Genomic DNA, 92,862 nt, shown 5'->3' on the forward strand with positions numbered 1-92,862 from the left:
CCGCCTGCTGCCCTTGCTCGCCATGTTCTTCGCCCTGCCCGCGCTCGCGTCGCACGAACCGCACGGGTCCGCGCCGCCGGTCCGGGTTGGCATCGTACTGTTCGATGGCGTGCAGATCATCGATTTCGCAGGCCCTTACGAGGTTTTCGGTACGGCGGGCTTCGGCGTGGTTACCGTATCGCCGGATGGCAAGCCCGTGACGACGGCGATGGGGCTAAAGGTCACGCCCGATGCGAGCTTCGCCACGGCGCCGCCGTTCGACGTGTTGCTGATCCCTGGTGGCGACGTCGAGGATGCCCAGAAGGATCCACGCGTGCTTGAGTTCATCCGGCAGCGTTCGGTGCCCGCACGGCAGGTGCTCTCCGTATGCACGGGCGCCTTCATTCTCGGCGCAACGGGGCTGCTCGACGGCGACAAGGCCACGACCTTTACGCCGCGGATCGATGAGCTGGCGGCCGCCTTTCCGAAGATCGATGTGATCCGCGATGTGCGCTGGGCCGATAACGGCAAGCTGATCACGTCGGCCGGCCTTTCGTCCGGCATCGACGCGGCGTTGCATGTCGTCGCCAGGGTTCGCGGTACCGATGAGGCACGTACCGTCGCCATGCGCCTGGAATACGACTGGAAGCCCGACGGTGGGTTTGTGCGGTCACGGATGGCAGATCGCTTCCTGACCAAGAAGCTGCTTCAGGCGGGGGTCGAGTGGCCGAAGGACGCGAAGTTCGATGAGTACGTGTCGACGGGCGATCTCGATCAGTGGGTCTCGCGATATCACGTGGAGACGGCGACGCCAGCGGCGGAGTTGCTCGACCGGCTGGATGCGGGTGCCCGGAAGAGTGGATTGTGGAAGGCGGCGGGGAAGCATCGGTGGACGAATCGGCAGGAAGGGCGGGATGTGATGCTGAGCTTCGAGACACAACCGGGTGCCGATGCCAGGCACTTCGAGCTGGACATCATGTTGAAAGCATCGCCAGCGCAGCCGTGATTTTGCGATTTGGGAGAGGTTGCGCGACCCGCGGCTCGTGCAACTGCTTGCCTTGATTGGGGCTCGACCAGGCGGTTTTCAGGTTCAGCCCGCCCTCCATGTTGGCCTCATCACGCTGACCGTCAAGCAAATCCACAGCTTGGTACCCCGTTCGTCTGTACGGAGAGCGGACGACCATAACGTTTCGGCCATCCGGATGCCATCAGAACCGGTAGCTGGCACTTCCCATGATGCTGCGGCGCGGACCGTAGAAGCAGTCGCCGCGCGCGAGGCATGAGGCGTTGTAAACCTGGTCGGTGACGTTGGCCGCGTTGACGGAGAAACGCCATGGGCCCTGCGTGTACGCGACCATCGCGTCGAACAGGGTCTTGTGGGGAACCACGAGCGTGCCCGTCTCGTCGTAGTTGGTACCGATGTAACGCGCACCGATGCCGAAGCTGAAGCCGTCGCTGTCGGCCGCGTTCACGTGATAGACGCCCCACGCCGATGCCTGGGTCTTGGGCAGACCCGCGACGATCGTGCCATCGTCGGGACGCGCCCTGGTCCAGGTGTACGTGCCGATCAGGTCGACATGATTGCCGATCCGCGAGTTGCCTTCCAGTTCGACGCCGCGCGTCTTCGCCCGCCCCGCCTGTATCTGGTTCAGCGGATTCTGCGGATCCGGTGCGAGTCGATTTTCCTCACGCAGATCGAAGTACGTCGCCGTGATCAGCGTCGATCCGCCGACAGGCTGGTACTTCAGGCCGGCCTCGTACTGCTTGCCGCGCAGGGGCTCATAGGGCCGGTTGTAGAAGTCGAGACTATCCAGCGGCTGGAACGATTCGGTGTAGCTGACGTAGGGCACGATGCCGCTATCGAACCGGTACATGAGACCGAAGCGCGACGTGGTCGCGTTATCCACGGAGCGGCTGCCGCCGGTCGTCAGCGTCGCACGGTCGTGACGCACGCCGACGGTACCGATCCAGTGATCGCCCCAGTTGATCTGATCCTGGACGTAGAGGCCGGTCTGACGGGTGTGGCTGGATGCGACAGGAAAAACATCGGGCGGCACGAAACCGTTGTGGTAGACCGGCGCATAGAGATCGAAGGGCGTGGCGTCGAAGCCGTTGCCCTGCGCGCTATCGGTGTGCGAATAGCTGATATCGAGGCCGAACAGGACACGGTGATGCATGCTTCCCGTATCGAAATCCCCTTCCGCATGGGTGTCGGTGACCAGACGCTTGTGCCGGCTGATGGCGACATAGCTGTATCGCGACACGGTGCGCTGGTCGTCGTCGAGGAACGGATACGCAGGGTTTGAATAGACGTTCGGGTAGAGCGAGCGATAGTCGACGTTGTCGTGCGAGTACCGCGCGTTCTGCACGAACTTCCACGTGTCGTTGAAGCGATGTTCGAAGAACGACGATACCGAGCGCTGATCGGTATCGTAGCGATCGAAGCCCGGCTCGCTGACGAAGCGATTCGTCGGAATGCGCCCGTTCGGATTGGGCAGCAAGGTGCCCGCATGCGGCAGGAAGTTCAGTGACGAGCCGTTGCGGTCGAACTGGAGATTGACCAGAAGGCTCCAGCGCGTGTTCGCGTCCGGCTGCCAGGTGATCGACGGTGCGATGGCGCGACGGTCGTCGGATACGTGGTCGATCTGCGTATCCGCATCGCGCAACACACCGATCAGGCGATACGCCCAGTGCCCGGCGGCGTCGAGGGGACCGGTGAAGTCGAAGGCCGTCTGCTTGCGCGCATGGTTTCCCAGCTGCACCTGCACTTCATGCGCCGCCGTGAACTGGGGACGCTTCGAGGTCAGACCGATCAGGCCGCCGGTGGTGCCCTGTCCGTAGAGGACCGACGACGGGCCGCGGACCACTTCGATGCGGTCGAGAAAATAGGGCTCCGTACGGGCGTAGCTAGACCCAAGCGCCTGACGAAGGCCGTCCAGATATTGCGTAAAGGATGTGCCACGGACGAACGCGTCGTCGCCGCGGCTGTCCACGCCGTAAGCGTCCGAGCGTACGCCGGCGGAGTAACGCAGCGCATCCTGCACCGTCAGCACGCCCTGGTCGATCATCTGCGTGTTCGAGATCACGGAGATCGCCTGGGGGGTCTCGATGATCGGCGTGTCGGTCTTGGTCGCGCCGGAGGCGTCCTGCCGGGCGTAGCCTTCGTCCACCCTCACCCCGTGCACGTCGACGGCGTCGAGCTGAACAGCCTTGTCGCTGCGGGCGGTGTCCTGAGCGAACGAGGCATGCGACGCCAGTACCCCTGCGATGAGCAGAGGCAGCGCCTTCGAAGGAAGGGTCATGAGCTTGGGTCCGTGGCTGGATGTCGTTGTCGTCGGTAATGCGAACGACTCTCATTACCATGATGACGAATCGCGTCCGGTTTCGCAAGATCCTGTGGCGTAGGCGAAGGTCGGGCCATGCTGTGGCGCGACGTCTCTTCAACGCAGAGATTGCGAATGGATCGTATTTCCGTAAAATCGTTGAACTCGATTCCTCCGCGGTCCCGCCATTCCGTTCGCTCATCGGGTAGCCAGTCGCGCATCGTCGACGCAGGCGCTATCCGATATGCGACTCAACGTGAAGAACGCCTTCGACCGGCATTACTTCGTGACCGCGTCCTCGACGCGCACCAACTGGGGTGAGCCCCGCAGCGTGATGCTCAACCTGGAAAGGAGATTCTGAAGATGGCCAGGCGCAAGGCGGCAGGCATTCAGTCCACTCGCGTGCTGGAAATCACGTCGCGTGCGGTTGCCGCCGTCTTCGGCGGCTACGCGATGGCGGCTTTGGTCGCCTCGGCCTTCGCTCGCTGGCTGCCTGTCGCGCGCGTCGAGGCGGTGATCACAGGCATGCTTTCCTCGTTCGCCGTGTACGCCACCGTTGTCATTCTCGCCTTCGCCATGCGCAGCGCGACGCGGGTGTGGTTGTGGCTGGCAGCGTTTGGCCTTCCCCTTGCGGGTGCGCTCGCATGGTCGATGCACGGGAGCGCGGCATGAACGGTGTCAACGGCGGCCTGCGCCAGTCGATGGCCTGGCTGCATACCTGGGCCGGCCTGCTGGTCGGCTGGCTGCTGCTGGCGATCTTCGCCACGGGCACCAGTGCGTATTTCCAGGACGAGATCACCCGATGGATGCAGCCGGAGATCACCGGCCAGCGCCAGATCACCCTGGCCTCCGAGCGCGCCCTCGACTGGTTACAGAAGAACCAGCCCGGCGCGGACAGCTGGTCGATCACCCTGCCCGGTCCGCGCGCCATCGCCTCCACCGTTTACTGGAAGCCGGCCGGCGAGACGCGCCGCTCGCTGCGCGACCACACCATCACGCTGGACGGCAACGGCGAACCCGTCGTGTCGCGCGCGACCATCGGCGGCTTCTTTCTCTACCGCATGCACTTCGACCTGCATTACATGCCGGTGCTCTGGGCGCGCTGGATCGTCGGCTTCTGTGCCATGTTCATGCTGGTGGCGATCATCAGTGGCGTCATCACGCACAAGAAGATCTTTGCGGATTTCTTCACGCTGCGCTTCGGCAAGGGGCAGCGCTCGTGGCTGGATGCGCACAATCTGAGCGCCGTGCTCGCGTTGCCGTTCCACGCCATGATCACCTTTACCGGGCTGGTCACATTGCAGTCGCTGTACATGCCCTGGGGCATGACGGTGGCCTATCCCACGGTGGCGGCGTACTCCGCCGATGCCTATGGCAGCGAGGCGCCACCGGTGCGTTCCGGCAACGCCGCGCCTGTGGCACCGATCGCGGAAATGATTCGCCAGGCGCGCGCGGCCTGGGGTGGCGCGGAGCCGGGCTATATCGACATCGCGTTCCCCGGCGACGCCAACGGCATCGTACGCATGTTCCGCGGCGGCGGCGACGGTATGGCGGCGCGTGCGAAGACCTTGCAGTTCGATGCGGCCACCGGCCACATGCATCCGGTACCGGCCGCGAAGGGTGCTGCGAGCGAGACCGAGAGCGTGATGGTGGGCCTGCATGCGGGACGCTACGCACCCTATCTGCTGCGCTGGCTGTATTTCCTTTGCAGCCTTGCCGGTACGGTGATGGTCGCGACGGGGCTCATCCTGTGGACGGCCAAACGGCGCGTGCAGCTGCCCGATCCCGAGCGCCCGCACATCGGCTTCCGGCTGGTCGAGCGGCTGAATATCGCCAGCGTCGCCGGTCTCCCGCTCGCGTTCGCCTGCCACTTCCTCGCCAACCGCCTGCTGCCGCTGCGCATGGACGGCCGTCCGGACTGGGAAGTGCATGCGTTCTTCATCGCCTGGGGCGGATCGCTGCTGCTCGCCTGCCTTCTGTCGCCGCGACGCGGATGGCTCACGCTGCTGGCGGCGTCGACCGCCGCCTTTGCCGCCATCCCCGTCGTGGACGCGCTGACCACGGACCGCTGGCTGGTGCCGAGCCTGTTGCACGGCGACTGGGTTTTCGCAGGTTTCGACCTGACCATGATCGCCCTTGCCGGCGCACTCGGGTTCGCCACGTGGAAGGTCTATAAGCGACCCATGGTCCTCGCCCGACACAAGCGCGCCGCGACGCGGGAGGTATCGGCATGATCCTCTTACCGATGCTTGCCTCCCTGCTCGGATTTACATTGTTGTGCCTCGGCATGTCGCGACATCAGCGCGATCTGTTCGGCCGCGCAATGTCGCCTGGGCGTACCGTGGCGGCGAGATGGATCGGCTGGACCCTCGTCGTGCTTGCCTACGGCGGCAGCATGCTGATCGAAGGTGCCGCCCTCGGCGCCGTTTATGGGGTCGGCGTGCTCACCTTCGGCGCGCTGGTCGTGGCGTTCACGGTTACCGGAATGTCCAGGTAGCTTGCCGGTAGCCGGCTCAGTGTGCGCCGCAGCTACGACGACGACCGGACGACAGCGTGCCGTCAGGCATGCTTACCCGACGGAGCCCAGAACAGACCGCGCGAACTCGATCCGCTTCATGTCACGCCATCAACAGGTCTTCGTAGAACGCTCCGATCGGCAGGGTCGGGTGGGCGATCTGGATCTCGAGGATCCACAGACCCGGTACCGGCGCGCCGGCGAAGTCGCCGAGGTTGCCGGCCTTGTGCACGGCATGGGGGTAGTCGCCGACCCGATGGCCCTTGGTCGCGTGGTTGAGGCGCCAGCCCATGGCGTCGGCCTCGGCGCTGACGTAGTCGTACAGCGCGACGCCCGTGACACCGTCGCGCCAGCGTGCCTCACCCCTGGCGAACAGCTCGCGCGACGCGGCGGCGCAGGCGTGCATGACGGGATCATTGCCGACTACGAAGGTGTCGCCCACATCGCCCTCATGGCCATCGAAGACGGGCCCCAGGTCGACGAAGTAGATGTCGTTCTCACCGAGCACCGTGTCGGGCGCCGAGCGCTGACGGAACGTCTTCAGCGTGTTGGCGCCGAAACGCAGAATGCTCGGGTGCCAGATGCGGTCCATACCGGCAGCCTCGAGCCGTTCCTTCGCCAGTTGAACGGCCTCGGGCTCCGTCATGCCCGGACGGATGCGCGAGGCGATGTCGCGCAGGGCGGTCCAGGCGCGCTCGCGGGCACCCAGCATCCGGGCGAGATCGAATTTCCTGCCGACGTTCTCGGCGGTCGCTGCGGGCATGGCGGCGGTCCAGGCGTTTCGGGGTGGTCATTATCCCCCGGCGAAGCATGCCGCCAACAGGGTGGGCGACACGCTTACCTCAAGGCCAGCCCACCGCACGCAGCCACGCGTCCACCTGCCGCGTATATCCCGGATCGGTCCCGAGCTCCCGGTTGATTCCCATGTGATCCAGCGCCACCGGCAACGTCGCGGCTCGTCCACCCAGGGCGTTCACCTTCGCGGCAAAGCGCTCGTTCGCCCCGCACGACTGCGCCCGCGCCGACGAACACACCATCAGCATCGGAGTGGCGGGCGCGCGGACCAGCCGGTCCAGCGGCGACACCGCCGGCCAGCCCGCCGGGTCGCGGCCGAACACGAGGTCATAGAAACGCGCATGTGGTGCGTTCATGATCTGGGGAAGATCCACGGCACCGCTGTCGAGGGATACCGTGGCCAGCCACGGCGCCACGCCGGCCTGACGGGCTATGTCGGGCGACACGGCAAGCAGGCTGACGAGGTGCGCGCCGGCCGAATGCCCCATCAGCACGATGCGTGACGGATCGCCGTGCCACTCATGCGCGTGACGCTGCACCCAGGCCAGTGCGCTGGCGACATCGGCCGCCTGCTCCAGCGGTGACGCGGCAGGCCATAACCGGTAGTTGACCGACACGACGATCGCACCTTGCGAGCCCCAGTGCGCCTGCTTAGCGTCGATCACCCCGGGGTTGTCCTTGTCGCCGACGATCCATGCGCCGCCATGAACCATGACGAGAATCGGTGCGTCATGCGCGCCTGCCGGCACGTGAACCTCGAGGGTCTGTTCGCGCGACGGCCCATAGGACACATCGGCGGCCGATGCCGGCAAGACGATGAAGGCGATCAGCCAGGCGATAAGCCGGAGGATGGGGTACACCGGAGCTTCCTCAGTGGCAGGCGATGCTTTCGCCAGCCGCGTTGCTGCAACTGCCGGTGTGAGTGACCCCGTCCCGGGTGACCGTCGTGCTGCCGCTGTAGCTGTTCCCAGCCGCGCCGGTCGCCGAGGCGGAGTGCGTGATGCCCTGCCCTTGCGCACCCGTGGTTTGTCCCGCGAACGTTCCACCCTGCGCCCCGGTAGCGTTCGTGTTGCGATCGAAACTGCCAGTGCCGTCGGCGTTATGCGTGGCTGTCGCGCGGGTCGTTGCCGTGCCACCGCCAGAACCCCGCCAGTTACCTCCGGCGTTGGACGTCACATTGCCCTGGCCATCGGAGACCGTACGACGACCGTGCGCGCCCGTCGCGCCGTTGGGACCCCGGAACCCCGCCGCGTGGCCGGCGACGGAACCGCCCTCGGCCTGCCCGTGGGCGCCATAGGCGACGAAACGACCCGATGCGGTCGCCACGCCGGATGCGAGGAGAAGCGCCAGGGAGCAGGCAATCGTGCGATACATGAGCAAACTCCATCTTGATGGCCGTCCGGCCGGAGACGTCACTCTGACGAATCCCAGGGCGGCCCGCCGTCACGCTTCGCAACCGAACGTTTCCGTGCATCGCTTACGAAACATCCTGTTACACCTTCGCTCCCGGTGGCGCCCCGGTCGCGTCCCGGACACGGCAGAATCGCACCATGACCGAGTTCACGCCCTCCCGCATCCTGATCGTCGACGACGACGCGCGCCTGCGCGATCTGCTCTCGCGCTACCTGCAGAGCCAGGGCTTCGCGACGGTGACGGCCGAGGACGGCAAGGCGCTGGACCGCGAGCTGAAGCGTCGACACGTCGACCTCATCGTGCTCGACATCATGATGCCGGGAGAAGACGGCCTCGCCATCTGCCGCCGCCTGCGTGGCCAGGGCGTGGATACGCCGATCATCATGCTCACGGCGCGTGGCGACGAGGTGGATCGCATCGTCGGGCTCGAGATCGGCGCCGACGATTACCTGGCCAAGCCGGGAAGTCCGCGCGAGCTGGTCGCCCGGATCAACGCCGTGCTTCGCCGTGGGCGCGCCGCGCCTGGCGCACCGCTCACCGACAACCGCCGCGTCGTCTTCGGGCCCTTCGTACTCGAACTCGGCACGCGCCGCCTGCTCCGCGATGGCGAACCGCAGCACCTGACGACCGGTGAGTTCGCTGTACTCGCGACACTGGTACAACGCCCGCGCCAGCCACTCACGCGCGACCAGCTGATGAGCTCCGCGCGCGGTCGCGACCATGAGGCCTTCGACCGGAGCATGGACGTGATGATGAGCCGGCTGCGCCGGGTCGTGGAAGACGATCCGCGCGAACCGCGCTGGCTGCAGACCGTCTGGGGTCACGGCTACGTCTTCGTTCCGGACGGCCCGTGAACCGCCGGCCGTCCAGCCTTTTCGCAAGGATCGCCACGCTGCTCGCCGGTACGGTGGGGCTGTGCTTCGTCCTGAGCATCGTCGCGATCCGGATCACCAGCGACGAAGGCGCGGGCCGCGTGGGCATACGCGGCGCGACCGCACGTATCGTCGTCGCGGATACGCTCATCGCCAGCGGCAAGGAGGCCGGGCTGTCCGAGATCCACGTGATCCGCGCGCCCACCGCGCCCGCAGGCAGGGAGCCCGTCCTTCCCGTCGTTCGCCGCACTCTGGAGGACATTCGCCAGGCCTTTCCCGGTCGTGAAGTGCGCATCGATGGCATGCACGAGGCCACGCTGTGGATCGCTGCGCCGGCGCCCGCGACAGGCTGGCTGGGTGTGCCAGTGACCAACACCGGAAAGCCGGCTGTTCGCGCCGGCCTGCTCGCCATTGCGCTGGGCGGCGTGCTGATCGTGCTGCTCGCCGGACTTTACGCGCGCAGCATCACCGCACCGCTGCGGCAGCTTGCCGACAGTGCCGCCCACATGGTGAACGGAAGCGAGCCGCCATCGCTCCCCGACGGGGTCGCGCGTGAACTGACCGAGCTACGGTCCGCCCTCGCCCGCGCCGCGGCCGACGTTCGTGCCAGCGCACGTGAGCGCGACCTCATGCTGGCCGCGCTGTCGCACGACATGCGCACGCCGCTCGCCCGGCTGCGCCTCGGACTTGAGCTTTCGCCCGTGACCGATCCCGCGTTGCGCGGCGGCATGGAAACGGACATCGATGCGCTCGACAGCCTCTGCGAACACTTCATCGCCTTCGCACGCGACGGTCGTGACGAAGCGACGGGCGACGTCGACCTGAGCGCGATCGTGCACGACGTGGCGGCTGTCGCATCGGCGCATGGCGAGGTGTGGACGTTGCGGCTGCCCGACGCGCCGATCATCCAGGGCAAGCCCCTGACCTTGCGTCGCGCTGTGGAGAATCTCGTCCGCAACGCAAGCCGACATGGTGCGGCACCGTTCGAGGCGACGATCGAGGTCACCGCGACGGAGATCCTTACGACGGTGATCGACCATGGATCCGGCGTACCCGAGACCTTGCTGCCCCACCTCGGCCAGCCGTTTTTCCGCGGAAACGCCGCCCGCAGCGATGCCACGGGCAGCGGTCTGGGCCTGGCCAGCGTGCGACGCACGGCGATCCAGCACGGTGGCGAACTGCATCTGCGCAACCTGCCGGAAGGCGGATTCGCCGCGACGCTGGTGTTGCCGCGCGGCAATCCACGGACTCAGGCGGGCTTCGTGGGTTTACGCGTCCCATGCGAACGCCGTCTACCCGCGATGTGACGCGGATAGACGGGGGTGTCGTTGTCAGACCAGCTCAGCCAGCGACGCCGGATCGAACGACTTCATCGCCGCTGTATCCCCCGCACGCACCTTCGACACCCACTGCGGATCGCCCAGCAACGCACGGCCCACGGCGATAAGGTCGAACTCGTCGCGCTCCAGGCGCTCGGCCAGACGCTCGACGCCCACGGGCGACGACGTCGCGCCACCGAACGAGGCAAGGAACTCGCCATCGAGGCCGACCGACCCGACGGAGATCGTCGCGGCGCCGGTCACCTTCTTCGCCCAGCCGGCGAAGTTGAGACCCTCGGCGCCGTCGACGTCCGGGAACTCCGGTTCCCAGAAACGACGCTGCGAGCAATGCAGGACATCCACGCCAGCGGCAACCAGCGGCGACAGCCACGCTTCGAGCTCGGCCGGCGTATGGGCCAGACGCGTCTGATAGTCCTGCTGCTTCCACTGGCTGACGCGGAGGATCAGCGGCATGTCCGGGCCGATCGCGGCGCGCACGGCAGCGACGACTTCGGCGGCGAAGCGTGCACGCTCCGGCAACGTGGCGCCGCCGTAGCGGTCGGTACGCTCGTTGGAGCCATGCCAGAAGAACTGGTCGATCAGGTAACCGTGCGCACCGTGCAGTTCGACGACGTCGAAGCCGAGCTCTTTCGCGCTCAGGGCGGCGCGCGCAAAAGCGGCCACCGTGTCTGCGATGTCTTCATCGGTCATCGCCACGCCGTGTTTGTCGCCGGGGCCGTTGATGCCCGACGGGCTTTCCGCCGATACCGGTCCGACCCAGCCGGACATGCCGCGCGTGCCACCGGTATGCCAGATCTGCGGGCCCATGCGGCCGCCAACGGCGTGCACTTCGTCGATCACATGGCGCCAGCCGGCCAGAGCGGCGTCGCCGAAGAAGGACGGAATGTTGGGTTCGTTACGCGAGGCCGGGCGGTCGATCACCGTGCCTTCGGAGAGGATCAGGCCGACGCCATCGGCGGCACGGCGGCGGTAATAAGCGGCGTTGGCTTCTCCCGGCACGCCCGCGTCGGTGAACAGACGGGTCATGGGCGCCATGACGATGCGGTTGGCCAGCGTGAGGCCTTTGAGGGTGAAAGGGCGGAACAGCGCGTCGACAGCGGCCTGGGTCATGAGAAATATCGCACCTTTATTGAAGATGCGTGCGAGGGTATACAGGATATACTTGGCGTCAATAAGGCACTTGAAAGCTCTCAGGTATCTCCATGGAAACCCGCGCTGATCCGACCTGCTCTCCCACGCACTTCTCGGCCGGATGCCCCAGCCGCGTGCTGTTCGAGCAGGTCGCCGATAAGTGGTCGATGATGGTCCTCACCGTGTTGCACGGCGGGCCGTTGCGCTTCAACGCGATCCGGCGGCAGCTCGAAGGCGTCACGCAGAAGGCGCTCACGCAGTGCCTGCGCCGTCTCGAGCGCAACGGGCTGCTTACGCGACGCATCATTCCGGCCGCGCCGATCGGTGTGGAGTACGCGCTCACCGATCTCGGCCGATCGCTGCATCGGCCGTTCAAGGAGCTCTACATCTGGATGCACCAGAACCTGGATGAGGTCGAGGCGGCACGTGTCCGTTATGACGAAGCGTCATCCGCGCCTGCGGATGCCGTCGCCTAGGAATGTGACGACGGGTGCGCCTGAGCCCTGAGCCGGGCACTCGCCCGCGCTCTTACCGCATCCGACCCGTCGACCCGCGACAGGTACTGCAACACGTCACGCTTCGTCGAAGGATTGGCGGCGATACACACGCGCACTTTCTCGTTCACGTCGTCGGCCAGTTCGCGCAGCAGCGTCTCCGAGGCGTCGACGCGCTCGGCCACGGCGTGGCGGACGATCCAGTTCGCATCGCTGGCCAGACGTTCCAGCATCTCCGGCGGCGACGTGCGGTTGTAGGCGATAAACGGCCGCAGTTCGGGAGCGCGTGCGTGGATCTGCATCCACACCGCGAGCGGCACCGTCTCGCTGGCGGCGCGCTGGTTGTCATCGGGATCGTCGCTGACACGCAGCCGAATCCATTCGTTGGCATTGTCGATCATGTTTCCCCCTTCCCGCGGATGCGCCCGCGAGCATCAACCCAGGCGCAGCACAGCCGCCGTCTGGGCAACGATGGTACGCCCGATCTCCTCCGCTGGCACCTCCCTGGCCAGGGCACCGGCCTGACCCGACCACAATGGCTGGAAATCGCCCTGCGCCATCGCTTCCGTCGCTGCCCGCAACGGCGTCAGCGGCCCGGCCGCCAGGGGGAACGGCGGTGCATCGGCGGAAAGGGGGCCCACTTCACGCATCAGGCGGTTGATGGCGCCGCGTGCCGGGCGCCCGGTGAGCACGTTGGTGACCACGGTGTTGTCGTCACGCACGCCGCGCAGCGCGGCGCGATGCACGGCGGCGCTGGTCGATTCCGGCGACAACAGGAAGGCTGTGCCCATCTGCACGGCGGAGGCGCCCAGACACAGCGCGGCGGCCATCCCACGTCCATCGGAAATGCCACCGGCGGCGATCACGGGGATGCTCAGCGCGTCGACCATCTGCGGCACGAGCGCCATCGTGCCGGGCTGCGTCGTCATGTCGTCGGTGAGGAAGTTGCCGCGATGGCCTCCGGCTTCATACCCCTGGGCGATGACGGCATCGCAGCCGCGCTCGGCCAGCCAGCGGCCTTCGGCGACCGTGGTCGCGGTGGCAAGAAGGATGGCACCGGTCGCCTTCACCCTGTCGAGCAGAGCCGTCTCGGGTAAGCCGAAGTGAAAGCTCACCACTTCGGGCTTCAGCTCTTCGACGAGCGAACACATGGCGGCATCGAACGGCGCGCGACCACCGGCGGCGGGCAGCTTTGCCGGATCCACATCGAATTCGCTGAAGTAGGGCGCCAGCCGGTCCAGCCATCGACGTGTCTGCGCCTCGGTCGGCGTCACCGCTGTATGCGCGAAGAAATTGAGGTTGATCGGTCCGGACACCGCCGCACGAAACACCGCGACCTCCTCACGCACCTTGTCGGCGGTGATCGAGGCGCACGGCAGCGAACCGAGGCCACCGGCATGCGCCACGGCGATCGCGAGAGCGGATCCGCCGGAGCCGGCCATCGGCGCGAGAAGAAAAGGATGCTCGATGGCAAACAGGTCGAGCACGCGACGGTCGGTCCAGACAGGCACAGCAAACTCCTCGAAGCGAACCGCGAAGGTCGATACCGGCAAGGATAGACCGGTCGACCTCCGCGTCGCGTAAAGTCTTCAGTGTGCTTCGGCTTTCCGCAGCGACGTGCGTGCCGCCGCGGCCTGGCTCTCGGTGACAGCGGACGCATGGTTGCCGAAACCCGTACGCACGAAGGTTGCCACCTGCGCCACCTCCGCATCGCTCAGACGCTCGGCGAAACCAGGCATGCCCAGCGGCGACGGTGCCTTTTCGGTCGACGGCAGGTGGCTACCGCCGAGGATCAGCCGCACCAGCGTGGTCGGGTCGTCCGCGAGCACGGTCGGGTTGCCCGCGATCGTCGGGAACACGTGCGCGTAACCTTCCGCGTCGGTGCGATGGCAAGCGGCGCAGTTATCGACGTAGATTTCAGCGCCACGGCTATCGTTGATGCCGGCCTGCAGGGCCTTCGCGGTGGTGTCGTCGGGCGCGAAGCGCGACGGATCATCCGCCGTGGCCGGCAGCGTCTTCAGGTAAGCCGCGATCGCATGCAGATCGTCGTCCTTCAGCCACTGCATGCTGTGCACGGCCACGTCGGCCATCGGCTGACCGACCACGGCGCTGTGCGCGTTACGCGCGGTACGCAGCGTGTCCACGATGTCCTGTTCGCTCCAGCGACCCAGACCGTCGGCCGTGTTGCCACGCAGATTCACCGCATACCAGCCGTCGATCACCTGGCCACCGGACAGGTACGAGCCACCCTTCTCGTCAAGCGTCCGCTCCTGCAAAGCGAAGCCGCGTGGCGTGTGACAGCTGCCGCAGTGACCCGCGCCCTGGACGAGATAGGCGCCGCGGGCGATCTTCTCGTCCGGGTACGCCTTCGGATCGAATACCACGCTGTCGGCATCCGGTGCGAACAGCTTGCGCCAGATCGCCAGCGGCCAACGCATCGACAGCGGCCACGGAATCGCCGTGCCGTGGTTCGCGCGCGAGGACGGCTCGATGCCGCCGTGCCGGAAGTACGCGTACAGCGCGCGCACGTCGTCGTCGCTGAGACGCGCATACGACGGGAACGGCATGGCCGGGTAAAGGCTCGAGCCATCCGCCGCGATGCCATGACGCAGCGCGCGGTCGAACTGGTCGAGCGTGTACTTGCCGATGCCGTGGTCCGCGTCGGGCGTGATGTTGCTGCTGTAGATCGTACCCAGCGGCGTCGCCATCGGCAGGCCACCTTCGAACGGCTTGCCGCCCGGACGGCTGTGGCATGCCGTGCAGTCGCTGGCCAGGGCCAGGTAGTGGCCCTTCTCGATCAGGGATTTGTCGTCCGCGGGCACATCGCCGGCGATCGCACGCGTATGCGTGGGCCAGAACGCGAACGCCAGCGCAGCCACGAGCACGACCACGCCGAGGGCGATCAGGGTGAGGAAGAACTTTTTCATCTCGTTCTCCTTACGCCTGGACCATGGGACCGGGGTCCTTCAGGTACTTCTCGCGGATGGCCGTGGCGGCCCAGTACGCGAGGCCGCCGACCAGACCGGTCGGGTTGTAGCCGTTGTTCTGCGGGAACGCGTTGGCGCCGATGGCGAACACGTTGGGCACGTCCCACGACTGCAGATAACGGTTCAGCGCCGAGGTCGATGGATCCGAGCCCATCGTCGCGCCACCGCAGGTGTGCGTGCTCTGGTACTTGTTGATGTTGTAGTGCTCGCCGTCCTTCTTCGCATCGCCGAGGATCGACAACGGATTGAGGGTGCGGCCCATCTGCAGCGCCTGACCTACGAGGAACTGCGACGCCTTGATCTCGTTGTCCTGCCAGTCGAAGGTCATCCGCAACAACGGACGGCCAAACGAATCCTTATAGGTCGGATCCAGGCTCAGATAGTTCTGGCGATACGACATGCAGGCACCCTGCACCTCGAAGTAGAACGAGTGACGGAAGTTGTCCGCCGCCGCACGCTTCCAGTCGGTGCCCCAGTTCGGGGTACCGGCGGGCACGTTGATGCCGCGCACCGGACCCGCGCCGGGCTGACGCGCCCAGACCAGACCGCCGCCGACGAAGCCGAGCTTGCCGTTGTCGAGCTGATTGCCGTTGAGATCGTCCATCGTCGCGCCCGCGCCACCGATACCGATGAACGGGTTGGCCTGCACGCTCTTGTCGAAGAACATGACCGTACGGTTGAGGTTCTGGTACGAGTAGTTGCGACCGATGGTGCCCGTCTGCGTCACCGGGTCATAGGCCTTGCCGATGCCCGACACCAGCATCAGGTGCACGTTGAACAGCTGGAACGCGCACAGCAGGACGATGTCCGCCGGCTGCTCCACTTCACGGCCCTGCGCGTCGAGATACGTAACGCCCGTCGCCTTCTTGCCTGTGCTGTCGAGGTTGACCTTGAGCACCTGCGAGTTGGCGCGCAGCTCGAAGTTCGGCTTGATGCGCAGCGCCGGCAGGATCGAAACGTTGGGGCTGGCCTTGGAGTAATTCAGGCAACCGTAATCGCTGCAGAAGCCGCAGGCATTGCACGGACCCATCTGACAGCCGTACGGATTCACGTACGGACCCGAGGCATTGGACGTGGGAATCGGATACGGATGCCAGCCCATTTCCTTCGCGCCCTTGTAGAACTGTTCGGCGCCGAGGTAATTCGGGTTAGGGCCCAGCGGGTATTCCTTCGTACGCGACCCTTCGAACGGATTACCGCCCTCCTGCAGCACGCCGTTGATCACGCCCGCCTTGCCCGAGGTGCCGCAGACGCGCTCGAACATGTCCAGGTGCGGTTCCAGGTCGTCATAGCTGACCGGGAAATCCTGGATCGTCATGTCGGCGGGAATGAAGGCCTTGCCGTAACGATGTTCCATATTCGTACGCAGGTACATGTCTTCGGGCAGCGGACGGAAATGGCAACCCGACCAGTGCGTACCCGCACCGCCCACGCCCGTACCGGGCTTGAACGAACCCATCTGCCGATACGGCACGGCATCCGACGCGCTGTTGTGGCGAATGGTGACGGTTTCCTGATTGAGACTCTGCAGGAACCGGCGATGCACCGAGCCTTCGAGCTCATCGACGACCTTGGGATAGGCGAAGTCGGGCTGCGTATCGCGGTCGGCGCCGCGCTCGAGCGCCACGACATGGAGGCCCGCCTCGGTCAGTTCCTTCGCGAGGATCGCGCCGGTCCAGCCCATGCCGACGATGACGGCGTCCACTTTCGGTTTCACGGTAGCCATCGTCTCAACCCCTCTTGCCGGACAGATCGACCGGCGGCAGCGGATACGGTTTGTCGCGCACCGTGATCCAGTCCAGGTAATCGGCGCGCATGCCGGGGTAGCCGATCATCTTCCACGCGGCCATGCCGCGGTTGCCGCCATAGCGGGGATCGGCGAAGTAGCCGTTCTTCACTTCGTTGAGGATGTTGGTGAAGAACAGCTTGGACGAGATGTCCTCCAGCTTGAGCTTGCCGCTCTCGGCCGCCTTGAGCAGTTCTTCCTGCTGGGTGTGCTCGAGCTGGGCGAAGGTCTTGCCGTCGAAGGTCTTCCTGCAATGCGCGTCGATCGCGTTGAGGCCCACACGGATGATGTCGCGCAGCGTGAGGCGGCCCTGATAGCCGAACTCCGGCGGGGCTTCGAGGAAGGGACCCTGCATGTACCAGATGGCGCCATTGGCGTACGGCGTCTGCATGTGGCGGTCGAGAAACTCGGGCACGCCGGTCTCGACGGCACCGGGGCCGACGTCGTCACTGGGGATCAGCCGGTCGCAGATGGCGACCATGCAGGTCCATTCCACGTCCTTGAAGAAATTCGGTTTGTACCCGGCACCGCTCTCAGCGGTGGCGCCGTCACCTGGCTTGTGCGTGGCTGTCGCGGCGAGCGGGAGAGCGGCAGCGAGCGGGGCCATGGTCAGGCCAAGCAGGATACGGCGTCGCGATTGCAACGCGGCGTTGGTTTCGTCCGGTGAGGACATGGCTGGCTCCGGGGCGGCAGGCTGGCTTAAGACAATAGAAAAACCACCGACGGTCTTACTGTCGGTCGATATACTTCAGTTATGAACTAATGTGACACGTGCATGTTACAGGTGTCTTATCGACCGATGTCGTCATATCTGCATTGCGTTTTTTACAGGGGTGCCGTGCGCCGCTCTGCGTCCCTGCCCGGCGGCAAGCCGAACATCCGCGAATACTCCCGGGTGAACTGCGAAACACTTTCGTATCCCACGGCAAAGGCGGCACCGCTCGCCGATCTGCCCTCACCCGTCATGAGGCGACGCGCCTCGATCAGCCGCAGCTGTTTCTGAAACTGCTTCGGCGACAACGACGTCACCGCACGAAAATGCTGATGAAACGACGACGGGCTCATATCGGCGATGGCAGCGAGCCGCTCGACCGGAATGGATTGCGCAAACTCCGAGCGAAGCACCGCTACCGCGCGTGCCACGCGCTGGGCGTGCCCCTCCTGCCAGCCGAGGCGCCTTATCGCCGGACCATGCCGCCCGGCAAGCAACCAGTAGTGCAACTCGCGCACCAGCGACGTGTGCAGGATAGGCACCGCACCCGGCCGGTCGAGCAGCTGCATGAGGCGCAGCGCGCTGGCGGCCACCTCAGCATCGGTCGGCTCGGCACGGACATCCGGGCCAGCGGCCGGCGTGCCCGCTTCCATCGCGAGCGCCAGCTCGGCGATCAGGCGCGTGTCCAGATCCATGACCAGTGAAAAGTACGGTGCGTCTTGGCTCGCCGTCACGATCTGGCTCACGGTGGGAACGTCGGCCGTGATCAGCAGCGAATCGCCCGGTTCCAGCGACACGGTTTGCGCACCCAGGGTCACCTGCTTGCCGCCCTGAAGTACCAGACAGACCAGTGGCTGGGAGATGGCGTAGACCAGTCCGCTGGGCTCAGTCGAACGGATCGTCGTCAGGCCGGGAATGGGCGTCTGGGCAAGCCCCGTCGCGTCGGCATGCGCAGCGACATAACGGCGAACGGCGGTGAGAAGGGCCTCGGTCATGAGGTGAAAGCTAACGCATCCCAGGCGCCGCATAGCCGCCGTTGGAGGAAAAGGCAAACAACGTCGAGGTTACGGCAACGACGCGGGAGACGCCGACACCTATCGTTTCCTCATCCCAAACGGAGCCAGCGACATGACCACGATCACCCTGATTACCGGCGGCAGCCGCGGCCTCGGCCGCAACACCGCACAGAGCGTCGCGCGCCACGGCGGCGATGTCGTCATCACCTACCGCAGCCGTCGCGACGAAGCCGATGCGGTGGTCGCCGAGATCGAGTCGCTCGGTCGCAAGGCGGTCGCGCTTCCGCTGGACACCGGCGACAGCCGAAGCTTTGCGGCGTTCGCGGAGAGCCTTGCGAAGGTCCTGCGCGAAACCTGGAACCGCGATACGTTCGACCATTTGGTCAACAATGCCGGGCACGGCGATTACGCACTGATCCAGGACACGACCGAGGCAAAGTTCGACTCGCTGGTCGACGTCCACTTCAAGGGCGTGTACTTCCTCACCCAGTCGCTGCTGACCCTGCTCGCCGATGGCGGTCGCATCATCAACCTGTCTTCGGGACTCACGCGCGTCTCGTATCCCGGATATGCCGCGTATGCCGCCGCCAAGGCAGCGGTAGAAGTCCTGACCGTCTACATGGCCAGAGAACTGGGCGGCCGCGGTATCGCCGTGAACACGGTCGCACCCGGCGCCATCGAAACCGACTTCGGTGGCGGCGCCGTGCGCGACAATCCGGAAATCAACAAGATCTTTGCCGACATGACGGCGCTCGGTCGCGCGGGTGTGCCCGACGATATCGGCCCGATGATCGCCAGCCTGCTTTCAGCGGATAACCGCTGGGTGACAGCGCAGCGAATCGAGGTGTCGGGCGGTCAGGCGATATGAGCGATTCGCCCTAAGCGATACCTGGGAGGGTGGCGATGGCGTCCACCAGATAGTCGATCAGACGTCGCACGCGCGCGACGTCCGATCTCCCCGGAACCATCAACAGGTTGAGCGGCACGGCCACCGGGCGATGATCCGGCAGCACGGGGACCACCGTCCCTGTCACCAGCAGGTCGTCCACCATCCATCGGTGAGCCGACACGATGCCTCGCCCGGCCACGACAGCCGCTCGCGCAGCCAGACCGTGGTCGACACGCAGACGACCTGTGACCGGGATCGCGTGACGCACACCGTCCGGACCGTCGAGCAGGAGGACGTCGCTGCCGATCACGTTCGACATGCGGATGCTGTCATGCCCGATGAGATCGTCTGGCGATGCAGGTGTGCCGCGAGAGGCCAGGTAGGCGGGAGAGGCCACCAGCAAGCGCTGACTGGAGCCGAGGGCGCGCAGCTTCATCGAGCTGTTGTCGAGGGGCCCGAGGCGAATGGCGATATCCACACCTTCCCGCACCAGATCGATCCGCTCATCGGTGAGCCCAAGTTCCACCTGGATATCGGGGTAGCGATCCTGAAATGCGAAGATCAGCGGCGTGATGTGGAGGATGCCCAGAGCGCTCGTCGTCGAGAGACGGACCGTACCGGCATTAGCGCCGCGATGATCGCTGACTTCGTCGGCGGCCTTCTCGACCAGCCGGAGGATCTGCAGAGCTGAGGCGTAGAAGCGCGCGCCTTCGTCGGTCAGGGTCATGCGGCGCGTCGTCCGACTGAGCAATGGTGCTCCCACAGCGGCCTCGAGTTCGCGCAGATGGCGCGTGACCGTCGACTGTCCCAGGCCGCTTTCGCGTGCCACCGCAGACAGGCTGCCTCGCTCCGCGACGCGCACGAAGGTGCGCATGCGTTCCAGCGTCAGATCGGATCTATCCATTTTTCGGCACTGAGTTATGCATCCATCCATATAGTGGATGGATCACCTGTTGGCTACCGTGAGGTCATTCGACATCCGGAGTCTTTATGAAGGTTTTGCTTGTTTTTGCTCATCCTGAGCCCCGCTCACTCAATGGTTCACTGCGCGATGTCGCCATCGCGGAGCTGCTGGCTCAGGGCCACGACGTGCGTCAGACCGATCTGTACGGTCAGCGGTGGAAAGCGGTGGTCGATCGCGATGACTTCCCTGCCCTCCGGAGTGACGACCGTCTGCATCCCGCACGTGCTTCGGCTGAAGCCTTTGCCTCGGGAACCCTGACCGATGACGTGCGCGAGGAACAGGAGAAGCTGCTCTGGGCCGACGCGGTGATTCTGCAGTTCCCCCTGTGGTGGTACACGATGCCGGCGATTCTCAAAGGATGGATCGATCGCGTGTACGCCTGTGGTTTCGCGTACGGCGTCGGCGAGCATAGCGACAGGCATTGGGGCGACCGTTTCGGCGAAGGCACGCTCGCGGGCAAGCGCGCCATGCTCGTCGTCACCGCCGGTGGCTGGGAGGAGCACTACGGGCCACGCGGTATCAACGGGCCTATCGATGACCTGCTCTTTCCGATCAACCACGGGGTACTGCACTACCCGGGGTTCGACGTCCTGCCGCCGTTCGTCGCCTACCGTCTGGATCGCATGGGCGAGGACGCGTTTCCCGCGATGGCCGAAGCGTTACGCGAGCGCATGCGCAATCTGGCGATCACGTCTCCGATTCCTTTCCGGCGACAGAATGGGGGCGACTACGAGATACCGAGCTTGCGCCTGCGCGATGGGCTTGGACAGGATACGGTCGGATTCGGACTTCATCAGGACCCTGGCACGGCGCCCTGTTGAAGCGGAGCCCATGGCTTGAAACCCGGTGCTCGACCGTACGGACCGAGCACCGGGTTCCGTGGGTGTCGGTCAGACCCCTTCGACCATGAACACCCGGTAGTCCGCACCCTTGAACCGATGCGCGCGCGCCTCGGTGTACTTCGGACTCTTGTACCAGGCCAGCGCTTCGGCCTTCGTCGGGAAGCTGATGATGACCGCGCCCTCGACCTCGGGCCCTTCGAGCGTCTCGATCTCACCGTAGAACGCGTGCGGCGTGATGGGATGGTTTCCGCGCGCCTCACTGGCTTTCTCTGCGTAGATCTTCATCTCTTCCGGATCCTTGGTGCGATCGCGGGAAAACACGACATAAGTCGCCATAGTTCACATCCTGAGGGGTGGGTGGACTTACCAGGGAAGCGTCTTGCCGAGGTAGGTGAAGCTACCTGTCGGACCGTTGGCATCGAGCAAGGCCATACCGACGCTGCTCTTCGCACCGGTCGGCACATCGATCTCGCCGTTGCCACCGTTCATCTCGGTCTGCACATAACCCGGATGCACCGCGTTGACCTTGATCGGCGTGTCGCGCAGTTCATAAGCAAGATGCACGGTCCACGAATTGATGGCGGTCTTCGACGCATCGTACGCCGGCACCTTGAAGCTGTAGATCGGCGAGTTCGGATCGACGTGCAGCGTGATCGAGCCGAGCTGGCTGGAGACGTTGACGATACGCGCCGCCGGGGCTTTCCTCAGCAGCGGGAGGAAGGCATTGGTCACTTCGACGACCGCGAACACGTTGGTGTCGAAGGTCTCGCGCCATGCCTGCAGCGTCTGCTCGGACGGGGCCTTGCTCATGTCGTCGACGAGGATGCCCGCGTTGTTCACCAGGATGTCGAGCTTGCCGTACTTCTCGCCGACTTCCGCCACGGCCTTTCTGATGCTTTCGCTGTCGGTGACATCGAGCGCGATCGGTTCGACGGTGAGGCCTTCGGCCTTGAGCTTGTCCGCCGCCGCCTTGGTACGACCGGCGTCGCGGCCAGCCAGCAGCGCGATCACACCTTCCTTCGCCAGCTGACGGACGGTTTCCTGACCGATGCCGCGGGTGGCGCCGGTGACGAGGGCGACTTTCTGCGTGGTGTTCATTCCAGATCCTTGCTCGGTGGGTTGGGAATATCGCTGCGTTCGACATGTGGATGGCATGCCGGACTTAAAACCCGTCAGTTCAGATATTCCTCGAAAAAAAAGACTAGACGACCGGTCTAATGGCGTGTAGAGTTCTTCCCATGAGCCCAGCCACCGCCATCAACGAATCGTCCGACGTCCGCGCCAGGATCCTGGCCACGGGCCAGCGCATCATGGGCGGCAAGGGGTTCTCGGCGGTGGGCCTCAATGAAGTGTTGACGGCCGCCGGTGTGCCGAAGGGCTCGTTCTATCACTACTTCGGATCGAAGGACGCGTTCGGTGAGGCCTTGCTCGAGGACTACTTCGAGGACTACCTGGCCGACATGGATCGCACGCTTCGTCAGGCCGGCGGCCCGGTGGCGGCTCGTCTGGAGAACTACTTTCAGGCGTGGCGGGACAACCAGTCCTCCCACGACTGCCAGGGTAAGTGCCTTGCCGTGAAGCTGGGCGCCGAGGTGGCGGATCTGTCCGAAGTGATGCGCGCCTCGCTCAGGCGCGGCACCACGGGGATCATCCGCTACCTCGCCGAAGCGATCGAGGCCGGGGTGGCCGACCGCTCACTGTCGGTCGACGAGCCGGCGGCAGACGTGGCGCAGAGCCTCTACCAGCTCTGGCTGGGCGCCAGCGTCATGGTCAAGATCGTTCGCAACACCGAACCGTTCGACAAGGCGATGGCTACCACCCGCCAGGTTTTGAAGCTCCCGGCCTGAGTCCGGGAGGCGATACGGACGCTTCTTCGCGAAGCGTTTTTTTGCCCCTAGTTACTAGACGACTGGTCTACTTTTACACAACCAATCAGGAGATTCCCATGAAAGTCCTCATCGTTCTGACCTCGCACGACCAGCTTGGCAACACCGGCCGCAAGACCGGCTTCTGGCTCGAAGAGCTCGCCGCGCCCTATTACACCTTCAAGGACGCTGGCGCAGAAATAGTCCTCGCCTCGCCCAAGGGCGGCCAGCCGCCGCTCGATCCCAAGAGCAACGAGCCGTCGTTCCAGACCGACGTCACCCGTCGCTTTGAAGCCGACGCCGCCGCCAACGCCCAGCTCGCCGCCACCGTCCGTCTCGACAGCGTCTCGCAGGCCGACTTCGACACCGTGTTCTATCCGGGCGGTCACGGCCCGCTGTGGGATCTGGCCGAGGACAAAAATTCGATCGCGCTGATCGAATCGTTCATCGAAGCGGGTAAGCCGGTCGCCCTCGTCTGCCATGCCCCGGGCGTGCTCCGCCACGTCAAGGCGTCGAACGGCAAGCCGCTGGTCGAGGGCAAACAGGTCACGGGCTTCACCAATACGGAAGAAGAAGGCGTTGGCCTCACCAATGTGGTGCCCTTCCTCGTCGAAGACGAACTTAAGACCAAGGGTGGCATCTACTCGAAGGGTCCGGACTGGGGTTCGTACGTCGTTACCGATGGCCTGCTGATCACGGGCCAGAACCCCGCGTCGTCGTCGGAAGCCGCCGCTGTGCTGATGAAGCAGCTGTCGGCATGAACATCTTCGACGGTCCGTATTACCTGAGCATCGCCGGCAAGCTCATCGAGACGAGCGATCGCTTCGACGTCATGAATCCGGCGACCGGGACGGTGCTGGCGCAGGCGCCGGCCGCCAGCGCCGCGCAGCTCGACGAAGCGATCGCCGCCGCGAAAGCGGCCTTCAGGACCTGGTCGGCACCGAGCACGGCAGCGAAGGGCGCCAGCTCTTCACCAATCCGAAAACCATTCTGATTCGCAAGTAAGCGCCCAAGGAGAACCTCATGAAAACAGCATTCCGTCGCACCCGTTTCGCCGCCGCCCTGGCGATCTCCCTCTCCGTCTTCGGCGCCGGCGCCGTCACCGCCGCACCCGTGAAGAACATCGTCCTGGTCCATGGATTTTTCGCGGATGGCTCCGGCTGGAAAGCGGTGTCCGACATCCTGATCCGCGATGGCTACAAGGTTTCCATCGTGCAGGAGCCGGAAACCTCGCTCGCCGATGACGTCAAGGCGACGCTGGGCGTCGTCCACATGCAGGACGGCCCCAGCATCCTCGTCGGCCACAGCTACGGCGGTGCTGTGGTGACCGAAGCGGGCAACGATCCGCAGGTCGCCGGCCTGGTCTACATCGCCGCTTATCAGCCCGAGGCCGGCGAGAGCCTGGCTACGCTGACCGAGAAGAATCCCGGCACGACCAAGGCGATCAAGAAGACGGCGGACAACTTCCTTTACATCGATCCCGCGCAGTTCCATGCCGACTTCGCCGCCGACGTGCCGGAGAAGGAAACCCGCTTCATGGCGGCCTCGCAGGTCATGCCTTCCGTCCAGGCGTTTACCGCCCCCGTGTCGACCGCGGCGTGGAAGACCAAGCCGAGCTGGGCGCTCGTCGCCACGCTCGACCGGACGGTCAACCCGGATCTCGAACGCTTCATGGCGAAGCGCGCAGGCAGCACCACGGTCGAGGTCGCCTCCAGTCACGTCGCCTTTCTCTCGCATCCTGCCGACGTGGCGAAGCTGATCGAGCAGGCCGCCAGCAAGTCGGTCAAGTAAGCACTCACGACATAGAGGGCAATACCATGAGCAAGCAAATCGAAGGAAAGGTCGTCCTGATCACGGGCGCGAGCACGGGCATCGGTGCGGAAGTCGCGAAGCATCTCGCGGCCCGCGGTGCCAGGGTCGCCCTGGCGGCGCGTCGCAAATCGATGCTCGATGCCGTCGTGGCCGGGATCGTCGCGGCCGGTGGAGAAGCCGCGGCCTATACGCTGGACGTCACCAACAAAGCACAGTTCGCCCAGGTCGTCGGCGCCGCGGTGGCCGACTTCGGCACGCTGGACGTCCTCATCAACAATGCCGGCCTGATGCCGATCCGTCCCATGTCCGAGGTCAACACCGACGAGTGGGACGCGATGATCGACGTCAATCTGAAGGGCACGCTGTACGGCATCGCCTCGGTGCTCCCGCGCTTCATCGAGCAGAAGCGCGGCCACATCATCAACCTGAGCTCCGTCGCCGGCGTGAAGGTCTTCGCACCGGGCGGCACGGTCTACTCGGGTACCAAGTTCGCGGTCAGCGCGATCTCGGAAGGCCTTCGCCAGGAAGTGGGTGGCGATATCCGGGTGACCTGCATCGAACCGGGCGCGGTCGAGAGCGATCTCAAGCTCAGCACATCGGGCACCGCGAAGGACACCGTGCTGGATTTCTACAAGCAGGCGATTCCGGCGGCGTCGGTCGCACGGGCCATCGCGTTCGCGATCGAGCAGCCCGCCGACGTCGACATCAACAACATCGTGATCCGGCCGACGCAGCAGGTGTTCTGACCGGGGTGCATCCGGCGCGGCATGACCTATGGGCCGGTCGTGACCAATGGGCCATGGCGCCCGGCGATGGCCGGCCTACCTTCCATGGATATGTCCGAACGGAAGGAGGGATGCCGATGCGAGCCGCTTATCTGGGATTGCTGTTGCTCGCCGGGGCATCGACCGTCACGGCCCACGATGCGCTGCTGGAACAGGCACTCGCCCGCAAGGCCGTGCCCACGGCCCATCTGCACGGCGTCATCCGTACGACCACGACGGTCAAGGGCGGCGACAAGCCCGAACTGGATTCCGAATCCGTGGATCCGCGCAAGGAGCCGAAAAAGATCATGGCTTCCTACGACGAACTGCGGGACGTCATCGGTACCGATGCGCACGTGACGAAACAGGAGGCCGGGCGGACGACGTACGCGTTTACGACGACGCGTCTGCCGCGCGGCAATGTCCAGGCCGGGCATATCAACGTGAGCAGCGACGGCAAGGGCGACGACGAACGGTTCGATGGCGTGGTCACCGTGACGAAGGATGCCGGGGGGCATCCTTACATCGACCATCTGGATCTTCGCTTACACGGGACGGCGGGTAACTTCATCGCCAAGGTGAAGAAGATCGACGTCAGTTATGCGTTCGCACCGGCGGACGGCACGGACGCGATGCTGACGACGAGCTGCATGGTCGATGCGACGGTGCGGGCGTTGTTCTTCGTGCATCGTGAGGCGCACGCGGAATCGGAATGGGTGGCGTCAACCGGCAACTGAAGCGGGTTGCTTTCGCCATCGGGGCCGGCTCCCTGGCAGAGCATCGCCGACCGGCTGCATTCCGGCGCTGCGGACTTACTGCAGCAGCCGGTTGATCTCCTCGATGTCTTTCAGCTCCGCGGCACCGACACTGCGCTTGAGCAACAACTTGTTGAGGATGAACTGGTGGCGTAGCGCGGTGTACTGCGTACGGATGTTCGCCAGCTGCGCGATCGCGACGACGACGTTGGTCAGGCTCTGGGTACCGATGTCGTAACCCGCGCGCATGGAAGCCAGCGCGTCGTTAGCCGACTTCACCGCATCGCGCGCATCGCTGACCTGTTCGATGCCCGCGGTGATCAGGTTGAAATAGTTGGTGGCATCACGCGCGGTCTGCCGGCGCAGCGACTCCAGGTCGTCCTGGTCCGCATCGCGCTGGTGTATCGCCTGGCGCACCTGCGACTGGGTCAGGCCGCCGCTGAACAGCGGCACGGCCAGCACCAGGCCAACCGTCGTACTGCCCGGGCCATAACCCGCGCCTCCACGAACCGTGTTCGACCACGCGCCAGCCTTTTCGTAGCCCACCGAGAAATTGAGCGTCGGCAGATGACCGCTGCGCGCTGCCGAGATCGAATGCTCATCGGCCGTCACCAGACGGCTCGCCGCGAGCACGTTCGGGTTCTGACGCATGGCTTCTTCGACCCACGCCTCGGCGTTGTTCGGCGTGGGTGTCTCCATCGGGAGGTCTTCACGCAGGCTCTTCAGCGTGCCAGGGGCCTTGCCGGTCAGCTGTTGCAGCGCGCGACGCGCATCCTTCAACGCGGACTCCGCGTCCACACGCGACGACTTGATGTAGAGGTAATAAGCCTTCGACTGGCTGAGGTCCGCCTGCGGCGCCAGCCCGTTCGCGAACTTGATGACTGCCTGGTCGTATTGCTGCTTGTAAGCGTCCTCGTACGACTGGAATACCTCGACCTGGTCCTGGTCGATCAGTACGTTGAAATACGCGGTGGTCGCGCGGACGTAGAGGTCCTGCAGCTCCCCTTCGTACGTGGCGTCCTGCGATTCGGCGGTGAGCTTCGCCTGGCGCTCGCGCGAAAATTTCGACAGGTCGACCACTGTCTGGTCGAGCTGAAACGTCAGGTCACGCTGCCGGCTGTGGCCGCCCGTCGTTTCGGACGAGGTACCGCCGTTGCCGGATTCCACACCGGCGTAACCGGGATGAAACTGCTGCAGCTCCAGTCCGGCGGACAGCTGGGGAAGCAAGGCCGACCGCGCCTGCGGCACACCCTCGGCCACCACCAGACGACGCGCATCGGCGCCCGCCAGGACGGGATCGTTGGCTACCGCTTCGCGATAGATGTCCAGCAGGTCTTCCGCGCCGGCGACCGCCGGCAGCGCGCCAGCCATGGACAGCAACGCCGCCAGACAGCCCGATAGATACCTTGTTTGCATGTCCGCCTCTAAGCACGCCGATTATCCGGGGCACGTTGCAAGCGATATGCCAGCACGTGCGGACGGACATGCGTGCCATCGCGGTGACGCTCAGGCGTTGTTTTTCAAGGGCAAAGGGCCGGTCGCAACATCCTTCGGGCGAAGGGATACCCGGTCTGGGCCGGCAAGGACCGTGTCCGCGGACGTTCCCGCGCGGACACCGGCGGTCACACCGCGAACGCCCTGACGAGCCGTGGCGGCTCGTCAGGTCGGCTCGGTCAGAAGCTCCAGCGGAAGCCCAGGTTCACCGCGTCGCTGCGCTGATGCGTGGCGACGTCCGCGTTGTAGTACACGAACGTGCTGGCCTTCGGCGTGATGTCGAAGCTCACGCCCACGCCGGCCTGCCAGTGGTCGCGTACCGGCTGCGAGCCCTGCACCGAGAAGGTCTCGGCCGGTGCGCCCGCGAAGGCGTTGTTCACCGTGGTCGTATCGTCCCGGGTGTTGTGCAGATAGCGGACCATCACGATCGGGTGCAGCTTCGTGCCTTTCACGCCGAGATCGACATCGCCGACCAGGCGGGCGCCGACGCCGTATTGCAGGCTGCTGGCGCTGGTCCTGCCGACGCGGAGGTCGGCATCACCGGCATTCTTTTCGGTGAAGGCGTCGTATTTGACCTTCGCGTAGTACGCGCCGACGAACGGCTCCAGGTGCATGGACTGGCCGAGCTGGAAGCGGTAGCCACCCTCCAGCGAGGCATTGGCGGTCTTGCCGTCATAGCTGCCGGTCGCCTGCGGCGTAAAGCTGCCCACCGCGATACGACGCGAGCTGTCCGCATTCTGCCAGCCGTACGACGCCAGGCCTTCCGCCCACCACTGCTTGTCGTTGAAGTAGAGCGCATGCAGGCCGATCGCCGCCTGATCGACATCGGTGTAATCGCCGCGACGATCCGCCTCGGTACGCGAGTTGGCGAAGTTGGCATGCACACCCAAGCGCAGGTCCGGCGTGACCGGCGCGTCCGTGCCGATGATGACGCCATGGATGCGGTAGTCGGCCTTTGCGACGTCGACGCTGTGGTCGAAGCTGCTGCTCGAGGTGTACGGTTCCGCCCAGACCGCCGGACCCGGCTCGCCGGTGTCACGCTGGAGCTTGAGACGATAGAACAGCGTGTCCTGATACTGGCTCTGTCCGGAAAGCTCGGCATTGGCTGCGGACGCGTACGTTTCACCGGTCAGCGAATCGAAGGCGCGGTACACCTGATCCGCCGTCAGACCGCGGGCATGGCCCAGCAGAGTCGGCAGCGGATCGCCGCCCGAGACGGCGATGCGCTGCAGTACCGAGGCCATGTCGCCCTGATTGGCATTGAGGCCGGGGAACTGGTCGAAGCCGATACCGCCCGCGCCGAGACCGCTGCCCGCCTGGCTGTACGTCAGGACGAGGTCATTGCCTTCGGTCGCCAGATTCGTGTCGAGGAACGGGAAGGGACTGGTCGGCACCTTGCTGTAAGCGCCGTTGATGCCATTGGTCGTCCGCAGGATCGTGAATCGGCTGACCGGCCTGAAGGTGGTGCTCGTCGGCGTGACCGCCAACGTGCCGCCGACGGTGGCCGCGCCATTGACGTTGATGGTGTCGCTCGTATTGCCGGTGCCCGTGCGGATATGCGTGGTGGAACCGTTGCCAAGCGTCAGGTCGCCCGTCGTGAGCACGGTACCCGGCGTCCCGGTGCCGCCGGCCGCGCCGGTCGCACCCGGAATGCCGCTCGGCGCGATCGTGCCATCGACCACCACGGGGCCCGTCACCGTACCGCCGCCGACGATGCCGCCGCCGGGGGTCACGGTCGCCGGTCCGCCCAGCGAGCCATTGACCACGATATTGCCGCCGACCGTGGTGCCACCCGGGAAGGTCGCGGTCGTACCGCTAGCGATCGTGAGCGTGCCGGCACCGATGTTGAGGTTGTCGATGTGGGTGATCGAGCCGCCCGGCAAGCTGGCCTCGCCGCTACCCGTGATGTTGACCGTACTACCCGGCCCCGTCCCGTTGACCGTACCCGTGACACCCGGCAGCTGGCCGTAGGAGATATCGATCGTGCTGTTGCCACCCAGGTTGACGGTGCCGGCGATCGGGCCGGCCACCGTGACGACATTGCCGGTGCCGTCGAGACTGGCCGTGCCGTCCGTGCCGACGGAGATGCCACCGGTGTACGGGTTGCTGGCATTGAGGTTGCCGCCGTTGACCGTCAGGCCACCGGTGAAACCGGCCAGCGATCCGCCAAGATTGAGGGTACCGGTGCCCTCCTTGTCGAGGCCGCCGGTGCCGCTGAGCGTGCCGTTCAAGGTGAGGTCGGCGGGACCCTGCACGGTCACGCCGTTGCCACCGACCGTGACGTCGTTGCCGAGCGTTACCGCGGTACTCGCTTCGAGGGCGGCGCCGTCGATGTCGAGACCGCCCGTCCCCAGCGCGGTGTCGCTGCCGACGACGAGCGTGCCGCCGTCGACCGTGGTGCCGCCGGCGTAGGTGTTGTTGCCGTTCACGGCCAGACGGATCACGCCGTGCTTGATCAGGCTACCGGCGCCGGAGATCGCACCATTGAGCGTCAGGTTGTTGCTGCCCGGCAGGGTCAGTGCGGCGTTGAGTGCGACGTCGTTCGCCAGCGTGGTGGCTGCCGTCGCATCCAGCGTGGTCGCGCCGTTGACGGTCAGCGCACCCGTGCCCAGCGCCGCGTCGTTGCCGACGCTCAGGCCACCGGCGTTGAGGGTCACGCCGCCACTGAAGGTGTTGGCGGCGCCGAGGGTGAGCGTGCCCGCGCCGTCCTTCACCAGCCCGCCCGTACCGGTGACCGTGCCGTTGACGAGCGAGTCCGCAGCACCGGCGAGCGTAAGCAGGTTGCCACCGAGACCGACCGTGCTGCCCGCCACCGCGTCGAGGGAAGCGATCGTCTGGTCGCCGCCCGCCGAGATGTCGAACGTGCCGGTACCGGCCAGAGTCACCGCGCCGGTGGGAGCCAGGCTGCCACCGGCGCCGATCGCCAGCGTGCCTCCGTTGATCGTCGTGCCTCCGGTGTAGCTGCCGGCGCCCGTAAGCGTCAGCGTCGCGGCGCCGTTCTTGGTGAGGCTCCCCGCACCCGAGATCGCGCCGCCAAGCGTCAGGTCGTTGCTGCCGTGCACGGTCAGGCCGGCGTTGAGTGCGATGTCGTTCGCCAGCGTGACCGGCGCGCTGGCGTCCAGTGTTCCCGCACCGGCCACCGTCAGCACGCCCGTGCCCAGGGCGGCGTTGTCGCCGACCACGAGACCGCCCGCGTTGAGGGTGACACCGCCGCTGAAGGTATTCGCGCCGCCCAGCGTCTGCGACCCCGGGCCGTCCTTGATCAGGGCGCCCGCGCCCGAGATGACGCCGTCGTAGGTGCCGTTGCCGACGCCGTTGAGTGTCAGCGTGTTGCCGCCGAGCGTGACGGCGCTACCGGCGACGCCGTTCAGTACGCCGATCGCCTGATTGCCGCCGGTCGAGATATCGAAGCCGGTACCTGCCGCCGTGAGCGTCACGGCGCCCGTGGGCGACAGGCTGCCACCCGCGCCGATGGCGAGGATCCCCGCATTGATCGTGGTACCGCCGGTATACGTGTTCGTACCCGTCAGCGTTTCGATGCCGGTGCCTTCCTTGATCAGGCCACCGGTGCCGCCGATGCTGCCGCTGAAGGTGCCGTCCGTGGGGCCGCCGACCACCAGCGAGTTGCCGCCGAGGTTGACGGTGCCATCGCCGACCAGCGTGCCGAAGCTCTGGGTGCCGTTGCCGGCCGAGAGATCGAACGTGGCGCCGGTGGCGAGATTCACCGTGCCGCTGCTCAGCAGGCTCGCACCCGCACCCAGCGCCAGCGTGCCGGCGTTGATGAAGGTGCCGCCCGAGTATGTGTTCGTGCCGTTGAGCGTGAGCGTCGCCGCGCCGTTCTTGGTCAGGCCGCCGGCACCCGAGATGGCACCGTTGAGCGTGAGGTCGTTGGTGCCCAGCACTGCGAGCCCGGCGTTGAGGATCACGTCGTTCGCGAGCGTGGTGGCGAGCGACGCATCGAGCGTCGATGCTCCGCCCACGGTCAGCGCCCCCGTGCCCAGCGCGGCGTCGCTGCCGACGATCAGGCCGCCCGCGTTGAGCGTCACGCCACCGGTGAACGTGCTCGCACCGTTGAGCGTCTGCACGCCCGCGCCGTTCTTCACCAGGCCGCCACTGCCACCGATGCTGCCGTTGAAGGTCGCATCCGTCGCACCGCCGAGCGCCAGCGCGTTGCCACCGAGCGACACCGCGCTGCCCGCGACGCCGGTGAGCGAACCGATCGACTGGTTGCCGCCCGCCGAGATGTCGAACGTACCCGTGCCAGCCAGATTCACCGCACCGGTCGACGCAAGGCTGCCACCGGCGCCGATGGCCAGCGTGCCCGAGTTGATGGTCGTGCCGCCGGTGAAGGTGTTTGCGCCCGTCAGGGTCAGCGTCGAGGCGCCGTCCTTGATGATGCCGCCCGCACCCGACACCGCACCGCTCAGCGTCAGCGCGTTGCTGCTCAGCAGATCGAGGTTCACGCCGGACGCGAGGGTGATGCTGTTGCCGACATTGAGGGCGGCCGTCGTGTCGAGCGACGCATTGCCGCCGACCGACAGGGCACCGGTGCCGAGCGCATCGTCGTTACCCAGCACCAGGCCTCCCGCATTGAGCGCGACGCCGCCGCTGAAGGTGTTCGCGCCGCCGATCGCCTGGATGCCCGCACCGTTCTTGATGACGCTGCCGGTGCCCGCGATGAGACCGTCGTACACGCTGTTGCCGACACCACCCAGGGTGAGCGCATTGCCACCCAGCGTCACCGTGCTGCCCGCGACACCGTTGAGGAGACCGATGGCGTGGTTACCGCCCGCCGATATGTCGAATCCCGTACCCGGCGCCGCGAGATTCACCGCACCGGTCGCAGCCAGGCTGCCGCCTGCGCCGATCGCCAGCGTGCCGGCGTTGATCAGCGTGCCCCCGGTGAACGTGTTGGTACCGGTCAGGGTTTCGGTGCCGGTGCCTTCCTTGATCAGACCGCCGGTACCCGCGATCGAGCCGGCGAAGACACCGTTGGTCGGGCCCCCGACGGTCAGCGAGTTCGCACCGAGGTTGACGGTACCGCCGCCGGTGAGCGTGCCGAACGTCTGCGTGCCGTTGCCTGCCGAGAGATCGAACGTGGCGCCCGTCGCCAGATTGACGATGCCGGTGCTCGCCAGGCTGGCGCCCGCACCGAGCGCCAGCGTACCGGCGTTGATGTTGGTGCCGCCGGTGTACGTGTTGCTGCCGTTCAACGTGAGGAGTGCCGCGCCGTCCTTGGTCAGGCCGCCGGTGCCCGCGATGTTGCCGTTTAGGGTGAGTGCGTTGCTGCCGAGCACGGTGAGGCCGGCGTTGAGCGCGATCGCATTGGCCAGGGCGACAGGGCCGCCCGCATCGAGCGTGGTCGCGCCGCCGATGGTCAGCGTGCCGCTGCCGAGCGCCGCATCGTTTCCGACGATCAGGCCACCGGCGTTGACGGTCAGGCCGCCGCCGAAGGTGCTGGCACCGCCGAGCGTCTGCACGCCCGCGCCCGCCTTGATCAGTGCGCCGTTACCGGTGAGCGAGCCGTTGAAGATCTGGTCGGTCCCGTTACCGAAGGTAAGTGCGTTACCGCCGAGCGCGATCGTCGTGCCGGCCGTGCCGGACAGCGCGCCGATGGTCTGATTGCCCGCGCCCGAGATGTCGAAGCCGGCTCCCGCATTGGCCAGCGTGACGCCACCGGTCGCGGCGAGGCTGCCACCTGCGCCGAGCGCGAGTGTGCCCGCGTTGATCGTCGTACCGCCGGTGTACGTGTTTGCGCCGGACAGCGTCAGCGTCGCGGCGCCGTTCTTGGTCAGGGCGCCCGCGCCCGACAATGCGCCAGCCAGCGTGAGTGCCTGGCTACCCTGCACGCTCAGGTTCGCACCGGCGGCGAGGCCGACGTTGTTGACCACGTTGATCGGTGCACTCGCATCGAGCGACGCATCGGCACCCACGTTCAGCGCGCCGGTACCGAGCGCACCGCTGTTACCGAGCAGCAGCCCGCCACCGTTGAGGTTCACACCGCCGCTGAAGGTATTGGCGCCACCCAGAGTGAGCACCGATGTCCCATTCTTGGTCAGGCTTCCCGTGCCTGACACCGTGCCGCCCAGAGCGAGATCCTGGCTGCCGAGAACGCTCAGTGCGCTGCCCGCACCGAGGTTGACCGCATTGCCGAGGCTGATCGCGGCGCTGTTATCCAGCGACACCGCGCCGCCGATGTTCAGCGCGCCCGTACCGATGGCGCCACTGTTGCCGAGCACGAGACCGCCCGTATTCACGGTCAGTCCGCCGCTGAAGGTATTCGCACCATTCAGCGTGAGCACCGACGCCCCGTTCTTGATCAGGCTGCCCGCACCGGCCACCGCACCGTTGAGCGTGACCGCCTGGCTGCCGACGAGTGTGAGCGCGGTGCCCGCACCGAGGTTCACGGCATTGCCGAGGTTGAGCGCCGTCGTGCTGTCGAGCGACCCGGTGCCGCCGACGTTGAGCGCACCGGTGCCGAGTGCGCCCGCGTTACCCAGCAGCAGGCTGCCGGCATTGAGGTTCACGCCACCGGTAAAGGTGTTCGCGCCGTTGAGGGTCAGCTGTGACCCGCCGTTCTTGATCAGACCGCCGGCACCCGTGACGACACCGCCCAGCACGAGATTCTGCGCACCGGGCAGGACGAGCGATCCACCCGCCAGATTGACGTTGTTGCCAAGGTTCAGCGCCGCCGTACCGTCGAGCGTGCTGGCACCGTTGACCGTGAGGTCACCCGTGCCCAGCGCGCCGCTGTTGCCGAGCAGCAGGCCACCGGCATTGAGGCTCACGCCACCGGTGAAGGTGTTCGCGCCGCTGAGTGTCTGGATACCTGCGCCCGCCTTGACCAGCGAACCCGTACCGCCGATGACGCCGGCGTAAGTCTGGTTGGTCGCGTCGCCGAAGGTCAGCGCGTTGCCACCCAGCGAAATCGTGGTGCCGGGCACACCCGACAGCGCGCCGATCGTCTGGTTGCCTGCCGCCGCGATGTCGAAGCCCGCGCCGGTTCCGCTCAGATTCACCGCGCCCGTCGCGGCGAGCGAGGCACCGGCACCAAGCGCCACGGTGCCCGCGCCGATGTTCAGGCCGCCGGTGAAGGTGTTCGCACCGCCGAGCGTCAGCGTCGTGGACGCGCCGCTCTTGATCAGGCTCCCCGCGCCGGTGATCGGACCGTTGAAGGTCAGCGGCTGGCCGCCGAGCACGTTCAACGCGGCACCGGATGCCAGATTCACCCCGTTGGCGAGAGTCAGCGCAACGTTGTTGCCATCGATCGTGGTCGATGCCGCGACGTTGAGCGCGCCCGTGCCGAGTGCGCTGTCGTTGCCGAGCAACAACGCGCCACCATTGACGGTGAGGCCGCCGCTGAACGTGTTCGCCCCGGTCAACGTGAGCGATGACGCGCCGGTCTTCACCACGTTGCCGGTGCCGGCGATGACACCGCCGAAAGCAAGCGGCTGCCCGCCGAGCAGGTTGAGCGTGCCGCCCGTACCGAGGTTCACGTTGTTGGCCAGCGCGAGCGGTGCCGTGCCGTCGAGCGTGACGTTCGCGCCGACGCTGAGCGCGCCGGTACCAAGCGCGCCGTCGTTGCCGAGCAGCAGGCCACCGCCGTTGAGCGCGACACCACCGTTGAAGGTGTTCGCGCCGGAAAGCGTCTGCACGCCGGTGCCGACCTTGACGATGCCGCCGGTGCCGGTGATCAGGCCCGCGTAACTCGTACTGGTGTTGAGCCCGCCGGTCGTGAGCGTCGTCGCGCCGAGGTTGACGGTGCCACCGAGGCCCGCCAGCGAGCCGATCGTCTGACTGGCACCCGCGGAGAGATCGAGCGTGCCGCCCGGCGACAGCGTGATCACCTGCGTCGGCATGAACATGCCACCCGCACCGACGGCGAGCGAGCCGCCGGTAATCGAGAACGCGCCTGAGAGTGTATTGACGGCACCGAGCGTGAGCACACCCGTGCCCGCCTTGGTCACGTTGCCCGCACCGGACAGGGCGCCATTGAGGGTCAGGTTCTGTGTTCCGTTGATGGTGAGCGTGTTGCCGGCGCCTACCGCGATAGCGTTGCCGCTCGAAAGCGTGGTCGCATTCAGGGCGGTGATCGTCGTGGCGGCACCCGTCACGTTGACCGCGCCGGTACCCAACGCACCGTTACCCGAAAGCAGCAGACTGCCCGCGGCGAGCGTGGTACCGCCTGTCCACGTGTTGCCGGCCGCCAGCGTCAGGGCGCCTGTGCCCGTCTTCGTCAGAGGACCCGAGCCCGACACGGCACCGCTCAGACCGAGATTGTTCGTACCGGCGACGGTAAGGCCCGCACCGGCCTGAATGTTGAATGCCGTGGTGACGCCGAGGCCGTTGGTCGCGGCCTGGATGGTGCCGCCCGAGACGTTCGCGCTGTCACCCAGATTGGCGGGATCGGCGAGGATCGCCGTACCGCCCGTCATGGTGGTTGCGTTGGCCAGGCGGCCCGAGAGGTTCCAGGTGCCGCTGCTGATCGCCAGGTTTTCGAAGTTGATGTACTGCGCCGCCGAGGCGCTGCTGATGCCATTGCCCGTCGTGCTTTTCAGTGTCAGCGTGTCGGTACCCGTGCCGCCGTCGACGATGCCGGCGGTGGCGAAGTTGAGCACCCCCACGCCAAGCAGATCGCCGATGGATGCGGCCACGCCCGTACCCGTGCTGCTGACGACGGACCCCGTATCGGCAACGAAGGTGTCGTTGCCCTGGCCCATGTAGACGCTGCCGGTGATGGTGCCATTGTTGGTCAGGGAGTTGCTGGTGCCATGCAGACTGATGCGGCCCTGCACCGTGCCCGTCGCACCGTTGGTCATGACGGTGTTGCCCAGGCCGGACGCCACGATCGCTGGCGCGTCGGCGGCAAGCACCGCCACGCCGACGAGGGGCTTGCCACCGATAAAGCCGTTGTTGGTAAGCGTCGTCGTGCCACCCGCGCCATTGCGGATGTCGAGCGCCACGCCACCGAGATCGCCGATCGTGACCGACGCCAGGCCGATGGTGCCGTACAGGCTGGCGCCCGCGTTGTTCGTGATGACGTGGTTGCTCGCGTTCGCATTGCCGACGACCGTGCCTTCCGACAGCACTGTGAGAAGGCCCAGCAGCGAGGGGTCGATGCTTCCCGAGTTATTGAGCGTGACGTTGTTACCCGACAACGTCATCGCCGTACCGAGGCCGAGTGCCGATGCGATGCGCCCGTCGCTCGTGACGTTAACGGTGAGGTTGTTCGCGTTCGTGCTGAAAGGGTTGCCGACCAGCGTTCCGCCGGAACAGGTGATGGTCGAGCCGTTGGCCGGAGCGATGGGTGCACAGTCGGCGATGGCCTGCTGGCTGACGAGACCGAACAGGGTCGAGGCAAAGGAAAGGTAGATACCTCTGCTCAGCGACGTGCGGCGGATGTTTCCCATGTGACGCTTGCTCATAACGCTCCCCGGTCCGCACGGCGTGTTCCCTGACCGGGAAATATCGGCCGCACTTCAGCCGCGACGCCGGAAAATCCGTGCCGCAAATAGACGTCTGATTGGTGACGCCGATGAGCCTGACGGAATCAGGCCCTTGGTATTCGGCGCAAGCCTAAGCGAGGGTCGTGAGGGGTCTATGCACAAATCTGGCGATGCATTTCCGCGACCTTTCCAGAAAGTGAAAACGTCGCTCGCGGAATTCGTGCACATCGACAAATACGGCATGAAAAGACGACCTGATGTCGTCAGAAACCAGGTAGAGATACTTAAGGAATCGCAGTGTTCACGCCATTTCCGTATTTCATCGTGGCGATTTAACAAACGTCTCGACGGCCCTGCGGCGATCTCTTGACGCGTGGACCGCGAATGCACCGTTGCCGAATATCACTTGCGATTTCGCCCATCATTTTCTTCGCGCGCCGAATGTGCATAGGCATTAGCGGCAAGCGAAGCGTTTTATCGTCGTTCCGCCCCGTCCGCCGACGGCAGAAACCGCACGATGCATGTCGATTCTCCAAGCCAGCGGACAGGGCGCGCTGTACCGTGGGCCTCTTCTCCAGGGAGCATCCCATGTTCGTCATCCGCCACGCGTCCGAGCGCGGCCACGCCAATCACGGCTGGCTCGATTCCCACCATAGCTTCTCGTTCGCCGACTACCGCGACGAAGACCATGTGCACTTCGGTCCGCTGCGCGTCATCAATGAAGACCGGGTCGCGGCCGGTGCCGGCTTCGGCACGCATTCGCACCGCGATATGGAAATCATCAGCTACGTGCTCGAAGGCGAGCTGGCCCATAAGGATTCGATGGGCAACGCTGTCGTCATCCGGCCGGGCGAAGTGCAGCGGATGAGCGCCGGTCATGGCGTCACGCATTCCGAAGAGAACCATGCCCAGACGGTCACGCACTTTCTGCAGATCTGGATCATTCCGAACCAGCTGAACCTCAAACCGGGCTACGAGCAGACGTTCTTCCCGGATGACGAGAAGCGCGGCAAGCTTCGTCTCGTCGCCAGTCAGAGTGGTGAGCACGGGTCGGTGACGGTGCATCAGGATGTGCGGATCTATGCGGGATTGTTCGGTCCCGACGAAACCGCCCGCCACAACGTCGACTTCGAGCGCCTGATCTACGTACACGTGGTGCGTGGGACGGTACACGTGAACGGGCATCCGCTGTCCGCCGGCGATGCGGCGAAGATCACGGATGAATCGCGCGTGGTGCTCTCCGATGGTGTGGACAGCGAAGTACTGCTGTTCGATATGGCGGAACTGGAACCGCCTCGCTAAGGATTCAGGACGGGCGCGTGGCTCTCCGTGAGCTGCGCGACCCAGTCGATGAAGACGCGCAGCTTGGCGCTGACGTGGCGGTTCGGAGGATACGCCACGTACATTGGCATCGGATCGAATCGCCACTCCTGGAAGAGGGGGATCAGCGTGCCATCGCTCAGTGCGGGTTTCGCCATGTATTCCGGGAGCCAGATCACCCCAAGCCCCGCCAGGCCAGCGGCGAGATACGCGTTGCCGTCGTCGAAGGCATAGTCATAGCGCCCCTGGATGGTCAGCGTCTCGCCATCGCGATGCATGACATAGGGATAGGTCTTACCGGAACGCCACCATAGGAAGCCGACCACCCTGTGGCGGCTATCCTCCAGCGTCTGCGGATGAGCGGGTTCGCCTTCGCGCCTCAGGTACGCCGGTGCCGCGTACGCGCCGAGGCGCAGATCGCCGATATGGCGCGCCACCAGCGATTCGTCGGTGATGGTGCCTCCACGCACGACACAATCCACGTTCTCGCCGATGATATCGATCACGCGGTCGCTCACGCCCATGTCGATCTGGATGTCCGGGTACATGGCGTGGAAGGCCGGAAGCGCGGGGACCAGGATCATGCGCGCGAACGGGCTGGGTACATCCACGCGCAACCGACCGCGCGGTGCGGCTGCCGCGCTCGACAGGCTCGTCTCGGCGTCGTCAAGGTCGGCCAACAGCCGGATGGCCCGCTCGTAGTAAGCGGCGCCATCCGCCGTCACATTGACCTTGCGGGTGGTCCGGTTGAGCAACGTGACCCTCAGGCGCGACTCCAACTGCTGGACAAGCTGAGTCACCGTGGTCTTGCTCATGTGCAGCGTGTCGGCGGCCCTGGTGAAGCTGCGCGTCTCCACCACACGGACGAAGGCCTGCATCGCATCGAAACGGTCCATACCCTGCCCCACCCGGCTGTCGAGATTGTTTGGATTCTACAAACAGTGATGGGTGGACTTGGTCGTTTATCAACACGCCAGGGGTCCATAGATTGGTTTCACACCACTGGAGACTTTTATGAGCAAGCGCGACGTCGTTTTTCCGCCTGGGCGCCAGGCGCTCTACGAGCGCAATCGCTATTCCCCCGCCGTTCGTTCCGATGGCTTCCTGTTCGTCTCAGGTCAGGTCGGCAGCCGCGAAGACGGGTCACCCGAGCCGGATCTCGACGCGCAGGTACGTCTGGCGTTCACGAACCTCAACGCCGTGCTGGGCGCCGCCGGTTGCACGTTCGACGATGTGGTCGATGTAACCGTCTTCATCGTCGATCCCGAGAAACACTTCGAGGCGATGTGGAAGATCGTTCCGGAGTTCTGGGGTGAGGCGCCTTATCCGAACATCACGTGCGTAGGGGTGACCTGGCTGTATGGATTCCAGTTTGAGATCAAGGTGGTGGCGAAGATTCCGGAGTGACGCGATCGGCGTGGCGTACTCGTCAGAGAACGCCACCGTCGTCGAACGAGGAGAAGGTTCCGCCCGCGAGAATATTCGCCAATGCCTGACGGACGTAGGGCACCGTGTTCCCGGGCAGGTCACCGATGTCGAACCACTCGACCGCGCCATGCTTATGCGGTTCTGCGACATAGGGTCTGCCCGCGGTGAGGCCCGCCTCGAAGTAAAGCCCCATCCACTCATCACCATGGGTGAAGTTGTGCTGCGTGTGGACAAGCTTCACGTCATCGGGCTCGACGATGAGCGATGTCTCTTCACGAAGCTCACGGATCGCGGCATCCGAGGCGATCTCTCCACCGTCCACGCCGCCGGCAGGCAAACTCCAGTAGCCATCCATCATCCCGGTCTTCGCCCGAAGGATCATCAGGATCTTCTCGTCCTTTCTTACGATCGCAAAGACGGCGACCGATGCCTTGAAGCGTTGTTTCATGAGATTCCGTGTCTGAAGTTTGGCTCGGTGATTCGGCTATTCGCGCCATGACGATGCCGTTTGAGGTATCAAGATATCCATAGGCGGTCTTGCCGTCGACACGGATCATGTGCTTTGAATACAACGTTCGATGTCGCCATCGTCGGAGCCGGGGCTGCGGGTATCGCCGCCGCTGGCCGGCTCGCCGGGTCAGGCCTGAACACGATGCTGCTGGAGGCATCGTCACGCATCGGCGGGCGGGCCTGGACCGTCGAACTCGACGGCATGGCTCTCGATCTGGGCTGTGGCTGGCTGCACTCGGCCGACCGCAACCCGTGGACGCGGATCGCCGAGCAAACCGGCTTTGAGATCGACCGGCGTAACCCGCCCTGGGGACGCTCCGTTCCGCGTCCTGGATTCTCAATCGACGAGCAAGCGGCGGCGGGCGAGGCCTATGACCGCTGGCACGACCGGATGCTTACGAGGCCTTTGCCGCGCGATATAGCGGCAGACCATCTCGTACCGGGGGATCGATGGAACCCTTACCTTCAGGCGTTGAGCGGGTTCATCAACGGGACGGCGCTGGAGCACTTGTCGATTCAGGACTACGCCAACTACGAGGCGGTCGCCACAGAGGAGAACTGGCGGCCGTTGAGGGGCTATGGGACGCTGATCGCTTCCCACCTTCCCCCTGAAACCGTGTGCATGCTCGTTACGCCGCTCGAGCGACTGACCCTGTCGCCGAAAGGCGGCGTGATGCTGGCGACACCTCGCGGCGAATTGCATGCGAGAACGGTGATCCTGACCGTATCGTCCAACGTGCTGGCTGGTGGGACGATGCAGCTTCCCGACGAACTTGAACCGTGGCGCGAGGCGGCAGGTCGGCTTCCGCTGGGCTACGACGAGAAGCTTTTTCTGCATATCGTGGATGAAGCGACTTTTCCGTCCGAGCTTCATGCCATCGGGAATCCGTACGATGAGGCGACCGTGGCGTATCACATTCGCCCGCTTGGTCGCCCCATGATCGAATGTTTTCTCGGTGGCGTCAGCGCGAAACTTCTCGCCGACGGTGGGCCCGTAGCGGCTTACGAACACATCATGAAGGAACTCACGGGCTTATTCGGTGCGAAAGCCCGGTGCGGCCTGCGCTTCCTGACGACATCGCAGTGGCGCCACGACGCGCGCGTCGGCGGCGCTTATAGCCATGCCTTGCCGAGATACTCTTCCGCACGGCGCACGCTCGCGGCTCCCTTCGAGAACCGCATCTTCTTCGCGGGTGAGGCGACGCATGAGAGCGCGTTTTCCACCGCGCATGGTGCGTATGCGAGTGGCATCCGCGCGGCGGAGGAAGCGATCGCCGCGATGGCCGTTGCTAGCCGATGATTTCGCCGTCCTCTTTCACGAAGGGCGTGTCTAATGGGGGAATGATCTGCAGCACGGTTTCGGACGGGCGACAGAGGCGCGTGCCGATATCCGTCACGACGAAGGGGCGGTTGATCAGGATGGGATGCGCGAGCATCGCCGCGATCAGCGCCTCATCGCTTATCGACGCGCCTCCCAGCCCAAGCTCATCGAACGGGGTACCTTTTTCGCGTATCGCCTGACGAGGGGTCAGGCCCGCATCGGAGAGCAGGCGCAGCAGGGTTGCTTCGTCGGGTGGCGCCGTAAGATATTCGATGACGGTCGGTTCGATACCGGCGTGCCGCAGAATCGCGAGCGTGTTGCGGGACGTGCCGCAACGGGGATTGTGATAGATCGTTGCGCGCATGGTCATGCCCTGGAGAAGATCGCGAAGCGTCGAGGCATGCGATCTTACCTGTCAGACGAGCTCAGCCACCGGCGTATCGCCGTCGATGAAGCGGATCGTCTTCCGTACCGATGTGTCGCTATGAAGCGCTCGTTCGATCACCGCGGCCACATTGGCTCGGGACGTCGCATTGTCGCCATCGTACGTGGGCTCGACGACCGTGATGTTCTCAGAGGCGGCATCGAGTGTGAGCGCGCCGGGGCCCAGGATCGTCCACTGCAGCGGGCTGTCCCGCAGATGCTCGTCCGCGGCCGCCTTCGCCGTCGCGTACGCGTAGAAACCGTTCTCCGGATCGACATCGTCCGTTCCCGCGCCGATGTACGACACCATGACGAACCTGGCGACATCGGCCAGGGAGGCAGCGTCGATGGTTCGGATCGCAGCATCGCGGTCGACCGCATAAGTTCGACCCGGATTGCCGCCGCCCGCGCCTGCGGACCAAACCACCGCGTCAAAGCCGCGGAGCATCCCGGCGATCGCTTCCGCGTCGGCGTGTTCGATGTCGAAGACCGACGGCTCCGCGCCTGCCTTCGACACATCCGGCCCATGCGCAGGATTGCGGATGATCGCCCGGACCTCGTGATTGGCGGCCACGAGACGAGGGATCAGCTCGAGCGCGACCTTACCGTGACCGCCGATGATGACAATTCGGGACATTGCTGAGCTCCGTGCCTGGTGTGCCCCGAACATACCCAACCCCATGTTGGATTTCTGTGGTCGTTACGCATCGGCACGTAGCGGGACGCGATGCTAACGCAGTCCGAACAGCTTCATAATCCTTACTACACGGACGGTGGGCTTTTGCCCGCCGTCCTTGAATTCCGCGTTCAGGGCCATGCCCATCAGCGGACGTGACACGAGGTAATCGGCGGCCACGTCCGCAAAGAACGCGGGATCGGCGATGACCAGGTGTTTCTTCGTGACCTGAGCTTTGAGCCACTGGGTAAGGCGCGCACGCAGGTGGATGTTTCCGAGAGCGAAGTAGTCCCGGGTCGCATCGGGGAAGCTCTTGCGCTCGTCGATGACGAGGCGGAACAGGTTCACCGCCGTCGCCGTATGCGCGGCCTTGATCCAGCTCAGGAGGAACAGCTCGAGCAGGTCGGTCGCCTCGGTCGTCGAACTCACCTTCGCATCGAGCAGGTCGAGCGCCTTCAGCGCGACGCGCTCGATGATCTTCTCGATCAGTACGGCCTTGCTGCCGACCAGACCGTAGACCGTGCGCTTTGACATGCCAGCCTGCTTCGCGACCTCAGCCATGCTGTGCGCGTCGAGTTCATGCTGCGCAAGCAGCTGCTCCGCCGCGACGAGAATGCGTTCCATCTGCTCGTCCGACGTATGCACGGGCGGTCGACCGCGCGTCCTGGCTGGCTTGGTTGATGGCACGGTCGCTCCTGCATCGCGTGAGATGGAAAGATCCACCGGACAGCATAACTTGAGATTTAGGAAACTGCACGGTACCATATGTTGAGATCGTCGTCCCGATCCTTCCCGAAAGCCCGTCACGCCAGTGACCCGAAGGTGCGCATCGCGCGTCCCTGATGGCCCGCGTCGTCCTTTCCCGAACGGGACGGCGCCACCCCATTTCCCTTCCATCGGGTCACTTATTCCATCCTCGGGCGTGTCATGAAGAAATCACTGGCGTCGGGCCTCAGGGTCGCGACAGGCGTTGTGTTCGTGCTGCTTGGCCTTGCCAGCGGCATCGGTGGCGGCATCCTTGCCGGCTACGGCGGCTCCCTCTACTACCTGATCATGGGCGTCGCCGCACTGGTGTGCGCCGTGCTCATCTTCGCGCGGCGTCGCGAAGTACTCGCGTTGTTCGCAGTCATGCTGGCGGGGAGCCTGATCTGGTCGGTCTGCGAAGTCCGCCTCGACTGGTGGCAGCTGCTGCCGCGCATGGACCTCTGGTTCGCGCTGGGTGTCTGGCTGCTGCTGCCCTTCATCGTTGGCGGCCTGACCAGGGGCGCGAGCCTGCGTGCCGGTCGTATCGGCCTTGCCGTGGCGATGGTGGCGACCGTGGCGGTCGGTATCGCGTCGGCATTCACCAATTACACCGATCTGTCAGGTGTCGCGGCAGGTGAGCCGATGGCTGGCCAGGGACCGGACCCGGCCTCGCAGGCAGCGAAGGACTGGCGCGCCTATGGCTCGACCGGCGAAGGCACGCGCTACGCGCCGGCCACGCAGATCACGCCCGAGAACGTGGCCAACCTGAAACCCGCATGGACGTTCCATACCGGCGACTTCAAGGGCCCGGACGACCCGGTGGAGATCGCCAACGAGGTCACCCCGCTCAAGGTCAACGGCAAGCTGTACATCTGCACGCCGCACAACATCGTCATCGCACTCGACCCGGACACCGGCAAGGAGCTGTGGCGCTTCGATCCGAAGATCAACCGCGACGCGTCGACCTATCAGCACATGATCTGCCGTGGCGTCAGCTACTGGGACGTGCACGATCAGGTCGCCGCCAACGCCGCCGGTGACACCACCGCGCCGGCCACGCCCGCCGATGTGGCCGGCTCCCCGGAATCGATCGAATGCCCGCGTCGCATCTTCGCGCCGACGATGGACGCCACGATGATCGCGCTGAACGCCGACACCGGCGAGCTGTGCAAGTCGTTCGGCGAGAACGGCGTCATCGGCCTGACCCACGGCATGAGCATGAAGAAGCGCGGCTTCCTGATGCCGACCTCGCCGCCCACGGTGTCCGCCCACGTGCTGGTGGTCGCCGCGAGCGTCACGGACAACGCGTCGACGAACGAGCCCTCCGGCGTGATTCGTGGCTACGACACCATCACCGGCAAGCTGGTCTGGAACTGGGATGCCTCGCGTCCGGACGAGACCACTCCGCTGCCGGAAGGCCAGACCTACGTGCCCAATTCGCCGAATTCGTGGGGCGTATCCAGCGTCGACGAGAAGCTGGGCATGGTCTACATCCCGATGGGTAACGAGACGCCCGATACCTGGGGCGGCAAGCGCAACCCGTATGGCGAGAAGTACAACAGCGCCATCGTCGCGCTCGACCTGGCGACGGGTAAGGTGCGCTGGGTCTACCAGACCGTGCATCACGATATATGGGACATGGACATCGGTGGTCAGCCGTCGCTGGTCGATATCGATACGCCGAACGGCAAGGTGCCCTCGGTGGTCGCCACGACCAAGCGCGGCGACATCTACGTGATCGATCGTCGTGACGGCAAGCTCGTTGTGCCGGCACCTGAGCGTCCCGTGCCGCAGGACAACGTCGCGGCGGGTGACCACGTGTCGCCGACGCAGCCGTTCTCGGCGCTGACCTTCCTGCCCGACCGCAACATCACCGAAGCGGACATGTGGGGCACGAATCCCATCGACCAGATGATGTGCCGCATCACCTTCAAGTCGCGTCGTTACGAAGGTCCGTTCACGCCGCAGACCGCTGGCCGTGGCGCGATCATCTCCCCGGGACCGCTCGGTATCTTCGAGTGGGGCGGCGCGACGATCGACCCGGTGCGCCAGCTGATGATCCTCAACCCGGATTACATGGGCTTCCTCGAGCGCCTGGTACCGCGTGCCGAAGCCGATGCGGAAGCCGGTGGCACCAAGGGCAACGAGATGGGTCTGCAGATGCAGACCGGCGCCCCGTTCGCGGTGGAGATCAAGGCCTTCCTGTCGCCGCTCGGCTTCCCGTGCCAGGCACCGCCGTGGGGCTATGTGGCCGCGGTCGACCTGCGCACCATGAAGAAGGTCTGGATGCACAAGAACGGTACGACGCGTGACAGCGCCCCGGTGCCGATCGCGTTGCCGCTGGGTGTTCCGAGCCTGGGTGGCATGGTCACCACCGGTGGTGGCGTCGCCTTCCTCGGCAGCACGCTCGACTACTACCTGCGCGCGTTCGACGTGCGTGACGGCAAGCTGCTGTGGGAAGGTCGTCTGCCGTTCGGCGGCCAGGCCACCCCGATGAGCTACGTGTCGGATACCACCGGTCGTCAGTACGTGGTGGTGATGGCCGGTGGCCATGGCTCGCTGGGTACGAAGATGGGTGACACGCTGGTGGCGTTCGCGCTGCCGGAAAACACGGCCGGCGCCAAGCCCGCGCCGTCGAAGTAAGCTCGCGACGATCGGGGCCACCGGGCCCCGACCGCCGTCTCACGACGACCGATAGCGGATAGTCACGCGCCAGCCGTAGCCCGCACCGATCGGATCACTCAGCGGGCTTCAGAAGCCCCCGCCGCGCCACTCCCCAAGAAACTGGCCCATCTGGGTGCCCGTCGTGTCCTCACCGTCGAAGCCCGCCGTTGCCAGCGCCAGGGCGAAGTAACCCAGCGATGATTTCACCTTGTCGTTGCTCAGACGGTAACGCTCTTTCAGCGCCGCATCGATGCAATCGTCGAGGTAACCGACAGCCGTCTGGACAGGGCCCTTATGGCGCCCGTGGTTGCTGTAAATCCCTTCTTCGATGGCGAGGTGTATGGCGTGGCGATCGTTACGATAGCCTTCGACGTCTTCGGCCGTTGCCGCGGTTGCCGTCGTGGCCGCTTTCTTGAGCTCTTCACCGGCGTGCGCAAGCCCGGCCGTGGGTTTGCCTCCCCAATAACCCAGCAGGTTCTCCAACATGTTCGTTTCTCCTCGATGGTGAGTGGACCGGCATCTGTCACGCGCCGGCATGACCATCGTGTCCATCCGCCTGTCGGGGGACTATCGGGAAAAGACTGAATCTGAAAAAGCACAGCGCTGTGATGGGCTGTGCCTCGAGGAACGGACGGGACGCGGCGTTGCAGGAACGTGGCTTCGCTGGCTCAGGCTGCTCACCTTACCCGTCGACGAAGCCCTCGATCACGGTCGCACGGAAGCGGGTGATGCATGAGTCGACGCGTCTGCTTAACGGCGAAGACGCACCGGCGCCCGGCGACCGCGCGATCAATGGGCGCTCTCCAAGCCCTTGAGCAACGCTTCGTGGAAACGCTCCGGCTCCTGCATCTGGGGCGCGTGCCCCGCGTCGGGAAACTCGACGAGCGTCGCGTGGGGCATCGCGGCCACGGCCTCTTTCGCGAGCTTCGGGTAATTACCGAGTGTGGGCCGCACGTCGGCCGGCGCGAAATCCTTCGCGATGGCAGTGACGTCCTTGTCGCCAATCATGAGCAGCGTGCGCGGCTGCAGGCGCGGAAGCTCGTAGACGACTGGCTCGTTGAAAATCATGTCGTAGAGCAGCGCCGAGTTCCAGGCGACGAGGTCGCGTTGCGGCCCCCGGTACATGCCGGCAAGCATCTGCGCGGAGGCCTCGTATTCGGGCTTCCACTGACCGGCGAAGTAGGTCGTTTTCTCGTAATTCCGGATACGATCGGCCGTCGTCTTCAGTTCGCGTTCGTACCACTGGTCCACCGACACCGGTGGCACGCCCTTGGCGCGCCAGTCTTCCAGACCGATGGGATCGACGAGCACGAGCTGCTCGACCTGATCGGGGTAAATGAGCGCGTAGCGAATGCCCAGCATGCCGCCGGTCGAGTGACCCATGACGATGGCTTTGTCGATGTGCAGCGACTTCAGCAGGTCGTTCGTGTTGTGTGCGAGTTGCTGGAAGGTGAACTGATAGCTTTGCGGTTTGGATGATTTGCAGAAACCGATCTGATCCACGGCGATCACGCGATAGCCGGCGTGCGAAAGCACGTCGATGGTCGGAGCCCACGTGGCGGCACAGTAATTCTTGCCGTGAAGCAGGACGACCGTACGGCCGTTGGCCTTAGATCCCTTCGGGCCGACGTCCATATAGGCCATCCGCACGTCCTGCCGCTGCGACCGGAAGCGGAAATGCGCGACAGGGTACGGATAATCGAAGCCCTGGAGTTCGCTGCCGTATACCGGGCCGTCTTCGGCGTGAATCGACGGCGCCAGTACAAGGAGAGCCAGTGCGAGCGCGGTGACGACGGGACGTACGGGCGTGTTGCGGTCGGTCTCATTCATGAAGCTAGCGTGCCATGAGAAGGGTGAAGGGCGCGACCGTCTCTTCCTGCCAGGAGGTGGTAGGCGCCTCATCGGTAGGCCCTATACCCGGGGCATCAGTCTGACCCGGGTTTCGACGGTTGCACGACGTCCCACGTCGCGCCCTCGTACGACGTTCCAGCGTCGGCCACCGCGAGAAGTAGCCTGCCCAGTTCGGTGCGGGAGACGCTTTGTCCCATACCCAGTTTTTTCGTCGACGCGCGAGAGAGCGTATGGGTTCCCTCAGCCAGCGCGTCGCTGAGGCGAGGCGCGCGCACGATGATGAAAGGCATGCCTGAGCGCCTCAAGGCTTCCTCCCGTTCGAGGATGTTGGCGCGCATACCGGGCTTCACCGTGTTCAACAGCTGCCATACCCACGACGATCGATTGGCACCGATGACCGACAGAAGTATGAAACGCCGGGCCCCACGCTTCAGGGCGGCTTCCATGGCGTGGACGCATCCATCGACCATCACGTGCCGGATGTCGCCTCTGGGCTTTCTGAATCCGTGGATGTCGACCGTAAAGAAGACCGTGTCGAGTTGCTCCGGCAACGCGATCTCAAGGGACTCGCGGTCACGCACGTCCGCGGCCACCGGCGCAACGTTGATGCTGGCTTCCATGGGACGCCGCGAAATGGCGGTGACGTGATCGCCACGTGCTGCCAGCCGTTGCGTGATGGCAAGACCGGTTCCGCTACTGGCTCCCACGACAGCGTAGCGTTTCATGCCGTCGCTCCCAGGCTGCGCAGCAACTCGTCATGTATGCCGGGCGTGCTGGCCACGAAACCACGCGAGCCGAGTCGCCAGCGACGTCCCTCCTCGTCGGTGACGAGACCTCCCGCTTCACGTACCAGAAGTGCGCCAGCGGCCAGCCCTGAAGCCACACCGGCATACTGCCAGAAGGCATCGAGTCTGCCCGAAGCGAGATCCAGGAGCTCGATCGTGGAGGGGACCGATGCTCGCACCAGAAGCGATGCGGTCAGCATGCGATGGAAGCTGTGCGCGGCGATGGCAAGCGTCTCCGCTGCCTCGAATGGCTGCGCCTGCGCCGTTGCGGCGATGGATGCCGTGAGTTCCTCCTTACCCGATACATGCAACGAGCGCTCACCGTCCGTCGCGCCCTCCCCGGCGACAGCCGTGAACAGCGAGCCGGACCGCGGGACATGCACCGCGGCCAGGACAGGCTCCCGGCCGCGAACCAGACAGGCGGTGACAGCCCACTCCTCCCGTCCGTGCACGTGGTTGATATTGCCCTCGACGGCGTCGATCACCCAGCCATAGGTGTCCTCGCTCACAGGCAAGGGAGCATCATCGGCGAGCAGAGTACTTCCCGGCACCGCGGCCAGAAGGGCCGACTCGAGCGGCCCCTTCACCGCGAGCTCGTTGTCCGCCATGGCTTGCAGGAAGCCTGCCGCCGTAGAGGGTCGGGCATCGGCGCTAAAGCGATCGAGAAGAGCGACACCTGCCCTCTGCAGGGCGGCGCACGTGATGGTCATCAAGGATTCGGATAGCGACATAGGAAGGTTTCATGCACTGCGGAGTAGACCTTATGATGTGAGTCATCGCTCACCTTCTCTACTCGCATTCCCGATGCCAAAGCATGCTCGCGACGCGTCGTCACAGCCCCGGAAAAAACCGCTTCAGGCGCGTTCCATCGTCACGGTCACGGCCATTCTCGACGCGGCGGCTCACATTCTGGAGTCAGCCGGGCCGTCGGCGTACTCGACCAACGCGGTGGCTGAGCGCGCCGGAGTAAGCATCGGGTCGCTGTACCAGTACTTTCCTACGAAGGACGCCGTCACGCGTGCGCTGATCGAGAGGGAAAGCCGTGCACTGTTCGCTGACCTGAGTCATGCCGTCTCGAAGGCGCATGGCGCGGAGGCGCTGAGGGCGATGATCGTCGTCGCCGTGCACCACCAGCTACGCCGGCCGTTGCTCGGCAGAATCCTCGATTTCGAGGAGGCCCGCCTCCCCATGCATCACGATATGGCGGCAGCGGGAAACGACGCGAGAGACCTGATCGTGCGCTGTCTCGGGGAGATGGGGGTCGAATCAGGCGATGCCGTCCAGCAAGCGGGCGACGTCATGTCGATCGCCAGAGGGATGGTCGATGGAGCTGGCCAGCGAAGCGAGATCGACGAAGCGGCGCTGAGGCCGCGGGTCGAGGCCGCAGTTTTCGGCTATCTGCGCGAGATGTCACGTATTCGTAGCCCGGGCGACGAACGGAACTGACCTCGCATCGGGGGAACGAGGCCGCGTCATATTCCCTCCGGGAGGACTTTTATGGTGCGTGTAAAATGCACGCAACAGGAGGCACGCCATGCCCACCACGAAGAAAGTGCCGGACATCCATATCGCCGGAGATCTGAAGGACCTCCATCGCTCCCTGATCTCGATCGTCAGTGTCATGAACCGGCCGCGAAACGACGAGCGGCTTATCGCCGAAGCGGGCGTACGGCTCGACCAGGCCCTGTTTCGTCTGCTGGTGGTGATCGAACGAGTCGGACCGATCGGCGTGGTCGATCTTGCGGACCGGCTGGGTCGCGACTACACCACGATCAGTCGACAGGTCAGCAAGCTGGAGCGCATGGAGCTGGTCATCCGAAACGAGAATGCGCAGGACCGGCGGATGCGGGAGGCCGTCGTGTCGGCGAAGGGCAAGGCGGTCACCGATCAGCTGGATCTGGCAAGAGAGCGCATGGGGCGTGAGATCTTCAAGGATTGGCCCTCTGACGATATCTCGGACCTGGTCCGCCTGATGCGCAGGTTTGCCGATGCGCTGGAAAGGGCGACAGAGGGTTAGCGCGCATTCGTCATGCGCAGACTCCCGCAGGAATTCCCCGCTACGATTTTCTGCTGACAGTTTCTGACACACCGCGGTGATATTCCTTCATGGGCGCACCTCCCGCGCCATCCCAAAGGAACACCCATGGTTTCGCTGTCGCAACCCGCCCTGGAGGCCTTCTTCGCCGAGAACGACGAATCGCCTGTCGTCATGTTGAATCTCATCCGGTTCGAGCCCGAGGGCGGCCGGGAGAGATACCTCGAGTACCTTGGTATGGCTAAGCCGATCCTCGCTCGATTCGGCGCAAAGATCGTGTTCGGCGGGGATGGTCTGTCCGTGCTCAGCGAAGGGCAAACTCAGGGATGGGATGCCGTCGTGCTGGTTCAGTATCCGCGACGGTCGGCGTTCAAGACGATGGTCGCCGATCCGGATTACCAGGTTGCTTTCAAGGTTGGCGTATCGGCCATTGCCGATATCGTGCTACAGCCTCTGAAGGCTATCGAGGATATCCGTTGACGCTGGCTTACAACGCCTTCGGGCTCGATATGGCCTGACGATCTGGCTTCGGTAGCTGCATCTGTTCGCCTGCGGTCAGTGGTTGCGTGGCGCACATCCTCTCGTCGGCGTGGCTCCATCGGTCGTTCGCTGCGACTGCGCCTCGCGCGAGGTACGTAGCGTTCCAACCATGGCGGGATACGTCAAAAACGCCGTTTTCGACAAAACCTTGGTATGAAGCGATCGAACCAAGTCGTCGCCGCTGCGCATACGATGGGATATCTGGCGACTTTTCGACGATGAACCGATAGTTCTGTCTCACTCCTGACTATGGCTGGCCCAGGTCGGGAGTGCGACAGAAAGCTGGCCCTTCAGGCCACCCATCAGTTCCCGCCCATAGGAGTTCATATGTCAGACGTCATCATCACCGGAAAGCAGCTCTCCTCATCGGCCTACTCCGCCGTCATCAACGCGCCGATCGAAAAAGTCGACATAGCCGATTGGCTCTTCAGTCTCCCCGAAGCCGAGTATCAGCGCTGCTGCTCTCCCGACCACATTTCCGCCGGTACCACGAGCACGGATGACGGCAAGCGGATGTCCATCAACGTGGAGATGATCGGCCAGACTCTGATGGTTCAGCACTATGTCGCTGAAATCGCGACACCCAGTCTTTGCAAGATGGTGTCGACCTCCGATGCCTTCACGCCGAATGGCCGAACGCGCGTCCAGATCATCTGGACCCTCAGCGTCAGGAAGATCGACGACACGACGTGCGAGTACACCAACAGCGTCGTTGCTCATCCGACCCAGGATTTCCTCGATTTCATTGCCAAGCACGGCACACCGTTCGAAGTAGCCGCCGATGCACGCCAGCGGGATGGTGGCGATCACAACAGTCGCGAAACGCCGTTGTTCGCCGCCAGTATCGAGCGCCGTGCGGTTGCTCGCGGTGCGTCCAGGGCTGCCTGAGATCCTCACCGATACGGCGCGCGGGCAACTCCCGGGAAGGCATCCATCACCTCGTTCGGCGGAAGGTTCCAGCCATAAATGCAGGGGCCTTCCGCTACCGGCATCCCACCTTTTGGGTATTGCATCGCACGATAGCGCAAGGTTACCGTCCGTCTAGACTGAACTCGCACGCGCTCACCTCAGGCCTCCCGATGTCCGCGCAGTTTACAAACCGGTCAATGCGATACCTGCGCGTCGCCAGCACGGCGACGCTGAATTGCACGGCGATGAACCGAAGCGGCGTGAGCATAAGCCGGCTTACGTGTCGAGGTGGTGGCCTGGGCCTCAGCGATCCGCATGCGCTCGAGAGCGCCTTCATGATTTCGTTGCAGCTTGATACGTATCGCGGCGAACTTTGGCGTAACGGGCGCCGGGTGCACACGGACAGTTGGCACGCTGGCGAGTTCATCGCGTATGACTACCGGGATCGCTGGAAGGCAAACCTGGTGAGCGCATTCGACTGCGTCAACTTTCACATTCCTATGCGTTGCTTCGATACAGCAGCGCTCGGTCTTCGCAATCCGGTGGAACATCTGGACGTAGCGCCCGGGCGCAGCATCGGGGATCCGATAGTCGACGGCCTCGCGAGAGCACTTGCCGAAGCTGCGAAGACGCCCGGAACGTCCAGCCGCATCTTTACCGATCACGTGGAAATGGCACTCCTGACGCATCTTGCTACCCGATACGGCGGGGCCCGCGTCGATTCGTGCAGAACCAGCGTGGGCCTGGATCAGAGCACGCTAAGCCGAGCGAAAGAGCTGCTTTGCGCCAATCTGGCAGGTCAGATATCGATCGACGAACTCGCAACGGCTTGCGGCGTGTCAGGCGGGTATCTCATCCGCGCATTCAGGATGTCGACCGGCCTCCCGCCGTACAAATGGCTGCAGAGGCGACGCGTGGCAGTTGCGATGGAACTTTTGTCGGGCACAGCACAGCCAGCGAGCAGCATCGCGGTCGCGTGTGGATTCGCCGATCAGAGCCATCTGACGCGCGTGTTCCAGCGCGTTGTCGGCATGCCGCCCGGTGCGTATCGCCGCGTGCATGGGGTTGGTGCTGACGTTGATCAACGACGAGGACTTCGCGTGCAGCATGGCGTCGGGCCTGAGACCGGCCGATCAAGCGACTTAGCCGAAGAGTGAGGCAGCACCGAAGACAAAGCCCAGCGATTGATACGCAGAGAGCGGACTTGTCTTCCCGCATCGTCTCGGTACAAATCTCAAAACAGATCGCCCTGCGGCGAATGAATCCTCGGCGGCACAAACTTCGACGTATCCAGCACCGTATCCCACGCCCGGTGCAGCCCCGCCTTCCTCGACGCCACCTGCACCCGCTTCCGAATAATGTCCGCAAACACCCCCTGCCCCCGCATACGCGTCGCAAAGTTCGAGTCGTAATCCTTTCCGCCATTCATCTGCTGAATCAGGCTAACGATGTGCGATGCGCGATCTGGATAGTGCAACTCCAGCCATTCGCGGAAAAGTTGTTTGAGCTCATGCGGCAGACGCACGCAGGTATAGCCGATAGATCGTGCGCCAGCCACACCGGCCTGCTCGATGATCGCCTCAACATCGCGCTCATTAAGCGCAGGGATAATCGGCGCGACCAGCACGCCCACCGGCACACCGGCCTTACTCAAGGTTTCCACCGCCTTCATCCTCCGGTGCGGCGCGCTCGCCCGCGGTTCCAGCTTCGACGCCAGCTTGTTGTCAAGCGAGTTGATCGAGATGAACACCTGCACGAGATTTCGCTCAGCCATCGGTACGAGGATGTCCAGGTCGCGTTCGATCAACGCGTTCTTGGTCACGATCGTGCAAGGATGGTTGCACTCGGTCAGTAGCGCGAGCGCCGCACGCGTGAGCCGCCACTTCTTTTCGATCGGCTGATACGGATCGGTGTTGCTACCGATGTTGATCGGCTGGCAGGTGTAGTTCTTACGCGCCAGTTCGTCGCGAAGCACTTCCTCGAGGTTGGTCTTGGCGAAGAGCTTGGTCTCGAAGTCGAGGCCGGCCGACAGGTTGAGGTATCCGTGGGATGGCCGGGCATAGCAATAGATGCACCCATGCTCGCAACCGCGATACGGATTGGTCGCCCGATCGAAACCCACGTCGGGTGAGTCGTTGCGCGAGATGACGCTCCGGGCCAGTTCCTCGCGAACTTCCGTGGCGGGGCGGCGGTCCTCGTCCTCCCGATGCCAGCCGTCGTCCTCGGCCTGGTACCGGGTGGATTCGAAGCGGCCCTCCGGGTTGGAAGCGGCGCCGCGGCCCTTGTGCTGGCGGATCATGGGGATGGGTGTGGGCATGCATACAAATGTACGCAATTCGTGTCTCACGGGCTGCGATATCGTGGCGACGGCATGACTGCTCAGGCGACGCGCCGATCCTGATCGGTAGTCGCAACCTTCTCGTGACTTAACGGCGGATCGGAAGGGCGTCGATGGGCGTTTCCTCAAGGGTAACCTCGGATACCTGTCCCGCTAGAAGGATCCGGCATGCGTCAGTGGATTATGTTTCTCGCCCTCGTCATGGCGCTCCCCGCGCACGCCGAGCTCACGCCGGAGCAGAAGCAGGCCCAGCAGAAGACGATCGACAAGGATCTGAAGCGCATGAAGTACACCGGCCAGGAGACGCGCCGGCTTCAGGCGTCGATCCCGAACGGAACGCCCGGGCAGAAGCACGAGTACGGCAAGCTCGTGAAACAGCGCGACCAGCAGGCCGCAGGTACGCCATGGGATCCCGCGCGTTACCAGACGTTTCCGCCGTCCGAGACCATCAGTGTTGAGGCGCCGCGAGAGACCTGGCACCCGCCGGGGAATGCGGAGATTCCGTATACGTCGGCAGGCAGGAGCCCGGCTGTGACGAAAGGCCTCGAGGCAAACCGCGTTGCTTGCAACTCCAGCAGTGCCGGGTCGGATGATGCGGTGTGTCAGGCATTGTCGACGCGCTCGCAGTTCTAAGGTGGACGTGGCGAGCCGGATGAGCTTCTGCGACACGACACCGATTAATGTTAATCTGTTCCGACTTATTAATAATCTGATTATCGCATGCCGCATCCGATCAAGCTCGACGCCCTCCGGGATCTCGTGTCCAGTGGCGCAGTAAAGACCGCAACGATCCTAGGGGAGAAGGGGGGCTTTACAGTGCATGCCGACGCGGGAAGCAGCGAGCGCGTACTGACCAATCGCGCGGGTCAGGTAAAGATGTTTGCCACGACCGATACCGCAGTGCGTGAACTCGCACGTGCCGGACTTTCGTCTTTTCTTGTGGATATTTCTCAGTATCAGAAGGGCTTGCTCCGCGCTCCGCGCACTGACGTTTCCGATCGCGCAAAACGCGCATCCGAAGCGCTTGAGCACGAACGCTGGTTCCGGGCGAAGGTGGACGAGGCATTGCAACAAGAGGAACAAGGCGTCGCGACGTGGCATGAGCATGCCGATGTCTGGGAGGATGTAAAGAAGGCGACGGCTGCGATGGTTGCAAAGCGAAACCTGGAGCCGGTGGTAGCATCGTCGCCCAGAATCGCGAAGACGCGTGGGCGCAAAAAAGGAATTTAAGCTTGCTCATCTACATGGGGCTCGCCGTAAAGGACCTCGTCAGGGCTGCTGCCCACATCGTATCGACTGGCCATCCCGATCCGGACGCCTACCTCAACGGTATCCGCGACCGCATCGAAACGATGTACGCGATCAAGAACCCTGGCGTGATCGGACGGCGCGAAGGGACGGTAGAGTGGATGCTCAATCCACCGTCTTATGTCGCGGTGCTTAAGTGGGCCGGTCCAGACGCCAAAATCTATCGTGTACTTCCGACGGCGCGAATGAAGAAACCTCGGCCACAAATCGGTATCGGCTGCGTGCGCCGTCCTCAGGATCAGCGACGACGCGTCTCCGGCGGCGCATCGTAAGTCACCGACTTCAATCCTTCGACCGATCGCATCGCATCCGCCAACGTCGCCAGCTGCTCGCGACGTACCGGCTTCGCAAAGAGAATCGTCACCACGTCATCGCCATCGGGCTCGCGACGCAGAATCGTTTTCGCAAATGGAAGATGCTGCTCTGCCAGCACGGTTTCGCAGGCTGACAGCGCATTGGTCCCACTCAACCGTGCGGTAAGCCGCGGGCGCGTCTTCCGCTTGCCCGTAAGCTTGCGCTCGAGCGGCTTGAGCAACGCCAGGATGATCCAGATGATCGCCGTCGCCAGAACGGCGGCGACGTAAAGCCCGCTGCCGGCGGCGAGGCCGACGGATGCGACGGCCCACAGGCTTGCCGCTGTCGTCAGACCACGGACGATCTGGTCGCGTTCGACGAAGAGGATGGTGCCCGCACCCAGGAAGCCGACGCCGCTGATGACCTGCGCGGCGATGCGCGAGGGGTCGAGAACGACGTGTTCCTGGTTGATGACGTCGGCGAAGCCGAAGGCGGAGACGATGATCGCGAGAGCGGCGCCCACGCCGACCAGCATGTGGGTGCGCAGGCCGGCGGTCCATTCGAGGCGACCGCGGTTCACGCCGATGATGCCGCTGAGGATGGCGGCGGTGCTCAGGCGGAGGAGGAGGTCTAGCGGGTTCATCACGACACTATCGCGTGTCGGGGATCAATGAGCTGTGAGATGGGGGTTTTGCAAAGCACTGGCCCCGGTCATCGTGGACCGGGGCCAGGTTACTTTCGTCAGCGGGGCTGGCTCCTGCAGGCGCGCGCGGCGCGTTCGGGCTCAGTCCTGGAGAGGCGCGTCTTTGGTTTCACGGACGAAGAAGAGGCCGATGACGAAGGTCATCAGGGCGACCGCGACCGGATACCAGAGGCCGTAGTAGATGTCGCCTTTCCACGCGACCAGCATGAAGCCGATCGTGGGGACGAATCCGCCGAACCAGCCGTTACCGATGTGATACGGCAGGCTCATCGAGGTGTAGCGGATGCGGGTCGGGAACATCTCGACCAGCCAGGCGGCGATCGGGCCGTAGACCATCGTGACGTAGAGCACGAGGATCGCCAGCAACAACACCAGCATGGGGTAGTTCGATTGCGCGGGGTCGGCTTTCTCGGGATAACCCGCGGCTTTGACCTGCGCGCCGATCTTCGCGGTGAAGTCCTTGTTCTGCGCGGTGAACGTCGCCTTGTCGAGCGAACCGCCCTCGAACGACTCGATGACCTCGTCGCCGATCTTCACCGTCGCCAGCGTGCCGACCGGTGCGGCCGCGTTGGTGTATGGAATACCTTTCTTGGCCAGAACGCTCTTGGCGACATCGCACGAACTGGTGAAGGTCTTCTTGCCGACCGGGTCGAACTGGAACGTGCAGGCATCCGGATCGGCCGTGACAACGACCGGTGCGGCAGCGGCAGCCGCTTCGACAGCGGGATTGCCGAAGTGCGTCAGGCCCCGGAAGATCGGGAACATCGTCAGCGCGGCGATCAGGCAACCGGCAAGCACGACGGGTTTGCGGCCTACCTTGTCGGATAGCCAGCCGAAGAACACGAAGAACGGTGTACCGATGAGCAGCGCGGCCGCGATCAGCAGGTTCGCCGTCGTGCCGTCGATCTTCAGGCTCTGGGTCAGGAAGTACAGCGAGTAGAACTGTCCCGTGTACCAGACGACCGCCTGCCCCGCCGTCGCGCCGAGCAGCGCGAGGATCACGAGACGAAGGTTCTTCCACTGTCCGAACGCTTCGGTCAGTGGGGCCTTGGACTGTTTGCCCTCGGCCTTCATCTGCTGGAACACCGGCGACTCGTGCAGCTGCAGCCGGATGTAGACGGACACGCCGACGAGCACGGCGGAAATCAGGAACGGAATACGCCAGCCCCAGGCTTCGAACGATTCGGTGCCGAGACCGAGACGCGTGCCGAGGATCACGAGCAGCGACAGGAACAAACCGAACGTCGCCGTGATCTGGATGAAACTCGTGTACAGACCGCGCTTTCCGTTGGGTGCGTGTTCGGCCACATAGGTGGCCGCGCCACCGTACTCGCCTCCGAGCGCCAGACCCTGAAGCAGGCGTAGCAGAATCAGCAGCACGGGCGCGGCGACACCGATCGTCGAATAGCCGGGCAACACACCGACCAGGAAGGTCGACGTGCCCATGATGATGATGGTGACCAGGAACGTGTACTTGCGACCGATGAGATCGCCGATGCGACCGAAAACGATCGCACCGAACGGGCGGACGGCAAAGCCGGCCGCGAACGCAAGCAGCGCGAAGATGAACTGGCTGGTCTCGTTCAACCCCGTGAAGAACTGCTTGCCGATGAGCGCGGCGAGCGAGCCGTAAAGATAGAAGTCATACCATTCGAAAACGGTGCCCAGGCTGGACGCGAGGATCACGCGCTTGTGGCTGGTTCCGATGGTGCCGTCAGCCCTCAGGCCGCTTGCGGTAGTCGCCATGTCGGTCTCCGATCAGAACCGGTAATTGCCGTTGAGCGTGAACTCGTTGCCGGCGGTCTTCTGCCGGCCGAGGCCGTTCGCCGTGGTCGAGTCGAGGTTGGCGTGGATCCACTCCACACTGAAATCGAACGGGCCCGTGGTGTATTGCAGGCTCGCTGCCTTCTGACGGTTCTTCAGCAAGCCCGGGGTATTGGCGGCACGCCAGCGAAGCACGTCGTCCTTATCCGGCTTGCTCACCGAGGCGAACGCGTAGACCGTCCAGTGCGTGTCGAACTTGTAACCCGCCTGCAGGTAGCCGCCTTTGTCCTTGATGTCGCCGAACTGCGAGAGGTCGCCGAACAGTTCGCCGATCGCGTTGCCGGTATAGACCACGCTCTTGAAGATGAACTGACCCGGTGTCCACATACCGCCGACTTCGACAGCCGTGCTCTTGAGGCTGCTCTTGATCGGCGTGGGGGTCAGGCCGTCGACACCGTGCAGGTCGACCTTGCTGTAGTGACCGGCGGTGAAGACCTGCCAGTTGCTGCCTTTCGCGGTGAGGCGCGCCTCGATCTGCGGCTTGAAGCCCGCATTGCCCGCGGTCTGGTAGTTCGTCGTCGCCGTCGCGCCAGGACCATTCCAGCTGCCCTGCAACACGGCCATGTCGAAGCGCCACCTGGTCCCTTCCGACCCGTGATTGAGGTCCTGCATCCAGACGACGCCCGGGAAACGCCAGCCGATCACGCCGCTGCCATAGCCGAGCGGAAAGGCGATATGCGAGAGCGACTGGGGGATGTAGTCGAGTGGGAACATCAGGTCCCACATCTGGCCGATGCGGAACGTCGTGCCAGCGTTCGCGTTGGTGATGTCCATGTAGGCCTGACGCATCCGCAGTTCCGGCTGCGACCCGGCGTAGGCGCCGGTGCCGTTGAAGCCGCCGAAGAAGTCCATCTCGATGCGGCCGCTGCCAGCCCAGTTTTCGTTGAACTTGGCGCCAGTGAGGTCCAGCCAGAAGCGGGTGTTGCGCACATCGACGCCGCTGACCCGGCCGTCGGCGCGGTTCGCCCCGCCAGCGGGAATCGGATATTCCGAGTTGGCGCCGTTGCCATAGGTGTACGCCTTGTTCTGCGTGAAAGCACTGGCGTTGATGAAGCCATGCAGTGCGAGTGAAACGCCGGGCGCGGTGCCGGTGGTGAAGGCTGGTTTGGCAGGCACGGTGGCCACGACCTTCTCGACCTTGGTCACCTTCTCTTCGGTCTGCTGCGACTGGACCTGGGCGGCCTGCGCCGTCGTGGTGGCCTCGGAGGTCGCGGCTTTCTGCTCCTGGATCATCGCCTTGAGCTCGGCGAGCTGCTGCTCGAGCTGGTTCACCCGGGACTCGAGCTGGGCTTCGCGACTCGTGGTTTTCTTCGACCTTGTTTGCGCGTGGGCGAGGTCGGGAACGACCGCCATCGGCAGCATCAAGGCACAGGCGACACTCAGGGCGATGGCCTTGCGGCCACCGGAACGGTTCGTCTTCATCATGGTCTCCCCAACCATTGGCAGGGCGAGCATGTGGCAGGCCCATGACGCGTGCCATTGGCCAAAGGTCGAACCTCGACCAAAGTCGTAGCCGCTTCGCAGCTTTATGTTGCGCCGCGAGGCTAAACTTCGGGCATAGCCAATACGCCATCGTCTCCAGGAGCATGCATGTCCGACATCCACCCGGTCGATCCCGCCTTCGCCGCCACCGCGCGCGTCAGCAAGGCCGACTACGACGCCATGTACGCCCGCTCCGTCCAGGATCCGCAGGGTTTCTGGAAGCAGATGAGCGAGCGGGTGGAGTGGATCGTGCCGCCGACGAAGATCAAGGATGTCTCGTTCGACCCGGCCGACCTGCATATCCGCTGGTACGAGGATGGCCAGCTCAATGTCGCGGCCAACTGCCTGGACCGTCACCTAAAGGCGCGCGGCGACAAGACCGCCATCATCTTCGAGGGTGACGATCCGAACGAGACGCGTAGCCTCACGTATCGGGAGCTGCACACCGAGGTCTGCAAGTTCGCCAACACGCTGAAGAACCTCGGTGTGGCCAAGGGCGATCGCGTACTGATCTACCTGCCGATGATTCCCGAAGCCGCCGTCGCCATGCTGGCCTGCGCGCGTATCGGTGCGGTGCATTCCGTGGTGTTCGGTGGCTTCTCGCCCGATTCGGTCGCTGCGCGCATCGCGGACTCGGGCGCCAAGCTGGTCGTCACCGCCGATGAGGGTTGCCGGGGCGGCAAGAAGATTCCGCTGAAGGCCAACGTGGACGAATCCCTGACCCGTCCGCGTACCAACAGCGTGGACACCGTGATCGTCGTGCGTCGTACCGGCGGCGCCATCAACATGCAGTCGCCGCGCGATCGCTGGTATCACACATTGATGGAAGGCCAGTCCGCGGACTGCGCGTATGAGGCGATGAACGCGGAAGATCCGTTGTTCACGCTGTACACGTCGGGTTCGACGGGCCAGCCCAAGGGCGTGCTGCACACCAGTGGGGGCTACCTCGTCTATACGAGCCTGACGCATGAGCTGACCTTCGACCTGCGCGAAGACGATATTTACTGGTGCACGGCCGATGTAGGCTGGATCACCGGGCACAGCTATGTGGTGTACGGCCCGCTGGCCAACGGCGCCACCGTCGTGATGTTCGACGGCGTACCGAACTATCCGGACTTCAGCCGCTTCTGGCAGGTGGTCGACAAGCACAAGGTGACGTTGTTCTACACCGCGCCCACCGCTATCCGCGCGCTGATGCGCGAGGGCGATGCGCCGGTAAAGAAGACCTCACGCACGAGCCTTCGCGTCCTCGGCACCGTGGGTGAGCCGATCAATCCCGAAGCCTGGAACTGGTACTACCGGGTGGTGGGGGAAGAACGCTGCCCGATCGTCGACACCTGGTGGCAGACGGAGACGGGCGGGTTTCTGATCACGCCGCTACCCGGAGCCACCGCCTTGAAGCCTGGCTCGGCGACCACGCCGTTCTTCGGCATCGTGCCGGCCATCGTGGATGCCGAAGGCAAGCCGCAGGAAGGCGCCGCAAGTGGCAATCTGGTCATCACCGATTCCTGGCCCGGTCAGATGCGCACCGTGTACGGCGACCACCAGCGTTTTATCGACACCTACTTCAAGACCTACCCGGGCAACTATTTCACGGGTGACGGCGCCCGTCGCGACGAAGACGGGTACTACTGGATCACCGGCCGGGTGGACGACGTGATCAACGTCTCCGGCCACCGGATCGGCACGGCGGAAGTGGAGAGCGCGCTGGTCGCGCATCCCAAGGTGGCCGAGGCGGCCGTGGTCGGTTGCCCGCACGACATCAAGGGCCAGGGCATCTATGCGTTCGTCACGCTCAACGCGGGAGAGAACGGTGACGACTCGCTCGTGAAGGAACTGATCGCCGGCGTCCGCAAGGAGATCGGCCCCATCGCCGCGCCGGATTATCTGCAATGGGCACCGGGCCTGCCGAAGACACGCTCGGGAAAGATCATGCGCCGCATTCTGCGCAAGATCGCCGAGAACCAGCCGGACCAGCTCGGCGACGTATCGACCCTGGCCGATCCCGGTGTGGTGAAGAGTCTCGTGGAAGAAAGGCTGATCAAGTAATCCGCATGTCCGATGTCATCATCGCCGACGACCATCCTCTGTTCCGCGATGCCTTGCAGCGCGCGGTGCTTGCCGCGTTACCTGACGCCACCGTGCACACGGCCGACAGCGTACCCGCCTTGTTCGCGGTGATCGAGTCCGTCCCGGATGCGGACCTGTTACTGATGGATCTGCATATGCCCGGCGCGCGCGGGTATTCCGCGCTCGCGCACATTCGTGGGCAGTATCCAGGCCTGCCCACCATCGTGGTCTCCGGTCATGAGGAAGCACAGGTCGCGCGTCGGGCGCTTGCGCACGGTGCCTCGGCCTATATTCCGAAGTCCGCGGCGGTCGATCAGATCGTCGAAGCGGTGCGCACCGTGCTCGACGGCGACGTGTGGCTGCCTCATCAGCTGGTCGGCGGGAATGTCGAACTGAAGCCTGACGAGGCCGACGTCGCCGCACGCGTCGCCTCGCTCACGCCACAGCAGTTTCGCGTGTTGAACATGATTGCCGAAGGGCTGCTCAACAAGCAGATCGCTTATGACCTTGGGGTATCCGAGGCGACCGTCAAAGCGCATATGACGGCCATCATGCGCAAGCTCGGCGTGTCCAACCGTACTCAGGTCGCCCTGGCGGCGAGTCATCTGGATGTGGAGAAGGAGGCGTTTCCAGGCGCCAATTAAGAGCGTCGCGCGCAAGGCGCGCTCCTACAGGTAGCAGCGCGCCTTGCGTGCGACGCTCTTCCATTACGCCGCATTCGACCCTGCGCGCTTGGCCAATGCCACCAGCATCGCCCGCAACGCCGCCGGCCTCACCGGCTTATGCAGCAACGGATAACCCAACGCCCGCGCACGCTGTTTCAACTCGGTACTCCCGTCCGCCGTCACCATCGCCGCTGGCGGCATCGGTGCGACTTTCGTTCCCATCAGCCGCAACGCCTCGAGCCCGTCCATCTCATCGCTGAGATGGTAGTCCGCAAGGATCAGATCCACGTGCGTTCTCGACAGGATATCGAGCGCCGTCGGCAGGTCGATCGCTACACGACAATCGACGCCCCAGCGACCGAGCAAAGCCTGCATCCCGTCCAGGATCGTGTCGTCGTTGTCGAGACACAGCACCGTCAATGGCAGCTGCTCACCACCGCCGGGCCGCGCCATCGCCGGTGCGCGCTTACGTGAGACCGATGCCGTGCGCGGCACCGTGATGCTGAAGCAGCTACCGCGTCCGACGCGCGAGCGAAGTCCCAGCGGATGCTCGAGAATGCCGGCGAGGCGATCGCAGATCGATAGCCCGAGGCCCAGTCCTTTTTCACCCCAGGGCGACGGTCGCTCGAGGCGCTGAAACTCACCGAAGATGCGTGCCTGCTGTTCTTCCGCGATGCCTGGGCCACTGTCCCAGACCTCGATGCGAAGATGTTCTCCGACATGGCGGACGCCGAGCAGTACGCCACCCGAACGCGTATAGCGGAGTGCGTTCGAGAGGAAATTCGCGACGATACGGCGCAGCAGCTGTGCATCGGATCGCACGGACAACGACGAAGGAACCACACGCAGCGTGAGGCCACGCTGTTCGGCTACGACGGCGAACTGCTGTTTCAGTGAGTCGAACAGATCGGCCAGTGCGAACGGAACGACCTCGGGGCGGTAGCTGCCCGCATCCAGCCGTGACACATCCAGTAGCGCGTCGAGTAGATCTTCGGCAGCGCGGAAGGATGCGTCGATGCGCTCGGCCAGTCCGGCCGCTTCACCATCCAGGCCAGGGTGTTGTCGCAATGCGGAGGTGAAGAGACGCGCGGCGTTCAATGGCTGCAACAGATCGTGACTCGCGGCCGCGAGGAAACGTGTCTTCGACGCGTTCGCCGCTTCCGCATCGCGACGCGCCATCGCGGTGGCGTTGAGCGCTTCGGACAGCTCGGCCGTACGGTCTTCGACACGCTGTTCCAGTGTCTCGTTCGCGTCGATCAGCGCCTGTTCGACCGACTTGTACGCGGTGACGTCCGTGAAGGTGGTAACGAATCCGCCGCCCGGTAACGCGCGTCCACGCATCTCGATGACGGTGCCATCGGGACGCACGCGTGAGAACACATGCGGTGAGCCCGCGCGCATATAGCGGATTCGTTTGGCGACGTGTTCGTCGACCTCGCCCGGTCCGCACTCGCCCAGCTCGGCGTTCCAGCGAATGAGATCGGCGACGGGAAGGCCGACGTACACCATCCCGTCCGGGTAGTCGAACAGTTCCACGTAGCGGCGATTCCACGCGACCAGACGCATGTCGCCGTCGACCACGCTGATTCCTTGCGAGACGTTTTCGAGCGTGGTGGCTAACAGCTCGCGGTTGAAACGCAACTCCTGCGATGCCTCGTCGAGCAGCGCCATCGCTTCGGCGATATCCAGGCCGGTACCGGAGAGGGCGCCCATGAGAATGCGGCGCGCGCTGGCGGCGCCGACGGCGCTGGCTAACAGTCGCTCCGTGAACTGAATCAATGGTCGATCGGCGGCGTCCGACGGGGTGAGGGTGACACCGTGGCGCTCACCGTACTCGTGGAAGGCACGTGCGGTAACGCGCTCGCCGACGATGCGACCGGCGATCGTACCGAGGTCGCGAACGGTGACGCGGCCGCGCCAGTCGCCCGCGCCACCGACGCTGCGCACGAACGGGTCCACGAAGAGCGCCGCATGCAGGCGTTCCGCCACGCTGGGTCGAAAACGCAGCGAGATGAAGACGAGGCAGCCGATATTGATCAGCAACGACCAGAACGTGCCGTGCGTCACCGGCTCCCATCCGGTCAGGTGGAAGAGCTCCGTCGGCTTCAGCCAGCCGATGCCGAACGGACCTTCTTCCATCCACGGCGTGCCGAGCCACCCGGCACGCGTCATTGCCGGTAGCAGCAGGGTGTAAGTCCAGACGGCGAAGCCGGCGAGCAAGCCGACCTGCACGCCCGTGCGACTGGCACCGCGCCAGTAGAGCGCCGACACGATGGCGGGAGCGAACTGGGCGACCGCGGCGAACGACAGCAGACCGGTCGCGGCAAGGTTCTCGGCGTCCGCGATGATCCGATAATAGATGTACGCAAGCGCCGCAAGGCCAACGATCGCGATGCGGCGGATCAGCAGCACGGTGTTGGACAGATCGCCACGTTTCTCGAGGTCGAGGCGACGGATGCGCAACAGCGCAGGCATGACCAAGTCATTGCTTATCATCGTCGCGAGGGCGACAGCGGCGACGATGACCATGCCGGTCGCCGCGGAAAACCCGCCAACGAAGGCGAGCAGCGCCATGCCGCTATCGCCCAGCGCCAGTGGAAGATTCAGCACCCACGCGTCCAGGTGCCCACCCCGGACCTGACTCAGGCCCATGCCGGCGCTGACGATGGGAAGCACGGCGGCGGAGATCAGGATCATGTAGATCGGGAACAGCCATCTTGCACGGCGCAGATCGCGTGGATCTTCGCATTCGACCACGCCGATCTGGAATTGACGGGGCAGGCAGAACATCGCGCAGAAGGCGAGCAGGGTCTGTGCGACAAACCCGGGCGGCAGGCTGCCTTTCTCGATCTGGAGCACCGGCGCGCGAAGCGTTTCCTGCAATCCGGGACCATGCATGCAGGCATAGATGCCGATGGCGACGAAGGCCAGCAGTTTGACCAGCGACTCCACCGCGACGGCGAGCATCATGCCGTGGTGGTGCTCCGTGGCGTCGATGTTGCGCGTACCGAAGAGGATCGCAAAGACCGCGAGGAGGGCGGCACACCATAACGCGGTGTCGCCGAACCACCATGCCGAGTTACCGGCACCGAGCACGGCAAACGACATCGCCACGGCTTTGAACTGCAGCGCGATGTACGGAATGATCGCGACGACGGCGATGATGGCGACGAGCGCGGCGAGACCGTGCGACTTGCCGAAACGCGCGGCGATGAAATCGGCGATCGAGGTGATGTTGCGCTCGCGCGCCACGAGAACGAGACGCTGAAGCAGGCCGAATCCGAAGACGAACAGCAACAGCGGACCAAGATAGATCGGGAGGTAGGAGAGGCCGGACCGTGCCGCGGTGCCGACCGCGCCATAGAACGTCCACGACGAACAGTAGACAGCGAGCGCCAGGCTGTAGACGAGCGGGCGCAGTCGAGGCTGACGGGGATACAGTGGCCGCCGGTCACCGACGTACGCGATGACGAACAGCAGCCCCACGTACAGAAGGGCCACCAGCAGCAGAAGCCAGCCTGCGATCACGAATGGTGCTCCCCGGTTTGCACAGGTCGATTCTAGGGCTTTGCGGCGACCGTTGCAGGACTTGCTCCAACGCCCGATACGAAGCAGCATCGTCGGAATGACGTCGCCACTATCCGTTCCTCCCTTGCACGACGATGAGATCCATATCTGGCATGGGTCATGGGCCGGTGGTGCCGGTGAGGCGCATTTCGCCGAACTGCTCGCGGCATACGCCGGCCCAGCCGCTCCTCGTATCGCGCGCGCTGAACACGGCAAGCCCTATTTTCCCGCCCCCTTCGATACCCTTGGTTTCAGCTGGTCGCACAGCGGTGACGTGGCCGTTCTGGCGGTCGGAAGGGGGCCTGTCGGTTTCCAGGTCGGCGTCGACATCGAGACGATCCGGCCCCGCGCCCGGGCGCTCGAACTATCGCGTCGTTTCTTCGCGGCCAGCGAGACGGCATGGCTGGAGACGCTGCCTTCAGCGAACCTGCTGTCCGCCTTCCTCGCGCTGTGGACGGCCAAGGAAGCGGTGCTAAAGGCCCACGGAGGCGGCCTGTCCTACGGTCTGCATCGCGCGGCCTTTGAGATCGTCGGCAACTGCACGCACCCGAAGGACTTCGACGGCGACATAGCACCCGCGCGGGCCTGGCAGGTGCATCCGCTCGGGCTCGCCGGCGGAACGGTCGCCGCGGTGGCCTGGCGCGGCGGTGAACGCTCGATCCGCGTCTTCACATCTGCGCTTTGAACCTTTTCCCCGCGAGCCGTGTCTCAGTTACGTGTGTGTGCGTGACCGTGGAGTGCGCCACAGGGATGTGGCGAGTTATGCTGGGAAGACAGTCATTACGCACGTCGCAATGGTGGCGTGCGTTTTTTTGGACGGTCGATGACACTACTCAGCGTAAACCTGAACAAGATCGCCGTGCTGCGCAATTCGCGCGGCGGCAACGAGCCCGATATCGCCACAGCGGCGCACACCTGCATCGAGGCAGGTTGCGGCGGCATCACCGTGCATCCGCGGCCCGACATGCGTCATGTCACGCCAGCCGATGTCCGTGTCATCGCCGGTCTGTTGCGGGGACGCGTCGAATACAACATCGAAGGCAATCCCTTTGCAGGCCCACGCGGCGCTTACCCGGGTCTCCTCGAACTCGCCCGGGAAGTACGGCCGAATCAGGTCACACTCGTACCGGATGGCGACGGTCAGATCACGTCGGATCACGGCTTCGATCTGACGAAAGACATCGAGACGCTCAAGCCCATCGTCGCGGCGTTTCGCGAGATCGGTTGCCGTGTCAGTGTCTTCGTCGATGCCGGGGGAGAGGGCTTTGCCGAGGCGGCAGCCATCGGTGTGCAGCGGATCGAGCTCTATACCGGGCCGTACGCCGAAGCGTTTGCCGAGGGCGATGCGCGGAAGCAGCTGGCTGCGTTTTCCGACACGGCGCAACGTGCCCAGCAGGCCGGCCTCGCCGTGAACGCCGGGCACGATCTGAGCCAGGCAAACCTGGGCACGTTCAAGTCGGCGATTCCCGGCCTGGCCGAGGTGTCGATCGGGCACGCGCTGATTGGTGAGGCGTTGTATCAGGGGCTTACCAATACGGTGAAGGCTTATCTCGAGATCTTGTCCTGAGGCGGCTGGAATCGCCAGCAGGGCTGGCTCCCTACAGGAGCAAAAAAAAACCCCGCCGAATGGCGGGGTTTTTCGTCTAACCGGACAGACCCTGGATCAGTTCGAGTTAACGAAACCGATCTTGGTCAGGCCCTGGCCCTTAGCGTCGGAAAGCACGCGAGCCACGACCTCGTACTGTGCCGCGTCGTCCGCGTCGATCTGCAGTTCCGGCTGGTTCGACTGCGTGGCGATCACCGCGATCTGGGCCTTGAGGCCAAGCTCGTCAACCGGCGTATCGTTCCAGTACAGCGAGCCATCCTGGCGAATCTGCAGCCGGACGGGATCCGGCGGATTCTCTGGGTTCTGCACGTTCGGGTTCGGCTGCGGAAGATCGATCTTGATCTTATGCGACAGCATCGGCGCCGTAATCATGAAGATGATGAGCAGAACCAGCATGACGTCGACGAGCGGCGTCACGTTGATGTCCGCCATGGGACCACCAGAGTTGCCTGAGCTGAATGCCATGTTCGTTACTCCTTGCCGGTCGACATGAAGCCGACGTGGACCATACCGGCTTCCTTGGCATCGCCAAGGATCTTCTTCACCACCTTATATTCGGTGGTGCGGTCCGCACGGATCTGGAGTTCCGGCTGCGGCGACTTCGCCGCCGCAACCGCGAACTGAGCCTTCAGTTCAGCCTCGCTGACTTCACCGTCATTGAGGAAGTACGTACCGTCCGGCTTGACCGCGAGATCCATCGGTTCGACCGGGGTGTCATCCTTAACGTTCGGATTAGCCTTCGGCAGATCGATCTGGACCTTATGGGACATCAGGGGCGCCGTGATCATGAAGATGATCAGCAGAACCAGCATCACGTCGACGAGCGGCGTGACGTTGATATCTGACATCGGACCACCGCTGTTGCCACCGCTGGACATAGCCATGGGTCAGCTCCTTACTTCTTGACGACGACCGGCGCCGTACCTTCGACGCGAGCGCCGGTGGCGAAGAAGTCGTGCAGGTCGTGCGCGAATTCGTCGAACTTGGCGTAGGTCAGGCGGTTGGAGCGCATGAAGAAGTTGTACGCGAGCACGGCCGGGATAGCGGTGAACAGACCGAACGCGGTCATGATCAGAGCTTCACCGACGGGACCGGCAACCTTATCCATCGACGCGGAACCCGAAGCGGCGATACCGATAAGCGCGTGGTAGATACCCCACACCGTACCGAGAAGACCGATGAACGGGGCCGACGAGCCGACCGTGGCGAGCAGGGTCAGGCCGCCTTCCAGACGCAGGCTCTCGCGAGCCACGGCCTGGCGCAGAGCGCGGTCGATGAATTCCGAACGCGACAGCGTCTCGGCGAGGCGACCGCCAGCAGCCTGCTGGTGGTGAGCAACGGCCGAAGCGGCGTCGAGCGCGATCTTCGAGAACGGTTCGCCCTTCGGCTGCTCTTCGAGCATACGGATGGCTTCCTGCGTCGACGAGGTGTTCCAGAAGCCCTGGATGACCTTGTCGGCGCGCGCACGCACCATGCTGTTACGGATGAAGTTGGCGACGATGAAGTACCACGAGAGCACGGACATCGCGACCAGCACCACGAACACGATCCAACCGAGCGGATCGAAGTTGTGGATAAGGTGATCGAAGCCCATCTGCTTGAGGGCGTCGGCGTTGGAGTTTTGACCTGGCTGTGCAGGCTGAGCGGAGGTGTCTTGCAACATAACGCTACCCTTGGGAAGTCAAGCGTGAACTTAAAAGATGTAAGTGTGGGGGCTTACAGCTGGTTTAGGTTGAACGTAACGGGGACACGTGCATAGCCTTCTACAGGTTGGCCGCCTCGTTTACCCGGGTTGAATTTCCAGTTCCTGGCCGCGTCTTCTGCTGCCTTGTCCAGTTCGCGGAAACCGCTCGACTGATCGACTTTGACATCCTTCGGCGAACCGTCGACACCAACGAGAACCAGAAGTACCACCGTACCTTCGTGCCGCTGACGCACCGCCTGAGGCGGATACTTTGGCGGGTTACGCTGACGGTACGACATATCCGCGGTAGCTGCGATATCTGCCGGCGGAGCTGGCGGCGCGGGAGGCGCCGGCGGCGGTGCCGGAACAGGGTTCGAGCTCGCCTCTTCAACTGCCGGCGGCGGTGGAGCCGGCGGCGGCGGAGTCGGCGGCGGCTTCACCTGCTGAATGATTTTCGGCGGCGGCTGCTTGGGTGGTTCCGGCGGCGGCGGCGGCGGAGGGGGCGGGGGCGGCGGCGGCTCGATAAAATCGACCTGCACAACCTTCTCCTTCTGCTTTTCCTGCGTCTTGGGCGGCGCCATAGGCGCAACAAGCACAAGGAAAGCGAACGAGTGCAGAGCGATGGCGACTGCCAACGCGCTGGTGCGCCCCCAACTAAACGGCGCTTGGCCGGTTGATTCGTTACTTGAGGCCATCAGTCACTATCAAGAGCTAATCAAGCGGAAGTGAGCCCGCACTGCTGAGTCCGACGTTCGGCATTTGACATTGCCGAAAACGCAGGTTTCTGCAAGCGGAAAGATATGCAAGTTACACCAGCATATGGCGTTTGTATAGCGCCTGAAGGGAGGATTTATGACGCTTGAAAATCCCCACTCCCGGCACTTTACAGACGCTTACTTGGTGTTGTTTGCATTTTTCAACCAGGCGTTGGCCTTGGCAGACGTTTCAGGGTCCTGCGCCGCGAGCTTCATGTCCGCGATAGCACCCTGCTTGTTCTTCTGACCACGCTTGGCTTCCGCGCGCACCATATAGGCCTGGCCTTTATGCTGAACGCCCTTGCTGATGGCATCCGTCACCGACTTCTCAGCGGCGGCGTATTGATTCTTCTGCAGCTGGAGGCGCGCCACGCTGAGCGTGACCTCACCATCCTTCGCGAGCGGGGCGGCCTTCTGGTAGGCAGCGAGAGCCGCGCTCTCGTTGCCACCGGTGATGGCGGCGTCGCCCTGGAGCTTGTAGACCTCAGCCGACGGCTTGACGATGCCCTTGGCCAGACCATCTTCGAGAACCGCCTGCGCCTTCGACGCGTTGGCTTCCTGGCGGTCGGTATGGTCCTGACCGTCGATCAGGTAGACCTTGGCGAGATTGATGTAGAGCTTCTCGTCCTTGAACGCGCCGGCGGCACGGCCCTTCTCGAGCAGCGCGATCGCTTCCGGATACTTCTGCGCCTGGATGAGCGAGGAAGCCGCGTTCTGCATCGCGGTGGGGTCGTTCGGATTCTTGGCGAGTTCGGCCGATGCGAGCTCGGCGGCCTTGTCGCCCTGGCCCGTCTCCGCATAGCTGGCGGCAAGGATCTGGTCCCACGAACCCTGCGGCTTCGCGTCCGGCATCGACTTCGCCTTGTTGATGGCGGCGATGGCTTCCGGATACTTCTCGAGGCGGTAATCGATGTTGCCCTCGAGGCCGTACGAATCGGCGGTTTCCTTCTTGCCTTCAGCGCGCCATTCCTGCAGCGACTGCAACGCCGGAGCGTACTGCTCGTCGGCGACGAGGAACTGGGTGTACATGTACTTGAGCTGGAAGTACGTGTCGTTCGGCATGACGCCGATATCGAGCGCCTGCTTGAGCGTGGTGATCGCGCCCTTCACGTCGCCGTCGTTGTACTTCATGTTGGCGAGGCCCTGAAGAGCGAGCGCCTGCGCGTACTTGCTGCTGGTGGCCGAACCGTCAGCGAGCGGCGTCAGGATCTGGGTAGCCTTCTCCTTGTCGCCGTTGTTGGCGGCGTCGAGGCCCTCGTTGATGGCCTTCTGGTCCTTCTCGCTCTTGAGGTCGAGCTTGGGCTCCGTACGCGTGGCGTTCGGATACAGCGCTTCTTTCTTGTCCTTGGGCGCCGCGTCTTTGGCAGAGACTGCGCCAGTGGCGAGGGAAAGAGCGACCGCCGTGGCGAGCGCGAGCTTTGCGAAGGAACCCTGTTTCATCGAATGACCTCAGGCTGTAGGACTCGGCGCACAACAAGCAGCACCGGGGGACTACAGAGGTTAACCCGATTTCATTCCTAAGAACAAGTCGCAGTGCGATAAAAAAGAAGAGTCAAAACAATGACTTGTTATATGTTTGTTGGCGCGGTGCAAATTCGCCAGCCTTTCGGCCCTTGAAAATGGCGTTTTCGTCTTTCCTCGGAGCGATGCCGCGTTGCGCAAAAAAGAAGAGCCCGGTCGCATCGCTGCGACCGGGCTCGACATCGGCAAGGGCAACCGTGGATCAGATATCCAGGTTGGCGACCTTCAACGCATTCGATTCGATGAAGTCGCGACGTGGTTCCACCGCCTCACCCATCAGCATCGAGAACATCTGATCCGCGGCCACCGCATCTTCGATACCCACCTGGAGCATGCGGCGCGTTTCCGGATTGACCGTGGTTTCCCAGAGCTGCTCCGGATTCATTTCACCCAGACCCTTGAATCGCTGGATGGAACGACCCTTCTTCGCTTCGTCGAGCAGCCAGTTGCGCGCATCGGCGAAGTTGACGATGCCCCGCGAAGCGTTACCGCGGCGGACGACGGCACCCGGCTGGATGCGCAGCTCGGCCAGCTGACGCGAGATGGTCAGGATGGCCCGGAACTCGACGCCGCCGAAGAACGACTGCGGCATGATCCAGGTGTGGCTCAGGCCGTGCTGCATGCGTTCGACTTCGATGGCGGCGCCCTGCTCGTTAAGCGCGGGACGGAAGCGAAGCGCGTAAGTCGGTTTACCCAGACCGCTGGCACTCAGACGTTTGGCAACGGCATCCAGCCAGGCCTGCATACCCGACGCGTCGGCCCAGAGCCCCTCTTCCATCGGCGCGTGTTCGATCATCGCGGTAAGGGACGCGGTGTCGAAACGGTGGCTCAGGCGCGCGATCTGATCGAGCGCCGACTGATAGTCGTGCAGGAGCTTCTCGAGCGTTTCGCCGTTGACGCCAGGAGCGCCCTCTTCCGGTGCCAGCGACGCATTGTCCACGGCGCCCGAGATCAGGTACTCGTTGAGGACGACGTCGTCCTTGATATACATCTCCTGCTTGCCCTGCTTCACCTTGTACAGCGGCGGCAGGCCGATATACACGTGGCCGCGCTCGATGAGCTCCGGCATCTGGCGATAGAAGAAGGTCAGCAGCAGCGTGCGAATGTGGGATCCGTCCACGTCGGCATCGGTCATGATGATGATGCGGTGGTAGCGCAGCTTGTCCGGGTTGTACTCCTCCTTGCCGATGCCCGTACCGAGCGCGGTAATGAGGGTGCCGACTTCCGCGGAGGCGATCATCTTGTCGAAGCGTGCCTTCTCGACGTTGAGGATCTTGCCCTTCAGCGGCAGCACGGCCTGGGTGCGACGGTTACGGCCCTGCTTGGCCGAGCCACCGGCGGAGTCACCCTCGACCAGGAACAGTTCGGACAGCGCCGGATCCTTCTCCTGGCAGTCGGCCAGCTTGCCCGGCAGGCCGGCGATATCCAGCGCGCCCTTGCGGCGGGTCATCTCGCGAGCTTTGCGGGCCGCTTCGCGGGCACGGGCGGCGTCCACCGCCTTGGAGGCGATGGCCTTACCTTCCGCCGGATGCTCCAGCAGGAATTCAGCGAGCTTGTCGTTGACGACCTGCTCCACCGCGGTCTTGACCTCGCTGGAGACCAGCTTGTCCTTGGTCTGCGACGAGAACTTCGGATCCGGCACCTTCACCGAAAGAACGGCGATCATGCCCTCGCGCATGTCGTCGCCTGACAGACCGACCTTGGCGTTCTTCGCCAGACCTTCCTTCTCGATATAGCTCTGCAGCGTGCGCGTCAGCGCGGCGCGGAAACCCGTGAGATGGGTGCCGCCGTCGCGCTGCGGGATGTTGTTGGTGAAGCAGAACATCGTTTCCTGGTAGGCGTCCGTCCACTGCATGGCCACCTCGACGGTGATCCCGTCCGCCGTCTCGGAGCTGAAGCTCACGACATTCGGGTGCAGGGCCGTCTTCAGCTGGGCCAGGTGCTGGACGAAGGACTTGATGCCGCCCTCGTACGCGAAGATGTCCTTGCGATCGTTGCGCTCGTCGACGAGCTCGATCGTCACACCGGAATTCAGGAACGCCAGCTCGCGGAGACGCTTCGCGAGAATGTCGTAGTGGAACTCGATGTTGTTGGTAAACGTGGCCGGACTGGGCAGGAAGCGCACCATGGTGCCCCGGCGAGTGGTGTCACCGAACGCGGCAATGGGAGCCTGGGCCTCACCGTGGGCGTATTCCTGGCGATATTCCTTGCCGTCACGCCAGATCGTCAGCCAGAGCTTCTCGCTAAGCGCGTTTACGACGGACACACCAACGCCGTGCAGGCCGCCGGAGACCTTGTAGGAATTCGCGTCGAACTTGCCGCCGGCGTGGAGCACGGTCATGACGACTTCGGCCGTCGAGATGCCCTCTTCCGGATGAATCTCGACCGGGATGCCTCGACCGTTATCCGAAACCCCCACCGAGCCGTCCTGGCCGATGACGACGGTGACGTAGTCGCAATAGCCCGCCAGCGCTTCATCGATGGCGTTATCGACGACTTCGAAAACCATGTGGTGCAGGCCGGTGCCATCGTCAGTGTCGCCGATGTACATGCCAGGGCGCTTACGAACGGCGTCCAGGCCCTTGAGGACCTTGATGCTGCCGGAGTCGTACGCGTTCGAATGGGTCGGATCGAGAGGTTCGTTCATGCGATGCCTGGTGGTGGCGCCAGAGTGCGGCCCCGATGCGGCGCGGAAGCGTCGGGACAGTCGGACGATTATAGCAAAGCCGTGACGGCACCCTGTTCCACGTGGAACACAGTGACCGGTTGTGCCGAAAGGGCGGCAGGGATCTCCGTTCCCGTGACGAAGACCTGAGCGTCGCGGCCGAGAAGCTGCGCGACTACCCACTCTTGATGGGTACGATCGAGCTCAGATGCAAGATCATCGAGGCATATGACGGGCCATTCGCCACGGATGTCGGCGTGAAGCGAGGCCTGTCCTAACAGGCACGCCAGGGCGCACAGCTTCTCCTGCCCTCGCGACAGGTGTTCCCGTAGCGGGGCGTGTTCAAAGGTCACGGAGAAGTCCGCGCGATGGGGTCCTACGGTGGTGTGACCGCGCGCCAGGTCCCGATGACGCCGGTCCGCCAATGTAGAGAGCAGATCCGCCGCGTCGTCCCAGCCAGGCTTGTAACGAATGGTGAACTCGCCGAGCTCGGGCAGGACGTTTCCCATGAAACCGCGAATGTGTGGAAGCAACCGGTCGATATATCCGCGGCGAAAAGCGCTGATACCCTCGCCTGTCGTAGCAAGCTCGGCCTCCCACGGCTCGATCCATGCCGCCTCAATCGGGCCCCCGGCGCGAAGAAGGGAGTTTCGTTGTTTGAGCGCGCGCTGGTAACGACGCCACTGATTCACGAAAGCGTGTTCCACGTGGAACAAACCCCAGTCAAGGAAGCGGCGGCGTTCGTCCGAGGCACCAGCGATCAGATCGTGCGAGCCCGGTTCAAAGCAGACCACCGCACATTCCTGGACGAGGCTGCCCAACGACGCGGCGGCATCGCCGTCCACACGCGCTTGCCAGCGACTGCCTTCCCGTCCCAGCCCCAGACGCCGAACCCGGTCGTCTTTGCCCCGCACCTCGGCAAACACCGACAGCGAGCCGGCACCACGCTGAAGAAGTACATCCCGGGAGCCGGCACGAAACGATCGGCCGTGTGACAGCAGATACGCCGCCTCGAGAACACTGGTCTTGCCGGCGCCGTTGGGGCCGACAAAAACGTTGATGCCGGCTGCGGGGGTGAGTGAAACCCCTTCGAGGTTTCGCAATCCGGCAATCCTAAGTGACTCGAACTTCATGCTGCCCTGCTTTTCCTGGCCATGCGTCGAAACGAACGACGCCGGGGTGTCGAAGACATCCCCGGCGTCGGTGGCCGAACTTTAGCGTGGATAGGTGTCAGAGGCGAAGCGGCATCACCACGTGGCGGGCCTCATCATTGCCTTCTTCCTGCAGAAGACAGCTCGACTGGGCATCACGAAGGTTGATCCGGACCTTATCGCCACGTAGCGCACCCAGTGCGTCGAGCAGGTAACCCACGTTGAACCCGACCGCGAGGTCGTCGACGACGGTCTCGGCTTCGACTTCTTCCTGGGCTTCTTCCTGCTCCGGATTATGCGCAACGATCTTGATGCGACCCGGCGTCAGCTCGAGCTTTACACCGCGGTACTTCTCGTTGGACAGGATCGCGGCGCGCTGCAGGGCGCTGCGCAGTACATCGCGCTCGATCGTAGCCGACTTGTCGGCTCCGAGCGGAATGACCGCCTCGTAGTCCGGGAAGCGACCATCGATCAGCTTCGAGGTGAACACGACACCGCCGCGACGAACGCGCAGGTGATTGCGCCCGAATTCGAGTTCTACCGAACCCTCCCCCGCTTCGAACAGGCCGATCAGCTCGTTCACGCCCTTGCGGGGAATGATGATCTGACGACGTGCCGACACCGAGCTTTCCAGCTTCGTTTCCTTCAGCGCCAGGCGGTGGCCGTCGGTCGCGACGCAGCGCAGCGTGTGCTCCTGCAGGTCGAGCAGCATGCCGTTGAGGTAGTACCGGACGTCCTGATTGGCCATCGCGAACGCCGTACGGTCCATCAGATCGCGCAGAACTTCCTCAGGCAGCGTCACGCGCTCGACCAGTTCGATCTCGTCGATGGTCGGAAACTCGCTCGACGGCAGCGTCGCCAGCGTAAAGCGGCTGCGACCCGCGTTCAGCGCGATGCGCTCGCCGTTGAGCTTGAGGTCGATTTTCGCGCCGTCGGGCAATGCGCGAACGATGTCGAACAGCTTGCGTGCCGGAATCGTGATTTCACCGTCCTGCACCGAGTCAGCCGCGGTCGTCGCGACCATTTCGACTTCGAGGTCGGTACCGGTGAACGAAACCTCATTACCGGAAGCGCGAACCAGGAGGTTGGCCAGTACCGGCAGCGTCTGTCGACGTTCGACAACGCCTACGACTTGCTGCAGGGGTTTGAGCAGAACTTCCCTCTGGATGCTGAATTGCATGCGCCCCTTCTCCTGCTTTTAATGTTTTTAAGATTTATTTAGTGGTTGTTGTTAGGGCGGTGGATAAGTAGACAAGACGGAAAAACTATTGAATTTCAGCACCTTGGCATTTCATATCGATTGCGCCTAACCGGTCGTGCTATGTGGGTGTCTTGTGGACAACTTCGAGGGTCGATTTCATCCTCTGTCCATCCACCTATTATCCACAGGTTCTCAGCCCGTCAAGATACGGATGAGTTGTTCCCAGTCCTGCCTCATCCGTACGTCTTTCTCGCAAAAGCCACGGATCGTCCGGCATGCATGCAGCACCGTCGTGTGGTCACGACCGCCAAAGGCCTCACCGATCTCAGGCAGGCTGTGCTCGGTCAGTTCCTTGGACAGGGCCATGGCTACCTGCCGGGGGCGCGCCAGAGAGCGCACACGGCGTTTCGAGAGAAGGTCCGACAGACGCACCTGGTAATAGTCGGCCACCGTTTTCTGGATGTTCGGCACCGTGACCGCCTGCGCGTGCGTATTCAGCAGGTCACGCAGCGTCTCTTCCGCGAAGTCCGTGGTGATCGGCTTGCGATAGAAGTTGGCCCGTGCCGCCAGGGTATTCAGCGCACCCTCGAGATCGCGGACGTTGGACCGGATCCGTTTGGCCAGCAGCATCGCCACGTCCTCCGACACCTCCATATCCTTCTCCGCCGCCTTGGACAGAAGAATGGCGGCACGGGTCTCGAAGTCCGGCGGCTCGATCGCTACCGACAGACCCCAGCCCAGACGCGACTTCAGGCGGGGCTCGAGCTTGTCGAGCTCCTTCGGATAGCGATCGCAGGTGAGGATGATCTGCTGCTTGGATTCGAACAACGCGTTGAAGGTATGGAAGAACTCCTCCTGCGTCGTGTCCTTGCCGGCGAAAAACTGGATATCGTCGATCAGCAGCGCATCCACCGTCCGGAAGCGACGCTTGAACTCATCCATGTTCTTCTGCTGCAGCGCCTTGACCATGCCGCTGACGAACTGCTCCGAGCGGAGGTAGAGCACCTTCGCGCCGGGATTGTTCTGCAGCAGCATGTTGCCCGCGGCATGCATCAGGTGGGTCTTGCCCAGGCCGGTACCGCCATAAAGAAGAAGCGGGTTGTAAGCGCGGCCGGGATTCATCGCCACCTGCATCGCCGCGGCCTTGCCGAGCTGGTTCGACTTGCCTTCGACGAAGGTTTCGAACGTGTAATGCAGATCAAGGTTGTGAACGTGCGGCGGCTCCGGAGCGGCTTCCGGCGCACGCGATGCCGGCTGATGCGACGGCGAGGGAGATGGCGTCGCACTGCTGACACGAACGGGCACCGGCCGTCCGCCGGACGAGCCGACTTCCAGCCGCACCGTGACCGGGTGACCGATCAGATGTCCCGCGATCGTCTGGATCTTGTCCAGATACTGATCGCGGATGGTGTCCAGCGAATACGGGTTGGGCGCATACAGGTGCAGCCCGGAAGCGTCTTCCCTGGCCTGCAGCGGCATGAGCCAGGTATGGACTTCCTCGGCGGTCAATTCGCCTTCAAGACGCTCGAGACAGCGCCTCCAAAGATCACTCATCGGGTATTCTTGCCACAGAAGGGGCGCTTGCGCGCGGGGTGGACGGCCAAGTCTACCAGCGTTCCGGCCCCCCGCCGGACTCCCCCACGGCGAAGGCACATCACGGGCTATGGCCCAACCGGTTGACAGTCCTCGGGATTGTCGGACATACTTGTCGGCCATATTCAATCTTCACCCGGATGTCTTCGCCATGAAGCGTACTTTCCAGCCCAGCTTGCTCAAGCGCGCCCGTACCCACGGCTTCCGTGCACGCATGGCGACCGCCGACGGCCGCAAGATCATCAACGCCCGCCGTGCCAAGGGTCGCAAGCGTCTGATCCCGTAATCGGGCGACGGTCGTGCGTGCCGCCGCCATGCCGCGCGATGCGCGGTTACGCCGCGCCGCCGACTTCGCCGCGTTGCGAACAGTCAGCGGTCGCCTCGGCGGCCGCTGTTTTCTTTTGCGCTTCGGAAACAACGACGTCGACACGGCCCGGCTCGGCCTGGCCATTTCCAAGCGCTGTTCCAAGCGCGCGGTCGACCGTAACCGAATCAAGCGCCTCGCGCGTGAGGCTTTTCGCCTCGCTCGCCCCGACCTGCCTCCGGTCGACATCCTGGTCATGGCTAAAGACATCGCAGTCAAAGAGACCGGCGCGGCCCTTCTGGCCGAGCTGGACACCCTGCTGCGTCGCATCCGGCCGTTGAAGCGTGAGAGTGCCGACGGCACAATCGCGCGTTGACCTCTCTTATGCATTCCAATCTGGCCCTGCAATGAATCAAACGCGCACGCTTCTCTTCTTCGCGCTCATGTTCGTGGCGTATCTCCTCTGGACCGAGTGGGAGAAGGACTATGTCCAGCCCCCGACTCCAGCCGCGCCGGCAGCCCAGGTCGATGCCAACGGCAAGCCGGGCGGCGACGCCAGCGTGCCGGGTTCCACCGCTCCCGCCGCCGTGCCGGCCGAAAACGGCGCGGCCCCGGAAGGCAAGGCCGAGCTGGTCACCCTCTCGAACGACGTCCTGCGCCTGACCATCGATACCCGTGGCGGCAGCATCGTCCGTTCGGAGCTCCTCTATTACCCGACCAACCCGGTCACGAAGAAGGAACCGGTGTCGCCGCCCGTCCGTCTGCTCGACGATGAGGGCGCGCACTTTTTCGCGGCACAGGATGGACTGGTCAGCAGCAACGGCGCCGCGCCGGATCACCGCGCCCTCTTCCACGCCGACAAGACCGAGACCACCCTGGCCGATGGCCAGAAGTCCGTCAGTCTCGACCTGACCTGGACCGATCCGTCGGGCGTCAAGGTGGTGAAGCGCTATACGCTCAAGCGCATGGACTACGTGGTCGATCTCGACCAGCGCGTCGAAAACGGTTCGACGGCGGTGTGGACGGGTAACGCTTATCACCAGCTGCAGCGCGTCGCCAACGAGAAGGTCAACTGGTTCAAGGCGTATACGGATCCGGCGCAGCACAGCTTCTTCGGCGCCGCCTGGTTCAGCCCGGACACCAAGTTCGAAACGCTGCCGCTGGCCGACTTCGCGAAGAAGCCGCTCAATCGCTCCATCACGGGCGGTTGGGTCAGCATGCTGCAGCATTATTTCTTCGTCGCGTGGATTCCGCCGGCGGATCAGAACGTCACCTATAGCAGTGCAGTCGTCGATCCCAACTCGGCTACGCCGCGCTATCTCGTCCGTGCCTTCGGTCCGGCCATGCAGGTCGCGCCGGGTCAGGCCGCCGACAGTGTCGCGCGTCTGTACATCGGTCCGAAGCTGCAGGGAACGCTCGACGCGATCGCACCGGGCCTCGAGCTGACTAGCAACTACGGCTGGTTCACCATCATCGCGCAGCCGCTGCACTGGCTGCTCTCCCAGTTGCACGCGATCAGCGGCAACTGGGGCGTCGCGATCATTCTGCTCGTGCTGCTGATCAAGGCCGCGCTGTTCAAGCTGACCGACGCGCAGTTCCGTTCCGGCGCTCGTATGCGCAAGCTGCAGCCGCGTATCGCCGCGCTCAAGGAGCGTTACGGCGACGACCGGATGAAGATGCAGCAGGCCACCATGGAGCTGTACAAGAAGGAAAAGATCAATCCGATGGCTGGCTGCCTGCCCATCCTGATCACCTTCCCGATCTTCATCGGCCTCCTTCGCGTGTTGTCCGAATCCATCGAGCTGCGCCATGCGCCGTTCTTCGGCTGGATCCACGATCTGTCGGCACCGGATCCCTTCTACGTGCTGCCGGTGCTCTACTTCCTGGTCACCCTGCTCACCCAGCGCATGATGCCGACCGCAGGCATGGATCCGACCCAGGCAAAGATGATGAAGGTGATGCCGTTGATCTTCGGTGTCTTCTTCGCCTTCTTCCCGTCAGGTCTGGTGCTCTACTGGACGGTCAACGGCGCGACCAGCCTGCTCCAGCAGTGGTGGATCAACCGCAGTGTCGAACAAGCCGACGCCGCGGCGAAGATCACCAAGGCATAACACCTGAAGCGGCGCGTCGAAAGACGCGCCGCTTCGCTATCCACAGGCACGACATGACTCACGGCGACGACACCATCGCAGCCATCGCTACCGGCGCCGGCGCGGCCGGGGTCGGTGCCGTTCGCGTGTCGGGGCCGCTCGCTCCTTTCATTGCCGCCGCGTTCCTTGGCCGGGCACCCACACCGCGATACGCGCACTTCACCGCGTTTCACGACGCAGACGGTGAGCTGATCGATCGCGGCTTGTTGTTGTCCTTTCCGGGACCCGCGTCTTACACCGGCGAGCACGTGGTCGAGCTTCAAGGACATGGCAGCGCCGTGTTGCTCGACGCGCTGCTCCAGCGTTGCCTCGCGCTGGGCGCGCGCCTCGCTCGGCCCGGTGAATTCACTGAACGGGCTTTCCTCAACGGAAAGCTCGATCTGGCACAGGCGGAAGCTGTCGCCGATCTTGTTGCCGCGACGTCGCGTGCGGGAGCACGTGCAGCACTGCGATCGATGGAAGGTGTTTTCTCGGCCCGCGTGGAGGCCCTGCTTGCCGAGCTTATCGAGCTGAGAGTACACATCGAGGCAGCCATCGATTTTCCCGAAGAAGAAATCGATTTTCTTGCCGACCCTGTCATCGGCGACAAGCTAACGACGCTCCGGGCAAATCTCGGCCGTCTGTTGCTTGAAACTCGCCGCGGTGTCCGTCTGAACGATGGCATCGCTGTCGCCATCGTCGGGCGACCCAACGCGGGCAAGTCGAGTCTGTTGAATGCGCTTGCCGGAGAAGAGCGGGCGATTGTGACTGACGTCGCGGGCACCACGCGCGACGTGCTTCGCGAGGCGATACACATCGATGGCGTCGCGCTGGAGCTCGCGGACACGGCCGGTCTTCGCGAATCCGACGACATCGTCGAACGCGAGGGCATCCGTCGTGCGCGTGACCAGCTTGCACGCTGCGATGTCGCGTTGCTGGTCACCGACGATGCGCACGCACATGCCGATCTTTCGTTGTTGGATGGCATGGTCGAATATGCAAAACGTCTGATCGTCATTAACAAGATTGATCTGGACGAGCGCGAAGCACACTGCGAGGGCGATGTCCTTTGGCTTTCAGCGCGTACGGGCGATGGTATGGACGCGCTGCGCGCCCGGTTGCGTGAGCTCGCGACCGCGGGCGCGGGGGATGGCGCATTCAGCGCGCGTCGCCGTCACGTCACGGCGCTGGAGTCCGTACAGCGCCACTTATCTCTGACGGACGACGCACTACGGTCGGCTCACGCGGGCGAACTCGCCGCCGAGGAATTGCGTCAGGCCCAGCACGCGCTGGGCGAAATTACCGGCACCTACTCATCTGACGATTTGCTTGGCGCCATCTTTGGTTCGTTCTGCATCGGAAAATAATACGAATTGCCGGCGCGTAAGCAAAAACGGCAAATCGACTATGCCGGCTAAATCCGATGTGCGACCCAATCGACGGAACACTCGTGAATGCGACGCGCCGTAGGCCGCCAGGGACCGATGTCACTTGCGAATCTTCTCAAACATTCGATACGGTCGGTCCCGCATGACGCAGACCTGCGCATGCGATCGACGTCAAGAGACGCTTCGGCGCCGCCGAAGCATCGGTATTTCTGAGTGAATCACAAGGAGCACTACTGTGGCGCAAGATATCGAAAAGAACGACGTGCTGAACCTCCAGTCCCTTGAAATTGACTGGGAGGATCTGTTCCACGCTTGCCTCTCGATTGCGAGCTCGACCAGCACCGCTAACGACGGCGGCTGTTGATAAAAGATGGGCGGCTTTGGCCGCCCATTCTTTTTTTGCGCGCCGCAAAGGCGCAGCGATAAGCGACTGAGCGTCGCAGCCATGGACAGAGGTGCAGATGGAATCGTCACCGTTCTTTGCCTATTCGTTCCTCAGCCCGATTTATCACGAGAACATCTATTCTTACGAGCCCTCCCACGAGTTCCTCGACGTGGTACGCGCAGCGCTCGGGGAACGGTGGAAAATAAGGGAAAGGGGCTTCTGGGCGAGCTGCTCGCCCGACGATCGCGAAGATCTCGAACACGGGTGGAAGATCCACCTCTCAAGTACACAGGCCAATGCGGTGGAAACACTGACGATCGTCGCGGGGATCATGTCCTCTGCGCGGATCGCCTTTAAATTTTGCGCCGACCGTCGCATGCTCAAGATGTCACTGGGCAAGGGCTGGTCGCGCTTTCAGATTGGAAAGTTCATCGCCATCTATCCCAGAAATGTCGATGAATTTGCGGCAATTCTTGTCGAACTGCACGCTGCAACATCGCACCTGCACGGCCCCTACATCCTCACTGACCGGCCCTATCGGGACAGCAAGGTCGTTTACTACCGTTACGGCGTTCATCGCGGCAAGCCATCGGTGGATGCGACAGGACGCAGTGCCTCCGGCTTCTTCCTGCCGGATGGTTCCTGGTACAACGATGTGCGCGGTCCCACGTTTCGGTTACCGCCCGGCATCGTCGACCCGTTGCTCCAACGCCCACAAGAACTTCCTTCTTCCACGGCCACCGTAAGAAAGCCGGATCAGCCAAAGACCGTCCGCCTCAAGGATCGCTACGTCATACAGGGCGCCATCAAATTCAATGCAACCGGCGGCATCTATCGTGGCATCGATACCGAAACTCAACGCGAGGTAATCGTTCGCGAGGTACGCGGCAAGCTGGGACATCTGGAGCGGGAAAGTGAGGACGACCCGGCGTTCATCCTGAAGCGTGAAGCGCGGGTGCTCAAAAAACTGTCTCACACCGGCCTGGTGCCAGAATATATAGATCTGTTCCAGGCATGGGACCATTGGTTCCTCGTAGTAGAGAAGCTAAACGCCATCTCCCTTTGGGGCCATTCGATGGAGTTCTATTTCTCGAACGAGTATCAAAGCACCGGATTCGGTCTCGACCGCATACTGTCCTCCATTCGCGAAATCGGTGAGGGGTTGCAGGTTATCCACTCGCACGGCGTCGTGCTTCGTGACCTGACCAAGAACAACATTCTCTTCACCAAGAGCGACAAGCGAATCAAGTTTATCGATTTCGAATTCGCGTTCGAGGTGGACGACGCCGGTCCGTGGGTGCAGGGATGGACACCTGGCTACGCTTCCGCTGAGCAGGCGTCGGCACAACGACCATGCGTCGCCGACGATTGCTATGCGTTTGGCGTGCTGATTCTGGACATGCTCACTTTCAGCGCTGCGGGGCTCGAACTCGGACGCGAGAACATCTTTCGGAAACTCGCGCTCGTGCTGTCCGATCTTGGACTTCCTGCGGAGTTGATGACGCTCATCTTGGGACTGATGCACACCGAGCCCGATCGTCGCTGGAGTGTTGCTCAGACGCTCTCGTTTCTCGAAGCCATCGATCTGCCCCTCGTCCAGCGCAGGATGTTTCCCTCGCGCGAACAGCTTCTCGACGTCGCCTCGCCATCCCCAGACCTGGTTAGTCGGATCGACGATGTAATCACGGGCGTGGAGGTGTTCCTGGACTCGACGATGGACCTGGCACGCGAGGATCGGTTGTGGCCTGCCTCCCCGGAGGTCTTCGTCACCAACCCCGTATCGTTGGAGTATGGCGCGACGGGCGTCGCACTGTTTCTGCTCCAGCGGCAAGGCGCTATCAGCGCACCTGTGCTTGACTGGATAGAACGGCGGGCCGCGGCGAAGCTATGTCCTCCCGGTCTGTATTCCGGCTTGTCCGGCGTGGCCCTCGGTCTGCTGCTAGCGGGCCGACGGGACGCCGCAAGGGCCATGATGGCCAGGGTCGCCGACGACGGGCTCGTCTTCGACCGTGCGGGCCTTTACTACGGATGTGCGGGCGTGGGCCTGACCTGGTTGCACTTCTGGTCGACGACGGGCGAAGAAGCCTTTCTTGATGAAGCCATTCGCATCGGGGACTGGCTGCTCGGGCACGCCGTAGATTCGGAGCGCGGCCTGTCATGGCCTACGGGAGACAAGACCTATCTTGGCCTCGCCGAGGGTCAGTGCGGTGTAGCGCTATTCCTGCTTTACCTCGGGTCAGCGACCGGACGCGATGACTTCGTCGCGTCGGCCGGACGCGCGATCGATTTCGATCTCAGCTACGCGACGCGTGTCGCGGGCAGGATCGTCTGGAAGGTCCACACGAATTCGAGAGAGCATGCACCAAACCTCCCCCATCACAGGTACGGCTCTGCTGGTGTCGGTGCTGTGTGCATCCGTTACTTCGCGCTCACTGGCGACCGGCGTTACCACGACATGGCCGTCGACTGTGCACATACGGTCAGGACGCGTATGTCGAACAAAATCTGGCAGGACGAGGGCAGCGCAGGCTACGGTGAGTTCCTGCTCGACATGGCGTTTTTTCTAAACGAGCCCCGGTTCAGGGATATCGCCTTCTACCAAGCTGAAGCCATTCTTGCGCATGCGCTCGATCGGCCCGTCGGCATGGCGTTTGGCGGACTCGATCATTACCGGATCTGCGCTGATTACAGTTACGGAAGTGCGGGTATCGGGATATTCCTGGACCGCTTGTTGAACGGCACGAAGCGTTTGTTGATGCTCGACCACCTCCTGCCAGCGCGTGTGACGACATCGCGGCATGGAGCGCGTCATGCCGACGCCCCGGCGCGATCGGCGCCTCCGGGTCAGCAGGCTTCCGCAGCCACCCGGCTAGCGGTCCGCTTTTCAGCCGCCACCGACGCCGCCCAGATAGCGAGCCCCGCCAGCGCCAACAGACTTCCCACCCAGCCGGGCGACGTCCACCCGTAACCGCCGGCGATGGCGAGGCCGCCCAGGTACGGCCCGAGCGCGTTAGCGGTATTGAAGGCGGAATGATTCAGCGATGCGGCAAGACCTTGCGCATCGCCCGCCACATCCATGAGCCGCGTCTGCAGCACCGTACCGAGTGCCCCACCCACACCAATGAAAAACACGTCGAGGCTCAGCAGCCAGATGTTGCTTGCGGTGAACGGGAAGATGGCGAGGATCACGAGGCTCCACAGCAACAGTGCACCTGCCGTGCGCATCAGCGCGCGATCGGCGAAGACGGGCACGACCATGTTGCCAACGGTCATGCCGACGCCGAAGATGGCCATCACCCAGGGCACGCTCGACAGTGGCATCCCGGTCACGCTGATAAGGATGTCGGCGAGGTAGGTATACACAGCGAACATGCCGCCGAAACCGATGGCACCGATCGCCAGCGTGTACCAGACCTGCGAGCGTTTCAGCGCGCTGAGCTCGCCAAGCGGACTGGCCTTCGGATTGGCGGGCGTCCTGGGTGCGTAAATCGCGACGGCGAGAATCGTCAGCAGGCCAAGGACGGCCACCAGCGCGAACGACCAGCGCCAGCCCACCAGCTGACCCAGCCAGCTGGCCAGCGGAACGCCGACGATGGTGGCGCACGTGAGGCCGAGGAACATCTGGCCGACCGCGCGCGTGCGCCGGTTGGGGGGAACCAGCGATGAGGCGACCAGGGCGGCGACACCGAAGTACGCGCCATGCGGCAGGCCAGCCAGAAACCGGAACACCAGCATCCAGTGGTAGTTCGGCGACAAGCCGGTCAGACCGTTGAACAGCGTGAACATCGCCATGAGGATCAGCAGCAGGCGACGGCGCGGCACGCGCGCGCCGAGCACGGTCATCACCGGAGCGCCGATGACGACACCCAGCGCATAGGCGCTGATCGCATGGCCCGCGGTCGGCGCATCGATGCCCAGACCCTGTGCGAACAGTGGCAGCATGCTCATCGAGGCGAACTCGGTCGTACCGATGGCGAAGCCACCGACGGCCAGCGCGAGGATCACCAGGCCGACGTGAGGCGCGCGGACGGGCGCGGTGCCCGGATCGAGGACGGGGGCGGAACCAGACATGAGGGGTGCTCGGGGACGTAGGTGGGCCGCGGCGTCATGGTGCGTCGCAGCAATCGGCCTAGGATACGCGGTCGGACGGCCCGGCGGGAGTCAGCCTTGCTGGCGATTCAGGCGCACGCGTGCTCGCGGATGTATTCGATGAACGCGCGAAGGGCCGACGTGACTCGCCGCTGGCGTGGGTAATAGAGCATGAATCCCGGGTACGGCGGGCACCAGTCCTCCAGCAGCCGGACCAGCTTACCGTCCTCGACCAGTGCCTTGACCTGATCGTCCAGCACCGCGGCGATGCCGATGCCTGCGACGGCGGCATCCAGCGCCAGACGCATGTCGCCGAAGGTCAGCCGCCCGCGAACGTCCAGTTCGAGCTTGGTCGAACCCTGCTCCAGTTCCCACTTATAGACCCGCCCGCTGGGAAACCGAAAGCGGATGCAGTTATGGCGGAACAGGTCGTCGGGGACCAGGGGGCTGCCGTAGCGGGCGAGATAGTCAGGCGAGGCGACGATGGCACCCCGCTGCGCACCGCCGATCGGCACGGCGATCATGTCCTCCGGCACCTGCTCCAGGAACCGGATGCCGGCGTCGAAGCCCGAAGCGACGATATCGATCAGGCCATCGTTATCCACAGCTTCAAAGTGAATGTCTGGATATGTCGCCAGAAAACGAGGCAGCAGCGTCGGAAGCAGGAGCTGCGCGGTGACGCGTGGCATGTTGATCCGCAACGTACCGGCGGGCGCCGCGCGGAAGTTGTTCATCTCTTCAAGGGCGTCGTTTACGCCAAGCAGCGCCGGCTCCAGCCGCTCGAGCAGCCGCTGACCCGCTTCCGTCAGTGAAACGCTGCGCGTGGTGCGGTGAAAGAGAACCACCCCCAGCCGTTCTTCCAGTCCACGGATGGCATAGCTGATGGCCGACGTGGACAGCGTCAGCTCGGCGCCCGCCTTTCGGAAGCTGGCGTGCCGGGCGACGGCGGCGAATGCCGCCAGATGAGAAAGGTTGTCGGGACGCATGATTATCAAGGATACCTCAACGATACATGCCGGAATTCCCGTTGGCCCGCAGGATTGTTGAGGCTTTATCGTTACCCGCTTTCCTGACCCACCTATCGAGGATGACTCCCATGATCGAAGTCCGCGGATTTGCCGCCAAGAGCGCCACGACGCCCCTCGTTCCCTTCACCTTCCAGCGCCGCGATCCGGGCGCGCACGATGTGCGCATCGAGATCCTCTACAGCGGCGTCTGCCATTCGGATCTGCACCAGGCCAAGGGCGACTGGGGCAACTCGGTGTTCCCGATGGTCCCGGGCCATGAAATCGTGGGCCGCGTCGTCGCCGTTGGCTCGGCCGTCAGGAAGTTCAAGGTCGGCGACTTCGCCGGCGTCGGCTGCATGGTCGATTCGTGCCGCGAGTGCGATTCCTGCAAGCAGAACCTCGAGCAGTACTGCACGACGCACACCAGCTTCACCTACAACGGCACCGAGCAGGACAAGACCACCCCGACCCAGGGCGGTTACTCCACCGAGATCGTCGTGGAAGAGCGCTTCGTCGTGAAGATCTCCGAGAAGCTCGATCTCAAGGCGACCGCTCCCCTGCTCTGCGCCGGTATCACCACGTACTCGCCGCTGCGTCACTGGAAGGTGGGCCCGGGTCAGAAGGTCGGCGTCATCGGTCTGGGTGGTCTCGGCCACATGGGCGTGAAGTTCGCCAAGGCCATGGGCGCGCATGTCACGATGATCACCACGTCGGCCTCCAAGGGTGAGGATGCGAAGCGCCTTGGCGCGGACGCCGTGCTGCTTTCGACCGATGCCGAGGCGATGAAGGCCCAGGCCAGCAGCTTCGATTTCCTGCTCAACACGGTGCCGGTGTCGCACGACATCAACCCGTACACCAGCCTGCTCAAGCTCGACGGCACCATGGTGCTGGTCGGCGCACTCACTCCGCTCGACGGTGTGATCGGTGGCAGCCTGATGCTCCCGCGTCGCACGATCGCCGGTTCCGCCATCGGTGGCATGGCGGAAACGCAGGAGATGATGGACTTCTGCGCCGAGCACAACATCGTGTCGGACATCGAAGTCGTCGACATGACCTCGATCAACGAAACGTATGTGCGTCTGGCGAAGAACGATGTGCGTTACCGCTTCGTGATCGACATGGCGACGATGCCGGCTTGATCCTTGTTGGCTTGAGATAACACCGGTCGCCAGCGGGCTGGCTCCTACACGAGCATGCATCCTTGCTCTTGTGTGGAGCCAGCCCTGCTGGCGATTCACGGTGACGAACCCCCACCTGTCCCGCTATCTTCAGACCCATCCCCCGAAAAGGATCCGGTTTGAAGCGCTTACTCCGTTATCTCGGCATCTTCCTCGCTCTCGTCGTCCTCATCGTGGCCTTCGTCGCGATCACCGCATGGCCGAACATCGGCGCATGGCCCAGCAAGACACCGACGGCCGCCGAAGTGACATCGCCGCAGTGGCACGGTCGGAGCTTCGCCAACCCCGCACCGATGTTCATGAACCTCAAGGGTGGCATCTGGCAGATCCTGCAGTCGAAGCCCGGCGAGGAACCCGATGCGCCGGTTCCGACGATGGACTCGTCGGCGCTGTACGCCACGCCTCCGACGAGCGGTTTGCGCGTCACCTGGTTTGGCCATTCGTCTTCGTTACTGGAGATCGACGGCGTCAACGTCGTGATCGACCCTTTCTGGAGCGAGCGCGCATCGCCCTTCCCCTGGCTCGGCCCGAAGCGCTGGTACGAACCACCCGTCCCGCTCGATAACCTGCCGCGAGTCGATGTCGTCGTCGTATCACACGATCACTACGACCATCTCGATCGCGCCTCCGTGCAGGCCTTCAACGCACGCGGCGCACGATTCATCGTGCCGCTCGGTATCGCGGCGCACCTGATCGACTGGGGCGTGCCGAAGGAAAAGATCACCGAACTGGACTGGTGGCAGGACGCGCACGTGGGCGCACTTCGTATCGTTTCCACACCGTCCCGTCATGCATCCGGTCGCCTCGAGGCGCATAGCGATGCCACATTGTGGACGGGCTACGCATTCATCGGTCCCGACCATCGCGCGTTCTACTCCGGCGATACCGGCATGAATGACACCTTCGCCGATGTGGGTGCGAAGTTCGGTCCCTTCGATGTCACGCTGATCGAGGACGGTCAGTACGACGAACAGTGGCCGGACTGGCACCTCGGGCCCGAGCAGGCGATGCAGGTGCACGAAGAGGTTCGCGGCAAGGTGCTGATCCCCGTGCACTGGGGCCTTATCAAGCTGGCGCATCACGGTTGGACCGAACCCGCCGAGCGCATTCTGGCGGCGGCACGTTGCAGCAAGGCCGAGGTATTGATTCCGGAACCCGGACAGGCCGTGGAACCGACGACGCATCCGGTGGTCCCACGCTGGTGGCCGAAGGAGCCATGGTTCACGGGGGTGCAGCATCCGATCGTCGCGTCACGCGACGGGAACCCTGCCCATAAATTCGATATACCGGTCTGTCGGTAAGCCGGTGCCGCTCAGGGAGAGAGAACGCGTGTTGAAGCATTCGATGAAGTTAAGTCTGGCAGCCGCGCTGCTCATGAGTTCATTCGCCGCATGGGCTGACGCGAACGATGACAACGTGCGGTCGCAATGTCCCTCAGCTCAGGCATGGATGGATAAGCTTGCCAGGCTGCATCCGGAACTCAGCGCGGAGGGCGCAGCCGCTGATGCAAAGGCGGTCCACATCACTGACGGACCCTTACGGAGCGAGTTGCTCAAGCGTCGCGATAAAGACGTCGAAGCACGCAAGGCATGGATCGATGCCGGCGGGTCGCAGGAATTGGGCAAGGCAGTCTTCGCCATGGACAAGGACAACCTTGCATGGATGAAACGGCGGTTCGGCGATGGTGCGTTTCCTGTGGCTTCGCAGGTTGGCCGTGACGGTGTTTCAGCTGCCTTCCTGCTCGTTCAACACGCCGATCAGGATCCGGCATTTCAGGCCTCCATGTTGCCGGCGTTGACCAAGGCCGGTGAACACGGAGATGCCTACAAAGGCGATGTCGCCATGCTCACCGACCGAGTACTTCGCGCGCAGGGCAAGCCGCAACGGTATGGCACTCAGTACATGGTCGACCCGAAGCATCCGTCAGCGATGATGCCTCAACCGACGGAAAAACCCGTCGATGTCGACCGGCGACGTGCCTCCATGGAGCTCATGCCGCAGGCCGACTACGAATGCATGTTGCGGACGGTCTATGGACCGTCACAACCCGCACCCTGATGCATCAGCTCCGCGCTCCCGTTGCCATGAAGTTCTGATTCGTTACGAATCAACGGGCTTATCAGTCCGGCATCACCAGACGCATCGGCAACTGGTCGAGACGACGCCCCGTCACCTCATCGATCACCACCGCACTCACCCGCTCACCCGTCTCGTCGGCGACGAGATGGGACAACTTCCCGCCGCCGCCGTTGTGCCGACGGCCCCATTCGCCCATGGCGGCCATGATCGGCAGGAACTCGCGTCCGGCCTGGGTCAGCACGTACTCGTCGCGCGGCGGCCGCTCGCTGTAGCGGCGCTTTTCCAGGACACCGGCCTCGGTCAGACCCTTCAATCGACGCGACAGAATGTTCGGCGCGATGCCCAGGCTCGTCCGGAACTGGTCGAACTGCGTCATCCCCCGGCTGGCATCGCGAAGGATCAGCACGCTCCAGGTATCGCCCACCAGCGCGAGGCTGCGGGCAATCGAGCAGGTACCTGAAGAAAGTTTGTCGGTGTCCATTGCATAATGATAGCTAGGTCACTATCGTATGGCAACGTAGTCGATATCACTTTGCAACTTACCCATACGGAGTCACCCTCATGAGCGTTGAAAACAAAGGCACGGCACTGGTTACGGGCGCTTCGTCGGGCATCGGCGAGGTCTACGCCGAGCGTCTGGCGGCGCGCGGCTACGATCTGATTCTGGTCGCACGTCGTCTGGATCGCCTGGACGCATTGGCCAGGAAAATCGGCGCCGCGACGGGGCGGAAGGTCGAAACGCTGAAGGCGGACCTCACGCAGCGTGCCGACGTGGCCGCGGTGGAGAAGCGGGTAGCGGCGGACACCTCAATCACCCTGTTGGTGAACAATGCCGGTATCTCGCTCAATGGCAGCTTCCTCGACAACGACAGCGACGCGATCGAAAAGCTCATCGCCATCAACATCACCGCGCCCACCCTGTTGACCGCCGCGGCGGCCAAGGCCTTCGTCGCTCGCGGCCATGGCGGCATCATCAATATCGCGTCCGTGCTCGCCTTCGCACCGGAGATGTTCGACGGTATCTACAGTGGCTCGAAGGCGCACCTGCTCAACGTGAGCCAGAGCCTGGCGACGCAGCTGAAGGGCACCAGCGTCCGCGTGCAGGCGGTGTTGCCGGGTGCGACCCGCTCGGAAATCTGGGAGAACTCGGGTAAAGACATCGATGCGATGCTGCCGGGGATGGTCATGGAGACCGCCGATCTGGTGGATGCCGCGCTGCTGGGCTATGACCGCGGCGAAGTGGTGACGATTCCGCCGCTGGCCGATGAGCAGCAGTTCCTGACGTATGACGCCGCGCGCGTCGCGATGGGACCGAATCTCTCGCGCAAGGACGTGGCACCGCGCTATCGCGCCTGATCTGGACATGTAGGAGCGCGCGGGGCTGTAATGGCCGGGTTTTTCAGGACCACCAAGTAGGAGCAAAATCTCCTGCGAGGTGAATCATGGCTCATAGAAAAATTCCGGCAGCGGTCAAAG

At 64.0% G+C, this 92,862-nt stretch carries 83 protein-coding genes and 1 pseudogene (1 of these 84 only partly in view); 42 read left to right on the forward strand and 42 right to left on the reverse strand.

Annotated elements, in window-relative coordinates; genetic code table 11:
• Positions 1–985 carry the 3' portion of a DJ-1/PfpI family protein gene (locus J2X57_RS07915; protein ID WP_052191447.1) on the forward strand. Its footprint begins 5 nt before the window's first position, so the window shows 985 of its 990 coding nt (coding positions 6–990); its start codon lies beyond the left edge, outside the window; its stop codon occupies positions 983–985.
• 202 nt (positions 986–1,187) lie between these two features.
• Here J2X57_RS07915 and J2X57_RS07920 read toward each other — a convergent pair whose 3' ends face one another.
• Positions 1,188–3,281 (reverse strand): TonB-dependent siderophore receptor, encoded by a 2,094-nt coding sequence (locus J2X57_RS07920; protein WP_309865531.1) that lies wholly within the window; start codon positions 3,279–3,281, stop codon positions 1,188–1,190.
• Between the two features lie 384 nt (positions 3,282–3,665).
• Between J2X57_RS07920 and J2X57_RS07925 the strand changes: the two genes are divergently transcribed.
• Genes J2X57_RS07925 through J2X57_RS07935 form a run of 3 tightly spaced genes read left to right on the forward strand, consistent with a single transcriptional unit; the run spans position 3,666 to position 5,799 of the window.
• Positions 3,666–3,974 carry a hypothetical protein gene (locus J2X57_RS07925; RefSeq protein ID WP_051943156.1) on the forward strand — a complete coding sequence of 103 codons (309 nt, stop codon included), beginning with the start codon at positions 3,666–3,668 and terminating at the stop codon, positions 3,972–3,974.
• Positions 3,971–5,536: a PepSY-associated TM helix domain-containing protein gene (locus J2X57_RS07930; protein WP_309865533.1), complete on the forward strand. Its 1,566-nt coding sequence runs from the start codon at positions 3,971–3,973 to the stop codon at positions 5,534–5,536. Before J2X57_RS07925 ends, J2X57_RS07930 begins: the two co-directional genes overlap by 4 nt.
• On the forward strand, positions 5,533–5,799 hold the full coding sequence (locus J2X57_RS07935; protein WP_036109186.1) for a DUF3325 domain-containing protein: 267 nt from the start codon (positions 5,533–5,535) through the stop codon (positions 5,797–5,799). Before J2X57_RS07930 ends, J2X57_RS07935 begins: the two co-directional genes overlap by 4 nt.
• 121 nt (positions 5,800–5,920) lie before the next feature.
• Here J2X57_RS07935 and J2X57_RS07940 read toward each other — a convergent pair whose 3' ends face one another.
• The 3 genes from J2X57_RS07940 to J2X57_RS07950 form a co-directional block, all read right to left on the reverse strand.
• On the reverse strand, positions 5,921–6,580 hold the full coding sequence (locus J2X57_RS07940) for a M24 family metallopeptidase (RefSeq protein ID WP_309865536.1): 660 nt from the start codon (positions 6,578–6,580) through the stop codon (positions 5,921–5,923).
• A gap of 79 nt (positions 6,581–6,659) precedes the next feature.
• A complete protein-coding gene (locus J2X57_RS07945) occupies positions 6,660–7,472 on the reverse strand; it encodes an alpha/beta hydrolase (protein ID WP_309865539.1) in 813 nt (270 codons plus the stop codon).
• A gap of 10 nt (positions 7,473–7,482) precedes the next feature.
• Positions 7,483–7,986 carry a hypothetical protein gene (locus J2X57_RS07950; protein ID WP_052191449.1) on the reverse strand — a complete coding sequence of 168 codons (504 nt, stop codon included), beginning with the start codon at positions 7,984–7,986 and terminating at the stop codon, positions 7,483–7,485.
• Between the two features lie 176 nt (positions 7,987–8,162).
• Here J2X57_RS07950 and ompR point away from each other — a divergent pair, with 176 nt between their 5' ends.
• On the forward strand, positions 8,163–8,879 hold the full coding sequence (gene ompR / locus J2X57_RS07955) for a two-component system response regulator OmpR (protein ID WP_309865542.1): 717 nt from the start codon (positions 8,163–8,165) through the stop codon (positions 8,877–8,879).
• Positions 8,876–10,204, forward strand: coding sequence for an ATP-binding protein (locus tag J2X57_RS07960; protein WP_309865545.1), 1,329 nt, complete (start codon positions 8,876–8,878; stop codon positions 10,202–10,204). The genes ompR and J2X57_RS07960 overlap by 4 nt, the downstream gene beginning before the upstream one ends.
• 24 nt (positions 10,205–10,228) lie before the next feature.
• On the opposite strand, the gene J2X57_RS07965 is transcribed toward J2X57_RS07960, so the two are convergent.
• Positions 10,229–11,347: an NADH:flavin oxidoreductase gene (locus J2X57_RS07965; RefSeq protein ID WP_309865546.1), complete on the reverse strand. Its 1,119-nt coding sequence runs from the start codon at positions 11,345–11,347 to the stop codon at positions 10,229–10,231.
• Positions 11,348–11,439: 92 nt separating this feature from the next.
• Between J2X57_RS07965 and J2X57_RS07970 the strand changes: the two genes are divergently transcribed.
• A complete protein-coding gene (locus J2X57_RS07970) occupies positions 11,440–11,844 on the forward strand; it encodes a helix-turn-helix domain-containing protein (protein ID WP_036109166.1) in 405 nt (134 codons plus the stop codon).
• Here the strand turns inward: J2X57_RS07970 and J2X57_RS07975 are convergent.
• The 6 genes from J2X57_RS07975 to J2X57_RS08000 all read right to left on the reverse strand — a co-directional run bounded on the left by J2X57_RS07975 (position 11,841) and on the right by J2X57_RS08000 (position 18,342).
• Positions 11,841–12,263 carry a hypothetical protein gene (locus J2X57_RS07975; RefSeq protein ID WP_051943153.1) on the reverse strand — a complete coding sequence of 141 codons (423 nt, stop codon included), beginning with the start codon at positions 12,261–12,263 and terminating at the stop codon, positions 11,841–11,843. The genes J2X57_RS07970 and J2X57_RS07975 overlap by 4 nt on opposite strands.
• Before the next feature lie 33 nt (positions 12,264–12,296).
• Positions 12,297–13,373 (reverse strand): nitronate monooxygenase family protein, encoded by a 1,077-nt coding sequence (locus J2X57_RS07980; protein ID WP_309865553.1) that lies wholly within the window; start codon positions 13,371–13,373, stop codon positions 12,297–12,299.
• A 78-nt stretch (positions 13,374–13,451) separates the two neighbouring features.
• A complete protein-coding gene (locus tag J2X57_RS07985; RefSeq protein ID WP_309865556.1) occupies positions 13,452–14,789 on the reverse strand; it encodes a cytochrome c in 1,338 nt (445 codons plus the stop codon).
• A gap of 10 nt (positions 14,790–14,799) precedes the next feature.
• Complete coding sequence (locus J2X57_RS07990; RefSeq protein ID WP_309865558.1) at positions 14,800–16,575, reverse strand: GMC family oxidoreductase; 1,776 nt, start codon at positions 16,573–16,575, stop codon at positions 14,800–14,802.
• A gap of 4 nt (positions 16,576–16,579) precedes the next feature.
• Positions 16,580–17,308 (reverse strand): gluconate 2-dehydrogenase subunit 3 family protein, encoded by a 729-nt coding sequence (locus J2X57_RS07995; protein WP_309865561.1) that lies wholly within the window; start codon positions 17,306–17,308, stop codon positions 16,580–16,582.
• Between the two features lie 152 nt (positions 17,309–17,460).
• Positions 17,461–18,342, reverse strand: coding sequence for an AraC family transcriptional regulator (locus J2X57_RS08000; RefSeq protein ID WP_309865564.1), 882 nt, complete (start codon positions 18,340–18,342; stop codon positions 17,461–17,463).
• 133 nt (positions 18,343–18,475) lie between these two features.
• Between J2X57_RS08000 and J2X57_RS08005 the strand changes: the two genes are divergently transcribed.
• On the forward strand, positions 18,476–19,231 hold the full coding sequence (locus tag J2X57_RS08005; RefSeq protein WP_309865567.1) for an SDR family oxidoreductase: 756 nt from the start codon (positions 18,476–18,478) through the stop codon (positions 19,229–19,231).
• A 10-nt stretch (positions 19,232–19,241) separates the two neighbouring features.
• Here the strand turns inward: J2X57_RS08005 and J2X57_RS08010 are convergent, their stop codons facing one another.
• Positions 19,242–20,156: a LysR family transcriptional regulator gene (locus J2X57_RS08010; protein ID WP_309865569.1), complete on the reverse strand. Its 915-nt coding sequence runs from the start codon at positions 20,154–20,156 to the stop codon at positions 19,242–19,244.
• A gap of 86 nt (positions 20,157–20,242) precedes the next feature.
• Here J2X57_RS08010 and J2X57_RS08015 point away from each other — a divergent pair, with 86 nt between their 5' ends.
• Positions 20,243–21,037 carry an NAD(P)H-dependent oxidoreductase gene (locus J2X57_RS08015; protein WP_309865571.1) on the forward strand — a complete coding sequence of 265 codons (795 nt, stop codon included), beginning with the start codon at positions 20,243–20,245 and terminating at the stop codon, positions 21,035–21,037.
• A gap of 69 nt (positions 21,038–21,106) precedes the next feature.
• On the opposite strand, the gene J2X57_RS08020 is transcribed toward J2X57_RS08015, so the two are convergent.
• Together J2X57_RS08020 and J2X57_RS08025 are read right to left on the reverse strand one after the other, a co-directional pair.
• Positions 21,107–21,394, reverse strand: coding sequence for a DUF1330 domain-containing protein (locus J2X57_RS08020; RefSeq protein WP_079521177.1), 288 nt, complete (start codon positions 21,392–21,394; stop codon positions 21,107–21,109).
• 27 nt (positions 21,395–21,421) lie between these two features.
• On the reverse strand, positions 21,422–22,156 hold the full coding sequence (locus J2X57_RS08025) for an SDR family oxidoreductase (RefSeq protein WP_308846654.1): 735 nt from the start codon (positions 22,154–22,156) through the stop codon (positions 21,422–21,424).
• A 140-nt stretch (positions 22,157–22,296) separates the two neighbouring features.
• Here J2X57_RS08025 and J2X57_RS08030 point away from each other — a divergent pair, with 140 nt between their 5' ends.
• The 6 genes from J2X57_RS08030 (at position 22,297) to J2X57_RS08055 (ending at position 26,236) form a co-directional block, all read left to right on the forward strand.
• Positions 22,297–22,905 (forward strand): TetR/AcrR family transcriptional regulator, encoded by a 609-nt coding sequence (locus tag J2X57_RS08030; RefSeq protein WP_309865578.1) that lies wholly within the window; start codon positions 22,297–22,299, stop codon positions 22,903–22,905.
• Positions 22,906–23,003: 98 nt separating this feature from the next.
• Entirely contained in the window at positions 23,004–23,684 is a 681-nt protein-coding gene (locus J2X57_RS08035) for a type 1 glutamine amidotransferase domain-containing protein (RefSeq protein WP_309865581.1), read from the forward strand.
• On the forward strand, positions 23,681–23,917 hold the full coding sequence (locus tag J2X57_RS08040) for an aldehyde dehydrogenase family protein (RefSeq protein ID WP_309865585.1): 237 nt from the start codon (positions 23,681–23,683) through the stop codon (positions 23,915–23,917). Before J2X57_RS08035 ends, J2X57_RS08040 begins: the two co-directional genes overlap by 4 nt.
• Before the next feature lie 29 nt (positions 23,918–23,946).
• Positions 23,947–24,714, forward strand: coding sequence for an alpha/beta hydrolase (locus J2X57_RS08045; RefSeq protein WP_309865588.1), 768 nt, complete (start codon positions 23,947–23,949; stop codon positions 24,712–24,714).
• Between the two features lie 26 nt (positions 24,715–24,740).
• On the forward strand, positions 24,741–25,481 hold the full coding sequence (locus J2X57_RS08050) for an SDR family oxidoreductase (protein ID WP_308846650.1): 741 nt from the start codon (positions 24,741–24,743) through the stop codon (positions 25,479–25,481).
• A 116-nt stretch (positions 25,482–25,597) separates the two neighbouring features.
• On the forward strand, positions 25,598–26,236 hold the full coding sequence (locus J2X57_RS08055) for a hypothetical protein (protein ID WP_309865591.1): 639 nt from the start codon (positions 25,598–25,600) through the stop codon (positions 26,234–26,236).
• 75 nt (positions 26,237–26,311) lie between these two features.
• On the opposite strand, the gene J2X57_RS08060 is transcribed toward J2X57_RS08055, so the two are convergent.
• A complete protein-coding gene (locus tag J2X57_RS08060) occupies positions 26,312–27,670 on the reverse strand; it encodes a TolC family outer membrane protein (protein WP_309865594.1) in 1,359 nt (452 codons plus the stop codon).
• A gap of 257 nt (positions 27,671–27,927) precedes the next feature.
• Positions 27,928–37,173, reverse strand: coding sequence for an autotransporter-associated beta strand repeat-containing protein (locus tag J2X57_RS08065; protein ID WP_309865596.1), 9,246 nt, complete (start codon positions 37,171–37,173; stop codon positions 27,928–27,930).
• Between the two features lie 609 nt (positions 37,174–37,782).
• Here J2X57_RS08065 and J2X57_RS08070 point away from each other — a divergent pair.
• Positions 37,783–38,496 carry a pirin family protein gene (locus J2X57_RS08070; RefSeq protein ID WP_090353349.1) on the forward strand — a complete coding sequence of 238 codons (714 nt, stop codon included), beginning with the start codon at positions 37,783–37,785 and terminating at the stop codon, positions 38,494–38,496.
• Here the strand turns inward: J2X57_RS08070 and J2X57_RS08075 are convergent.
• Positions 38,493–39,410 (reverse strand): LysR substrate-binding domain-containing protein, encoded by a 918-nt coding sequence (locus tag J2X57_RS08075; protein WP_309865601.1) that lies wholly within the window; start codon positions 39,408–39,410, stop codon positions 38,493–38,495. The two genes, J2X57_RS08070 and J2X57_RS08075, sit on opposite strands and share 4 nt — an antisense overlap.
• Positions 39,411–39,528: 118 nt before the next feature.
• On the opposite strand from J2X57_RS08075, the gene J2X57_RS08080 reads away from it, so the two are divergent.
• Positions 39,529–39,921 (forward strand): RidA family protein, encoded by a 393-nt coding sequence (locus tag J2X57_RS08080; protein WP_309865605.1) that lies wholly within the window; start codon positions 39,529–39,531, stop codon positions 39,919–39,921.
• A 22-nt stretch (positions 39,922–39,943) separates the two neighbouring features.
• Here J2X57_RS08080 and J2X57_RS08085 read toward each other — a convergent pair whose 3' ends face one another.
• A complete protein-coding gene (locus tag J2X57_RS08085) occupies positions 39,944–40,390 on the reverse strand; it encodes an NUDIX domain-containing protein (protein WP_309865608.1) in 447 nt (148 codons plus the stop codon).
• A gap of 114 nt (positions 40,391–40,504) precedes the next feature.
• Between J2X57_RS08085 and J2X57_RS08090 the strand changes: the two genes are divergently transcribed.
• Positions 40,505–41,752: an FAD-dependent oxidoreductase gene (locus J2X57_RS08090; RefSeq protein WP_309865611.1), complete on the forward strand. Its 1,248-nt coding sequence runs from the start codon at positions 40,505–40,507 to the stop codon at positions 41,750–41,752.
• Here J2X57_RS08090 and arsC read toward each other — a convergent pair.
• From arsC to J2X57_RS08105, 3 genes are all read right to left on the reverse strand, one after another.
• Entirely contained in the window at positions 41,742–42,137 is a 396-nt protein-coding gene (arsC, locus tag J2X57_RS08095) for an arsenate reductase (glutaredoxin) (protein ID WP_090353358.1), read from the reverse strand. The genes J2X57_RS08090 and arsC overlap by 11 nt on opposite strands.
• A gap of 51 nt (positions 42,138–42,188) precedes the next feature.
• Positions 42,189–42,833, reverse strand: a complete 645-nt coding sequence (locus J2X57_RS08100) for an SDR family oxidoreductase (RefSeq protein WP_079521164.1) — start codon at positions 42,831–42,833, stop codon at positions 42,189–42,191.
• Between the two features lie 93 nt (positions 42,834–42,926).
• Positions 42,927–43,559: a TetR/AcrR family transcriptional regulator gene (locus J2X57_RS08105; protein ID WP_309865616.1), complete on the reverse strand. Its 633-nt coding sequence runs from the start codon at positions 43,557–43,559 to the stop codon at positions 42,927–42,929.
• A gap of 240 nt (positions 43,560–43,799) precedes the next feature.
• Here J2X57_RS08105 and J2X57_RS08110 point away from each other — a divergent pair, with 240 nt between their 5' ends.
• On the forward strand, positions 43,800–46,259 hold the full coding sequence (locus J2X57_RS08110; RefSeq protein WP_309865619.1) for a membrane-bound PQQ-dependent dehydrogenase, glucose/quinate/shikimate family: 2,460 nt from the start codon (positions 43,800–43,802) through the stop codon (positions 46,257–46,259).
• A 108-nt stretch (positions 46,260–46,367) separates the two neighbouring features.
• Here J2X57_RS08110 and J2X57_RS08115 read toward each other — a convergent pair whose 3' ends face one another.
• Positions 46,368–46,766: a hypothetical protein gene (locus J2X57_RS08115; protein WP_309865622.1), complete on the reverse strand. Its 399-nt coding sequence runs from the start codon at positions 46,764–46,766 to the stop codon at positions 46,368–46,370.
• 49 nt (positions 46,767–46,815) lie between these two features.
• On the opposite strand from J2X57_RS08115, the gene J2X57_RS08120 reads away from it, so the two are divergent.
• On the forward strand, positions 46,816–47,016 hold the full coding sequence (locus J2X57_RS08120) for a hypothetical protein (RefSeq protein ID WP_309865625.1): 201 nt from the start codon (positions 46,816–46,818) through the stop codon (positions 47,014–47,016).
• Positions 47,017–47,069: 53 nt separating this feature from the next.
• Here J2X57_RS08120 and J2X57_RS08125 read toward each other — a convergent pair whose 3' ends face one another.
• The 3 genes from J2X57_RS08125 to J2X57_RS08135 all read right to left on the reverse strand — a co-directional run bounded on the left by J2X57_RS08125 (position 47,070) and on the right by J2X57_RS08135 (position 49,626).
• Positions 47,070–48,110, reverse strand: coding sequence for an alpha/beta hydrolase (locus J2X57_RS08125; protein WP_309865628.1), 1,041 nt, complete (start codon positions 48,108–48,110; stop codon positions 47,070–47,072).
• Between the two features lie 95 nt (positions 48,111–48,205).
• Positions 48,206–48,856, reverse strand: a complete 651-nt coding sequence (locus J2X57_RS08130) for an NAD(P)H-binding protein (RefSeq protein ID WP_079521159.1) — start codon at positions 48,854–48,856, stop codon at positions 48,206–48,208.
• Positions 48,853–49,626, reverse strand: a complete 774-nt coding sequence (locus J2X57_RS08135) for an inositol monophosphatase family protein (RefSeq protein WP_079521158.1) — start codon at positions 49,624–49,626, stop codon at positions 48,853–48,855. The genes J2X57_RS08130 and J2X57_RS08135 overlap by 4 nt, the downstream gene beginning before the upstream one ends.
• Positions 49,627–49,684: 58 nt before the next feature.
• On the opposite strand from J2X57_RS08135, the gene J2X57_RS08140 reads away from it, so the two are divergent.
• From J2X57_RS08140 to J2X57_RS08160, 5 genes are all read left to right on the forward strand, one after another.
• Complete coding sequence (locus J2X57_RS08140) at positions 49,685–50,362, forward strand: TetR/AcrR family transcriptional regulator (RefSeq protein ID WP_309865632.1); 678 nt, start codon at positions 49,685–49,687, stop codon at positions 50,360–50,362.
• Between the two features lie 88 nt (positions 50,363–50,450).
• Positions 50,451–50,933: a MarR family winged helix-turn-helix transcriptional regulator gene (locus J2X57_RS08145; protein WP_079521156.1), complete on the forward strand. Its 483-nt coding sequence runs from the start codon at positions 50,451–50,453 to the stop codon at positions 50,931–50,933.
• 126 nt (positions 50,934–51,059) lie between these two features.
• Complete coding sequence (locus J2X57_RS08150) at positions 51,060–51,431, forward strand: DUF1330 domain-containing protein (protein WP_309865637.1); 372 nt, start codon at positions 51,060–51,062, stop codon at positions 51,429–51,431.
• A 387-nt stretch (positions 51,432–51,818) separates the two neighbouring features.
• Entirely contained in the window at positions 51,819–52,379 is a 561-nt protein-coding gene (locus tag J2X57_RS08155; RefSeq protein WP_309865640.1) for a hypothetical protein, read from the forward strand.
• A gap of 191 nt (positions 52,380–52,570) precedes the next feature.
• On the forward strand, positions 52,571–53,557 hold the full coding sequence (locus J2X57_RS08160) for an AraC family transcriptional regulator (protein WP_309865643.1): 987 nt from the start codon (positions 52,571–52,573) through the stop codon (positions 53,555–53,557).
• Positions 53,558–53,634: 77 nt separating this feature from the next.
• On the opposite strand, the gene J2X57_RS08165 is transcribed toward J2X57_RS08160, so the two are convergent.
• Positions 53,635–54,699, reverse strand: coding sequence for a PA0069 family radical SAM protein (locus J2X57_RS08165; protein WP_309865646.1), 1,065 nt, complete (start codon positions 54,697–54,699; stop codon positions 53,635–53,637).
• Positions 54,700–54,906: 207 nt separating this feature from the next.
• Here J2X57_RS08165 and J2X57_RS08170 point away from each other — a divergent pair, with 207 nt between their 5' ends.
• The 3 genes from J2X57_RS08170 (at position 54,907) to J2X57_RS08180 (ending at position 56,318) form a co-directional block, all read left to right on the forward strand.
• Positions 54,907–55,371 (forward strand): hypothetical protein, encoded by a 465-nt coding sequence (locus tag J2X57_RS08170; protein ID WP_043696796.1) that lies wholly within the window; start codon positions 54,907–54,909, stop codon positions 55,369–55,371.
• Positions 55,372–55,458: 87 nt separating this feature from the next.
• Complete coding sequence (locus J2X57_RS08175; RefSeq protein WP_051943136.1) at positions 55,459–55,968, forward strand: hypothetical protein; 510 nt, start codon at positions 55,459–55,461, stop codon at positions 55,966–55,968.
• 2 nt (positions 55,969–55,970) lie between these two features.
• Positions 55,971–56,318, forward strand: coding sequence for a hypothetical protein (locus J2X57_RS08180; RefSeq protein ID WP_309865650.1), 348 nt, complete (start codon positions 55,971–55,973; stop codon positions 56,316–56,318).
• Here the strand turns inward: J2X57_RS08180 and J2X57_RS08185 are convergent.
• The 3 genes from J2X57_RS08185 to J2X57_RS08195 form a co-directional block, all read right to left on the reverse strand.
• Entirely contained in the window at positions 56,285–56,983 is a 699-nt protein-coding gene (locus tag J2X57_RS08185) for an MgtC/SapB family protein (protein WP_051943134.1), read from the reverse strand. The two genes, J2X57_RS08180 and J2X57_RS08185, sit on opposite strands and share 34 nt — an antisense overlap.
• 141 nt (positions 56,984–57,124) lie before the next feature.
• Positions 57,125–58,789: an MFS transporter gene (locus J2X57_RS08190; protein WP_043696799.1), complete on the reverse strand. Its 1,665-nt coding sequence runs from the start codon at positions 58,787–58,789 to the stop codon at positions 57,125–57,127.
• A 12-nt stretch (positions 58,790–58,801) separates the two neighbouring features.
• Positions 58,802–60,289 carry a carbohydrate porin gene (locus tag J2X57_RS08195; RefSeq protein ID WP_043698548.1) on the reverse strand — a complete coding sequence of 496 codons (1,488 nt, stop codon included), beginning with the start codon at positions 60,287–60,289 and terminating at the stop codon, positions 58,802–58,804.
• 168 nt (positions 60,290–60,457) lie between these two features.
• On the opposite strand from J2X57_RS08195, the gene acs reads away from it, so the two are divergent.
• Complete coding sequence (gene acs / locus J2X57_RS08200; protein ID WP_043696802.1) at positions 60,458–62,398, forward strand: acetate--CoA ligase; 1,941 nt, start codon at positions 60,458–60,460, stop codon at positions 62,396–62,398.
• Positions 62,399–62,403: 5 nt separating this feature from the next.
• The gene (locus J2X57_RS08205) at positions 62,404–63,063 is read left to right on the forward strand and encodes a response regulator transcription factor (protein WP_036109056.1); all 660 of its coding nucleotides are present in this window, start codon (positions 62,404–62,406) and stop codon (positions 63,061–63,063) included.
• Positions 63,064–63,126: 63 nt separating this feature from the next.
• Here the strand turns inward: J2X57_RS08205 and J2X57_RS08210 are convergent, their stop codons facing one another.
• Positions 63,127–66,612, reverse strand: coding sequence for a PAS domain-containing hybrid sensor histidine kinase/response regulator (locus tag J2X57_RS08210; protein ID WP_309865655.1), 3,486 nt, complete (start codon positions 66,610–66,612; stop codon positions 63,127–63,129).
• A gap of 97 nt (positions 66,613–66,709) precedes the next feature.
• On the opposite strand from J2X57_RS08210, the gene J2X57_RS08215 reads away from it, so the two are divergent.
• Positions 66,710–67,336 (forward strand): 4'-phosphopantetheinyl transferase superfamily protein, encoded by a 627-nt coding sequence (locus J2X57_RS08215; RefSeq protein WP_309865657.1) that lies wholly within the window; start codon positions 66,710–66,712, stop codon positions 67,334–67,336.
• A gap of 138 nt (positions 67,337–67,474) precedes the next feature.
• Positions 67,475–68,218 (forward strand): pyridoxine 5'-phosphate synthase, encoded by a 744-nt coding sequence (locus J2X57_RS08220; RefSeq protein ID WP_308846636.1) that lies wholly within the window; start codon positions 67,475–67,477, stop codon positions 68,216–68,218.
• A 96-nt stretch (positions 68,219–68,314) separates the two neighbouring features.
• Here J2X57_RS08220 and J2X57_RS08225 read toward each other — a convergent pair whose 3' ends face one another.
• The 9 genes from J2X57_RS08225 to dnaA form a co-directional block, all read right to left on the reverse strand.
• The gene (locus J2X57_RS08225) at positions 68,315–68,722 is read right to left on the reverse strand and encodes a biopolymer transporter ExbD (protein ID WP_036109046.1); all 408 of its coding nucleotides are present in this window, start codon (positions 68,720–68,722) and stop codon (positions 68,315–68,317) included.
• Between the two features lie 5 nt (positions 68,723–68,727).
• Complete coding sequence (locus J2X57_RS08230) at positions 68,728–69,141, reverse strand: biopolymer transporter ExbD (RefSeq protein ID WP_036109042.1); 414 nt, start codon at positions 69,139–69,141, stop codon at positions 68,728–68,730.
• Positions 69,142–69,152: 11 nt separating this feature from the next.
• Positions 69,153–69,920, reverse strand: a complete 768-nt coding sequence (locus J2X57_RS08235) for a MotA/TolQ/ExbB proton channel family protein (RefSeq protein WP_036109039.1) — start codon at positions 69,918–69,920, stop codon at positions 69,153–69,155.
• A 53-nt stretch (positions 69,921–69,973) separates the two neighbouring features.
• Positions 69,974–70,636 (reverse strand): energy transducer TonB, encoded by a 663-nt coding sequence (locus J2X57_RS08240; protein ID WP_036109037.1) that lies wholly within the window; start codon positions 70,634–70,636, stop codon positions 69,974–69,976.
• Positions 70,637–70,834: 198 nt separating this feature from the next.
• Positions 70,835–72,136, reverse strand: coding sequence for a tetratricopeptide repeat protein (locus tag J2X57_RS08245; RefSeq protein WP_079521146.1), 1,302 nt, complete (start codon positions 72,134–72,136; stop codon positions 70,835–70,837).
• Positions 72,137–72,419: 283 nt separating this feature from the next.
• Positions 72,420–74,864: a DNA topoisomerase (ATP-hydrolyzing) subunit B gene (gene gyrB / locus J2X57_RS08250; protein WP_308851896.1), complete on the reverse strand. Its 2,445-nt coding sequence runs from the start codon at positions 74,862–74,864 to the stop codon at positions 72,420–72,422.
• Between the two features lie 68 nt (positions 74,865–74,932).
• Positions 74,933–76,015, reverse strand: a complete 1,083-nt coding sequence (recF, locus tag J2X57_RS08255; protein ID WP_308847937.1) for a DNA replication/repair protein RecF — start codon at positions 76,013–76,015, stop codon at positions 74,933–74,935.
• A gap of 97 nt (positions 76,016–76,112) precedes the next feature.
• Entirely contained in the window at positions 76,113–77,213 is a 1,101-nt protein-coding gene (gene dnaN, locus J2X57_RS08260; RefSeq protein ID WP_036109027.1) for a DNA polymerase III subunit beta, read from the reverse strand.
• A gap of 213 nt (positions 77,214–77,426) precedes the next feature.
• A complete protein-coding gene (gene dnaA, locus J2X57_RS08265; protein ID WP_036109024.1) occupies positions 77,427–78,788 on the reverse strand; it encodes a chromosomal replication initiator protein DnaA in 1,362 nt (453 codons plus the stop codon).
• A gap of 190 nt (positions 78,789–78,978) precedes the next feature.
• Between dnaA and rpmH the strand changes: the two genes are divergently transcribed.
• The 6 genes and pseudogenes from rpmH to J2X57_RS08295 all read left to right on the forward strand — a co-directional run.
• Positions 78,979–79,113, forward strand: coding sequence for a 50S ribosomal protein L34 (rpmH, locus tag J2X57_RS08270; RefSeq protein ID WP_036109021.1), 135 nt, complete (start codon positions 78,979–78,981; stop codon positions 79,111–79,113).
• Positions 79,114–79,126: 13 nt separating this feature from the next.
• Entirely contained in the window at positions 79,127–79,507 is a 381-nt protein-coding gene (rnpA, locus tag J2X57_RS08275) for a ribonuclease P protein component (RefSeq protein ID WP_051943132.1), read from the forward strand.
• Between the two features lie 31 nt (positions 79,508–79,538).
• On the forward strand, positions 79,539–81,242 hold the full coding sequence (gene yidC, locus J2X57_RS08280) for a membrane protein insertase YidC (protein ID WP_309865680.1): 1,704 nt from the start codon (positions 79,539–79,541) through the stop codon (positions 81,240–81,242).
• A 53-nt stretch (positions 81,243–81,295) separates the two neighbouring features.
• Positions 81,296–82,627, forward strand: a complete 1,332-nt coding sequence (mnmE, locus tag J2X57_RS08285) for a tRNA uridine-5-carboxymethylaminomethyl(34) synthesis GTPase MnmE (RefSeq protein ID WP_036109017.1) — start codon at positions 81,296–81,298, stop codon at positions 82,625–82,627.
• 256 nt (positions 82,628–82,883) lie between these two features.
• Entirely contained in the window at positions 82,884–83,012 is a 129-nt protein-coding gene (locus J2X57_RS08290) for a hypothetical protein (RefSeq protein WP_255349727.1), read from the forward strand.
• A 406-nt stretch (positions 83,013–83,418) separates the two neighbouring features.
• A pseudogene (locus J2X57_RS08295) lies at positions 83,419–85,770 on the forward strand (lanthionine synthetase LanC family protein); the annotation flags it as partial.
• Positions 85,771–85,877: 107 nt separating this feature from the next.
• On the opposite strand, the gene J2X57_RS08300 reads toward J2X57_RS08295, so the two are convergent.
• Entirely contained in the window at positions 85,878–87,104 is a 1,227-nt protein-coding gene (locus J2X57_RS08300; protein WP_309865683.1) for an MFS transporter, read from the reverse strand.
• 107 nt (positions 87,105–87,211) lie between these two features.
• Positions 87,212–88,108 carry a LysR family transcriptional regulator gene (locus J2X57_RS08305; RefSeq protein WP_309865686.1) on the reverse strand — a complete coding sequence of 299 codons (897 nt, stop codon included), beginning with the start codon at positions 88,106–88,108 and terminating at the stop codon, positions 87,212–87,214.
• 110 nt (positions 88,109–88,218) lie between these two features.
• Here J2X57_RS08305 and J2X57_RS08310 point away from each other — a divergent pair, with 110 nt between their 5' ends.
• The 3 genes from J2X57_RS08310 to J2X57_RS08320 all read left to right on the forward strand — a co-directional run bounded on the left by J2X57_RS08310 (position 88,219) and on the right by J2X57_RS08320 (position 91,365).
• Entirely contained in the window at positions 88,219–89,268 is a 1,050-nt protein-coding gene (locus J2X57_RS08310) for an NAD(P)-dependent alcohol dehydrogenase (RefSeq protein WP_309865689.1), read from the forward strand.
• A 158-nt stretch (positions 89,269–89,426) separates the two neighbouring features.
• The gene (locus J2X57_RS08315) at positions 89,427–90,608 is read left to right on the forward strand and encodes an MBL fold metallo-hydrolase (protein WP_309865692.1); all 1,182 of its coding nucleotides are present in this window, start codon (positions 89,427–89,429) and stop codon (positions 90,606–90,608) included.
• 28 nt (positions 90,609–90,636) lie between these two features.
• The gene (locus J2X57_RS08320) at positions 90,637–91,365 is read left to right on the forward strand and encodes a DUF6624 domain-containing protein (protein WP_309865695.1); all 729 of its coding nucleotides are present in this window, start codon (positions 90,637–90,639) and stop codon (positions 91,363–91,365) included.
• A gap of 61 nt (positions 91,366–91,426) precedes the next feature.
• On the opposite strand, the gene J2X57_RS08325 is transcribed toward J2X57_RS08320, so the two are convergent.
• A complete protein-coding gene (locus tag J2X57_RS08325; RefSeq protein ID WP_309865698.1) occupies positions 91,427–91,867 on the reverse strand; it encodes a helix-turn-helix domain-containing protein in 441 nt (146 codons plus the stop codon).
• Positions 91,868–91,947: 80 nt separating this feature from the next.
• Here J2X57_RS08325 and J2X57_RS08330 point away from each other — a divergent pair, with 80 nt between their 5' ends.
• A complete protein-coding gene (locus J2X57_RS08330; protein WP_309865700.1) occupies positions 91,948–92,742 on the forward strand; it encodes an SDR family NAD(P)-dependent oxidoreductase in 795 nt (264 codons plus the stop codon).
• The last annotated feature ends 120 nt before the right edge of the window (positions 92,743–92,862 follow it).

It is taken from the genome of Luteibacter sp. 1214 (assembly GCF_031455395.1).
Classification (GTDB): Bacteria; Pseudomonadota; Gammaproteobacteria; order Xanthomonadales; family Rhodanobacteraceae; genus Luteibacter; species Luteibacter mycovicinus.

Excerpts from the sequence above, each read along its gene's own strand:
- J2X57_RS07920 (WP_309865531.1), bottom strand. The coding sequence starts at position 3,281 with ATGACCCTTCCTTCGAAGGCGCTGCCTCTGCTCATCGCAGGGGTACTG.
- J2X57_RS07925 (WP_051943156.1), top strand. The coding sequence starts at position 3,666 with ATGGCCAGGCGCAAGGCGGCAGGCATTCAGTCCACTCGCGTGCTGGAA.
- J2X57_RS07930 (WP_309865533.1), top strand. The coding sequence starts at position 3,971 with ATGAACGGTGTCAACGGCGGCCTGCGCCAGTCGATGGCCTGGCTGCAT.
- J2X57_RS07935 (WP_036109186.1), top strand. The coding sequence starts at position 5,533 with ATGATCCTCTTACCGATGCTTGCCTCCCTGCTCGGATTTACATTGTTG.
- J2X57_RS07940 (WP_309865536.1), bottom strand. The coding sequence starts at position 6,580 with ATGCCCGCAGCGACCGCCGAGAACGTCGGCAGGAAATTCGATCTCGCC.
- J2X57_RS07950 (WP_052191449.1), bottom strand. The coding sequence starts at position 7,986 with ATGTATCGCACGATTGCCTGCTCCCTGGCGCTTCTCCTCGCATCCGGC.
- ompR (WP_309865542.1), top strand. The coding sequence starts at position 8,163 with ATGACCGAGTTCACGCCCTCCCGCATCCTGATCGTCGACGACGACGCG.
- J2X57_RS07965 (WP_309865546.1), bottom strand. The coding sequence starts at position 11,347 with ATGACCCAGGCCGCTGTCGACGCGCTGTTCCGCCCTTTCACCCTCAAA.
- J2X57_RS07970 (WP_036109166.1), top strand. The coding sequence starts at position 11,440 with ATGGAAACCCGCGCTGATCCGACCTGCTCTCCCACGCACTTCTCGGCC.
- J2X57_RS07975 (WP_051943153.1), bottom strand. The coding sequence starts at position 12,263 with ATGATCGACAATGCCAACGAATGGATTCGGCTGCGTGTCAGCGACGAT.
- J2X57_RS07985 (WP_309865556.1), bottom strand. The coding sequence starts at position 14,789 with ATGAAAAAGTTCTTCCTCACCCTGATCGCCCTCGGCGTGGTCGTGCTC.
- J2X57_RS07990 (WP_309865558.1), bottom strand. The coding sequence starts at position 16,575 with ATGGCTACCGTGAAACCGAAAGTGGACGCCGTCATCGTCGGCATGGGC.
- J2X57_RS07995 (WP_309865561.1), bottom strand. The coding sequence starts at position 17,308 with ATGTCCTCACCGGACGAAACCAACGCCGCGTTGCAATCGCGACGCCGT.
- J2X57_RS08000 (WP_309865564.1), bottom strand. The coding sequence starts at position 18,342 with ATGACCGAGGCCCTTCTCACCGCCGTTCGCCGTTATGTCGCTGCGCAT.
- J2X57_RS08005 (WP_309865567.1), top strand. The coding sequence starts at position 18,476 with ATGACCACGATCACCCTGATTACCGGCGGCAGCCGCGGCCTCGGCCGC.
- J2X57_RS08010 (WP_309865569.1), bottom strand. The coding sequence starts at position 20,156 with ATGGATAGATCCGATCTGACGCTGGAACGCATGCGCACCTTCGTGCGC.
- J2X57_RS08015 (WP_309865571.1), top strand. The coding sequence starts at position 20,243 with ATGAAGGTTTTGCTTGTTTTTGCTCATCCTGAGCCCCGCTCACTCAAT.
- J2X57_RS08020 (WP_079521177.1), bottom strand. The coding sequence starts at position 21,394 with ATGGCGACTTATGTCGTGTTTTCCCGCGATCGCACCAAGGATCCGGAA.
- J2X57_RS08025 (WP_308846654.1), bottom strand. The coding sequence starts at position 22,156 with ATGAACACCACGCAGAAAGTCGCCCTCGTCACCGGCGCCACCCGCGGC.
- J2X57_RS08030 (WP_309865578.1), top strand. The coding sequence starts at position 22,297 with ATGAGCCCAGCCACCGCCATCAACGAATCGTCCGACGTCCGCGCCAGG.
- J2X57_RS08035 (WP_309865581.1), top strand. The coding sequence starts at position 23,004 with ATGAAAGTCCTCATCGTTCTGACCTCGCACGACCAGCTTGGCAACACC.
- J2X57_RS08040 (WP_309865585.1), top strand. The coding sequence starts at position 23,681 with ATGAACATCTTCGACGGTCCGTATTACCTGAGCATCGCCGGCAAGCTC.
- J2X57_RS08045 (WP_309865588.1), top strand. The coding sequence starts at position 23,947 with ATGAAAACAGCATTCCGTCGCACCCGTTTCGCCGCCGCCCTGGCGATC.
- J2X57_RS08050 (WP_308846650.1), top strand. The coding sequence starts at position 24,741 with ATGAGCAAGCAAATCGAAGGAAAGGTCGTCCTGATCACGGGCGCGAGC.
- J2X57_RS08055 (WP_309865591.1), top strand. The coding sequence starts at position 25,598 with ATGCGAGCCGCTTATCTGGGATTGCTGTTGCTCGCCGGGGCATCGACC.
- J2X57_RS08060 (WP_309865594.1), bottom strand. The coding sequence starts at position 27,670 with ATGCAAACAAGGTATCTATCGGGCTGTCTGGCGGCGTTGCTGTCCATG.
- J2X57_RS08065 (WP_309865596.1), bottom strand. The coding sequence starts at position 37,173 with ATGAGCAAGCGTCACATGGGAAACATCCGCCGCACGTCGCTGAGCAGA.
- J2X57_RS08070 (WP_090353349.1), top strand. The coding sequence starts at position 37,783 with ATGTTCGTCATCCGCCACGCGTCCGAGCGCGGCCACGCCAATCACGGC.
- J2X57_RS08075 (WP_309865601.1), bottom strand. The coding sequence starts at position 39,410 with ATGGACCGTTTCGATGCGATGCAGGCCTTCGTCCGTGTGGTGGAGACG.
- J2X57_RS08080 (WP_309865605.1), top strand. The coding sequence starts at position 39,529 with ATGAGCAAGCGCGACGTCGTTTTTCCGCCTGGGCGCCAGGCGCTCTAC.
- J2X57_RS08085 (WP_309865608.1), bottom strand. The coding sequence starts at position 40,390 with ATGAAACAACGCTTCAAGGCATCGGTCGCCGTCTTTGCGATCGTAAGA.
- arsC (WP_090353358.1), bottom strand. The coding sequence starts at position 42,137 with ATGCGCGCAACGATCTATCACAATCCCCGTTGCGGCACGTCCCGCAAC.
- J2X57_RS08100 (WP_079521164.1), bottom strand. The coding sequence starts at position 42,833 with ATGTCCCGAATTGTCATCATCGGCGGTCACGGTAAGGTCGCGCTCGAG.
- J2X57_RS08110 (WP_309865619.1), top strand. The coding sequence starts at position 43,800 with ATGAAGAAATCACTGGCGTCGGGCCTCAGGGTCGCGACAGGCGTTGTG.
- J2X57_RS08115 (WP_309865622.1), bottom strand. The coding sequence starts at position 46,766 with ATGTTGGAGAACCTGCTGGGTTATTGGGGAGGCAAACCCACGGCCGGG.
- J2X57_RS08120 (WP_309865625.1), top strand. The coding sequence starts at position 46,816 with ATGACCATCGTGTCCATCCGCCTGTCGGGGGACTATCGGGAAAAGACT.
- J2X57_RS08125 (WP_309865628.1), bottom strand. The coding sequence starts at position 48,110 with ATGAATGAGACCGACCGCAACACGCCCGTACGTCCCGTCGTCACCGCG.
- J2X57_RS08130 (WP_079521159.1), bottom strand. The coding sequence starts at position 48,856 with ATGAAACGCTACGCTGTCGTGGGAGCCAGTAGCGGAACCGGTCTTGCC.
- J2X57_RS08135 (WP_079521158.1), bottom strand. The coding sequence starts at position 49,626 with ATGACCATCACGTGCGCCGCCCTGCAGAGGGCAGGTGTCGCTCTTCTC.
- J2X57_RS08145 (WP_079521156.1), top strand. The coding sequence starts at position 50,451 with ATGCCCACCACGAAGAAAGTGCCGGACATCCATATCGCCGGAGATCTG.
- J2X57_RS08150 (WP_309865637.1), top strand. The coding sequence starts at position 51,060 with ATGGTTTCGCTGTCGCAACCCGCCCTGGAGGCCTTCTTCGCCGAGAAC.
- J2X57_RS08155 (WP_309865640.1), top strand. The coding sequence starts at position 51,819 with ATGTCAGACGTCATCATCACCGGAAAGCAGCTCTCCTCATCGGCCTAC.
- J2X57_RS08160 (WP_309865643.1), top strand. The coding sequence starts at position 52,571 with ATGTCCGCGCAGTTTACAAACCGGTCAATGCGATACCTGCGCGTCGCC.
- J2X57_RS08165 (WP_309865646.1), bottom strand. The coding sequence starts at position 54,699 with ATGATCCGCCAGCACAAGGGCCGCGGCGCCGCTTCCAACCCGGAGGGC.
- J2X57_RS08170 (WP_043696796.1), top strand. The coding sequence starts at position 54,907 with ATGCGTCAGTGGATTATGTTTCTCGCCCTCGTCATGGCGCTCCCCGCG.
- J2X57_RS08175 (WP_051943136.1), top strand. The coding sequence starts at position 55,459 with ATGCCGCATCCGATCAAGCTCGACGCCCTCCGGGATCTCGTGTCCAGT.
- J2X57_RS08185 (WP_051943134.1), bottom strand. The coding sequence starts at position 56,983 with ATGAACCCGCTAGACCTCCTCCTCCGCCTGAGCACCGCCGCCATCCTC.
- J2X57_RS08190 (WP_043696799.1), bottom strand. The coding sequence starts at position 58,789 with ATGGCGACTACCGCAAGCGGCCTGAGGGCTGACGGCACCATCGGAACC.
- J2X57_RS08195 (WP_043698548.1), bottom strand. The coding sequence starts at position 60,289 with ATGAAGACGAACCGTTCCGGTGGCCGCAAGGCCATCGCCCTGAGTGTC.
- acs (WP_043696802.1), top strand. The coding sequence starts at position 60,458 with ATGTCCGACATCCACCCGGTCGATCCCGCCTTCGCCGCCACCGCGCGC.
- J2X57_RS08205 (WP_036109056.1), top strand. The coding sequence starts at position 62,404 with ATGTCCGATGTCATCATCGCCGACGACCATCCTCTGTTCCGCGATGCC.
- J2X57_RS08215 (WP_309865657.1), top strand. The coding sequence starts at position 66,710 with ATGACGTCGCCACTATCCGTTCCTCCCTTGCACGACGATGAGATCCAT.
- J2X57_RS08220 (WP_308846636.1), top strand. The coding sequence starts at position 67,475 with ATGACACTACTCAGCGTAAACCTGAACAAGATCGCCGTGCTGCGCAAT.
- J2X57_RS08225 (WP_036109046.1), bottom strand. The coding sequence starts at position 68,722 with ATGGCATTCAGCTCAGGCAACTCTGGTGGTCCCATGGCGGACATCAAC.
- J2X57_RS08230 (WP_036109042.1), bottom strand. The coding sequence starts at position 69,141 with ATGGCTATGTCCAGCGGTGGCAACAGCGGTGGTCCGATGTCAGATATC.
- J2X57_RS08235 (WP_036109039.1), bottom strand. The coding sequence starts at position 69,920 with ATGTTGCAAGACACCTCCGCTCAGCCTGCACAGCCAGGTCAAAACTCC.
- J2X57_RS08240 (WP_036109037.1), bottom strand. The coding sequence starts at position 70,636 with ATGGCCTCAAGTAACGAATCAACCGGCCAAGCGCCGTTTAGTTGGGGG.
- J2X57_RS08245 (WP_079521146.1), bottom strand. The coding sequence starts at position 72,136 with ATGAAACAGGGTTCCTTCGCAAAGCTCGCGCTCGCCACGGCGGTCGCT.
- gyrB (WP_308851896.1), bottom strand. The coding sequence starts at position 74,864 with ATGAACGAACCTCTCGATCCGACCCATTCGAACGCGTACGACTCCGGC.
- recF (WP_308847937.1), bottom strand. The coding sequence starts at position 76,015 with ATGAAGTTCGAGTCACTTAGGATTGCCGGATTGCGAAACCTCGAAGGG.
- dnaN (WP_036109027.1), bottom strand. The coding sequence starts at position 77,213 with ATGCAATTCAGCATCCAGAGGGAAGTTCTGCTCAAACCCCTGCAGCAA.
- dnaA (WP_036109024.1), bottom strand. The coding sequence starts at position 78,788 with ATGAGTGATCTTTGGAGGCGCTGTCTCGAGCGTCTTGAAGGCGAATTG.
- rpmH (WP_036109021.1), top strand. The coding sequence starts at position 78,979 with ATGAAGCGTACTTTCCAGCCCAGCTTGCTCAAGCGCGCCCGTACCCAC.
- yidC (WP_309865680.1), top strand. The coding sequence starts at position 79,539 with ATGAATCAAACGCGCACGCTTCTCTTCTTCGCGCTCATGTTCGTGGCG.
- mnmE (WP_036109017.1), top strand. The coding sequence starts at position 81,296 with ATGACTCACGGCGACGACACCATCGCAGCCATCGCTACCGGCGCCGGC.
- J2X57_RS08300 (WP_309865683.1), bottom strand. The coding sequence starts at position 87,104 with ATGTCTGGTTCCGCCCCCGTCCTCGATCCGGGCACCGCGCCCGTCCGC.
- J2X57_RS08305 (WP_309865686.1), bottom strand. The coding sequence starts at position 88,108 with ATGCGTCCCGACAACCTTTCTCATCTGGCGGCATTCGCCGCCGTCGCC.
- J2X57_RS08310 (WP_309865689.1), top strand. The coding sequence starts at position 88,219 with ATGATCGAAGTCCGCGGATTTGCCGCCAAGAGCGCCACGACGCCCCTC.
- J2X57_RS08325 (WP_309865698.1), bottom strand. The coding sequence starts at position 91,867 with ATGGACACCGACAAACTTTCTTCAGGTACCTGCTCGATTGCCCGCAGC.
- J2X57_RS08330 (WP_309865700.1), top strand. The coding sequence starts at position 91,948 with ATGAGCGTTGAAAACAAAGGCACGGCACTGGTTACGGGCGCTTCGTCG.